This window comes from Mesorhizobium sp. WSM4906, from assembly GCF_029674625.1.
Taxonomy (GTDB): domain Bacteria; phylum Pseudomonadota; class Alphaproteobacteria; order Rhizobiales; family Rhizobiaceae; genus Mesorhizobium.
Map to the genome: position 1 here is coordinate 3,071,400 of NZ_CP121355.1, position 115,343 is coordinate 3,186,742.

The 115,343-nt window shown below is 62.7% G+C and carries 95 protein-coding genes and 2 pseudogenes (2 of these 97 cut by a window edge); 54 read left to right on the forward strand and 43 right to left on the reverse strand.

All coding sequences use genetic code 11. The annotated features are described in order from the left end of the window. The 5 genes from QAZ22_RS14750 to QAZ22_RS14770 all read left to right on the forward strand — a co-directional run. Nucleotides 1-73: the end of a LysR family transcriptional regulator gene (locus QAZ22_RS14750; protein ID WP_278207848.1), read on the forward strand. Its footprint begins 833 nt before the window's first position; the window shows 73 of its 906 coding nt (coding positions 834-906); the start codon falls outside the window, past its left edge; the stop codon is at nucleotides 71-73. 90 nt (nucleotides 74-163) lie between these two features. Then, a complete protein-coding gene (locus tag QAZ22_RS14755; RefSeq protein ID WP_278207493.1) occupies nucleotides 164-2,248 on the forward strand; it encodes a hydantoinase/oxoprolinase family protein in 2,085 nt (694 codons plus the stop codon). 4 nt (nucleotides 2,249-2,252) lie between these two features. Next, nucleotides 2,253-4,238 carry a hydantoinase B/oxoprolinase family protein gene (locus tag QAZ22_RS14760; protein WP_278207494.1) on the forward strand — a complete coding sequence of 662 codons (1,986 nt, stop codon included), beginning with the start codon at nucleotides 2,253-2,255 and terminating at the stop codon, nucleotides 4,236-4,238. Then, complete coding sequence (locus tag QAZ22_RS14765; RefSeq protein ID WP_278207495.1) at nucleotides 4,235-4,534, forward strand: (2Fe-2S)-binding protein; 300 nt, start codon at nucleotides 4,235-4,237, stop codon at nucleotides 4,532-4,534. The genes QAZ22_RS14760 and QAZ22_RS14765 overlap by 4 nt, the downstream gene beginning before the upstream one ends. After that, complete coding sequence (locus QAZ22_RS14770) at nucleotides 4,531-5,898, forward strand: FAD/NAD(P)-binding oxidoreductase (protein ID WP_278207496.1); 1,368 nt, start codon at nucleotides 4,531-4,533, stop codon at nucleotides 5,896-5,898. The genes QAZ22_RS14765 and QAZ22_RS14770 overlap by 4 nt, the downstream gene beginning before the upstream one ends. A 53-nt stretch (nucleotides 5,899-5,951) precedes the next feature. Here QAZ22_RS14770 and QAZ22_RS14775 read toward each other — a convergent pair whose 3' ends face one another. Beyond that, nucleotides 5,952-7,277 carry an FAD-binding oxidoreductase gene (locus QAZ22_RS14775; RefSeq protein ID WP_278207497.1) on the reverse strand — a complete coding sequence of 442 codons (1,326 nt, stop codon included), beginning with the start codon at nucleotides 7,275-7,277 and terminating at the stop codon, nucleotides 5,952-5,954. A 223-nt stretch (nucleotides 7,278-7,500) separates the two neighbouring features. On the opposite strand from QAZ22_RS14775, the gene QAZ22_RS14780 reads away from it, so the two are divergent. Then, nucleotides 7,501-7,977 (forward strand): Lrp/AsnC family transcriptional regulator, encoded by a 477-nt coding sequence (locus QAZ22_RS14780; protein ID WP_278207498.1) that lies wholly within the window; start codon nucleotides 7,501-7,503, stop codon nucleotides 7,975-7,977. Nucleotides 7,978-7,993: 16 nt separating this feature from the next. Here the strand turns inward: QAZ22_RS14780 and QAZ22_RS14785 are convergent, their stop codons facing one another. The 7 genes from QAZ22_RS14785 to QAZ22_RS14815 form a co-directional block, all read right to left on the reverse strand. Beyond that, nucleotides 7,994-9,649, reverse strand: a complete 1,656-nt coding sequence (locus QAZ22_RS14785; RefSeq protein ID WP_278207499.1) for an ABC transporter ATP-binding protein — start codon at nucleotides 9,647-9,649, stop codon at nucleotides 7,994-7,996. Next, on the reverse strand, nucleotides 9,646-10,497 hold the full coding sequence (locus QAZ22_RS14790) for an ABC transporter permease (protein WP_278207500.1): 852 nt from the start codon (nucleotides 10,495-10,497) through the stop codon (nucleotides 9,646-9,648). Before QAZ22_RS14790 ends, QAZ22_RS14785 begins: the two co-directional genes overlap by 4 nt. Further along, a complete protein-coding gene (locus tag QAZ22_RS14795) occupies nucleotides 10,494-11,444 on the reverse strand; it encodes an ABC transporter permease (RefSeq protein WP_278207502.1) in 951 nt (316 codons plus the stop codon). The genes QAZ22_RS14790 and QAZ22_RS14795 overlap by 4 nt, the downstream gene beginning before the upstream one ends. Nucleotides 11,445-11,533: 89 nt before the next feature. Beyond that, complete coding sequence (locus QAZ22_RS14800) at nucleotides 11,534-13,144, reverse strand: ABC transporter substrate-binding protein (protein ID WP_278207503.1); 1,611 nt, start codon at nucleotides 13,142-13,144, stop codon at nucleotides 11,534-11,536. Nucleotides 13,145-13,207: 63 nt separating this feature from the next. Beyond that, nucleotides 13,208-13,930, reverse strand: a complete 723-nt coding sequence (locus tag QAZ22_RS14805) for an HAD-IA family hydrolase (protein ID WP_278207504.1) — start codon at nucleotides 13,928-13,930, stop codon at nucleotides 13,208-13,210. A gap of 241 nt (nucleotides 13,931-14,171) precedes the next feature. Then, nucleotides 14,172-15,545, reverse strand: a complete 1,374-nt coding sequence (locus QAZ22_RS14810) for an aspartate aminotransferase family protein (protein ID WP_278207506.1) — start codon at nucleotides 15,543-15,545, stop codon at nucleotides 14,172-14,174. 13 nt (nucleotides 15,546-15,558) lie between these two features. Then, on the reverse strand, nucleotides 15,559-16,398 hold the full coding sequence (locus tag QAZ22_RS14815; RefSeq protein ID WP_278207849.1) for a GNAT family N-acetyltransferase: 840 nt from the start codon (nucleotides 16,396-16,398) through the stop codon (nucleotides 15,559-15,561). 317 nt (nucleotides 16,399-16,715) lie between these two features. Between QAZ22_RS14815 and QAZ22_RS14820 the strand changes: the two genes are divergently transcribed. Further along, nucleotides 16,716-17,384 carry a haloacid dehalogenase type II gene (locus QAZ22_RS14820; RefSeq protein ID WP_278207507.1) on the forward strand — a complete coding sequence of 223 codons (669 nt, stop codon included), beginning with the start codon at nucleotides 16,716-16,718 and terminating at the stop codon, nucleotides 17,382-17,384. A gap of 16 nt (nucleotides 17,385-17,400) precedes the next feature. Further along, a complete protein-coding gene (locus tag QAZ22_RS14825; RefSeq protein ID WP_278207508.1) occupies nucleotides 17,401-18,675 on the forward strand; it encodes an FAD-binding oxidoreductase in 1,275 nt (424 codons plus the stop codon). Between the two features lie 25 nt (nucleotides 18,676-18,700). Here QAZ22_RS14825 and QAZ22_RS14830 read toward each other — a convergent pair whose 3' ends face one another. From QAZ22_RS14830 to argE, 6 genes are all read right to left on the reverse strand, one after another. Next, nucleotides 18,701-20,158, reverse strand: coding sequence for an NAD-dependent succinate-semialdehyde dehydrogenase (locus QAZ22_RS14830; RefSeq protein ID WP_278207509.1), 1,458 nt, complete (start codon nucleotides 20,156-20,158; stop codon nucleotides 18,701-18,703). Nucleotides 20,159-20,175: 17 nt separating this feature from the next. After that, nucleotides 20,176-21,219, reverse strand: a complete 1,044-nt coding sequence (locus QAZ22_RS14835; RefSeq protein ID WP_278207511.1) for a tartrate dehydrogenase — start codon at nucleotides 21,217-21,219, stop codon at nucleotides 20,176-20,178. Between the two features lie 10 nt (nucleotides 21,220-21,229). Continuing rightward, a complete protein-coding gene (locus QAZ22_RS14840; protein ID WP_278207512.1) occupies nucleotides 21,230-22,693 on the reverse strand; it encodes an aldehyde dehydrogenase family protein in 1,464 nt (487 codons plus the stop codon). 144 nt (nucleotides 22,694-22,837) lie between these two features. Further along, nucleotides 22,838-23,191 (reverse strand): cupin domain-containing protein, encoded by a 354-nt coding sequence (locus QAZ22_RS14845; protein ID WP_278207513.1) that lies wholly within the window; start codon nucleotides 23,189-23,191, stop codon nucleotides 22,838-22,840. A 22-nt stretch (nucleotides 23,192-23,213) separates the two neighbouring features. Then, entirely contained in the window at nucleotides 23,214-24,137 is a 924-nt protein-coding gene (locus QAZ22_RS14850) for a glyoxylate/hydroxypyruvate reductase A (protein ID WP_278207515.1), read from the reverse strand. Between the two features lie 13 nt (nucleotides 24,138-24,150). Next, nucleotides 24,151-25,275, reverse strand: coding sequence for an acetylornithine deacetylase (gene argE / locus QAZ22_RS14855; protein ID WP_278207516.1), 1,125 nt, complete (start codon nucleotides 25,273-25,275; stop codon nucleotides 24,151-24,153). A 268-nt stretch (nucleotides 25,276-25,543) separates the two neighbouring features. Between argE and QAZ22_RS14860 the strand changes: the two genes are divergently transcribed. Further along, nucleotides 25,544-26,401 (forward strand): GNAT family N-acetyltransferase, encoded by an 858-nt coding sequence (locus QAZ22_RS14860; protein ID WP_278207850.1) that lies wholly within the window; start codon nucleotides 25,544-25,546, stop codon nucleotides 26,399-26,401. Nucleotides 26,402-27,020: 619 nt separating this feature from the next. Here the strand turns inward: QAZ22_RS14860 and QAZ22_RS14865 are convergent. After that, entirely contained in the window at nucleotides 27,021-27,242 is a 222-nt protein-coding gene (locus QAZ22_RS14865) for a hypothetical protein (RefSeq protein ID WP_278207518.1), read from the reverse strand. Nucleotides 27,243-27,269: 27 nt separating this feature from the next. Further along, on the reverse strand, nucleotides 27,270-27,701 hold the full coding sequence (locus QAZ22_RS14870; protein ID WP_278207520.1) for a hypothetical protein: 432 nt from the start codon (nucleotides 27,699-27,701) through the stop codon (nucleotides 27,270-27,272). Nucleotides 27,702-28,539: 838 nt separating this feature from the next. Between QAZ22_RS14870 and QAZ22_RS14875 the strand changes: the two genes are divergently transcribed. The 7 genes from QAZ22_RS14875 to QAZ22_RS14905 all read left to right on the forward strand — a co-directional run bounded on the left by QAZ22_RS14875 (nucleotide 28,540) and on the right by QAZ22_RS14905 (nucleotide 38,674). Next, on the forward strand, nucleotides 28,540-29,610 hold the full coding sequence (locus QAZ22_RS14875; protein ID WP_278207521.1) for a helix-turn-helix transcriptional regulator: 1,071 nt from the start codon (nucleotides 28,540-28,542) through the stop codon (nucleotides 29,608-29,610). 575 nt (nucleotides 29,611-30,185) lie between these two features. Next, nucleotides 30,186-31,253 (forward strand): OmpA family protein, encoded by a 1,068-nt coding sequence (locus QAZ22_RS14880; RefSeq protein ID WP_278207523.1) that lies wholly within the window; start codon nucleotides 30,186-30,188, stop codon nucleotides 31,251-31,253. 215 nt (nucleotides 31,254-31,468) lie between these two features. After that, entirely contained in the window at nucleotides 31,469-32,386 is a 918-nt protein-coding gene (locus QAZ22_RS14885; RefSeq protein ID WP_278207525.1) for a hypothetical protein, read from the forward strand. Nucleotides 32,387-32,447: 61 nt separating this feature from the next. Then, nucleotides 32,448-34,034 carry a PAN domain-containing protein gene (locus tag QAZ22_RS14890; RefSeq protein ID WP_278207526.1) on the forward strand — a complete coding sequence of 529 codons (1,587 nt, stop codon included), beginning with the start codon at nucleotides 32,448-32,450 and terminating at the stop codon, nucleotides 34,032-34,034. Between the two features lie 12 nt (nucleotides 34,035-34,046). Next, the gene (locus tag QAZ22_RS14895; protein ID WP_278207527.1) at nucleotides 34,047-34,643 is read left to right on the forward strand and encodes a hypothetical protein; all 597 of its coding nucleotides are present in this window, start codon (nucleotides 34,047-34,049) and stop codon (nucleotides 34,641-34,643) included. A gap of 105 nt (nucleotides 34,644-34,748) precedes the next feature. Continuing rightward, nucleotides 34,749-36,188, forward strand: coding sequence for a hypothetical protein (locus tag QAZ22_RS14900; RefSeq protein ID WP_278207528.1), 1,440 nt, complete (start codon nucleotides 34,749-34,751; stop codon nucleotides 36,186-36,188). Between the two features lie 1,508 nt (nucleotides 36,189-37,696). After that, nucleotides 37,697-38,674, forward strand: a complete 978-nt coding sequence (locus tag QAZ22_RS14905) for a hypothetical protein (RefSeq protein WP_278207529.1) — start codon at nucleotides 37,697-37,699, stop codon at nucleotides 38,672-38,674. A gap of 695 nt (nucleotides 38,675-39,369) precedes the next feature. Here the strand turns inward: QAZ22_RS14905 and QAZ22_RS14910 are convergent. After that, nucleotides 39,370-40,251, reverse strand: a complete 882-nt coding sequence (locus QAZ22_RS14910; protein ID WP_278207530.1) for a LysR family transcriptional regulator — start codon at nucleotides 40,249-40,251, stop codon at nucleotides 39,370-39,372. 110 nt (nucleotides 40,252-40,361) lie between these two features. Here QAZ22_RS14910 and QAZ22_RS14915 point away from each other — a divergent pair, with 110 nt between their 5' ends. The 5 genes from QAZ22_RS14915 (at nucleotide 40,362) to QAZ22_RS14935 (ending at nucleotide 46,060) form a co-directional block, all read left to right on the forward strand. Then, nucleotides 40,362-41,102, forward strand: a complete 741-nt coding sequence (locus QAZ22_RS14915) for an SDR family oxidoreductase (RefSeq protein ID WP_278207531.1) — start codon at nucleotides 40,362-40,364, stop codon at nucleotides 41,100-41,102. A 41-nt stretch (nucleotides 41,103-41,143) separates the two neighbouring features. Next, the gene (locus QAZ22_RS14920) at nucleotides 41,144-42,034 is read left to right on the forward strand and encodes an SDR family oxidoreductase (protein ID WP_278207532.1); all 891 of its coding nucleotides are present in this window, start codon (nucleotides 41,144-41,146) and stop codon (nucleotides 42,032-42,034) included. A gap of 16 nt (nucleotides 42,035-42,050) precedes the next feature. After that, nucleotides 42,051-42,914 (forward strand): NmrA family NAD(P)-binding protein, encoded by an 864-nt coding sequence (locus QAZ22_RS14925; RefSeq protein ID WP_278207533.1) that lies wholly within the window; start codon nucleotides 42,051-42,053, stop codon nucleotides 42,912-42,914. A gap of 17 nt (nucleotides 42,915-42,931) precedes the next feature. Further along, nucleotides 42,932-43,705 carry an SDR family NAD(P)-dependent oxidoreductase gene (locus QAZ22_RS14930; RefSeq protein ID WP_278207535.1) on the forward strand — a complete coding sequence of 258 codons (774 nt, stop codon included), beginning with the start codon at nucleotides 42,932-42,934 and terminating at the stop codon, nucleotides 43,703-43,705. An 819-nt stretch (nucleotides 43,706-44,524) separates the two neighbouring features. Continuing rightward, nucleotides 44,525-46,060: a winged helix-turn-helix domain-containing protein gene (locus QAZ22_RS14935; protein ID WP_278207536.1), complete on the forward strand. Its 1,536-nt coding sequence runs from the start codon at nucleotides 44,525-44,527 to the stop codon at nucleotides 46,058-46,060. Here QAZ22_RS14935 and QAZ22_RS14940 read toward each other — a convergent pair. The 7 genes and pseudogenes from QAZ22_RS14940 to QAZ22_RS14970 form a co-directional block, all read right to left on the reverse strand. Then, nucleotides 46,036-46,362 (reverse strand): hypothetical protein, encoded by a 327-nt coding sequence (locus QAZ22_RS14940; RefSeq protein WP_278207537.1) that lies wholly within the window; start codon nucleotides 46,360-46,362, stop codon nucleotides 46,036-46,038. The genes QAZ22_RS14935 and QAZ22_RS14940 overlap by 25 nt on opposite strands. A gap of 35 nt (nucleotides 46,363-46,397) precedes the next feature. Then, a complete protein-coding gene (locus QAZ22_RS14945; protein ID WP_278207538.1) occupies nucleotides 46,398-46,811 on the reverse strand; it encodes a hypothetical protein in 414 nt (137 codons plus the stop codon). A 72-nt stretch (nucleotides 46,812-46,883) separates the two neighbouring features. Further along, nucleotides 46,884-49,988, reverse strand: a complete 3,105-nt coding sequence (locus QAZ22_RS14950; RefSeq protein ID WP_278207539.1) for an efflux RND transporter permease subunit — start codon at nucleotides 49,986-49,988, stop codon at nucleotides 46,884-46,886. A gap of 116 nt (nucleotides 49,989-50,104) precedes the next feature. Beyond that, nucleotides 50,105-51,679, reverse strand: a complete 1,575-nt coding sequence (locus QAZ22_RS14955) for an FAD-dependent monooxygenase (RefSeq protein ID WP_278207540.1) — start codon at nucleotides 51,677-51,679, stop codon at nucleotides 50,105-50,107. Then, the gene (locus QAZ22_RS14960) at nucleotides 51,676-52,815 is read right to left on the reverse strand and encodes an efflux RND transporter periplasmic adaptor subunit (protein WP_278207541.1); all 1,140 of its coding nucleotides are present in this window, start codon (nucleotides 52,813-52,815) and stop codon (nucleotides 51,676-51,678) included. Before QAZ22_RS14960 ends, QAZ22_RS14955 begins: the two co-directional genes overlap by 4 nt. A gap of 482 nt (nucleotides 52,816-53,297) precedes the next feature. Beyond that, nucleotides 53,298-53,477 (reverse strand): annotated as a pseudogene (locus tag QAZ22_RS14965) (integrase); the annotation flags it as partial. Between the two features lie 60 nt (nucleotides 53,478-53,537). Beyond that, on the reverse strand, nucleotides 53,538-54,578 hold the full coding sequence (locus QAZ22_RS14970; RefSeq protein ID WP_278207543.1) for an EscU/YscU/HrcU family type III secretion system export apparatus switch protein: 1,041 nt from the start codon (nucleotides 54,576-54,578) through the stop codon (nucleotides 53,538-53,540). An 85-nt stretch (nucleotides 54,579-54,663) separates the two neighbouring features. Here QAZ22_RS14970 and QAZ22_RS14975 point away from each other — a divergent pair, with 85 nt between their 5' ends. Then, a complete protein-coding gene (locus QAZ22_RS14975) occupies nucleotides 54,664-55,467 on the forward strand; it encodes a tetratricopeptide repeat protein (RefSeq protein WP_278207545.1) in 804 nt (267 codons plus the stop codon). A 185-nt stretch (nucleotides 55,468-55,652) separates the two neighbouring features. Here QAZ22_RS14975 and QAZ22_RS14980 read toward each other — a convergent pair whose 3' ends face one another. From QAZ22_RS14980 to QAZ22_RS15010, 7 genes are all read right to left on the reverse strand, one after another. Further along, entirely contained in the window at nucleotides 55,653-56,102 is a 450-nt protein-coding gene (locus QAZ22_RS14980) for a hypothetical protein (protein WP_278207547.1), read from the reverse strand. 12 nt (nucleotides 56,103-56,114) lie between these two features. After that, nucleotides 56,115-57,470: a type II and III secretion system protein family protein gene (locus QAZ22_RS14985; RefSeq protein ID WP_278207548.1), complete on the reverse strand. Its 1,356-nt coding sequence runs from the start codon at nucleotides 57,468-57,470 to the stop codon at nucleotides 56,115-56,117. Between the two features lie 48 nt (nucleotides 57,471-57,518). Beyond that, the gene (gene sctV, locus QAZ22_RS14990; protein ID WP_278207549.1) at nucleotides 57,519-59,681 is read right to left on the reverse strand and encodes a type III secretion system export apparatus subunit SctV; all 2,163 of its coding nucleotides are present in this window, start codon (nucleotides 59,679-59,681) and stop codon (nucleotides 57,519-57,521) included. Continuing rightward, a complete protein-coding gene (locus QAZ22_RS14995) occupies nucleotides 59,681-59,851 on the reverse strand; it encodes a hypothetical protein (protein ID WP_278207550.1) in 171 nt (56 codons plus the stop codon). Before QAZ22_RS14995 ends, sctV begins: the two co-directional genes overlap by 1 nt. A 155-nt stretch (nucleotides 59,852-60,006) precedes the next feature. Next, nucleotides 60,007-60,447: a hypothetical protein gene (locus QAZ22_RS15000; RefSeq protein WP_278207551.1), complete on the reverse strand. Its 441-nt coding sequence runs from the start codon at nucleotides 60,445-60,447 to the stop codon at nucleotides 60,007-60,009. Next, nucleotides 60,444-61,445 (reverse strand): EscD/YscD/HrpQ family type III secretion system periplasmic domain-containing protein, encoded by a 1,002-nt coding sequence (locus tag QAZ22_RS15005; RefSeq protein ID WP_278207552.1) that lies wholly within the window; start codon nucleotides 61,443-61,445, stop codon nucleotides 60,444-60,446. The genes QAZ22_RS15000 and QAZ22_RS15005 overlap by 4 nt, the downstream gene beginning before the upstream one ends. A gap of 113 nt (nucleotides 61,446-61,558) precedes the next feature. Next, entirely contained in the window at nucleotides 61,559-61,741 is a 183-nt protein-coding gene (locus tag QAZ22_RS15010) for a hypothetical protein (RefSeq protein WP_142875995.1), read from the reverse strand. A gap of 211 nt (nucleotides 61,742-61,952) precedes the next feature. Here QAZ22_RS15010 and QAZ22_RS15015 point away from each other — a divergent pair, with 211 nt between their 5' ends. Both QAZ22_RS15015 and QAZ22_RS15020 read left to right on the forward strand, forming a co-directional pair. Beyond that, nucleotides 61,953-62,813, forward strand: coding sequence for a MurR/RpiR family transcriptional regulator (locus QAZ22_RS15015; protein WP_278207554.1), 861 nt, complete (start codon nucleotides 61,953-61,955; stop codon nucleotides 62,811-62,813). A 78-nt stretch (nucleotides 62,814-62,891) separates the two neighbouring features. Beyond that, entirely contained in the window at nucleotides 62,892-72,764 is a 9,873-nt protein-coding gene (locus QAZ22_RS15020) for a LysM peptidoglycan-binding domain-containing protein (RefSeq protein WP_278207555.1), read from the forward strand. Here the strand turns inward: QAZ22_RS15020 and QAZ22_RS15025 are convergent. Next, a complete protein-coding gene (locus tag QAZ22_RS15025) occupies nucleotides 72,737-73,714 on the reverse strand; it encodes a LysR family transcriptional regulator (protein WP_278207556.1) in 978 nt (325 codons plus the stop codon). The two genes, QAZ22_RS15020 and QAZ22_RS15025, sit on opposite strands and share 28 nt — an antisense overlap. Nucleotides 73,715-73,717: 3 nt before the next feature. Then, nucleotides 73,718-74,440 (reverse strand): L,D-transpeptidase, encoded by a 723-nt coding sequence (locus tag QAZ22_RS15030; protein WP_278207558.1) that lies wholly within the window; start codon nucleotides 74,438-74,440, stop codon nucleotides 73,718-73,720. A gap of 235 nt (nucleotides 74,441-74,675) precedes the next feature. Between QAZ22_RS15030 and QAZ22_RS15035 the strand changes: the two genes are divergently transcribed. The 13 genes from QAZ22_RS15035 to QAZ22_RS15095 all read left to right on the forward strand — a co-directional run bounded on the left by QAZ22_RS15035 (nucleotide 74,676) and on the right by QAZ22_RS15095 (nucleotide 84,155). Next, nucleotides 74,676-75,332, forward strand: coding sequence for a type III secretion protein (locus QAZ22_RS15035; protein WP_278207559.1), 657 nt, complete (start codon nucleotides 74,676-74,678; stop codon nucleotides 75,330-75,332). A gap of 12 nt (nucleotides 75,333-75,344) precedes the next feature. Then, nucleotides 75,345-75,965, forward strand: a complete 621-nt coding sequence (locus tag QAZ22_RS15040; RefSeq protein WP_278207560.1) for a hypothetical protein — start codon at nucleotides 75,345-75,347, stop codon at nucleotides 75,963-75,965. A 10-nt stretch (nucleotides 75,966-75,975) separates the two neighbouring features. After that, entirely contained in the window at nucleotides 75,976-76,812 is an 837-nt protein-coding gene (gene sctJ / locus QAZ22_RS15045; RefSeq protein WP_278207562.1) for a type III secretion inner membrane ring lipoprotein SctJ, read from the forward strand. Further along, complete coding sequence (locus QAZ22_RS15050) at nucleotides 76,809-77,426, forward strand: SctK family type III secretion system sorting platform protein (protein WP_278207563.1); 618 nt, start codon at nucleotides 76,809-76,811, stop codon at nucleotides 77,424-77,426. The genes sctJ and QAZ22_RS15050 overlap by 4 nt, the downstream gene beginning before the upstream one ends. Before the next feature lie 4 nt (nucleotides 77,427-77,430). After that, nucleotides 77,431-78,066 carry a type III secretion system stator protein SctL gene (gene sctL / locus QAZ22_RS15055; protein ID WP_278207564.1) on the forward strand — a complete coding sequence of 212 codons (636 nt, stop codon included), beginning with the start codon at nucleotides 77,431-77,433 and terminating at the stop codon, nucleotides 78,064-78,066. Further along, a complete protein-coding gene (locus tag QAZ22_RS15060; RefSeq protein WP_278207565.1) occupies nucleotides 78,063-79,421 on the forward strand; it encodes a FliI/YscN family ATPase in 1,359 nt (452 codons plus the stop codon). The genes sctL and QAZ22_RS15060 overlap by 4 nt, the downstream gene beginning before the upstream one ends. Beyond that, a complete protein-coding gene (locus QAZ22_RS15065) occupies nucleotides 79,408-79,896 on the forward strand; it encodes a hypothetical protein (protein WP_278207566.1) in 489 nt (162 codons plus the stop codon). Before QAZ22_RS15060 ends, QAZ22_RS15065 begins: the two co-directional genes overlap by 14 nt. 20 nt (nucleotides 79,897-79,916) lie before the next feature. Next, the gene (sctQ, locus tag QAZ22_RS15070) at nucleotides 79,917-81,026 is read left to right on the forward strand and encodes a type III secretion system cytoplasmic ring protein SctQ (protein WP_278207568.1); all 1,110 of its coding nucleotides are present in this window, start codon (nucleotides 79,917-79,919) and stop codon (nucleotides 81,024-81,026) included. Further along, nucleotides 81,019-81,672, forward strand: coding sequence for a type III secretion system export apparatus subunit SctR (gene sctR / locus QAZ22_RS15075; RefSeq protein WP_278207570.1), 654 nt, complete (start codon nucleotides 81,019-81,021; stop codon nucleotides 81,670-81,672). Before sctQ ends, sctR begins: the two co-directional genes overlap by 8 nt. A gap of 18 nt (nucleotides 81,673-81,690) precedes the next feature. Further along, nucleotides 81,691-81,960, forward strand: coding sequence for a flagellar biosynthetic protein FliQ (locus QAZ22_RS15080; RefSeq protein WP_278207571.1), 270 nt, complete (start codon nucleotides 81,691-81,693; stop codon nucleotides 81,958-81,960). A gap of 9 nt (nucleotides 81,961-81,969) precedes the next feature. Beyond that, nucleotides 81,970-82,785 (forward strand): type III secretion system export apparatus subunit SctT, encoded by an 816-nt coding sequence (sctT, locus tag QAZ22_RS15085; protein ID WP_278207572.1) that lies wholly within the window; start codon nucleotides 81,970-81,972, stop codon nucleotides 82,783-82,785. Between the two features lie 114 nt (nucleotides 82,786-82,899). After that, complete coding sequence (locus tag QAZ22_RS15090) at nucleotides 82,900-83,778, forward strand: DUF1445 domain-containing protein (protein ID WP_278207573.1); 879 nt, start codon at nucleotides 82,900-82,902, stop codon at nucleotides 83,776-83,778. A 128-nt stretch (nucleotides 83,779-83,906) separates the two neighbouring features. Continuing rightward, nucleotides 83,907-84,155: a hypothetical protein gene (locus tag QAZ22_RS15095; RefSeq protein ID WP_278207574.1), complete on the forward strand. Its 249-nt coding sequence runs from the start codon at nucleotides 83,907-83,909 to the stop codon at nucleotides 84,153-84,155. A 237-nt stretch (nucleotides 84,156-84,392) separates the two neighbouring features. Here the strand turns inward: QAZ22_RS15095 and QAZ22_RS15100 are convergent, their stop codons facing one another. After that, nucleotides 84,393-85,061 (reverse strand): DUF1236 domain-containing protein, encoded by a 669-nt coding sequence (locus tag QAZ22_RS15100; protein WP_278207575.1) that lies wholly within the window; start codon nucleotides 85,059-85,061, stop codon nucleotides 84,393-84,395. A 320-nt stretch (nucleotides 85,062-85,381) separates the two neighbouring features. Here QAZ22_RS15100 and QAZ22_RS15105 point away from each other — a divergent pair, with 320 nt between their 5' ends. After that, entirely contained in the window at nucleotides 85,382-85,732 is a 351-nt protein-coding gene (locus QAZ22_RS15105) for an antitoxin Xre/MbcA/ParS toxin-binding domain-containing protein (RefSeq protein ID WP_278207576.1), read from the forward strand. A gap of 11 nt (nucleotides 85,733-85,743) precedes the next feature. Continuing rightward, nucleotides 85,744-86,238 carry an RES family NAD+ phosphorylase gene (locus tag QAZ22_RS15110; protein WP_278207851.1) on the forward strand — a complete coding sequence of 165 codons (495 nt, stop codon included), beginning with the start codon at nucleotides 85,744-85,746 and terminating at the stop codon, nucleotides 86,236-86,238. 98 nt (nucleotides 86,239-86,336) lie between these two features. On the opposite strand, the pseudogene QAZ22_RS15115 reads toward QAZ22_RS15110, so the two are convergent. Then, a pseudogene (locus QAZ22_RS15115) lies at nucleotides 86,337-86,458 on the reverse strand (IS256 family transposase); the annotation flags it as partial. A gap of 671 nt (nucleotides 86,459-87,129) precedes the next feature. After that, nucleotides 87,130-88,782 carry a caspase domain-containing protein gene (locus QAZ22_RS15120; protein WP_278207577.1) on the reverse strand — a complete coding sequence of 551 codons (1,653 nt, stop codon included), beginning with the start codon at nucleotides 88,780-88,782 and terminating at the stop codon, nucleotides 87,130-87,132. A 165-nt stretch (nucleotides 88,783-88,947) separates the two neighbouring features. On the opposite strand from QAZ22_RS15120, the gene QAZ22_RS15125 reads away from it, so the two are divergent. From QAZ22_RS15125 to QAZ22_RS15145, 5 genes are all read left to right on the forward strand, one after another. Next, nucleotides 88,948-90,939: an adenylate/guanylate cyclase domain-containing protein gene (locus QAZ22_RS15125; protein ID WP_278207578.1), complete on the forward strand. Its 1,992-nt coding sequence runs from the start codon at nucleotides 88,948-88,950 to the stop codon at nucleotides 90,937-90,939. A gap of 5 nt (nucleotides 90,940-90,944) precedes the next feature. Continuing rightward, nucleotides 90,945-91,727 carry a hypothetical protein gene (locus QAZ22_RS15130; protein WP_278207579.1) on the forward strand — a complete coding sequence of 261 codons (783 nt, stop codon included), beginning with the start codon at nucleotides 90,945-90,947 and terminating at the stop codon, nucleotides 91,725-91,727. A 190-nt stretch (nucleotides 91,728-91,917) separates the two neighbouring features. Continuing rightward, nucleotides 91,918-92,727 (forward strand): hypothetical protein, encoded by an 810-nt coding sequence (locus tag QAZ22_RS15135; RefSeq protein ID WP_278207580.1) that lies wholly within the window; start codon nucleotides 91,918-91,920, stop codon nucleotides 92,725-92,727. Between the two features lie 711 nt (nucleotides 92,728-93,438). After that, nucleotides 93,439-93,660 (forward strand): DUF680 domain-containing protein, encoded by a 222-nt coding sequence (locus tag QAZ22_RS15140; protein ID WP_278207581.1) that lies wholly within the window; start codon nucleotides 93,439-93,441, stop codon nucleotides 93,658-93,660. A gap of 268 nt (nucleotides 93,661-93,928) precedes the next feature. Further along, nucleotides 93,929-95,446 (forward strand): mechanosensitive ion channel family protein, encoded by a 1,518-nt coding sequence (locus tag QAZ22_RS15145; RefSeq protein WP_278207582.1) that lies wholly within the window; start codon nucleotides 93,929-93,931, stop codon nucleotides 95,444-95,446. Between the two features lie 262 nt (nucleotides 95,447-95,708). Here the strand turns inward: QAZ22_RS15145 and QAZ22_RS15150 are convergent, their stop codons facing one another. Next, a complete protein-coding gene (locus QAZ22_RS15150) occupies nucleotides 95,709-96,470 on the reverse strand; it encodes an ATP-binding protein (RefSeq protein ID WP_278207583.1) in 762 nt (253 codons plus the stop codon). A 498-nt stretch (nucleotides 96,471-96,968) separates the two neighbouring features. On the opposite strand from QAZ22_RS15150, the gene QAZ22_RS15155 reads away from it, so the two are divergent. The 6 genes from QAZ22_RS15155 (at nucleotide 96,969) to QAZ22_RS15180 (ending at nucleotide 101,569) form a co-directional block, all read left to right on the forward strand. After that, a complete protein-coding gene (locus QAZ22_RS15155) occupies nucleotides 96,969-97,694 on the forward strand; it encodes an alpha/beta hydrolase (RefSeq protein ID WP_278207584.1) in 726 nt (241 codons plus the stop codon). Nucleotides 97,695-97,766: 72 nt separating this feature from the next. After that, the gene (locus tag QAZ22_RS15160) at nucleotides 97,767-98,525 is read left to right on the forward strand and encodes an SDR family oxidoreductase (RefSeq protein WP_278207585.1); all 759 of its coding nucleotides are present in this window, start codon (nucleotides 97,767-97,769) and stop codon (nucleotides 98,523-98,525) included. Nucleotides 98,526-98,751: 226 nt separating this feature from the next. Further along, nucleotides 98,752-99,582 (forward strand): alpha/beta hydrolase, encoded by an 831-nt coding sequence (locus QAZ22_RS15165; RefSeq protein ID WP_347566945.1) that lies wholly within the window; start codon nucleotides 98,752-98,754, stop codon nucleotides 99,580-99,582. 97 nt (nucleotides 99,583-99,679) lie between these two features. After that, nucleotides 99,680-100,093 carry a cupin domain-containing protein gene (locus tag QAZ22_RS15170; protein ID WP_278207588.1) on the forward strand — a complete coding sequence of 138 codons (414 nt, stop codon included), beginning with the start codon at nucleotides 99,680-99,682 and terminating at the stop codon, nucleotides 100,091-100,093. Nucleotides 100,094-100,111: 18 nt separating this feature from the next. Next, nucleotides 100,112-100,864, forward strand: coding sequence for an SDR family oxidoreductase (locus QAZ22_RS15175; RefSeq protein ID WP_278207589.1), 753 nt, complete (start codon nucleotides 100,112-100,114; stop codon nucleotides 100,862-100,864). A gap of 57 nt (nucleotides 100,865-100,921) precedes the next feature. Further along, nucleotides 100,922-101,569 (forward strand): hypothetical protein, encoded by a 648-nt coding sequence (locus QAZ22_RS15180; RefSeq protein WP_278207590.1) that lies wholly within the window; start codon nucleotides 100,922-100,924, stop codon nucleotides 101,567-101,569. A gap of 117 nt (nucleotides 101,570-101,686) precedes the next feature. Here QAZ22_RS15180 and QAZ22_RS15185 read toward each other — a convergent pair whose 3' ends face one another. From QAZ22_RS15185 to QAZ22_RS15200, 4 genes are read right to left on the reverse strand one after another with little or no spacing between them, the layout of a single operon-like run. After that, on the reverse strand, nucleotides 101,687-102,370 hold the full coding sequence (locus QAZ22_RS15185; protein ID WP_278207852.1) for a response regulator transcription factor: 684 nt from the start codon (nucleotides 102,368-102,370) through the stop codon (nucleotides 101,687-101,689). Then, complete coding sequence (locus QAZ22_RS15190) at nucleotides 102,360-102,749, reverse strand: response regulator (protein ID WP_224706964.1); 390 nt, start codon at nucleotides 102,747-102,749, stop codon at nucleotides 102,360-102,362. Before QAZ22_RS15190 ends, QAZ22_RS15185 begins: the two co-directional genes overlap by 11 nt. 2 nt (nucleotides 102,750-102,751) lie before the next feature. Beyond that, nucleotides 102,752-103,393: a response regulator gene (locus tag QAZ22_RS15195; protein ID WP_278207591.1), complete on the reverse strand. Its 642-nt coding sequence runs from the start codon at nucleotides 103,391-103,393 to the stop codon at nucleotides 102,752-102,754. After that, the gene (locus QAZ22_RS15200) at nucleotides 103,390-107,187 is read right to left on the reverse strand and encodes a PAS domain-containing protein (RefSeq protein ID WP_278207592.1); all 3,798 of its coding nucleotides are present in this window, start codon (nucleotides 107,185-107,187) and stop codon (nucleotides 103,390-103,392) included. The genes QAZ22_RS15195 and QAZ22_RS15200 overlap by 4 nt, the downstream gene beginning before the upstream one ends. A gap of 425 nt (nucleotides 107,188-107,612) precedes the next feature. Here QAZ22_RS15200 and QAZ22_RS15205 point away from each other — a divergent pair, with 425 nt between their 5' ends. Beyond that, the gene (locus QAZ22_RS15205) at nucleotides 107,613-108,530 is read left to right on the forward strand and encodes an MBL fold metallo-hydrolase (protein ID WP_278207593.1); all 918 of its coding nucleotides are present in this window, start codon (nucleotides 107,613-107,615) and stop codon (nucleotides 108,528-108,530) included. Between the two features lie 433 nt (nucleotides 108,531-108,963). On the opposite strand, the gene QAZ22_RS15210 is transcribed toward QAZ22_RS15205, so the two are convergent. Next, nucleotides 108,964-110,046 carry a site-2 protease family protein gene (locus QAZ22_RS15210; protein ID WP_278207594.1) on the reverse strand — a complete coding sequence of 361 codons (1,083 nt, stop codon included), beginning with the start codon at nucleotides 110,044-110,046 and terminating at the stop codon, nucleotides 108,964-108,966. A 371-nt stretch (nucleotides 110,047-110,417) separates the two neighbouring features. Beyond that, nucleotides 110,418-110,699: a hypothetical protein gene (locus QAZ22_RS15215; protein WP_278207596.1), complete on the reverse strand. Its 282-nt coding sequence runs from the start codon at nucleotides 110,697-110,699 to the stop codon at nucleotides 110,418-110,420. 366 nt (nucleotides 110,700-111,065) lie between these two features. Here QAZ22_RS15215 and QAZ22_RS15220 point away from each other — a divergent pair, with 366 nt between their 5' ends. The 3 genes in view from QAZ22_RS15220 to QAZ22_RS15230 are tightly spaced (at most 4 nt apart) and all read left to right on the forward strand, a layout consistent with a single transcriptional unit that may run on beyond the window. Next, on the forward strand, nucleotides 111,066-112,118 hold the full coding sequence (locus tag QAZ22_RS15220; RefSeq protein ID WP_278207597.1) for an HlyD family efflux transporter periplasmic adaptor subunit: 1,053 nt from the start codon (nucleotides 111,066-111,068) through the stop codon (nucleotides 112,116-112,118). Further along, nucleotides 112,102-114,834, forward strand: coding sequence for a ribosome-associated ATPase/putative transporter RbbA (rbbA, locus tag QAZ22_RS15225; RefSeq protein ID WP_278207598.1), 2,733 nt, complete (start codon nucleotides 112,102-112,104; stop codon nucleotides 114,832-114,834). Before QAZ22_RS15220 ends, rbbA begins: the two co-directional genes overlap by 17 nt. A gap of 4 nt (nucleotides 114,835-114,838) precedes the next feature. Next, on the forward strand, nucleotides 114,839-115,343 hold the 5' portion of the coding sequence (locus QAZ22_RS15230; RefSeq protein ID WP_278207600.1) for an ABC transporter permease. 620 nt of this gene lie beyond the right edge of the window; only the first 505 of its 1,125 coding nucleotides appear in the window; the start codon lies at nucleotides 114,839-114,841; the stop codon falls past the right edge of the window.

Consider the following 115,343-nt stretch of genomic DNA (forward strand, 5'->3'; position numbering starts at 1 on the left):
CGACGAGATGATGCGCGATGAAATCCGTTCGGCCTGTGCCGTTGTCTTGGGCGAGCGAGACTCAATGGCATAAGCAAGTCTTATATCCTTGCTCATCATACATCTTGGACCCGCACCATCCCGTCGTGCCAGCTTTGCCTGGCAGACAGGAAGGGACGCATCCATGGACAGCGCCATCGCTCGCGCGGCGGACGGAGCACAGAAAGGGGCCGACTGGAAGGTCGGCGTCGATATCGGCGGGACATTCATCGATTTCTGCGCGCTGGAGGCAAAATCCGGACGCGTCGCTTCGCTGAAGGTGCTGACGACGCCGGAGGATCCGGGCGCCGAGCTGATGACCGGTCTCACCTTGCTTGCCGAGCGCGAAAGCTTCGACCCTACCCATATGACGCGCTTCGTGCACGGCACGACCGTCGGCATCAACACGATCATCCAGCGCAAGGGCGCGCCGCTCGCGCTGTTCACCAATGCCGGCTTCGAGGACGTGATCGAGCTCGCACGGCTTCGAATGCCGGACATGTATTCGCTGTTCTGCTCGCGGCCGGACCCGCTGATCTCGCGCGACATGGTGTTCGGCATCCCTGTCCGCATGCGTGCCGACGGGACTGAATCCCAGACGCCGGACATGGCGGCTGTAGAGAGAGCGGTCGCAGCGGCGAAAGCAGGCAGGGCGCGAGGCATCATCGTGTCGTTCCTCCATTCCTGGCGCAACGCTGCGCAGGAAGCCTCAGTCAAGGCGGCCATTGCTCGCCTGGCACCAGACCTCTTCGCCTTTTCCTCGGCCGAGGTGTGGCCGGTCATCCGCGAATATGAGCGCAGCTCGACGGCCATCCTCAACGGCTATGTCCATCCGCGCGTCTCGGGCTATCTGACTGCGCTCGAAGAGCGGCTGAAGGATCACGGCGTGCCGGCTCGGCCGATGCTGACGAAGTCGAACGGCGGGCTGATGAATGCCGCCGAAGGCAAGCGCGCCTGCGTGAACATGCTGCTGTCGGGAACGGCCTCCGGCGTCATCGGCGCCTCATGGCTGGCTCGCCAGGCCGGCGAGGACAAGGTTCTCACGCTCGACATCGGCGGGACCTCGGCCGACTTCGCGCTCATCATCGATGGCGAGGCGCAGTTCGGAACCGGCGAGCTGATCGGCGAATTTCCGCTCCATATCCCATCCGTGTCGGTCAGCTCGATCGGGATCGGCGGCGGCTCGATCGCCAGTGTCGACGCTCAAGGGGTGTTGCGGGTCGGACCCGAGTCGGCCGGCTCGACGCCTGGACCGGCATGCTACGGCCGCGGCGGCGAGCAGCCTACGGTGACGGACGCCATGGTGGCGTGTGGGTGGCTCGGTCACAGCGAGATGGCCTATGGCCAGCTTCGGATCGACACCGGCCTGGCGCATCGCGCTGTCGGCGAGCTTGCCGCCCGGCTCGGCCGTCCGGTCGAGCAGACCGCGCAGGCGATCCTCGACATCGCGGTGTCGGAAATGTTCGTCGAGGTCGAAAAACTCGCTTCGCGCGCCGGCGTCGACTTGCGCGAATTCACGCTGATGCCGTTCGGCGGCGGCGGCCCCATGCTCGGCGCCTTTCTTGCCCGCGAGCTCGGGATGAAGCGCGTCATGGCGCCGCGCCGCCCCGGCGTGGTGTCGGCGCTGGGCGGGCTGGTGGCTGACCTGCGCGGAGACTTCATCCGCACGATCTTCAGCCCTCTGTCGGGCGCGTCGCTTCCCACAATCCGCGAGGCCTTCGAGGCGCTTGCGCGCGAGGGCCGCGACTGGCTCGCGGCGCAAGGGCACGATGCGGCCGCGCAACTCAATCTCTCCTGCGACATGCGCTATGTCGGGCAAAGCTACGAGATCGAGGTCGTCCTTTCGCCGGAATGGCTGGTCGATGGTAACGCGGAGGCCGTCAAGCATGCGTTCCACCGCACCCACGAGCAGCTCTACGATTTCCAGGATCCGGAGGGCGAGATCGAGCTTGTGAATGTCCGGCTGTCCGCGGTAGGCGCAGGCCCTGCACTCTCCTTCCCGGAGAACGACGAGATCGACGTCCCGGCCGTTCCGGCGCGTCGACTTCCCGTCTATACGGGCCTGAGCGTCGAGACCGTTGACCTCCACGACCGGCAGACGCTCCTACCCGGCAGCACGTTCCGCGGGCCCGCCGTGGTGGTGCAGGAAGACACGACCTTTGCTATTCCCGCGGGAACGCAGGCACGGGTCGACCGCCACCTCAACCTTCTGCTGACCTTCGCGGAGTAACGCCTTGTTCGACCGGACAAATCTTCAGGTTCTGGCAAATCATGCCCGCGCGGCCGCCGAGAACATGGCGCACACGCTGCACCGCACCGCGCACTCCGCCTTCGTCAAGGAGACTCAGGACTTCACGGTGATGCTGATGGACCGTTCTGGGGCGACTTTCGCCGTCCCGATGGAACTCGGCGCCACCTGGTATCCGGGGCTTTCCTATCACCGCGCTATTGCCATGGTGGGCGACTATCGGCCGGGCGACGTCGCCTTCACCAACGATCCCTATTCCGGCCATGTCGCGACACACGCGCCCGACACGCATCTGTGGAAGCCGGTCTTCGTCGAAGGCGAGATCGTCGCCTGGACGGGAGGGCATATCCACAACACAGACATGGGCGGCGCCGTGCCGGCTTCGCTGAGCCGCGCGCTCACCGAGATCCATCAGGAAGGCATCCGCTTTCCGCCGATGAAGCTGGTGAGGGAAGGCGTCTTCGACGAAACGATCCTGCGGATCATGAGCACCAATGTGCGCAAACCCGACCTCAACATCGGCGACATCAAGGCGCTGGTGGGCGCGCTCAACACCGGCGAGCGCAAGATCCAGGCGATGGTGAGGAAGTTCGGCAAAGCCGGCTTCATCGAAGGCGTTTCCGCTCTTCTCGATCATGCTGAGGCGCAGGCGCGCGACGTGCTGCATTCCATGCCCGACGGCACATGGGAATTCGCCGACTACGCCGACGAGGATTCGGTCGAGGCCAATCCCTGCCGGCTCAAGCTGACGCTGACCATCAGGGCCGACGAGGCGGTGCTCGACTTCACTGGTTCCGATCCGCAGCTCGGCTCCTCGCTCAACGTGCCTTCGGGCGGCGACCCGCGCCACACCATGCTGCTCGTCGGCGTCTACTATGTGCTCTACACGCTCAACCCGAAAATCCTCCTCAACACCGGGCTTACCCGGCCGTTCACCTGCATCACGCCGCAAGGTTCGGTGCTGAACCCGGTCCATCCCGCCGCCGTTGGCATGCGCTCGCTTACCTGCGCCCGGCTGCGCTCGGTCATTTTCGGCGCCTTCTCGCAGGCGGTGCCGGAACGTTTGCCGGCGGCGCCTGCCGGCAACAATTGCATCGTCAATGTCATGACCACCGACGAGCGCACCAGCCGCAGCGTCATCGCGGCGGTGAACCCGGTTGTGGGCGGCGGCGGCGCGATGCCGCATCGCGATGGCACCAACGGATCGGGTGCCGATGCCGCCTATCTCAAGAATACGCCGATCGAGATCACCGAGACCGAGACCCCGGTCGAGTTCGTCAAATACGGCCTCGCCAGGGACAGCGGCGGCGCCGGGCGTTGGCGGGGCGGGCTGGCGACCGAAATGGCTTTTCGCGTTTTCGCGCCGGACTCCAGGATCACGGCGCGCAACCGCGACCGCAGCTTCTTCCGCCCGTGGGGCGTGCTGGGCGGCAAGGCGGCGGGCCTGTCGGACATGGTCGTCAACGCGGGAACTGAGCACGAGCGGCGGCTGGGAAACATCGATACGGCAGTGCTGCAGCCGGGCGACGTGCTCGAGATCCGCTCCGCCGGCGGCGGCGGGCGCGGCGATCCACACCAGCGCGAGCCCTGGCGGGTGGCTGAGGATGTACGGCGCGGCTATGTCTCGCCAACTGCTGCCGAGCGCGACTATGGCGTCGTCTTCCGCGGCGGCGAGGTCGACGAGCAGGCGACCGCGCAACTGCGAGCGCGGCATAAGCCGGCCGCCAGCCATTTCCATTTCGGGCCGGAGCGTGACGGCTATGAGGCACAGTGGACTCCGGCCGCCTACGACCAATTTCATGCCATATTGGACGCCCTGCCGATCCACTGGCGGTTCTTCGCCAAGACGGAGATTTTTCGGCGCATGAAAGACCGCTCTGGAGCGCATGGCGTCCAGGCCGCCTTCGATGCGGTCTGCGAACGCTTCCCTGAATTGCCACGTCCGAGGCCGGTGCGAGAGGCCGCGGAATGAATACTGGCCGCATCGTTCGGCTGGCCGAGCGCGACCGCCCAGAGGTGCGTGTTGTTATCGACGGTGAGACATGCAGTGCGCTTGCCGGCGACACCGTGCTGACCGCCATGCTGGCGTCCGGACTCGCGTTACGAAACTCCGAGTTCGGGCCCGAGCCGCGCGCCGGCTTCTGCCTGATGGGCGCCTGCCAGGACTGCTGGGTGTGGCAGGAAGAGGGGCCGCGCCTGCGCACATGTTCCACGCCGGTTATTGAGGGCATGCGGTTGCGGACGACCCCGCGGGAGAGCTGGCGGTGAGCGAGGGCTCATCGTCGAGGATCGTCATCGTCGGCGCCGGTCCGGCCGGCATAAGGGCCGCGGCGACGCTGGTCGAGGCTGGGCTTCACCCGGTGGTGATCGACGAAGGGCATCGCGCGGGCGGGCAGATCTATCGGCGCCCACCCGATGGGTTCGTCCGCACGCTGAAACAGCTCTACGGGTCGGAGGCGGCGAAGGCGCGCGCGCTGCATGCTCTCTTCGACCGGCTTGCCGAGGAAGGGCGGCTTACCCATTTTGCTGACAGCTCGGTCATCGCCGTGCATGAGGGTCGGCTGCACGTGCTGGGGGAGGGCGGCGTAAAGGTGATCGGCTATGACCGCCTGATCCTCGCCACCGGCGCGTCCGACCGTGTCGCACCCGTTCCTGGCTGGCAGAACGCCGGCGTCTACAGTCTTGGTGCTGCGCAGATCGCGCTCAAGGCGCAGGGCGTAGCCCTTGGGCGACGCATTGTGCTGGTGGGATCTGGGCCTTTGCTGACGCTGGTCGGAGCCCAACTCATGAAGGCTGGAGCGGATGTGGCGGCGGTGCTGGATACATCCTCCTGGCGCCAGCAGATGCGGGGTTTCTCCGGACTTGCGGCCCGGCCGATCGTCGCGGCGCGCGGTCTCGTCCTGCGGGCCCGGCTCGGTGGCCGCTATCATGCGGGCGTGACGCTGGATCAGATCGAGGCGGACGCGTCGGGCGCTACGGCGGTGCGCTGGCGCGACGCCGGCGGACGGCAGCGCCTCACCCCTTGCGACATGGTCGGCATGGGTTGGCACCTGCAGGCGGAGATCCATCTGGCAGACCTGGTTGGATGCGTCTTCGGCTATGACGAGCAGTGGCGGCAATGGCTGCCGAAGACCGACGCGATGGGTCGGGCCGGCAATGGAGTCTACCTTGCGGGCGACGGGGCTCGTCTCCTCGGCGCGGATGGAGCGGAGATCGCGGGGCGTTTCGCGGCCGTGGCATGTCTCATGGATCTCAGGCATGTGGCGCCTCCTATCCAAGCCGATCTGCGCAAGCTGGCGCGGCTCGGGCGCTTTGCCCGCGGCCTAGCTTGCGCCTTTCCCTGGCCGGCCGAGATGGTGCGAACACTGCCCGACGAAACAGTCATCTGCCGCTGCGAGAACGTGACCGCCGGCGCCGTGCGCGAGGGCGCGGATTTCGGCGGCGGCGAGGCTAACAGGGTGAAGTCGGTTTCACGTGCCGGCATGGGGCGCTGCCAAGGGCGCTATTGCCAGTTGGCCGCCGCCGAAGTCGTCGCGGCGCAGTTAGGCTGTACGCCCGACGCGGTCGGCCGCTTTCGCGGGCAGGCCCCTGTTCGGCCGGTGCCGATCGGCGCCTTTCTCCGGGAGGGCTGATGCAGTCACAAAGGCTCCGCCTGTCAGGCGATGTCGGAATGTCGAGCGTGAGATTAGAAGTCAGCGACTTTGCCCCAGGACGAAGCGTCGAAGCGCCGCGGGTCATAGCATGCCGGATCGACGATCGGTTCCGCCCCGGTCACAAGATCGGCGACGAGGTGTCCGGCACCAGGTCCGATGCCGAAGCCATGACCCGAAAATCCGGCGGCCAGAAAGAAACCCGGAACGGAATGGATCTCGCCGATGGCCGGCACGCCATCCGGCGTGCTGTCGATGTAGCCCGCCCAGGCGGCACTTATCCTGGTCTTTCTGAGGTCCGGCAGAAGTTCGAGCGCGCGAGAATGCGTCAGGCGGATCGTCGACTGATCCGGAACTGGATCGAGGATGCGCATGCGCTCCATCGGCGTTGTGCGGTCGAGCCGCCAGCGTTTCAGCGTTTCATGGCCCGAAAGCGCGCCTTGCAGGCCGCCGGGCGCCAGGCTTCGCCAGCGCTTCAGAAACATTGGCACGAACTGCGAGGAGAAGCGCAGTTGCTGCGGCGTCACGTCGACGCGTCCGCGCCCGCTAATCGCGAGCGTGTAGCCGCCGTCGCCGCGACGCGTGGCCGAGATCCGTGCCGTGTGCAGCGCATCCGGCAGACCCTGCGCGCCGGGCGAGACGGACAGGATGGAGGAGCGGACCGACGCCTGCGGAAAGCGGAAGCCGAACTGCCTGCAAAAAGAGGAGGCCCAGGCGCCGCCGGCCATCACCGCCACCTTGGTTGGTATCGTGCCGTTTTCGGTGACCACGCCGCTCAATCGCCCGCCCTCGGTCTCGATGCCGCGCGCGGCGCAATTCTGATGCACGCTGCCCCCAAGCTTCAGGACGGCGCGGGCGACCGCGGGCGCGGCCCGCGATGGATCGGCGGTCCCGTCGGTGGGCGAGAAGACGCCGCCCTTCCACGTCCGACCCGTGGCGCGGCCCCGCTCGCTGGCCTCGGCCGTGTCCAGCATATGCGTGATGACTCCGGCGGTCCTGGCGAAGTCGCGCCAACGCGCCCAGCCGGCCAGTTCCGCGTCGTCATTGCTGAGGTAGAGCAGGCCGCAGCGGTGGAAGCCGGTGTCCTCGCCGGTCTCCGTTGCAAAGCGCTCCCACAAATCGAGGCTGTGGGTTGCCATCGGCAATTCGCGGGCGTCGCGATTCTGCTGGCGGCACCATCCCCAATTCCGCGAGGACTGCTCGGCGCCGATGCGTCCCTTTTCGACAAGCGCGACCTTCATGCCGCGCCGCGCCAGGAAATAGGCCGCGAAGACACCGACGATGCCGCCGCCGATCACCACCGCATCCGCGGACTGCGGCAGTTCGCCGGACGTCTCGATTTGCTGCAGCAGTGCGCGCATCGTCTCTCCACCTTGACGCGCCAGTCTAGCGTGTTGCGCAGGCAGGCGCTGCTGCAGTTGAGGCAGAGGCAGAATTTTATTCCGGCAACCCTGCCGAGATCGGGAGCCGCTGCGTTTCAAAGCGGCATCCGCTCTGATGGACAGGCTAGCGAGCCGTGGTAGTGTCAATGGTAACCAGCGTTGCAGCATTTTGTGCTATGGCGCGCTTTCTACGGAGACGGCTGTGAAACTGGATCGGATCGATGTCAAGATTCTGCACGAATTGCAGAAGAACGGCCGCATCACCAATGTCGAACTGGCCGAGCTGGTGCATTTGTCGCCGAGCCCGTGCCTCATGCGGGTCAAGAAGCTCCAGTCGGAAGGCTACATCGAGGGCTATTCGGCGCAGGTCAATATCGGCAAGCTCGGCCAGACGCTCACCGTGTTCACCGAGATCACCTTGAAGAACCATCGCCAGGTCGACTTCGCCCGCTTTCTCGCCGTCGTCGAAAAGATTGATCAGGTCATCGAGTGCCACCTCGTCTCGGGCGGCTATGACTATCTGATGAAATTCGTCACCGCCGGCATCGGCGAGTACCAGACGATCATGGAGCGGCTGACCGATATGGATATCGGCATCGACAAATATTTCAGCTTCGTCGTGTTGAAGTCTCCCATCGTCAAGGCGCATATGCCGCTGCCCAGCCTGTTCCCGATGTGAGACTCCGTTTGACTCGTCAGCGGTGGCCGTACTGGCTGACGAGCTCAGGATCGCGGACAAGGCCGTCGAGCCAGGTCGGATCGAGATTCGGCACGGAGGAGAACAGAAGCTTGGAATAGGGGTGGGTGGCCGCCTTGACCTTGTCGGGCGTGATCTGCTCCACCCGCTGGCCATTGTACATCACCATGATCTCGTCGCAGATGGCCTCGACGACTGAGAGGTCGTGGCTGATGAAGATGTAGGACAGACCCAGCTCGCGCTGTAGCTCCTTGAGCAGCTCGATCACGGCGGACGCTACCACCGTATCGAGCGCCGAGGTGATCTCGTCGCAGATGATCAGCTTGGGAGCAGCCGCCAGCGCGCGTGCGAAATTCACGCGCTGCTTCTGGCCGCCCGACAGCTCCGAGGGATGGCGATAGCGCAGCGCCTTGGGCAGTCGCACCATGTCGAGCAGTTCATCGACACGCTTCGAGCGCGCGTGCCTGTCCAGCCCGTGATAGAAGGCCAGGGGCCGGGCGATGATGTCCTCGACAGGCTTGGCCGGATTGAGCGCGGTATCGGCATATTGGAACACGATCTGCATCTCGCGCAGCTGGTCCTGGCTGCGTTTCTTCGCGGCGCGCTCCAGTTCCTTGCCGTCGAAGATGATGTCGCCGGCTGCCGCCGGATGGATGCCGGCGATGACCCGCGCCAGAGTCGACTTTCCACAGCCGGACTCGCCTATGATCCCGAGATTGCGCCCCTTGTCCACCACCAGGCTGACCGAATCGACCGCCCGGATAAGTGGCAGTCCGTTATCCCGTACCGGTCCATAGCCGGCCGTCAGATTGTCGATACGCAGCAGCTCATTCGTTGCGGCTTCCGCCTCAGCCGCCGGTTGCCGCGGCTTAGGTTCGAAGGCGGCCAGCAGTTCGCGCGTATAGGGATGCTTGGCAGCCGAAAGTATCCCAGCCGTCGTTCCGGTCTCCTGCACTTCGCCGCCCTTCAGCACCACGATGCGGTCGGCGATCTGGGCGACAACCGCGAGGTCATGGGAAACATAGACACCCGCTATGCCGCCCGCCTTCATGACCGCCTTGAATGCCTTCAGCACGTCGATCTGCGTCGTCACGTCGAGCGCCGTCGTCGGCTCGTCGAAAATGACCAGCTTGGGATCGCCGATGAGCGCCATGGCCGCCGCCAGGCGCTGCAATTGCCCACCGGAAACCTGGTGTGGATAGCGGGCGCCGATCCCTTCCGGGTCCGGCAGCGACAAGGCCCGGAACAGCTCTACCGCACGCTTTCGCGCCTGCTCGGGAGGCATCAGCCTGTGGATGCGCGTGACCTCGATCACCTGCTCCATGATCGTGGATGAGGGATTGAAGGCGGCGGCGGCGCTTTGCGGAACATAGGCGATGTCGGTGCCGCGCAGCCTTGCACGTTCCTTCTCGGAAAGCGCAGCCATGTCCTTGCCGTTCACATTGATCTCGCCGCCGGTTATCCGGCAGCCGGGCCGCGCATGGCCCATGAGCGAGAGCGCCACCGTCGTCTTGCCGGAGCCGCTCTCGCCGATCAGGGCGATGATCTCGCCGTCGGCGATGTCGAGGCTGACGCCCTTGATGATTTCGACCAGACGTCCGGCGTCGGTCGTCGCCTCGATCCTCAGATTCCTGACCTCGACGAGATTGGTCATGCGTCGCGGTCCCTGATCTTCTGCGGCAGGTTATCGATCAGCAGGTTGACGCTGATGGTAAGGCTGGCGATCGCCAGCGAGGGCACGATGACGGCGGGAGCCGCGAAGGGCAGACCACCGATGTTCTCGCGTACTAGTGCACCCCAGTCGGCTAAAGGCGGCTGCAGACCGAGGCCGAGGAAGGACAGGCCGGAGAGCAAGAGCACGATGAAGACGAAGCGTAGGCCGAAATCGGCGAGCACGGGGCGGATGATGTTGGGCAGGATCTCGGACCCGATGAGATAGGCCGTGCTTTCCCCACGGACACGGGCGACGGTCATGAAATCCATGGTGTTGATGTTGACTGCGAGTGCCCGTGCGAAGCGGTAGGCGCCGGGAATGTAGATAACCGCGAGCGTCAGGATCAGCACCGGGATCGAGGAGCCGACCGCGGCGACCACCACGAGGCCGAACAGCTTGCTGGGGATGGAGTTCATGGCGTCCAGGAAGCGGCTGAGGCAGGTGTCGAACCAGCCGCCGCTCACGGCCGCGAGCATGCCGAGCACGACACCCGAGAAGCAGGCGATGGAAACGGCGGCGAGCGATATGCCGACGGTGTAGCGCGCGCCCATCAGAACCCTGGAGAGCATGTCGCGCCCCAGATAGTCGGAACCGAGCCACAGGCCCTGGCGTATTGGGCCGAAATAGTCATCGTCGACGATGTCGCCAATCGGATGCGGAATGATGTAAGGCGCAAAGATCGCCACGAGCGTCCACGCCAGGATGACCAGCGAGGCGACGACGCCCATGAGGTTGTAGCTGTGGCCCAAGAAGGACCGCCGGGAAGATGCCGCGCGCGCCATCGTCATCTGAGCCTCGGGTTGGACATGATGGCGACGATATCGGCGGCCGTGATGAGCAGAAGGTAGCCGAGGCAGAAGATCATTGCGCAACTTTGTATCAGCGGCAGGTCGCGGGTGGCGACCGCATCGACCATCAGCTTGGCGATGCCGGGATAGTTGAAGATCGTCTCGACGATGATAACGCCGCCCACCAGATAGGACAGCGAGAGCGCGACCGCGTTGACGATCGGTCCCAGCGCATTGGGAAGCGCATGTCTAAGCACCATGCGGCTGCGCGAGGCGCCCTTGAGAAGCGCCATCTCGACATAGGGCGTGGAGAGCGTTTCGATCACCGCGGCGCGGGTCATGCGGATCATCTGGGCGGAGATGACGAAGGTGAGCGTGATCACGGGCATCGCATAGATACGTACGAGGTCGGTAAGCGAATGCGCCTCGTTGACCGAGGACAGCGCCGGCAGCCATCTGAGATATACGGCAAAGAGCAGCACTGCGAGAGTTGCGACCATGAACTCCGGCACGGAAATGACGCCGATCGAAAGCACGGTGACGGTGCGGTCGTAGAGGGAGCCGCGCAGCATCGCGGCGGTGATGCCGAGCGTCAGCGCCAGCGGCACCGAGATCAGCGTGGTGATGCCTGCTAGTTTCATGGTGTTGACGAAGCGGCCGCCGATCAGCGCCGCGACCGGCATCTCGTTGGCATAGGAGGTGCCAAGGTCGCCGTGGAGCAGGCCGAGAAGCCAGCGCAGGAAGCGCAGGATCGCCGGATCGTTGAGATGCATGGCCTCGCGCAAGCCTGCGACCGCTTCGGGAGTCGCAGCCTGGCCGAGCAGGATCGATGCCGTGTCGCCGGGAAGCATGCTGGTGGCGAAAAACACGGCGAACAACACGATCAGAAGGGTGACGACTGCAACCGTCAGCCGCTTCGCCACGAGCTTGAGAACCCCAGACTTCATGGAAGCGCTCCCTGCGGTTGCGTTCGGCCAAACAATCTTGCGCAATGCAGTGCCGGGGGACAGGCTGACCGGCCCCCGGCAGGCGCCTCTCAGGCTTCGAACCAGAGGTACTCCGCCATCGCGTAACCCATCATGCCACCGAGCGGGTTCGCTTCCAAACCCTTCACCTTGCTAGAGAGGGCATCGACGTTGGAAATATAGGCCGGGATGATGGTGCCCGCCTCCTCGGCGATCATGGTCTGCATTACGCCGTAGATTTCCTTGCGCTTGGCCTGGTCGAGCAGGCCGCGTGCCTCGACGAGCAGCTTGTCGAACTTCTCGGACTTGTACTGGCTTTCATTCCAGGGTGCGTTGGAGGCGTAAAGCAGCGAGAACAGGATGTCCGGCGTCGGGCGCGGATTGATGTTGCCGAAATGGACCGGCGCTTTGAGCCAGTAATTGTCCCAATAGCCGTCGGAGGGGACGCGCTGCACATCGAGCTTCATGCCGATATCCGCGCCGGCGGCCTGAATGATCACCGCCATGTCGATCGACGAGGTCGCGGCGTCGGAGGCGACCACGGGGATGGACTGGCCGAGCAGGCCGGCTTTCTGGAAGTGGAACTTCGCCTTGTCCGGATCGAAGGCCTTCGGCTTGAGGTCGGCATTGTGGAAGATGTTCGCCGGCGAGACGGGCTGGTCGTTGCCGATTTCACCGAGGCCGCGCAATGCCGATTTGACGATCTGCTCGCGGTTGACGAGATACTTCATGCCGGCCACGAAGTCGGCCTTGCTGCCCGGATCCATGTCGAGCCGGATGTTGAGGTCCGTGTAGTTGCCCGAGGTCGTCTTCGACAGTTCAAAGCCTTGCTGGCCGCTGATGAGCTTCATCGCACGCGGATTGATCGAGGCGGCAAAATTGATGTCGCCCGAAAGCAGCGCGTTGACGCGGGCGCTGTCGTCGCTGATGGCGATGAATTCGAAGGAGTCGAGATAGGGCTTGCCCGACTTCCAGTAGTTCTTGTTCTTGGTAACCACCGAACGCACGCCCGGCTCGAACGTCTGCAGCACGAAAGCGCCGGTACCATTGCCTTTCGAGAAGTCCGTGGTGCCGTCCGCGACGATCATGAAGTGGTGCAGCGCCAGGATGGTCGGCAGGTCGGCATTCGGGTCGGCGAGGGTGATTTCGACGGTCGATTTGTCGACTGCCTTGAAGCCGGTCATCTGGGCGGCGATCTTGGCCACCTTGGAACCGACCGCCTTGTCGAGGTGACGCTTCAGAGAGAAGACGACGTCGTCGGCGGTGAGGTCCTTGCCGTTGTGGAAAGTGACGCCCTTGCGCAGCTTCACGGTCCAGGTCTTGGCGTCCTTGCTGTTGAAGCTTTCGGCCAACTCCATCTGCGTCTTGCCGTCCTTGTCGAGGAAGGTCAGGCGGTTGTAGAGCGAGCAGCAGCGGACATAGTCGGTAGAAAGCGACGCCTTGGCCGGATCGAGCGTATCGGCGGTCGAGGACGACCAGCCGGCCGCCTTGAAATTTCCGCCGGAGACCGGCGTGGCGGCGACGGCATTGGTGGCGCGTCCGAGCACCATGCCGCCCGCGGCAACCGCTGCGCCGCCGGCCAGCAGCATCTTGAGCAGTTCGCGGCGGCTCGCGCCCCGCCGGATGGCGTTTTCGACCATGGCATCGTCTGCGCTGGTCCAGTTCGTGATCTTGTCGGTCATGTCATTCCCCTTTCTGGTTGTTCATCGGGTTGCTCGTCTTGATGCGGCTTTCCGGGCTTGGGCTCAGGTTCGTTCCTTCAGGCTTTCCCGCACGGCCGCGGCAAAGGCGGCCATCGAGGTGAAGTGGTAGTCCGGCACGGTGAAGGCCTCGGGCTCGATCGTGCCGCCATAGCCTTTCTGGGCATGCCGGCGCTCGATCCAGCAATTGGTCAGGCCAAGCGTCCGGGAGATGCCGATATCGTGATACTGGCTTTGCGCGACATGCAGGATGTCGTCCTTGCTGTCGCCGCGGGACGCCACGAAATCGAAGACCTTATGGAAGAAGGCTGGGTCGGGCTTCTCCGTGCCGGTATCGTCGGCCGTGAAGGTGGCGAAGAAGGGCGATCCGAGCTGCTTCTCGAAATGGTCGAGCGCCCAGCGCCGAGCATTGGTCATGGCGATCACCTTGTGTGACTTGGCGAGACTGGCCAATGCCGCAGCGCTGTCGGGAAAGCCCTGCCAGAGGCTGGCTGAATTCCGCAGGCGGACGCCGTATTTCTCCTCGGCCGGCAGGCCGAGCTGCGGTGCGATGACCATGTAGACGCGTGCAAGATCGTCGGGGAAGAGGCCCGCATCGGACATGTAGCGAGCCTCCCGGTAAAGGGCCAATGCCTCCTCACCGTCTACCGAAACACCTGCCTCGGCCGCAATTCCGGCCAGGCAGCTCGTGATGCCGCCCTCGAAGTCGATCAGCGTGCCGACCACATCGAAGGTCATGTATTTGAACTCGCTAAAGGCCCTGGCCAAGAACTAGCTCTCCTCTGCGCGCGTGGCTGAATTGCTTGGTGCTGAACAGAACAAAATTCCGTGCCGCTCAGGACGTCCACCTTCTTCAAGAGCCCGCAAATTCGGGCATTCTGGCCTTGTCTTTAAAAGCAGTCTGGCACTTCCCCCGCGCTGGATTCGCCGAAAAGGCGCGGGGCTGCGGCACAAAATTGCGAAATCGTCCGCGCCCGCGATATTTCGAGATGCGAAAAATCGGCGGCGTTCATGCGAGGGCCTTGCGGACATCCGGATCCGCCAGCGTCTGGTCGAGTGTGAGGCGCGTGCGCTCGATGATCGCATCGATATCGCTGTCGGTGCAGCAGAGCGGCGGCGCGTAACCGAGAACGCCATGCGCGAAGGCACGGATGATGAGGCCATTGTCCCATGCCCGGTCGAAGATGCGCCGCGCCGGCATGGCCGCGGCAGGAAGCGGCGTCTTTTTCTCTTTGTCGACGACAAGCTCGATCGCGGCAAGCATGCCGCGGCCACGCACATCGCCGACGAGCGGGTGGTCGCTCAGGCTTTCCAACCCCGCCGTCAGGCGAGCGCCGGCCTTGACACCGTTCTCCAGCAGGCCGTCCTCATAGAGCTTCAACACTTCGAGCGCGACGGCGGCGCTGACCGGATGGGCGGAATAGGTGTAGCCGTGGCCGATCGCCGAAGCGCCCGCGCCATCGGCGATGACATCGTAGACATGGTCGGCCATGAAGACGGCGCCCATTGGAACATAACCCGATGTCAGGCCTTTCGCCGTCGTCATGAAATCGGGAACGATGTCCTCATCCGTGCAGGCGAACAGCGGCCCTGTGCGGCCGAAGCCGGTGATCACCTCGTCGGCGATGAACAAGATGCCGTACTTGCGGCAGAGTCCGCGCATCTCCTTGATCCAGCCTTTCGGCGGGACAATCACGCCGCCGGAACCCTGGATCGGCTCGGCATAGAAAGCGGCGACCAGTTCCGGACCGATAGCTTCGATTTTGGCCTCCAGCGCGCTGAGCGATGCGGCGATGATCGCGTCGCCGTCCTCGCCCACCGGATTGCGATACGGATAGGGCGAGGGGATCTTGTGCTGCCATTCGAATGGAATGCCGAAGCCCGCGTGGAAGGCGGGGAGCGCGGTGAGGCCCGCGCCGACCACCGAGGATCCGTGATAGCCCTGCTCGATCGAAATGAACTGGTCGCGTTTCGGCTCACCCCTGGCATTCCAGTAGTAGCGGATGAAACGAATAGTGCTGTCGACCGCGTCGGACCCCCCGAGCGTGAAATAGACGTGGTTGAGATCGCCGGGCGCGCGCTCGGCCAGTTCCGAGGCGAGCCGGATGGCCGGCTCCGAGCCGAGGTCGAAATAGGCGGTGGCGTAAGGAAGCTCGCGCATCTGTCGGGCAGCCGCCTCGACGATGCTGTCATGACCGTAGCCGGCGTTGACGCACCACAGCCCGGCGAAGCCGTCGACGAGTTGCTTGCCGGACGCGTCGGTCACGGTGGCGCCCTTGGCCGATTTCAGCACGCGCACGCCGAGCGCCTCGTGGCCGCGATAAGAGGAGACCGGGTGGATGAGATGGGCGCGGTCGAGTTCGATCAGGGAATTGGCGAGCATTGTTTTCTCCGAACTAGCCGAGCGCCTGGTTGGCGAGGGCGTAAACTTTTGGCCTGGCCCGTGCGGCGTCCGTCCTGGACGGGCGATCCATGGCGACGCCGCCGCCGACATGGCCGAGGCCGATTTTCGTGAGCCAGTCGGCTATGCCGGTCCGGCTGTCGGTATCGACGCGCAGGAAGGCGGCGGGGCGCGATGCAGCGAAGAAGCCGATCAGTGCTTTGGCGTCGTTGGCATTTCCCGCGATGACCGGACCGATCACCTCGCCGCGCCCGAACGGGCGGATTGCGGCATAGGCCTCGATCACGCCATTGCGGCGGACGAGGGCGAATTCGCCCCGCTCAGCCAGCGCGTCGATCAGGGCTTCACGGTCGGCGCCATAGGCGTCACGGTCCAACGCCTTGATCTCCGGCAGATCGCCAGGGCCTGCGGCCTCCACGCCTTCGGGCAGGCCAAGCTCGGCAACCTTGCCTTGATGCTGCAGGACGATGCCGGAGGGCACGAAGCCGAGCTTCTCATAGAGCGGCATGCCGTCCGCCGTCGCGACCAGCCGCAGCGGACGGTCGCCGGCAAGGGCGAAGGCCTGTTCCATGAGCCGGCGCCCAAGCCCTTTGCCCCGGGCGTTCCTGTCGACGATCACCATGTTGATCATGGCGCAATCGGCGCCGTAGGGTGTTACCAGAATTGTTCCGTTGACCCGGCCGTGATCGTCGAGCGCAACCGCGCCGCTCGAAAGCTGCAGCGCCATCTGCCAATCCTGCGGGCGATGCGGCCAATTCTCCTGGCGAGAAAGCGCGACTGCGCCCTCGATATGATCCGGCCCGAAGTCCTGGAGTTCGATCTCGCCTTGCTGCATGAGGCACCTTTCCATCTGGCCCCAGTCTCGGTCATCGATGCGCCGCAGATCGTCTGAAGTTTCGACTTCGACAGTATCATTTGCCTTTGCGCAGGGGGTGTGCCGCATCTTGTGCTGGCGCCTATCGAACTGGATGCGCCTTACGCCTCGATCGGCGGTATCCATCGACGCGCAGATGCTACAGCGTGCCAAACCGGATGCCGGATACGGAACTTTCTGCTTTCGGGAGGCGCTTTTCGGTCGGGAGGATCGCTGCCTGCCGGCCTATGATGAAAGACATCCCAACGCGGATGCGCTTCCACCGGAGATCGACGGATATGGCTTCTTTCAGGCCCAAATACATCACCTTCGACTGCTATGGCACGTTGACCAATTTCCAGATGGCGGAGGCGGCGCGTGACCTCTATGGCAGCCAACTCGACGAAGCGTGCATGCAGGAATTCATCAGGAACTTCGCGGCGTATCGGCTCGACGAGATTCTGGGCGACTGGAAGCCTTATGCCGACGTGGTCCACAACGCGCTCGAACGCACGTGCAAGCGCAACGGCGTCGCCTTCAGCCCCGACGACGCCAGGATGGTCTATGAGCGCGTCCCGACCTGGGGACCACATGCCGACGTTCCGGCCGGCCTGGCGAAAATCGCCAAGGAAATTCCACTGGTCATCCTCTCCAACGCCATGAACGCGCAGATCATGTCCAACGTCGAGAAACTCGGCGCGCCGTTCCATGCCGTCTACACGGCCGAGCAGGCGCGGGCCTACAAGCCGCGCTTCAGGGCCTTCGAATATATGCTCGACAGGCTGGGCTGCGGCCCCGAAGATATTCTTCACTGCTCGTCGTCGTTCCGCTACGACCTGATGTCGGCTCACGATCTCGGGATCAAGAACAAGGTCTGGGTCAATCGCGGCCACGAGCCGGCCAACCCCTATTACGGCTATGTCGAGATCGCCGATATTTCCGGCCTTCCGAGCGTGGTCGGTCTTTGAGTCAGGCGGATTGCCGATGAAGTTCGTCTCCTACTGGCACGACACCGCCCCTGTCTTTTCCGGCGGGGTGAAAGGCACGCTCGAGGGGCATTACGATGCCGCCATCATCGGCGGCGGCTTCACCGGCCTCGCCGCGGCGCGCCAATTGGCGAAGGCCGGCGCCAAGGTGGTCGTGCTGGAAGCGGAGCGCGTGGGCTGGGGTGCATCCGGACGCAATGGCGGGCACCTGAACAATGGCCTTGCCCACAGCTACCTCTCGGCCAAGGCAGAGCTCGGCAAGGAGCGCGCAATCGCGCTCTACCGGGCGCTGGACGACTCGGTCGACACCATCGAGGCATTGGTCGCCGAGGAAGGCATCGACTGCAATTTCCGCCGCGCCGGCAAGCTGAAGCTTGCCTCCAAGCCGCAGCATTTCGAAGTGATCGCCCGCAACTTCGAAGCCATCCATGCCGAGGTCGATCCGGACACGGCGCTGCTGTCGCCGGCCGATCTCAAGTCCGAGATCGGCGCGTGCTTCCATGGCGCGATGCTGTCGAAGAAGAGCGCCATGATGCATATGGGCCGCTATGTGAGCGGCCTGGCTGCGGCGGCCGTCCGCTACGGCGTCGTCATCCACGAGAACACCATGGTGACTGACTGTAAGCAGACCGGCAGAAGGCATGAACTGACCACGTCCCGTGGCCGGATCAGTGCCGACAACGTGCTGGTGGCGACCGGCGCCTACACAACGCCGAATTTCGGCTATTTCCGCCGCAGGATCATCTCCGTCGGCAGTTTCATCATCGCGACGCGGCCGTTGAGCGCGGCCGAGATCGCCGCCACCATGCCGGGCAATCGGACATGCGTGACCTCGATGAACATCGGCAACTACTTCCGGCTTTCGCCCGACAACCGCCTGGTCTTCGGCGGTCGCGCGCGCTTCTCGGCGAGATCCGACCAGCGTTCCGACGCCAAGAGCGGACAGGTATTGCGGGCGAGCCTCGCTGCGATCTTTCCGCAGCTTGCCAAGGTCGAGATCGACTATTGCTGGGGCGGGCTGGTCGACATGACCAAGGACCGTTTTCCGCGCGCCGGCTACCATGACGGGATCTGGTACGCGATGGGCTATTCCGGCCACGGTGCGCAGCTATCCACCCATCTCGGCATGATCATGGCCGATGCCATGCTCGGCCGCGAGGACCGCAACCCGATGAAAGGCGTCGAGTGGCCTGCCATTCCCGGCTATTCCGGCAAGCCCTGGTTCCTGCCGGTGGTCGGTCTCTACTACAAGGCGCTCGATCGGGTGAGGTAGGCAGTAGGCAGTGTTTTCCTATTGCCTACTGCCCTATTCCCATGTGGAACGTTTTCATCTCGAGATATTCCTCGATGCCGGCCTGGGCGCCCTCACGCCCGAGACCGGACTGCTTGACGCCGCCGAAGGGAGCCACCTCCATCGAGACCGATCCGGTGTTGAGCCCCACCATGCCGAACTCCAGCGCCTCGCCGACGCGCCAGGCGCGTTTCAGATTCTCGGTGTAGAAGTAGGAGGCAAGTCCGTAAGGCGTGCCGTTGGCCAGCGCGATCGCCTCCTCTTCCGTGTCGAAACGGAAAAGCGGTGCGACCGGACCGAAGGTTTCCTCGCCGGCGAGCTGCATGTCATTTGTCGCACCAGTCAGCACCAGCGGGGCAACATATTGCGGCCCTTCGGGCAGGGCCGGCCTCAGCGTGACGATCTCAGCACCTTTGGCAAGCGCATCGTCTACGTGGCGGTTGATCTTCTCAACCGCCGCCATGTTGATCATCGGTCCGATGGCGACGCCGGCCTGAGTGCCGGGCCCCACCGTCAAGGCGTTGACGCGGGCAGTGAGCTTGGCGGCGAAAGCCTCATAGACCCCGGCCTGGACGAGGATGCGGTTGGCGCAGACGCAGGTCTGGCCGCCGTTGCGGAATTTCGAGGCGAGCGCGCCCTCGACGGCGAGGTCGAGATCGGCGTCGTCGAAGACGATGAAGGGCGCGTTGCCGCCGAGTTCGAGGCTGAGCCGCTTCACGCTGTCGGCCGCGCCGCGCATCAGCAGCGAGCCTACGCGCGTCGAACCGGTAAAGGAGATCTTGCGCACGGTCTCGTTCGCCATGATCTCCTTGCCGATCTCGGCCGGCATGCCGGTGACGATGTTGATGACGCCGGCGGGAATGCCCGCCCGTTCGGCGAGCACGCCGAGCGCCAGCGCCGAAAAGGGCGTGAACTCGGACGGCTTGATGACCACTGTGCAACCGGCCGCCAGCGCAGGCGCGACCTTGCGGGTGATCATCGCGTTGGGAAAATTCCACGGCGTGATGATGCCGCAAACGCCGACGGGTTCCTTGAGCACGATAATGCGGCGGTCTGCCGTGGGCGAGGGGATGGTGTGGCCGTTGATGCGGCGCGCCTCCTCCGCGAACCATTTGACGAAGGAAGCGCCGTAGCGGATCTCGCCTCTCGCTTCGTCCAGAGGCTTGCCCTGTTCCGTCGTCAGGATCAGCGCGAGATCTTCCAGATGCGTAAGCATCAGGCCATGCCAGGCCTCCAGCAGGGCAGCACGTTCGGCGTTGGTCTTCTTCCGCCAATTCCGATAGGCGGAAGCCGCTGCGTCTATGGCCGCGCGGGTGTCAGAGCCGGCCATGTCGGGCACTGTGCCGATCGCGGCCTGGGTCGCCGGATCAATAACATCGACCGTCCCGCCGGAGGCGGCGGCGACCCATTTGCCGCCGATCAGGCCGGTCTCGCGGAATAGACTTTTGTCGTTCAGGCTCTTCATCGAAAACGACCCTGCATTCAGTTGAGCGCCGAGATGACGGCGGCGGTGATGGCGTCCGTGCTGTCCTTGCCGGCAATGGTTCCAAGGCCTCGAGCGGTTGTCGACTCGATCGCTTTCATGACGCGGCCGGCTGCGTCTCTTTCGCCCAAGTGGTCGAGCATCATCGCGCCCGACCAGATGGCGGCGATCGGATTGGCGATGCCGAGATGGGCGATGTCGGGCGCGGAGCCGTGCACCGGCTCGAACATGGACGGTGCCGAACGGTCCGGGTTGATGTTGGCGGAGGCGGCGTAGCCGAGCCCGCCCTGGATCGCCGCGCCGATGTCCGTCAGTATGTCGCCGAACAGGTTGGAAGCGACGACCACATCAAGGCTCTGCGGTTCCATGATCATGCGCGCCGCGAGCGCATCGACGTGATAGCTGGTCACTGCGATATCCGGATAATCCGCAGCCAACTTTCGCGTGATCTCGTCCCAGAAGACCATCGAATATTTCTGCGCGTTGGACTTGGTGACGGAGGCAAGCTTGCCTCGCCGCGCTCGCGCCTGCTCGAAACCGAAGCGCAGGATGCGCTCGACGCCGGCGCGGGTGAAGATCGAGGTTTCCACCGCGACCTCGTCCAGCGTGCCTTGGTGAACGCGCCCGCCGGCGCCGGAATATTCGCCTTCGGTGTTCTCGCGGATGCACAGGATATCGAAGCTTTCGGCTCTGAGGGGACTCGTCACGCCCGGCAGCAGGCGGTGCGGCCGGATGTTGGCGTATTGCACGAACGCCTTGCGGATCGGCAGCAGCAGGCCGTGGAGCGAGACGGAATCCGGCACTTCCGCCGGCCAGCCGACGGCGCCGAGAAGTATGGCGTCGAAGCTCCGCAAGGTCTCGATACCGTCCTGCGGCATCATGTGGCCGGTCTCCTTGAAGAAGCGGCAGGACCAGAGGAATTCGGTTCCCGTCAAGCCAAAGCCGCAATGTTTGGCTGCCGTTTCCAGCACCGTCCAAGCGGCGGAGGTGACATCACGGCCGATGCCGTCACCAGGGATAAGGGCGATCGAATAGGTTTTCATCGGCGTCTCTTCAGAGGCTGATCAGGACGCTCTTGGTCCTGCGGTTGGCGAGATAGGCTTCGCGGCCAAGGTCCTTGCCGATGCCGGAGCGCTTATAGCCGCCGGTCGGCAGGATGTGGTCGCGCGAGCGGCTGTACCGGTTGACCCAGACGGTGCCCGCTTCGAGCTTACGCGCGAAACGGATCGTGCGCGACAGGTCGGAGGTGAACAGGCCGGAGGCCAGTCCGTAGGTCGGGTGACTGGACAGCGAAAGCGCCTCGTCCTCGGTCTCGAAGCTCTGGACGGTCAGGACCGGACCGAAGATCTCCTCGACGATCGCCGGATTGTTTTGATCGACATTGGCAATCAGTGTCGGCTGGTAGAAATAGCCGGGAGCATCCATGGCGGCGCCCCCGGTCAGGCATTCGCCGCCGGCCCCAACTGCGGCCAGCACGATGCCATCGACACGTGCCCGCTGCCGTTCCGAGATGATCGGCGAATAGTGGGTCGTCTCGTCCCATGTCGGCCCTGGCCGCACCGCCTTCATCTTTTCCAGGATTGCGGCCGCCAGCCTGTCGGCCACGCTCTTCTCGACGATCAGGCGCGTGCTGGCCACGCAGGCCTGGCCGGCGTTGAAGGTGACGCTGCTGGCGATTGCCGTTGCCGCCTTGTCGAGATCGGCATCGGCAAAGACGAGCTGAGGACTCTTGCCGCCCAGCTCCAGCGTCATCGGCTTGACGCCGGTGCGGGCGACGTTCTCCATGATGGACGAGCCGGCGCGGGTCGAGCCGGTGAAGCTGACCTTGGCGATCTCGGTATGGCCGGTCAGCGCCGTGCCCGTGGTCTCACCATCGCCGAGCACCACGTTGATCAGTCCAGCGGGCAGTCCTGCTCTGAAGGCGAGCTGCGCCATGTAGATAGCGGAAAACGGTGTCATCTCCGATGGCTTCAGCACAACCGCATTGCCAGCGGCCAGCGCCGGGCCGAGCTTCCATCCCGCCATCGAGATCGGAAAGTTCCAGGGGGTGATGGCGCCGACCACGCCATAGGGTTCGCTCACGATCATGCCGAGACTGGCGTCGTCGGTCGGCACCAGTTCGCTGCCTTCCTTGTCGGCGAACTCGGCGAAGAAGCGGATCTGCTCGGCGGTCACGGCGATGTCACCGGCAACCACCTGACCAACAGGCCGGGTCGAGCACAGTGCCTCGATCCGGGCCAGCGTTTCGGCTTCCGCCTCGATCAGGTCGGCCCAAGCGTGAAGCGCTTTTGTGCGCTCGCGCGGGCGAACGCCGCCCCAGTTGCTGGCCTTCAGCGCGCCCTTGGCGCTTTCCACCGCACGGTCGACCATGTCGACGCTGGCCACGGGGCAGGCGGTATATGCCTTGCCGTCCGAAGGGCGGCGCATTTCGATCCCGCCCTCGGCCGAGATCAGTTCACCGCCGACGAAGTGGCCGACGGGAAGGGGAATCGTGTCCGGATCGAAACTCAAGCTCATGGGCGACCACCCTCCAGCATCGACCCTAGCCTAGCGTGTGCTGACACGCAGCATGCGTTGTTCGGCGACACGCCACCGACGAATCTTGCGTGCTGGCCGCGAGGGGCGGCAAAATCTGTTGCGGTGGCTGGAAGCTAAGTGTCATCAACCGACCGTGACGTAGATCTTGCGCACCGTTTCGATGGTCTTCCAGACCCCGGTGAAGCCCGGCTTCATCACGAAGCTGTCGCCGGCGCGGTAGGTCACCGCCTCGCCGGCGTCGGGCGTGATCTCGACCACGCCGGAGAGGATGTGGCAAAACTCGAAAGTCTCCCCCTTGACCGAGCGCGTCTCGCCCGGCGTCGCCTCCCAGACGCCGGTATGGACGAGGTCGCCCTTGGCAACGTCCTGCGCCCAGGTCTTGAAGGCGGGGTCGCCGGCAATCAGCCGCTCGGGCAGCGCCTTGGATTCGCGCGGCTGGAAGGCCGGGTTGATGTCGACGGTTTTAAGCAGGGACAATGGATGACCTTTCCGTTGGAGCTCAATAGCCGCGCGACCGGTCGACGAGGCCGATGGGATCGAGCCCGGCGCGGTGACGCTTGATGTTGTCGATGACGGCCTGCGCGGCAGTCACGGGCTGGGTGACGCTGGCGACATGCGGGGTCAGGACGAGCTTCGGATGCGACCAGAACGTATGTCCCGCGGGCAACGGTTCGGGATCGGTCACGTCGATCATTGCGGCCGAGAGGTGACCGCTGTCGAGCGCGGCGACAAGCGCTTGGTGGTCGAGCTGCGGTCCTCGGCCGGTGTGAACGAGCGCCGCCCCTCCGGGCAGTTTCGCGAACAGGTCGGCATTCAGAAATCCGCGCGTCTCCTCGGTCAGCGGCAAAAGGCAGACCAGTATGTTGCTGGCCGCGACCAGCTGCTCCAGCCCAAGCTCGCCATGATGGCAGGTCACGCCCTCGATCCGCCGCGGCGAGCGGCTCCAGCCGGCGAGCGGGAAGCCGAAGGGCTTCAGCCGGTCGAGAACAGCCTGCCCGAGCTGCCCCAGGCCGAGCACGCCGATCCGGCGAGAGCCGGCCTGGGGCTGCGGGATATCGCGCCATTGTCCGGCGCGCTGTTGCGCCAAATAGCCCGGCAGGTTGCGGTGGAGCGCAAGCACGGCCAGCGTGACGTATTCCTGCATCATGCGCACGATGCCTTCCTCGACCATGCGCACGATCTTCACCGTAGCAGGCACCGCGTCGAAGCGGAACTGATCGACGCCGGCGCCGATGGAAAACAGGATTTCCAGGTTCCGGTAGCGGGCGAGATTATCCGGTACGGTCCAGGTGATCAGATAGCGCACCGCGTCGGCATCGACTGTCGCGCCGTCCATCGCGAAGGGGAGGTCCGGCAACTCTTTGGCAAACGCGTCGGCAAAGACCGCTCCGCGTCGCGCATCGGAGTTGAACAGGAATGTCATTCCGGTTGCTCCTTCAAGCAGCGCAGCGCGCGCCCAGCGCTTCGATCATCCGCCGACAGGCGGCGAGCTCGCTGGCGAGGATATATTCGTCCGGCTTGTGAGCGCGGCCGATATTACCGGGGCCGCAGATGATCGCATCGAAGCCGGCGGCCTGGTAGAGCCCGGCCTCGGTGCCGTAGCTGACGGCGGCGAGCGGCGCTTCACCCGTCAGTTCGCGCAGCAATGCCGCAAGTGCCGCGTCATGCGACAGCGACAGCGCCGGATAGGCGCTGATCGGCGTCCACTCGACCCGAAAGCCGTCGGCCGCAAGGGGCTCGGCCTTCGCCTTGACGGGCGCGAGCAAGCTGGTCGGGTCGACGCCGGGTATGGCGCGCGCCTCCATCTCCAACGTGCAGGTGGCGGGGATGATGTTGACCGACTGTCCGCCCGCGATCACGCCCGCCTGTAGAGAGGAGTAGGCTGGTTCAAATGCTGTGTCGAACGGACCATGCGTCAGCCGTTCCGCTTCGCTGACGGCCGAGCTCAGCACATCGGCCATGGCGTGGATCGCGTTGAGCCCAAGGTCGGGCCGCGAGGAATGGCCAGAGCGCCCGTGGATAGTCACGCGGGCGGCCGCCTTGCCCTTGTGGCCGCGCACGGCGCGCATGCCACTCGGCTCGCCGACGATGACGCCGAGAGGCCTTGCGCAAAGCTCGGGGAGGCGGGCGATCAGGTGCGGCACGCCGCGGCACCCGATCTCCTCATCATAGGAGAAGGCGAGGTGGATCGGTCTGGCGAGGCGCAGACCGGCCAGGTGCGGCACAGCTGCGAGCGTGGCGGCAAGGAACCCCTTCATGTCCGTGGTACCGCGCCCATAGAGCCGCTCACCCTCCCGGCGCAGCGTGAAAGGAGCCGAGCTCCATTGCGGCTCGCCGGCGGGAACGACGTCCATGTGGCCGGACAGGACGTAGCCTGGGACATCGGCCGGACCGATCGTCGCGAAAAGATTGAAACGGTCGCCTTCCGGTCCTGGGAACAGGGTGACCTTCGCTCCTTCTTCGGCAAGATGTGCCTCGATCCAGCCGGCGATGTCACCGTTCGCCCTGCCGGCGACCGATGGAAAGGCGACGAGACAGTCGAGGATGTCGAAGACGTTCATTCCAGCCCTCAAGGCATCTAAGGTTCGCCGGCATCGATGCCGCTGCTGGTGAATTTCCCTAGAGGATGCATACGTTCCTTCGCGATTGCATGCCGAAAGCGGAAGTGTTTCAGTTGAATCTTGCGTTGGTGCTCGACTTTCGAGCAAATCGTATCGGTCTGGTTGTTTAGCGTTGGCAGGGCAGGGGCGGCGTGTGTCACCCGTTGCGCAATCTTTCAGAGGCAAGGAATTGAGGCCGTCCGAAAGCTTGAAAATCGATGCCTTCTCGATGCGCATCGCCGACATCGAAGACATCGAACTCGACCGCTTGCATGCGCACTCGCTGTCCGTGGGTTGGCCACATCGGGCCGAAGATTGGCAGTTCCTGCGCGAATCGGGGCACGGTTTCGTGGCGCTCGATGAGATCGGCCGTGTTCTCGGTTCGGCAATGTGGTTCGAGCATGGTCCCGGCTTCGCAACCATCGGCATGGTCATCACCTCGCCTCGGCTTCAGACGTTAGGGGCGGCGCAATGGCTGATGAAGCGGGTCTTCGACAAGATCCCTGGGCGCGACCTGCGTCTCAACGCTACCCGCGCTGCGCGGCGTCTCTATCTCTCGCTCGATTTCCAGCCGGAGAAGGCGGTCTACCAATGCCAGGGCATAGCCCGCATGCCTACCACCGGCAGTTCGGCGGAGGCGCGCGGCGACATCCGGACTTTGGACGCAGGCGATGTTACGGCAGCGATCGCGCTCGACGCGGCGGGCTTTGGCGTGAGGCGGTCGGCGCTCATTGAAAAACTCTTCGCGCATTCGGCCGGTTATGGGGTTTTCGACGGAAACAAGCTGACCGCTTTCGCGCTCTGCCGCCCGTTCGGGCGTGGTCATGTCGTGGGGCCGGTCGTGGCCGAAAGCGATGCTGATGCCGTAGCAATTGTCCGGCCGCACATAGCCGACCATTCAGGATCTTTCCTCAGGGTCGACACCCATATGGACAATGGAGAGTTCGCCGCCTTCCTGTCGCACGCCGGAATGCCGGTCTTTGACACGGTGCTGACCATGTCGCTGGGCAAACGCTTCGCCGATTTTTCCAACGGTGGCTCGGCCAGGCCGAGGACCTATGCCCTGGCTAGCCAAACTCTCGGTTAGTTCGGTGTTCTCGCCGACAAAGAAGAGCCGGCCTCAGGCTAGAACCCGCCCAGTCCGGTTTCGGCCCCCATATTGGTCATCCGTGAGGCTGCGGTGCGCTCGAGATGGCACCCGTTGGATTAGTCTCTGAGCTAATGATCGCCTCGTTCAGTGTCTTTTGGTTCGCCAGGCCATCCTAGAGAATACGAAGGAAACGGGTTGGCGAACCAGCCGCTAACGTATTGTTTTCCCGTAGAAAACGACGACCTTCAGCGACTAACATAATCGTTATTTGCCAACGGGTTATGAAGCGGTTCGCCAAAGTTGATTCAAGAAGTTGATCGAGCCACTCAACGACCGCATCCTTTGGCGCCGCCTAGTTCCAGACCCAAAGCGGACACGTCGGGGCGAGGCGGCCGAGGTCGCCGGACGCCGAGGCGACCGCCTAGCTACTGGTCAACATGTTCGAGAGCGGCCGGAGAACGGAAGAAGAGCTGCTTGAGGCGGTTCAGACTACGCAGGCCTACCGCCGGGCGAGCTAGGCGGCACCCCCCCGGCTCACCGCGTCCCGCCGACTTTCGGTGAGCAGCTAGGCTTCGTGACGTCATGGGCAGCTGGCAGCGCCGGTGCTGAGAGGAACTCACGTCTTTATGCTCGGCGCTGGAGGGAACTCTTGGGGCTGAAAACTGAGCCGCTCCACCGTGGCAACAATCGCGACCGACAGCGCCTCGGCTTCGTCGAGGAGCCTCGGGCCGTAATGCCCGTTCACCTGCTCCTCGCTCATCAGCACGCCCGGCGGGCAGTGCTCCTCGATCGTCGCTCGGATCATGCGCAGCGCGGCCCGGCACTCGGTGATATCCATCGTTTCCATGATGAACAAACATTCGCTTTAGCTAAAATGTTCCGCGGCAGCCTGGAACCGTTTGGAGCCGGCGAGTTTCGACAATGAGCGGCTCATCTCCCCTGGGCCGCTCAGCTTGTAGTCCACCAATTTCAGCCCGTCGCTTGTGTCATTTGGCGACGGGCTTTTTCTATCAGGTGGATGTCTTCCGCTTCGGCGCGACATGGCTGGTGACCAAGCGCACAGCACTGCGCTTGACCGTAATCCGAGATCCTTGCCGCCGACAGTCACGGTATCCTCGTCGAGACGGACGACTTCGCCGGCCAGTTCGATCTTCTGCCCGCTGCTTATATTGCCAGGAAACCACGATGAGCGCTTCGACTGAACCCGGTTGCTACCTAAGTGCTCGACATGGGCAACGTTCTCTGGCGTCAGATCAAACGCGGCGACCTGCCCGGATCTTGAATCTGTGACCTTCATTATGAGCCTGACGCTCCAGTTCTCACTTTCATCCTCTCTGGCGCGCCAGTTGGCCTACAAAGCCGATCCATAACGGTTGACTGTTGGCTCGTATGCCACCTGGTATTCAAGCCTCGACGGCCTCGACCACGCACAAGCTTAGACTGCGACATTCGCGAAGTGCGATTGTCATGTTGTCATGCGGTGCGCTCGCGCGTTCGCGGACCGGAAATCATGACCCGAAGTCGCCCTTCGTCAGCCGCGAAGTGAATGGCAGCTTTGCGCCTGTCGGCCGTAGAGACCAGCCTTGCCATATCCCGAAGGCAGACGTTGTGGGCATGACGCTGGAGGTCGAGGTTGCGCGTTCTATGCCTGCTCGCGCACCGTCATATCATTCGGTCGATCCCGAAGCGGCGCCCCGTCGCACGGATTCCCGACCCAGAACAGGTCGCCCGTCCGGAAAGGGCATGACGTTGCGACGCGGGAACACCGCGCTAACTTCGCCATTGCAGCTTCTCTTTGACCTCGAAACCAGTTGGCCACTTGGCCGGGCTACGGAACTCGATTCCATAACGGCCCGCAAGTTTCGCTACTTCCGAGCGCCTAGCTAAGAAAGACAAGGACAGCGGGAATATCTGGCTGCGGAAGTCTTCGGAGTTTCGATGATGGGACGAAGGGGAGGAACCGGACCTAAGCGTGCGCTTTCCAAGCGCACCAGATCATTGTCGCTACTCCAAACAGACCTAGTGCCGCTTTGCGTCATTCCTTGGAGTTTTCAGGTATTTTTCGCTATGCTGCTGATGCATGACGCAGTACGCGCCCGCAAGGGCGAGAAGCAGGCTGTGTAAGACGAGTGCGAATGCTCACAGAAATTGTCGATGCGCTTTATGAAGCAGCGTTCATAGCGGAAAAATGGCCCTCTGTGCTCGAGCAGATCACCAATGCGTCGGCTTCGAAAGGCGGTGCTCTCTTTGTCTTCGCGGATGGCGCGCCCGTTCGCGGAAAGGCCGTTGCATGGCTCCAGGAACTGATGAACGAATTCCTTGAGGATGAGAGCCTGCGCCTGTCCACTGCCGCTGCGCGTATGGGCACCGTTCGGCCCTCGAGCTTTGTGGATGTAGACAGATTCATGACGGCCGACGAGGTGCGGGATGATCCGATACGCGTTCGGTTGCGCGCGCGTGGCCTGGGCGTGAATGCCTGCGCGGCCATCCCGATGCCCACCGGTGAGATGGCGATGTTCGTTTTCCAGCGCGGGCTGGGCGAAGGGGGCTACGACGAGCGCCGACTTGAAGTTCTTGACCGGATGAGGCCTGACATGGCGCGCGCCACACTCGCGGCCGCGCGGCTCGGCCTTGCGCAGGCGCGCGGCGCCGTCGACGCCTTGGCCAACATCGGGCTTCCGGCCGCCGTTCTCGCCGCCAATGGGCGTGTCCGGGCGACCAACAGCCTGTTCGATCGCGAGAAGTCGATTTTCCTGCCTACGGCGTTTGGCGGCGTCGCCGTTGCCCATTCTGAGAGCAACCGTCTGTTCCAGGCTGCGCTGCAGGCGAAGCGTGGCGAACTCCTCCCGCGGTCCATCCCTGTGCCGGGCACACCGTCGGCGGTAGTGCATGTGCTTCCGCTCGAACGCAGCGCGCATGACCTTTTCGACGGAGGTGATCTGCTCGTCGTCGCGACGGCAATCTCGGCAAGCGCCCTCGTCCCGTCCCCGACCATCTTGACGGGCCTGTTCGACCTGACGCCTGCCGAGGTAAATCTTGTGACCGCGTTGGCCAAGGGACATAGCCTCAAGGCGGCGGCAGCCGAAGCAGGCCTGCAATTCTCGACTGTGCGCACCTACCTCAACCGCGTTTTCCGCAAGACCGGTACAAACCAGCAAAGCCAGTTGGTTGCCCTCCTGAAGTCGGCGCACCCCCTTCCGCGCTGACCGGGGCTCCCAAGGGGCCACCCTTCGAACGCAGCCCGTCACCCTTCCTATCATCATATGATGATAGGCGACCCACGGTTTTCGCGGCAGTTTCATCTGCGGCGCCTGATGCTATCCCGCTTACGAGAGCGACGCCGCAATTCGTCTGCCGAGGGATGGCCCATCGGCAAGGGGCATGATGATGCTTGGAAGCGTTGTCCGTGGTTCACAATCTTTTGAGAGCCTGCTGAGCCGGGACGAAACTACCGTGCTTGGCGGCGAGCAGGTGGCCATCCTCGCGACCTGCAAGAGAACGCCCAATACGCTAGCATGTTCGACTGGACGATCCCCGCCGGGCAATCGCGTCGAAACGCGCAGATTGAGATCGAACGCGCCCAAATTCATGGCGCCAATATCCGGCATACAATCATTCAATTTCCCCGAGTCAGATCACAGCCCTAGCAATGGGAGCGGCGCTACAGCTGCTTCGATCGAATGTCTCCGCTGCGCGCCGTGTTCGCGGTTCCGGTCGCGGGGCTTGTCAGCGCAGCAGTCCACCAATCCCGTTTGTCTTGAGGTATAAGACGATGAGAACCATGGCCAGCACGAAGGGGATCGGCGCCATCGCCGTGCTGCTGATCGTTGGCGGACTGGGCATGGCGCTGCCTGCCCGGGCGGCGGACGTGGAAGGCAGTTCCGATCACCCGCTGGTCGGACGCTACGACGGCTCCGAGATCGTCGGCTACGACGTCACGGAATACGATGAGGCAAACCTCGTCGAAGGTCCTTTCTCGCCGACGAGCACCAATGGCGGCACCGGCTTCAAGACGGTCGAGGGCCACATCACGCTCATCTACTACGCGCTGCCGCAAGGCCGTTCGACGCTCGAGGTGCTCCGCAACTACGAGGATAGCCTGAAGTCAAAGGGCTTCTCGGAGGTCTTCACCTGCGCCACCAAGAACGGGTCCTGCTTCGAATCCGGTCAGCCGGAGGGTGGATATCTGCTCGGCCAGGCCGTCGGCGATCCGCTCAGTCTGCCAAAACTTTCGGACGATTACGTGCACAACTGGTTCCAGCAAGGTGGGCGCTATCTTCTCGCCCGGCTCGACCGCCCGGAGGGCGCGGTCTACGCGGCTCTCTATCTTGGCGAAAGCAGCAGCGGCAACGTCGCCGTCGTCCGGGTCGTCGAGACGAAGGAGATGGAAACCGGCAAGATCCGGGTGGTCACTGCAAAGGAGATCGGCTCGGCGCTCTCCGACACCGGAAAGATTGCGATCTATGGGATATTGTTCGACTTCGACAAGGACGTCATCAAGCCCGAGTCCAAGCCGACGCTCGACGAGATCGCGCAGCTACTGACGTCGGAGCCAGACCTGAAGCTGCGTGTCGTCGGCCACACCGACGACCAGGGCGGCGCGGACTACAACCTCGATCTGTCCCGACGGCGCGCTGCCAGCGTCGTTGCGGCGCTCGTCTCCCAATATGGCATCGCCGCCGATCGCCTCGCATCGGATGGCGCCGGCATGACGGAGCCGGTCGCCTCCAACGATACCGAAGAAGGACGCGCCAAAAACCGCCGCGTCGAACTACAGCGGGACGACCTGAGTGGTGGTGCGCCTGGCGGAAGCGGAGGCGCTCGAGCCAGTTCCGGCGATGCTGGTTAGGCAGGACAAGGCACGTGGCAACAGACGAGAAGGACCGTCAAATGGCTACCAAAGAATGCCGGACCGGGGCCGGCGGGTTCCAGTTCATTCTCTTGAGCATAGCTGCCCTGCTCGGTTTGAGCTGGCCGGCTTTAGCTGCCTCGGAAGTTCGCGAGATCGCGCCGATCGGCGCGTCGGGTCCTAAGCGGATTTATCTGCCGTCGCTAAAGAGCGAGATGGAGGCGCTCGTCGAGGCCGCGCAAAACGGCGGCATTTTCCTGAGCCACGGGTCGGTCCAGGGCAATGCCATCCAGATCAACAAGGTCGATAGCTTGAATGTCGACTTCGTGCCAGGGTCGGGCACAAGCACCGGCCACAAGCTCAAGACATTCAGGCCGGTCGGCGGCGGCGATGCCCCACCGGTGGACGAGACCGGGGGAGGCGGCACGCCTGAGACACCGGCGGATATGGGTGGCATGCCGCCGATGCAGCAGGCAGAAGGCACTTGCGGTAGTGGCAATGCAGTGGCGACGGTGGTGATCAACCAGCCGGGCCTCGACAAACTGAACGTGCGCAGCGGCCCTGGCGGCCAGGTGATCGGCACCGTGGCGGAAGGCGACACGGTGTCCGTCATCGGCCCGTGCGGCGCGATTAGCGGGGCGGCCGGCATCACCAAGCGGAAGACGCAGCAAGGCGGCGGAGGTGGCGGCGCCGGTGGCTGGTGCCAGATCAGCGCGCCGGTGCACGGTTGCGTCTCTGCCCAGTTTCTTGCGTTTGGCGGCGGTGACGTTGGCCAACCCGGCGGTGCGGCCGGGATCGTGAGGTCGAAGGGCAAGCACCAGGCATCGGCGTCTGCGACGGCGAGCTTCGGCGGAAGCTGGAGCGCCATTGCCGACAACGTCGCCTACAGCCTCTCGCTGAAGCAGAAGGGCAACAGCGTCTCCGGCAACTACCAGGGCTCCGACGGCAGCGCCGGAACGATAAGCGGCAAGATGAACGGCAATCTCCTGCGCTTCTCGTGGGTGCAGCGCGACGGCACCAAAGGGAGCGGCAAGTTCATGCTCGCCGACGACGGCCGGTCGTTCGACGGCAGCTACAGCTTCGGCAGCAATCCCGATGCTGTCGAGGGAAGCTGGAGCGGGACCCGGCAATGATCGCGGGGATCTGATGTTTTCGTCGGACGCAGCTTCAACACGTACCCGCAGGAGTTGGGCCATGTCTTTCGGGCGGATGGCGCGCCGCTTCTGCGGGCTTCTCACGATATTGATGCTGATGTCTCTTCCCCAGCCGGACCCGGCGCATGCCAGCGACTGCACCTCTTTCTCAGGCGTCTGCGTGGATGAGCGCCTGACGTTCAACGGAAACTCCCGCATCCTCGAGATCACCCTGTGGCCAGATGGAAATACTGACGTCTTTAACGTAATCGTGCCCGGACAACCCCAGACGGAATGGAAAACGGGTTCAGTTCTAAGGCTAGCGGTTCAGCCGGATGGCACGGTGACCTATTCGGCACAGGGTTGCTTCGGCGGCAAATATGGACTCTCGTCGAGTTGCGGGAATTGGCGCCAGGTCACGCGGCGATTCCCGCCGCTCGTTACTGCCAATACCGGCAGAAACAGGGGAGACTCGACCTTATCAACTGCCGAAACGGGTGTCGATCGACCGGGCCACGATTACGACCGGTTCGATTTGGAGGCCACAATCGCAGGCTTCGGATCCTGCAAGTCGGCGTGCGAGTCCGACGCGAACTGCAAGGCTTGGACTTACGTCAAGGCGGGCATTCAAGGTCCGAAAGCAATATGCTGGCTGAAATCGGCTGTGCCACCGCCAACGCCGAACGGCTGTTGCGTCTCGGGTGCGAAGGCGCAGACAGCCTCGGCACCTCAGCCACCGCCGGAGAAGCCCATCAAGCACACCGGCAGGGGCAACGCGTGTGTCGCCTACGGCGATCGCATGTCAGCCATTGCCGGCGAGGCGCGCGGTCTTGGCTGCAAATTCGTCCAGATCGCCCCTTGGAACAATCCCCACGACTATTGGCTGCTGCGATGCGTGGCGCATTCCGGTGACGGTGTCGCCGATTCCGAGGAGGCCAGGTTCAAGCAGCGATTGAATGACTGTAAGAGCGGCGGTGGAGATAGCGCCGCCGCGGCAGATGGGGGTGGTGACCGGGCCGACAACTCCTGCGGCGGTGGGACGGCGACGGTGGTGATCAACCAGCCGGGGCTGGACAAGCTCAACGTGCGCAATGGTCCCGACGGCCAGGTGACCGGCACGGTTCCGGAAGGCCAGGCTGTGTCGGTGACCGGTCCGTGCGGCGGGACAGGCGGCGCTGCAGGTATCATCGCAAACAAGCCAAGCGGCGGCGATGGCTGGTGCCGGATCAGCGCGCCGGTGTCCGGCTGCGTCTCAGCCCGGTTTCTGAAGTTCGGCGGCGGGGCAGCCGGCTTTGCCAAGAGCGCGGCTGGATTCGCCAAGCCGAAAGAAAAGCAGGCATCGGCGTCTGCAGCGGCCGGCTTCGGCGGAAGCTGGAGCGCCAATGCCGACAACGTCGCCTACGACCTCTCGCTGCAGCAGAACGGCAACGGCGTCTCCGGCCGCTACCGGGGCGATGACGGCAGCGCCGGGCAGATCAACGGCAAGGTGAGCGGCAACGTGCTGCGCTTCTCCTGGGTCCAGAAGGACGGCACCCGAGGCAGCGGCAAGTTCACGCTCGCCGCTGACGGCCAGTCGTTCGCGGGCAGCTACAATTTCGGCAACAACCCCGACGCCGTGGAGGGCTCCTGGAATGGGACGCGGCAATAGGCAAGGGAGCGCATGATCGTGACGGTTAACACCATCAGTCGATTCCTGCCGCCATTGGCAATGTTTGGCGTTCTCCTGCTGCCGGACGAGACGCTCGCCGCCGCCCTCAAGCTCACATGTGGGCGCGCCGATGTCATGAACCCTAAGTGGAGTCTGCCGATGACGTTTGCGTACGCAGGCGGCGACGCCGGCCCGGTTACGGTCAGCGGGCCTTTCGGCGACTTTTCGATCGCTGTTAAGCGCTCCTCCACGTCAATCCAGGGTGAGGCCGGCGAGGCCCTCGACGGCACCGCCAATGTCCGCGTCAAGCTGCCAACTCTCGCCGATCTTGAAGCATGCATCGAGCAAATCCGCGATCCGGCGTCGAAGCCGGACGACAAGGACGCGTTCCTCAACGCGCGCGACGCGTGCCTGCAGAAGCTCGATCCGGCGCCGGGAGGCGCCGATGTCGTGGCGGGACTGAGGATCGGGTTGCTCGCCGACGAGGGCGATTCGAGCGGCGAGGACGGCTTTGTGGATCTCAGGCTCAGATACGAGGGGGAAAGTCGGGCGCCGGACGGGGCGATGACCGTCGAGCCTCTTCCAGCCCAATGCCTTTTGGAAAAGTGACGCCATCTGGGGAAGAGGCGAAGAGGGGAGCTTCGCCCCACGACACATGGCTGGATTTCCGCTGCGGTTATCAACACAACAATTCAACCGATCTTGGAGTGCATCATGCCTCTCATGTCAGTTCTGCGGACATCGGTCGTCGGTCTTGTGATCATGTCATGCGCAGTAATCGCCACCTCGGCGTCCGCTCGCGACCGTCCGGGAACGCCGACAGACCCGCAAATATATGGAGGGTTGGGGCTTGGCATTACCGTGATATGGAAAAATACGGCGGGAACCGTTTTTACAATCGGCGGAGTGCGTCCCGAATTGGTCGGCTTCGAAGTTGAGATGACCAAAAATGGTAACAAGTATGCGCCACGGAGGTCGGCATTACCTCGGGAGGTTGGAGCCAATTGGAACGCTTACTCCTTCGATTACCACACGACGCCCAACCAGCTGCCGACCAGCCCAATCAACATGGTCGGCTTCAAGATCGAAGATGTAGAGCCAAATACCACATACTGTTTCAGAGTCAGGGCACGAAGGAAATCCGACCAGGTTGTTTCGGCGAATTGGTCGGGCACATCCTGTGTCACTACGGGGACACCGCCGCCGCCGCCGGAGAAGCCCATCAAGCATACCTGCCGGGCCGGGGATCAGGGAGCGTGCTCGACTTCGTCTGGCGAAATCCCGTGGGGGACAGTTTGCGTTCGTTATGCGATGGCAGCCGTTAAGGCCGAGAAGGAAAACAGCAGTCGCGGCTGTGGTGGCACCGGCTCACGATGGACTTCGAGCGGGGAGGATCACGTCAAGTGGTGCATGAGTCACAAGGACGACATGCGGCTTCTGGACATGGAAGCCAAGGCGCGATCCGATGTGCTGGCCGCTTGTGGCAGCGGCACCGGCAATGCAGGTGGCGGTGGTGACCAGACCGGCGGCTCCTGCGGCGGGGGGACAGCGACGGTGGTGATCAACCAGCCGGGGCTGGACAAGCTCAACGTGCGCAATGGTCCCGATGGCCAGGTGACCGGCACGGTCCCGGAAGGCCAGGCTGTGTCGGTGACCGGTCCGTGCGGCGGGACAGGCGGCGCTGCAGGTATCATCGCAAACAAGCCAAGCGGCGGCGATGGCTGGTGCCGGATCAGCGCGCCGGTGTCCGGCTGCGTCTCAGCCCGGTTTCTGAAGTTCGGCGGCGGGGCAGCCGGCTTTGCCAAGAGCGCGGCTGGATTCGCCAAGCCGAAAGAAAAGCAGGCATCGGCGTCTGCAGCGGCCGGCTTCGGCGGAAGCTGGAGCGCCAATGCCGACAACGTCGCCTACGACCTCTCGCTGCAGCAGAACGGCAACGGCGTCTCCGGCCGCTACCGGGGCGATGACGGCAGCGCCGGGCAGATCAACGGCAAGGTGAGCGGCAACGTGCTGCGCTTCTCCTGGGTCCAGAAGGACGGCACCCGAGGCAGCGGCAAGTTCACGCTCGCCGCTGACGGCCAGTCGTTCGCAGGCAGCTACAATTTTGGCAACAACCCCGACGCGGTCGAGGGCAACTGGAACGGAACGCGGCAGTAGCCGCATTGCAAGCGAGGTCGAAATCATGAGAACGCTTCAAGCAATCGCAGTGATGCTCTGCATCGGTCCGCTCGCGAGTTCACCCGCCCTGGCCAGCAGTTATGATGGGAGCCGCAATGACGACCAGGCGACAATTGCTGCTGCCTCGTTGCCGGGACTGGTACCGGCCGGATCGACGGCGGCGAGCGCCGTTCGGGCGATCGAGGTGGCGTGGGACTGCCCGCCAGGCTATGTTGCCGGCCGGTACTATCGTTCTTGCGTGCCGGATCGCCGATTGCCGAATCCGACGTTGACACCGAACGCGGAGCAATTGCCCAGCGCAGTGCAACGCAGGACTTTCACGTGCTCTGAAGCCGGTCTGATGCCCGGCGGAGACGCCGGCGCTGTCAATGGAGAGAAGTGCCTGTCGTCCGGGGTTCCACTCCCGGACAGGCAGCGCGTTCGCACTTTCTTGCACCGACGATGGCTTCGGGGAAATGGCACCGGCATAAGCAGTGCCCGGCAATGACTGGCGCGAAAGCGTCGTCGGGGAGCGCCGGCCGCGTTCCTAAGTCGAGTTCCCTTTTCACAGCTAGCGCGCCGCGATCCCTTCGCGGCCTGGCGGAGTCTCTGGACGGAGAAATTCCAAATGTCATCCCTGAAAGTCGCTCGGCCGCTCCCGGCAGTCCTGTTTGCTATCGCGCTCGTCACCGCCGGGGAGGCGGTCGCGGCCGAGGGGCCGTACAGCACCCCGGTGATACGAGCCGCCACCTTCGGCTGCACGTTCAGCAACGGCCAGTTGATCTGCGGCACCCTCGAGAAGCACAGGCGTACCGACGGGCAGCAGGGTGGTAATGAGGGTGACGGAACCGAACGTGAGCCGCCCTGCCTTCCTGGAGGCGCCGCAGGATTGACCAAGTCCCGCAAGCCCTGCGACGCGCGGGCGGGTCTTGCTGCAAGAAGAAGAAAAAAGACGTCGACATCGGAAACGAGGGCGAGCGCTCATGCCCGCCCGGCTATGTGGTCCTGAAGGAGAAGAACAAATACGGCGCGTTCTGCGAACCGAAGGAAGGATTTCCCGCTCAGGCTGACCAAGGTGGCGCAGTCCCTGCGCCCGCCGCGCTTCAAAACGTTTGCTGCAAGCCAGGCGAAGGAGGCCCCCTACGTTTGTTCCAGCGACAGCACTCCACCTGAGGCGGAGGCATCGATTCGGTCTTCATTGCAGAAGCTATTTCCAGAGGGCCACGTCACCTGCGCCCCCGAGAGAGCCCAAGGAGGTATCCCTCCAGGCTTCTAAGGCTGTCGGACGCTCGGCAAGCAACTGGCCGCCGCGGTCTCGGCAACCCCTTGGTCGAACGGAGAATTCCAATGTCACTCTCGAAAATCGCTCCGCCGCTTCTGCCTGTGCTGCTTGGTATCGCTGTCGTCGCCGCCCGCGGAAGCGGGTGCTTCGGAGGGGCCATTCAGCGCCCGGTGCTGCAAGCCGCTAGCGATCTTGCTGCTTTGTCTCTTTGGGAAAGGGTAGGGTGATGTGGGATTTCTCGGTCAGCAAATCCGTGGCGATCATGCTCAGGACATGGCCGTTCATCCTTTTCCGCATGGTCGTCTATTTCGCCATGACGCTCGCCTACATCTCTGCGGCGGGCACAGGCGCTGGCATCGGCTGGGGCGTCGGCCACATCTTCGCCGACGGCGGGCCAGAAGGAACGGCCTTCTATGGCGGCATCATCGGTTTCGCGCTGGTTTCCATCGCGATCTACTGGATCCGCGAATACATCCTCTATGTGCTGAAGGCTGGCCACATCGCTGTCATGGTGCACCTGATGGACGGCCGCGACGTGCCGGGCGGCCAGGGACAGATCGCCTATGCGAAAGCGGTCGTCCGGCAGCGCTTCCCCGAGGCCAACTTCCTTTTCGTCGTCGACCAGTTGGTGAAGGGGGCGATCCGCGCCGTCACAGGTCTGCTCGGCGGCATCGCCGCCTTCCTGCCGGGGTTGGACGGGCTGGTGCGCTTCGCCAATACAGTAATCCGCATCTCGCTGACCTATGTCGACGAAATCATCCTTGGCTACAACATCCGCATCGACTCGTCCTCGCCCTTCGAGACCGCCCGCCAAGGCGTTGTGCTCTACGCCCAGAACGGCACGAAGATGTTGAAAAACGCGGTGTGGCTGGCGCTGATCCTGTGGGGCGTCACCTTCGTCATCTTCCTGCTCATGCTGGCGCCCGCGGGTGCGGTCGTCTATCTCATGCCGGGCCAGTTCAGCGGCTGGAGCTTTGTGCTGGCCATCGTCCTCGCCTGGGCGCTCAAGGCGGCTTTTGTGGAGCCCTTCGCCATCGCCTCGCTGATGCAGGTCTATTTGAAGACGATCGAGGGCCAAGTGCCGAACCCGGAATGGGACCACAGGCTCTCCGAAGCGTCGCGCCAGTTCCGCGAGTTGAAGAACAAGGCGATGTCGTCTTTCGGCGAAAGGCCGGCAGGGGCAGCGCCGCAGCCGAGCATATGAAAGGGGATCGACGTCTTGCTGGCATCTGTCGGCGGCATCGCCTTCGGCCACGATCTTCTGTCGCAGGGCCCGCAAGGACAAAGATCGCGAGACGCTACCATCATGCGGATCATCGGCGGCGTTCTCTGCTAGCGCTCGGGTAATCTCAGTTGAGGTCATTGGCTGGGGCCTAGCCCGCTTCGCGTACTTGCCTTCGACAGGCAGGAGTAGACCGAGGTACTTCCTCGTCCCCATGCATTGATCGCAGCCGACCCCTCTTCATCCGAGGAAGAGAGTGCCCGTCGCAGGCGACTGACCGGCGAGACCACAAGGTCACCAGCAGCTCGAATACAATCGGATCTAGCCGGAACGGCTGCTTTCTGACGAATCCGTCCGAAAGCAGCCCGCCAAGTGCCGGCCCCTGAGCGGTAGTGTCCTGCGACGTTTCTTTCTCGGCCAATCAAGGCCGAGGAGAACTCACATGGGCCATTCTCAATTTGATGATGCTAGTCGCGAGCGCGCAGCTTGGAATGCCGGAAAGACGGTGGGAACCAAACGGCCGCTCACCCAGAAACAGATGTGGGCAATTCGCTTTCCTCGCCAAACTGGAGGCTCAAAAACACGTCGCCGTCTCCACAGACCGCAGCTGAGCACCGCGAGTGTGCGGCGCCCCACATGGGCGCCGCAGGTCTGTCTGAGAGTCAGCGAATAGCAAGTTAGACGAACCGACCGACAACCCAATCGATGAACAGGCGGACGCGCGGGGAGAGCTGCCGACTGCGGGGGTAGAGGACAGAGACCTGCCCGCTGGAGAGGGGGTAGTCGTGCAGTACGCGCTCCAGCCGCCCGGATTCAAGGTATGGCTCAACGTGGAAGAGGGGCATTTGGGCCAAGCCGAGCCCAAGCAGGACGCCATCGAGGAAGCTCTCTGTGCCGGTGACGGTTAGGGGGGCGGGAAGTTCGATTGCGGTCGTACCGTCCCGGCGCTCGAACTCGAACGGGGCCAGCGTGCCGGTGGTGATGGATCGCAGGCCGACCATCTGGTGGCCGGCCAGTTCATCGAGTGAGCCAGGCCGCCCGAAACGGTCCAGATAGGCCGGCGAAGCGCAAGTGATGCGCGGCAGTTGCGCGATCGTTCGTGTGACCAGGTCGCTGTCGGGCGACGCGCCGTATCGCAGCACGCAATCGACGCCCTCGCGCACGACATCGACCCAGCGGTCGCTTTCGCTCATCGCGATCTCGATGCCGGGATAGCGGGCCATGAAGTCCGGGATGCCAGGCATGACGAAGTGGCGGGCAAGGGTGCCCTGTACCTCGACACGAAGCATGCCCCTGGGAACTGCGCCCCTGAACGCGCCCTCGGCGTCCTCGATGTCGTCGAGGATGGCGAGGCAACGCCGATAATAGGCTTCGCCGTCCAGCGTTGGTCGCACGGTCCTGGTCGTGCGCTGCAGGAGCCGGACACCTAGGCGTTCCTCAAGCTGACGGATCACCTGGGTGGCGGTCGACCGCGGGATGCTGAGGTCGTGCGCGGCATCCGTGAAGCTGCGGCGTTCAACCACGCGCGTGAACAAGCGCATTGCGCCCAGGCGGTCCATTGTTTGTTCTGTCAGAACAGTGTTGCTGTTTTGAGGTAGATTATCTCGTTCTCTCGGAATGGCAAATAGCACTCATCGCTCAACGACGAGCGTCCAAACGGAGAACTGAAATGAATACGGACAACACCAAAGTCGCGATCGTCACCGGCGCTTCGCGCGGGATCGGTGCGGCGATCGCGACGCGCCTCGCCAAGGATGGCTTCACCGTCGTGATCAACTATGCCGGCAGCGCCGGAGAGGCCGACGCCCTGATCGAGGCCATCGAGGCCAAGGGCGGACATGCGATCTCGGCGCAGGCCGATGTCAGCGATCCGACCGCGGTCGCCCGCATGTTCGACGCGGCCCAGGCGGCATTCGGCGGCATCGACGTGCTGGTGAACAACGCCGGCATCATGAAGCTGGCGACGGTCGCCGACAGTGACGACGCGCTCTTCGATCGGCAGGTCGCGATCAATCTGAAGGGGACCTTCAACACCCTGCGCGAGGCCGCAAAGCGCCTTCGCGAGGGCGGCCGGATCGTCAACCTGTCGTCCAGCGTCGTGGGTCTCCACCAGCCGACCTATGCGGCCTATGCCGCGACGAAGGCGGGCGTCGAGGCCATGACGCATGTGCTCTCGAAGGAGCTGCGCGGCCGCAACATCACGGTCAACGCCATCGCCCCGGGGCCGACGGCCACGGCGCTGTTCCTCGACGGCAAGCCGCAGGCCGTCATCGATCAGCTCACCAAGCTCGCGCCGCTGGAGCGGCTGGGGCAGCCGGAAGACATCGCCGCGGCGGTCGCGTTCCTCGCCGGCCCGGACGGCGGCTGGATCAACGGCCAGGTGCTGCGCGCCAACGGCGGAATCATCTGATCCCGCGCTCAACTCAACCCCGACAAGGAAAGGAATTCGTCATGACCAAGAAGATCGTTCTCATCACCGGCGCGTCGAGCGGCTTCGGCCGGCTGACCGCCGAGTCGCTCGCCCGTGCCGGGTATACCGTCTACGCCTCGATGCGCGATGTTGCCGGCAAGAACGCTAAGAATGCCGCCGACATGGTCGCCATGCCGCACACCGACATTCGCCCGATCGAGCTCGACGTGCAGTCGGAGGACTCGGCCAACGCCGCCGTCGCGAAGATCATCGCCGAAAGCGGCCGGATCGACGTGCTGGTCCACAACGCCGGCCACATGATGTACGGCCCGGCCGAGAGCTTCACGCCCGATCAGTTCGCCCAGCAATACGACGTCAATGTGCTCGGCACTCAGCGCGTCAACCGCGCGGTCCTGCCGCACATGCGCAAGGCCAGGAGCGGCCTCCTGGTTTGGGTGTCGAGCTCGAGCGTCGCCGGCGGCACGCCGCCTTACCTCTCGCCCTATTTTGCGGCGAAGGCGGCCATGGACACGCTCGCCGTCCAGTATGCCCGCGAGCTGGCCCGCTTCGGCATCGAGACTTCGATCATCGTGCCGGGCGCCTTCACCAAAGGCACCAATCATTTCGCCAACGCCGGCAGCCCCGCCGACAAGGACCGTCTCGCCGAGTACGAGAATGACGGCCCCTACAAGGGGTTCGGCGAGCGGGTGCAGAAGGCCTTCGCCAATATCGTGCCCGACAACGCCGACGTGCAAGGCGTGGCCGATGCGATCGTCGACATCGTCGACACGCCGTTCGGCAAGCGCCCGTTCCGGGTCACCTATGACCCGACCCAGGATGGGGCCGATGTGAGCTTCGCGGTCATCGACCGTATCCGCGCCGAGATGCTGCATCGGGTCGGTCTGTCCGATCTGCTGCACCCCGCGGCCTGAGACGGGAGACAAGACGATGTTTGTAGTGACTGGAATTACAGGCCAGGTCGGCGGTGCGGTGGCAGAGCAATTGCTCGCCACCGGCCAGCCGGTTCGAGCGGTCGTTCGTGACGCTCAGCGCGGAGCAGCCTGGGCGGAGCGCGGGTGCAATATCGCGATCGTGCCCAACGCGTCGGACGCCGCCGCGCTCGGAGCCGCCCTGGAGGGCGCCAAGGGCGTGTTCCTCATGAATCCGCCGAACTACGATCGCGAGCCGGGCTTTCCGGACACAAGCCGGGTCGCTGCGGCCTTTGCGGAGGCGCTGGAGAGAAGCCGGCCGGGTCGAGCGGTCTTTCTGTCGACCGTCGGCGCGCAGATCGAGCGTTTCAACCTGCTCAACGATGGCGGGATCGTCGAACAGGCCTTGCGCGGCGTCCCGGTTCCGGTGGCCTTCCTGCGACCGGCCTGGTTTCTCGAAAATGCGGCTTGGGACGTGCCGGACGCTCGTAAGGGGCGCATCCATAGCTTCCTTCAGCCCTTGGATCACGGCATCGACATGGTTGCGGTGCGCGACATCGGCGCCGTGGCGGCGGACCTGCTGGGCCAGACATGGCAGGGCGCTCGGACCGTCGAGCTGCGCGGTCCCGGCAAGGTCAGCGCGCAGGATATTGCGGACGCCTTCAGCCGAGCCCTCGGCACGGACGTCGCCATCGATGCTGTCCCGCGCGACACCTGGGAAGCGCGATTCCGGAACGAGGGGATGAAGCATTCCGAAGGGCGGATGGCGATGCTCGACGGGTTCAACAACGACTGGATCGTGTTCGAGGGCGGCTCCGCAGAGCAGCGCACCGGGATGACCTCGCTCGACGATGTGGTCCGCGCGCTCGTCGAGCGGCGCTGACGGAAAGGAGAAGTAAGATGGCAAGAGTCTTCATCACCGGATCTTCAGAGGGCCTCGGCCTGATGGCGGGTCAGCTCCTTGTGGAGCAAGGCCATCAGGTGGTCCTTCACGCGCGCAATGCGCAACGCGCCGATGTCGCTCTCAGAGGGCTCCCCGGTGCGGAAGCGGTCCTCCAGGGCGACGTCGCGACAATCGCGGGCACGCGCGCGCTCGCTGAGAGCGCCAACAGGCTGGGCCGGTTCGACGCCGTGATCCACAATGTCGGGATCGGCTACCGGGAGCCGCGACGGGTCGAGACGGAGGATGGCCTGCCGCACGTCTTCGCGATCAACGTAATGGCGCCCTATCTCCTGACTGCGCTGATGGAGCGTCCATCCCGTCTCGTCTATCTGAGTTCCGGCATGCACCACCATGCCAGCGCCAATCTGGACGATATGCTTTGGACGCAGCGTCGTTGGGATGGGTCCACGGCCTATGCGGAGAGTAAGTTGCTCGACGTCCTACTCGCCTTCGCGGTCGCTCGCCGGTGGCCGGACGTGGTGTCGAATGCGCTCGAACCGGGCTGGGTGCCGACCCGAATGGGTGGGCCGGGCGCGCCGGACGACATGGACAAGGCGCATCGAACGCAAGCGTGGCTCGCCGTCAGCGACGATGCCGCTGCGCGCGCCACCGGTGAATATTTCTATCATCAGCGCCACCGCGTCGCGAACCCCGAGGCCTCCGACGTCGCTCTTCAAGATCGCCTTCTGCGGAGATGCGGAGAGTTGTCGGGTGTCGATTTCCCGGCCTGACGCGCGGGTTTCGCTGCGATCAGCTTGGGACAGCCCGACGGGTTGCGGTGGGTTGCTTCGGCGAGCCAATTAGCAAGCTTTTTGAAGGGAAGCTTGGATGCGGCGTCGTGTTCGACGGAGATTTCTCTCCGTCGTAGAGCCGACTAAGATGGACGCTGACGGTACTTTATCCGGCTCTCGTGCGTCATTCATCGACAGGGAAAACACAGTTCTAATGTCGATAGTTGGCGATAGACCGCGATTGGTGGTTCGGACCAATTCCTGAGCAAAATCGGTAGCGTCGTTTTCTGACGGGCTCGAAGACGGTACTAATTGCGCTGAAAAATATTTTCATACGGAAAATCAGATGGTTAGCTTGGCCCCGAATAATCGAGTGGGAGTAGAGGAACGGCGACAATAGCGTAATTTCGGCAGCGATTTTCGCTGCCGAGCGCGTTGCCTTCCTGTCCATATCTGGCTCCTAGTTCGGCTAACGATCTCCATCTCTGATCCGGCAGACGCGATCTGCGCCCACATCCCGGATCAAGTAAAGTGCTTTCGAATGGCGGGAGCACTATGGCGTAGAACGGGTGCGTAAAGGCGTGTCCGCTTTGCGCCTCAGTTTCAGCCATTCGAAGTAGCCAGTCGCCCCCCAAAACCGGACGTTTATAGCTTCATTGTCGCGTTTGGGGCTGAAGTCTTGTGGCTGCAGGCTTCCGGTCGATGAGCGCCGGCACCCAATTTGATTGGAATTGCGGACTGGGCGATAATGCCAATGCGCACCTGCATCGGGTGGAAATCGATGGGCAGTGACTACCGCGTGCAGCAAAGGGTGGCCCGATGACGACGGCGACGGCCGATCAGGTCTTTCGGTTTGGCGGGTTCACGCTCGACCTTGCCATGGGTACGCTGCGCGGCGTCGGCGAGCCGCTGTTCCTGCGACCGAAAGCCTATGCGTTGCTTTCCCATCTCGCGCGCAACATGGGCCGTGTCGTGCCCAAATCAGAACTGATGGACGTCGTCTGGCCGGGCGTCTACGTCACGGAGGATTCGCTGACCCAGTCGGTGCGCGAAATCCGCAAGGTTCTGGGCGACGACATGGTCCGCACCGTCTCCAAGCGCGGTTATATGCTGGCCGCGGAGGCCGAGGCGGCGCCCGAGATCAGCACCCAGCCGATCGTAGCCGTGGTGCGCTTCCGCAATGAGAGCGGCGACCCGGCCGACGAGGCGATGGTCGACGGCTTCGCCGAGGACCTGATCAACGGCGTCGCGCGCTTCGGCACGGTCACGGTGCTGGCACGCAATTCCAGCTTCTCCTTCACATCGTTCGGCCGCGCCGAGTGGCCGCAGATCCGCGCCCGCATCGGCGCCGACTATCTCGTCGAAGGCTCGCTGCGCCGCCAGGGCGAGCATGTCGTGGTCGCCGTCAGCCTGGTCGACATCGCCACCGCCAGCCAGCTCTGGGGCGACCGTTTTCAGTCGCAGGGGGAAGGGCTGTTCGCGATAGAGCGCGAGATCGTCGAGCAGATCGTCAGCCGGCTGGTCACGCGCGTCGCCAATGCCGGGCTGGAGCAGGCATCACGCAAGCCGGTCACCAGCCTTGCCGCCTATGAGCTTCTGCTGCGCGGCTTTGCCATGCTGCGCGATCCCGCCCAGACCGACCAGCGAGGCGCCGAAGCCCTGTTCGAGGCGGCGATCGCGAAGGATCCGAACTACGGGCTGGCCTATACCTATCTCGCTCTCGTGCGGTCCTTGGACGGGGAATTCGGGCGCGCGAGCGACGCGGTTCTGGAAAGTGCGCGCGACCTTGCCGACAAGGGCCTGGCGCTGTCGCCGGACCAGCCGACGGGACATCGCGTGCAGTCGCTGATCCGCCTCTATATGCGCGACCACGAGGCAGCCGAGCATCACATGCGCATCGCGCTGCAGCTGAATCCTTACGATGCCGATAGCATCGAGCAGATGGGCATGCTGCTCACCATGCGCGGGCGGCCGCTGGAGGCGCTGACCTGGCTGGCGCGCGGCATCCGCATCGATCCCTTGCACCCGCACTGGTACCAGTTCGACCGCGCGCTGGCGCTCTATATGATGGGGGAATACCGGCAGGCGGCCGACGCGCTGGAATTGGCGACGCGGCCGGCCCCGTGGATCCGCACGCGGCTGGCGGCCTGCTATGCCCAGATGGGCGAGATGGAGAAGGCGAAGCGGCAGATCGCCCTCATCGAGGAGGGCGATCCGTTCTCGCCGCTCGATTATGCGTTGCGCGGCGTGCCGTTCGAGAACCGGGCCGATGCCGAGCATCTCGCCGAAGGCGTCAGGCTTGCCCTCGGCGAGACTATATCCGGGGCCGATCAATCGGCCACGACCACGATGTAGCGGCCCTGATAGGCACGATAGTAGGTGCCGCCGCAGCGCCAGACGTCGAAGCCGTTGACCTTCTTGCGGACGCAGCCGGCAGGCAGCGTGGCGACCCAGGCGGTGGTGTGCCGCAGCACGCGCCAGGTGGTCGTGCGGCGGGCGACGCCGGCGGCGCTGCGCGGCGTCCAAGGCGCGCCGATGCGGGCCTCAGCGGCGCTGACCAGCGACAGCGCCGGCACGGCGCTGCTGACGATCTCGACGGTGGTGAGTGCCAAGGCAAGCAGGGCTGCCGCGGAGCGGTATTTCTCCAAGGATTTCATGGACACTTCCGTTTCTCCAGATGTTGGGTTGAAGTCTAGTGGGAGGATGCAGCGGAAAGCCGGGCCGAACCCGCCAGTGCCGCCAGGTGAGCAACCACGAACAGAAAGTGCGCCGCGGTTGTGACGTAGCCGACGACGAGCACGTCGGCGGCGATGAAGAACTGCCAGAACAGCAGATTTGCCGTTCCGAGCAGTACATGCACGGCAGCCAGCACGGCGTGCCAGTTGCGGGAGTAGGCGATGCGCCAGAGCGCCACGCCAACGATCAGCGCAAGCCCGTGCGCCTCGATGAAGCCGATGCCGGTGCCGGGCGCATCGCCGAGCAGGATCGCTTCCGGGCCGCGCCCGAAGAAGGAGCCGGCGATATCGGTGAAGAGCCCGCCCGCCGAGGCCAGCATCAGGAAGCCGGCGTTGAAGCGAACAAGCAGATTTCCGTAGAAGGGGGGCATAGCCGTTTCCTTTCAGGTTGGGGGTTGCCACGGCGGTGCTGCCGCCGTGACAACTCGGGTTGGGTAGTAGGCTCAGGCCGCTATTGCCTCCGGTTCGGCAGCGACTGTCGCCTGGTCGGCCGCAGCGATGGTCTCAGCCGGCGCCTTGATGCCGAACCAGGTGACGTAGAGCGTCGGCAGGAAGACCAGCGTCAGCACGGTGGCCACCATCAGCCCGCCCATCACGGCGTAAGCCATCGGTCCCCAGAACACCGTCGGTGCGATCGGGATCATGCCGAGGATGGCTGCCGCCGCCGTAAGCAGGATGGGCCGCAGCCGATGCGTGGTGGCGCTGATCACCGCGGCCCAAGGCTCTTCGCCGGAGGCAATGTGCTGGTCGATCTGCGCGATCAGGATGACCGAGTTGCGGATCACCATGCCGATCAGCGACATCACGCCGAGGATCGCGACGAAGCCCATCGGTGCGCCGGAGATGAGCAGCGCGCCGGCGACGCCGATGATGGCTAGCGGAGCGGTGAGCAGCACCAGCACCAGGCGCTGGAAGCTCATCAGCTGGATCATCAGCACCGTCGCCATGATGAACAGCATCAGCGGGAAGACCACGAAGATGCTGGCCTGCGCCTTGGCGCTGTCCTCGATCACGCCGCCCTGTTCGACGCTGTAGCGCGCCGGCAACTCCGCCTTGAAGGTGGCGATCGCCTTCTCCAGCCGCTTCGAGACGACGGTGGCGTTCTCGCCGGGCGCGACGTCGGCCTGGACGGTCACGGTCGGCAGCCGGCCGCGGCGCCAGATCAGCGGCGGCTCGGTCTGGTAGCTGAGCTTCGCCACCTGTTCGAGGGGCACACGCCGTCCACCCGAAGCGCTGATCGTCAGGCCGCGCAGCGTGTCGATGCTGGCGCGTTCCGAATCCACGGCGCGGGCGACGATGTCGACAAGGTAGGTGTCGTCGCGCATCTGCGTGATCGTCGAGCCCGACAGCACTGCGTTGATCGTCTCCGAAAGCTGCTGCGAGGAGATGCCCAGCGCACGCGCCCGGTCCTGGTCGACCTCGACCTTGATGACCTTGGCCGGCTCGTTCCAGTCGTAGTTGATGTTGCGTACCGCTGCGTCGCTGCCGAGCACTTGCGCGAACTGCTGCGCGAGGCTCCGCGTCTTGTCCGGGTCCGGACCCGAGACGCGGAACTTCAGCGGCCAGCCGACCGGCGGGCCAAGCTCCAGCGGCGTGACGCGGGCCATGACATCGTCGAAGCCGGTCGAAAGCTCCTTCTCCAGGCGGTCGATGACCGCTTGGCGCACGGCGTGGCCCTTGGTGACCACCACCGCCTGGGCGAAGAAGTCGTTGGCGAGCTGTGCGTCGAGCGGCAAGTAGAAGCGCACCGCGCCCTGGCCGACATAGAAGCTCCAATGGTCGATGTCGGGATCGGAAGCGAGCAGCTTCTCGACGCGCTCCACCACGGCATCCGTCGCCTTGATCGAAGCGGTGCGCGGCAACGTGAGGTCGAGCATGACCTCAGGCCGGTCGGACTTCGGGAAGAACTCCTGGCCGACGAAGCCCATCGCCACGACCGAAAGCGCGAACAGCCCGGCGGTCGCCGACAGCACAAGCCATTTTGCCCGCATCGCCATTTCAAGCATCGCCTGAAAGCCGCGGGCGATGCGCGACGGCTGATGGCTGCCGCCATGGCCCTTGATGCGGTCGGGCAAAAGGAAGACGCCGGTGAGCGGGGTGAACAGCACCGCCACCACCCAGGAGACGACGAGCGCGATGGCGACCACCGCGAACAGCGAGAAGCAGTATTCGCCGGCGCCGCTCTTGGCGAAGCCGACCGGCACGAAGCCGGCGATCGTCACCACCGTGCCGGTCAGCATCGGGAAGGCGGTCGACGTATAGGCATAGGTGGCGGCCGAGATCTTGTCGTAGCCTTCCTCCATGCGAGCAATCATCATCTCGACCGCGATCATGGCGTCGTCGACCAGGAGGCCGAGCGCGATGATCAGCGCGCCGAGCGAGATGCGCTGCAAGGAGATGCCGAAATACTCCATGGTGACGAAGGTGATCGCCAGAACCAGCGGGATGGCGACCGCCACGACGACGCCGGGACGCCAGCCGAGGGCCAGGAGTGAGACGGCAAGCACGATGGCGATCGCTTCGCCGAGGCTCTTGGTGAACTCGCCGACGGATTCTTCGACGACATGCGACTGGTCCGCGACCAGACCGAGCTCGACGCCGAGCGGCAGCTCGGCTTCCATCTCATGCTTCTTCTCCTTGACGTTCTCGCCCAGCGCCAGCGCGTCGCCGCCCGCCGTCATCGACACCGCGATGCCGACGGCAGGCTTGCCGTTGAAGCGGAACATCGGCTGCGGCGGGTCGGAATAGGCGCGCTTGACGTCAGCGACGTCGCCCAGGCGGAAGTAATGGCCGTTGGCGTAGAAGTTGATCGCCTTCAGGCTCTCTTCCGAGGTGAAGGAACCCGAAACGCGAATGGCTATGCGCTCCGGGCCTGCGTCGACGGTGCCGCTTGGCGTCAGCGCGTTCTGCGCCTGCAGCGCCTGCGTCAGCATGCCGACATCGAGGCCGAGGGCCGCGACCTTCTGCGTGGAGAATTCGAGATAGATTTTCTCGTCCTGCTGGCCGATCAGGTCGACCTTGGCGACGTCCTTCACGGTGAGCAGGCCGGCGCGCAGGCTGCTGGCCATATCCTTCAGTTCGCGATGGCTGAGGCTGTCGGAGGTGAGCGCGTAGATCAGCGAATAGGTGTCGCCGAACTCGTCGTTGAAGAACGGACCCTGCACGCCGGATGGCAGTGTCGGCTTGATGTCGTTGAGCTTCTTGCGCACCTGGTACCAGAGCGGCTGCACCTGATCGTCGGCAACCGTGTCCTTCAGGTTGACGAAGACCACGGATTCGCCGGGCTTGGTGTAGCTCTTGACGTAGTCGAGGTCGGGCAGCTCCTCGAGCTTCTTCTCGATGCGGTCGGTGATCTGCTCGACCGTCTCGCTGGTGCTGGCGCCCGGCCACAGCGTCTTCACCACCATAGTCTTGATGGTGAAGGGCGGGTCCTCCTCGCGGCCGAGGCCGCGATAGGCATAGAGGCCGGCAAGGGCGGCCGCGATCATCAGGTAGACGATGAAGCTGCGGTGGCGCAGCGCCCATTCGGAAAGATTGAAGCTGGTCATGACAAATCCCTCTCAGCGCGCGCGAAGGCGCGTTCCGCCGGCTTCCGCCGGCTGGCCAAAACAAATGACGGTTGGGTTCAACTCAGCGCCCGCTATTTGGCGGGCGCTGTCGTTGGTCAGGCCAGGCTGTGCATGGTGCCGGGCACGCGGTACGGCGCGCGCTCCGCCGTCCTCGGCCTGATGGCGAGACCGGCGAGATAGCGCTGGAAGCCGGCCGCCTCCTGTACAGGCGAGGCCAGCGCGACATGGCCGTCCGGTCTCACCAGATAGGCGGCGTCGCGCTCCAGGCCGGCTTTCCCCGCGCTCTCCGACCAGCCGAAGGCATGAACCGGAATGCCGGTCGACGCCAACATCGCCCGGAACTCGGCGTTCACCTCGCCATAGACATGCACCTGCCAGTCGAGCGAGCGCAGCGGCTCGAAATTGTCGCTGCCTAGTGTCGGCACATAGGGCAGGCGGTCGCCCCCGCTCACCTTGCCGGCCGTGCCCGAACTGATCGGGCTGGCCCGGTACTGGATCGCCGCCTGCGAGATGAGCCCGAAGAAGGCGCGCGAGCCGATCGAGGTGTGCAGTGCGATGTTCAGGATCTTCGGCATCGCATAGCGCCGGAACAGGCCGATGAGCAGTGAGCGGCTGGTGATGAAACGAAAAGCCGTATCCGTGCTCTCGATCAACTTGTGAGCAAAGGCGATACGCTCCGGCTCGTAGCTGTCGAGCAAGCGGGCATCGGCCCGGCCTTGCACGACGGCGGCCAGCTTCCAGGCGAGGTTCACCGCGTCGCCCATGCCGGTGTTCATGCCCTGGCCGCCGGCCGGGCTGTGGATGTGACCGGCATCGCCGCAGAGGAAGACGCGGCCGACGCGAAAATTCTCGGCGACACGGTGGTGGACGCGGTAGGTCGAGAACCAATTGACCTCGTCCACGGTGACGCCGGTGTCGCGCTCGACATCGGCGCGGATCGCCTCGAAGCTGATGGTCTCGTCCGCCTCATGCGCCTTCGGCACGATGCCGATCAGCCGGATCGAGCCCGACTGCCTCACCGGCATGACGATGGCGAAACCATAGATGCTGATCGTCGTGTCCATGCCATTGCGGGTGATCTCGCCCCGGCCTTTCACGTCGGCGACATAGAAGGATTGCTCATAGGCGCCGCCGGGAAAGCCGATGTTCAGCTCGTGTCGCACCGTGCTGTGGGCACCGTCGCAACCGGCGAGGTAATCGGCGACGACGGTTTCGGTCTTGCCCTGTTTGCTCAGTGTCGCAATGACGGCGTGGCCCTTGTCCTGGAAAGCGACTAGCTCGATGCCGCGCTCGACCTCGACGCCGGCGCGTTCCAGATGCGTGATCAGCACGCGTTCGTGGATGTCCTGGGGTAGCGCGAAGGCGAAGGAATAGGGGCTGATGCCGCGGCCGAAATCCGACAGCGGCAACCGCGCTGCGACTCCAGCCGGCGTGTGCACGGTGAGCTGCTCGATCTTCACGCCCGCGGCAAGCACGTCATCGACGATGCCGATCTGGCGGTGGAACTCCAACGTGCGCGCCTGGACGGCCAGCGCCCTGGAGGTTTCGCCGGGAGCGGCGGCCTTGTCGAAAATGCGCACCGGGACGCCGAGCTTGGTCAGCCAGAGCGCGAGCGTCAGCCCGGTCGGGCCGGCGCCGGCGATGAGGACCTTGGTGTTAGCAATGGTCATTTTTCTTCTCCCTCAACGATACGGACTTTTTCGTGTTCCCGCAGCCGGTTTACGCCGGCGGTGACGACCCGGTCGCCCCTGGCGAGCCCGTCGCTGACGACGACGCGGTCGGTCTCGTAGCGGGCAACGGTGACGGGTTTGAGCTCGACGGCCGACGCGGCGCTGACGACCCAGACGGCCGGCTGGCCGTCCTTATCGAACAGCGCCCTGCCCGGCAGCAACACCACCGGCGCGCTGGCGATCTCGGCCCGGCCGGCGACACTTGCGCCGAAGCGCATCTCGTCCGGCGCATTCTCGAGCGAGACCTTGACCTGGAAAGTGCGGGTGGCGGCATCGGCCATCGGCGCGATTTCGCGCACCGGGCCGATCGCGGTGACCGCCGGGTTGCTGAGCAGAGAGACCGTCACCCTCGGCGGATGCCGCGTATCGGGCGTGTTGGCAAAGGCGGCTTCCGCGATCGAGAACACCGCGTCGCGGCTCTTCGGGTCGGCGACGCGCGCCACCATTTGGCCGACATTGACGGACTGGCCGGCTTCGGCGCCGGTGGCGGTAACTATGCCGTCGAACTCAGCCCGAAGCTCGGTGTAACCGAGTTGGTCCTTGGCCATGGCGAAGGCGATGTTCGCCGATTTCAGCTTCGCTTCGGCCGAGCGCAAATTCTTCAGCGTCGCATCGTGGTTGGCGCGGGTGGTGAACCCCCTGGCGAGCAGGGCGCCGATGCGTGCCTCGGCAGCCCTGGCTTCGACCAGCACCGCCTCGGCCGCTGCAACGTCGGCGTCGGCGCTGGCAAGCTGGTTGCGATAATCCTGGTCGTCGATGCGGGCCAGGACCTCGCCCTTCTTCACCATCGCGCCGATCTCGCCGATGCGCTGGATGAGCTTGCCGGAAACGCGAAAGCCGAGATCGCTCTCCAGCCGCGGCTTGATCTCACCGATCGCGACGCGAATCTCGGCGTTGCTGGTCGGCGAGACCGCGACAGCCTTGACGAGCTTCGTCTCGGGAGTCGCCGGCGCCGCGTTCGATGCCTCGCTTCTCGCACCATGCCAGACTATGGCGGCGCCGCAGGCCAGGGCGGCGATCGAGCCGGCGACGAGGCGGCGCCTGAGCGGCTTGTTATCAAAGAGTGCGGCAATCATGTTGTCTCCATGCGCAAGGGTGCGGCCGCGCTTGGGAGGACGCGGCAGGCTGAAAATCGTGCCGGCTGCGGGAGAAAACGGTGTTTCGGCTCTCTCATGCGCCGGCCAGAACGTTTTGCGATTTCGGCGGCGCGAAATCCCGAACGGTTTCTGAAGATTTTCCGATGTTTTGCCGATGACGAGTTCGGAGCGCTATTGAGGTGAAGGCTGTCGGCTATTTAGCCAGATCATCCCTCAAGCCGACGTTCCTCTTTCGGCCCCAAAGCGGTCGCGCTAACGCCCTTGGTCAACATGTATTCATAGCCCTTTTGGAGGATAGGAAAGAGCCACCGACCGCATTGAAAACTACTCCTCTTCCTGATCCTTAGGTTCGCCCGACCATACGAGATTATACGAAGGATATGGGTTGGCTAACCATCCTGTAAGCCATTGATTTTCTTTGGCAGTCTCACACCCTCAGCGCCTACCATTGTCGTTATTTATCAATGCTTTATGGGGCGGTTCGCCACGAGGCTGCGCGTAACCAGACGCACGACTCGGTCCATCCCCTGGACCGCCAGTCGAACCTGCGATGCCTCGCGCGAATAGAGTTCGGCATGATCGATGTCGTCGTGACCGAGCAAGTCCATGGGCAGCCTGGTCGAGGCCCCGGCTTCCGCCAGATAGACCTCAAGCGACAGCTCAAGACTGAGTCGACAGTGCGTTTGCAAGCGATCTCGGCCTCACGTGAGGCCGAGCCGGACGAGATGGCGAACGACCGGCGAAAACATCTGCTGGCCGATATAGGATCCCATGTTCGTGTTCTCGAAGAGCACTTCGGCGAGGGCGCTGTCCTCGACCACCGGAATAGCGGCCTGCCGCGCTTGAGCAGCCATCTCGTTGGCAGCGCGGCCCTGACCTTTGCCGACGACCGTCGGCACCGGCGTTTCGCCCCTGATGTAACGCAACGCTACGGCCCGGTCACCGGATATGAAGACGATGACCGCATTTTTTACGCCCAGCTTCGCCGGCCGTATCACCGCTTCGCGCCGCTGCCGCTGCTGTTCATGGCGAATCAAGGGATCGCCTTCGAGGTCCTTGTGCTCGCGCTTGTATTCGGTTGTCGTCATGCGCATGTCGCGAAGAAACAGCCAGCGTTGAATAGGGACATCGATCACGCCGATGACGACAAAAGCCAGGCCGGCGGCGATTCCCAGAGGCGTCAGGACTGCCTTGATCACCGGCTCCAGACATGACGGACCGCAACCCGGCGCATCGAAAAGCGGCTGCAGCCATGTGGTCAGGACCACGACGAACAGGCATGCCAGCAGCACCAGCTTCATGAGGCCCTTGGCAAACTCGATGACGTTGCGGAGCGACAGGATCTTCTGCAGGCCCCTGGCCGGATTTATGTGGTCGAACTGCGGTTTGAGCGGCTCGAACGAGAAGACCGGCCCGAACGTCCCAAGCATGCCGAAGGCCGCAGTGAGAACGACAACGATGCCGACCAGCGGCAGCGTGGCAAGCATCAGCAGCGAGAATGAATGCCGGACAGCGCGCAGGCTGACATCGCCAAACGAACCGCCAGGCACGGTTACGGTCTGCACGAGTTCCGAAAGGTGCCTGAAGAGCATCGGCCAAGAAAAATAAAGATACGCGAGCGCTGCGAAGAAAGTGAAGCCCGAGATAAGGTCGCGGCTCTGGGGAACCTGGCCTTTGCGGCGGGCGTCGCGCAGCTTCTTGTCGGATGCCGGTAGTTTCTTTTCCTCAGCTTCTTCGGCCATGTTGCAATCTTACCGCACTGTTGTGGTTCCAGTCTGCCTATGGGCTGTGTAAGGTGGCGCCGGGCTTGAATACGGAGAGGTGGATATGCGGTTGCATGTCGTATTCTTGCCTGTGGCCATCGCGCTGGCGCTGTCCGCTTGCCAGACGGCCAAAACCGGCTCGATCAACGCGAAAGCCCAAGGCCCGTCCTCGCAGTCGGATCGGCTGATCAAGCTTGCCGACGATATCGACGCGCGCGGGGAAAGTGATACCGCGATCGCGCTCTACCAGCGTGCGGCAACGATGCCGGACGCCAAGGCGGGCGCGTTCGTCAAGGCGGGCGATGCCTATATGCGGGCCGGATACCCGGCTGACGCGGCCAAGGCCTATCAGGCCGCGCTCGCGAAAGCTCCCAATGACGGGAAGGCGATGCTCGGCCTTGGCTCGGCTATGATAGAGGCGGGCGACATCGACGCCGGCATGCGCGCGCTCACCCAGGCAGCGCCTCTGGTCAACACCAGTGGCGCCTATAACCGTTTGGGCGTGGCGCAGACATTCGCCGGCCAGATCACCGAAGCGCAGGCGACTTTCGCCCAGGCGTTGAAACTTGCGCCCGGCGACCTCGACGTCCAGACCAACATGGCGTTGGCGGCGGCCCTTGAAGACAATTCCGCGGCGGCATTGCCTTTGGTGCAGAAGATTGCGGCTGCACCCAATGCGCAATTGCACCAGAAGCGCAATGTCGTGATGGTCTATGGACTTCTTGGCCAGCCCGATCAGGTCAAGGCCTCGCCGCCTATCGGTCTGACGACCAAGGAGGTGGCCACCTTGCTGGCGCGCGCCAGAACCATCCGGTCGAAGGGCAGCACGCAGGCCAAGGCCAAAGCGCTCGGCTCCATCCTGGGCTAGAGCAATTCCAGAAAAAGCGCGAAGCGGTTTTCCGTCCGGAACTGCATTAAAACAACGAGATAAAGCAGTTCGCCGATTCCGTGAAACTGCGAACTGTTCTAGCGCGTGGCAGCGCAGAACCAAGACCGATCTCGCGTCAAGCTTGACGCGAGGAGCGGCGCTGCGGGCGCGGAGTTGGCATAGGCTCACTCGACTGGCTGCGTCGTTTGCGTCGTCGCCGGCGCTGTATTGGCTCCGCCAATCGGAGCCTCCTCGCCATCGAGGTAACGACGGGCCGCGCGCGCCGTCGGCGACGCCGGCGCCGCCCCCATGCGCTGGCCTTCGACAAGGTCGCGTTGGCTTTCTGCCATGCGCTGAAGATTGTAGGCATTGGAGCAGCCGGACGGCAGGTGGGAGCCGACACCGGAGACGATCGTCAAATCGGTCCTAGCGGCTGGATTGTCATCATCAGCCGGTTCGGCCAGGCATGCGTTGGGAGCAAGGACCGAGCCGCTGACGCCTTTCTCGGAGCCGCCGGTGTCGGTCGAGACATAGCTGTAGCCGGGTGAATAATCCTGCCGATGTTGCGGACTGTTCATGCAGCCTGCCAAAAACAGCGCGGGAACAACGAAGCAGAAAGCGATGCGCAATGTCATGGTCGTTTCCCGCTATTTGATGATCAGACCGGTCGCCGACGCGTCGTTGGCGTGCTTGCGACTGAGACGCTTGGCAGCCGGACGGTCGAGCGGCGTGGCGAGGCTGTCGCGCACCGGCGCCACCAGATAGGGAGTGATCAGGATGACCAATTCGGTCTCTTCATGCTGGAACCGCTGCGATTGAAAAAGGGGTCCAAGCACGGGCACGTCGCCGAGAACCGGAAATTTTTCCAGGTTGCGAGAGGTCCGCTGCTGGAAAAGGCCAGCGATCGCAAAGGTCTGACCGCTTGCCACCTCCACCGTAGTGTCCGCTCTTCGCACCACGAAGCTCGGCATGGCAAAGCCGTTGGCGCTTACGGAGCCGGAATCCGACAAAGAGCTGACCTCCGGCTGGACGTGCAGCGCGATGCGATTGCGGCCGATGAGCGTCGGGGTGAAACCGAGCGATACGCCGAAGGGTTTGTACTGGATGGTTGTGACGTCGGATCCCTGCGCGATAGGCACGGGAATCTCCCCACCAGCCAGAAAGTTCGCCGTCTGTCCGGTAACGGCAGTCAGGTTCGGCTCGGCCAGTATCTTGACCACGCCGTTGCGTTGCAGGGCCTCGATGAGGACGTCGAAATTGAGGCCGTGCGCCTGGTTGAGGCTCAGACCAAAATTCCCATCGCCGCCCGAGGGCACGCCATTGTCCTGGAACATGTTGAATTCGAAGCCACCGCTCTTGTACCCGACGGACCAGTCGACACCATACGACTGCAACTCCGTGCGCGAGACTTCGGCGAAGCGGACCCGGATGTTGACCTGCTGCGAGCCCTGCACGGTCATGTTGTTCAGTGGCGGCTGTTCCGGCGGCGAGAACGTTCTTGCGACGTTGTCCAGATCTTTCGCCTCGTCGACGCCTCGGGCTTCGCCCGTGATGGCGATGCGGGTTCCGAAAATGTGCAGATTTGTTGCCGAATTCGGTTGCATTGCATGCTTGGCCTCGGCGGCGGGCGTGATATCGGGCGTGACGCGGAATTGAGCGGTTGCCTCGATCCGCTCGTCGGCCGTGATCGCAATAAGGTTGGTCAGGCCGGGTTTGAGGCCAAAGACATAGACCAAACTTGGCGACACGATCTGGAGGTCCGCGATCGTGGTGTCCGCGACCAGGACGGATTCGACCGGCTCATTGAACCGCAGCAAGCGTCCTTGCCCGACCGGCAGATCGAGGCTTGGCTTGCTCGGCAGGGGCGAAGCATTCTGCGCCGCCGCGCCGCCGATCGTGAACAACAAAGCCAGCAAAACACCAACCGTCGCGATAGCGAGCCAGCGCATATCCGTCCGCCCGGCGGCGGATCGAACGCCTGCTGCGGTATCGTGGATTGTCATCCCGTTCCTCTCCTGATTCCCCAGATATCCCCGTTCGCCATGCCTTCGTCATGAGACTGTCTCCTGCGCGACTTTCGCCTGAGCCGACGGCAGCGCCTGGGCGCGCGCGCCGGCTCTTCCGCCACGGCCGGTGATCGTCGCCAGCGGCTGGACGTTGAATTCCTGCGCAAGTTCCTGGAAGGACAGGACCGGAAGCTCGATCGCATTGTGCGCGAGCAGGCTGCGCATGTGACGGCGCACGTCCATCGCGGCAAGCACGACCGGCGAGGCGTCGGTGGAGTTGTGCGACAGGGCCCGCTCGATTTCGCTCACCAAGGCCTGCGCATCGTCGTCCGAGAGGTTCAGGAATGTGCCTGACGATGTGCTTTGCACCGCGTTCCGCAGGATATCCTCGGCTGAACGCTGCAGCACATAGGCCGCGATGATGTTGTTGCGGTCGGCGGAACGGAAGCTGATCTGGCGCTTCAGGGATGTGCGGACATACTCCGTTAACAGGACGACGTCCTGTTCTCGTTGGCCCCATTCGATCAGCGCTTCAAGGATCAGGCGCAGATTGCGGATCGGCACGTTTTCGCCGACGAGCCGGCGAAGCACTTCCGCAATTTTCTGCAGCGGCACGATCTCCTGCGCCTGCCGGACAAGATCCGCATAGTCCGGCTCCATGTCCGACAGGAGCCTGCGCGTCTCCTGAATCCCGACGAAATGTCCTGCATAAAGCCGAAGTGCATTTCCGGTCCATCTGGCCGCCGTTTCGACGGGTGTGGAGAAAATGAAACCGGCCTCTTTCAGCGTCGAAATGTGGCTGTCATCGACCCACACGAATTTGCGCTGACCGGCGATCGATGCGGCTTTTTCGTAAGTCAGCTCAAGTAGATCCAGATGCGTTGCATCGGCTTCGACGAGAACACGGCCGGCGGGAATTTCGGCATCCAGTATGGGCGCGCCTTCCAGGTCGATGCGGATGCTTCGCGGGGAGAGCATCTCGTCGGCCTGCATGCCGATGGCCGGAACGTCGACACCGAGATCGCCGAAGACTTCGCGGCGCACGCCGTCGGCGAACACGGCGAATTCGGACTCGGGAATCGTCTCCGCGAGTTCAGCCCCGAAGCGTACGACGATGCGGTAGGAAGCAGGCAGCGTTCCGCTGGAGATTGCCGATAGCGAAGCGGAACCACTGCGTTGTTCCTGCACCGCGATCTGGCTGACGTCCTGAGGCTCGGAGTCCTGAGCGCTGCGGCGATTGATTGCATAGGCGCCCGCGCCGAAGCAGGCGCCAAGGACCAGGAATACGATGGACGGAAAACCCGGCACCATGGCAAGGCCAACCATGATCACTGCTGCGAGGGCAAGCGCACGCGAGTCCCGCAGAAGCTGGCTGGTGATCTGCCGGCCAAGGTCGCCTGTTCCGTCGGCACTGCCGACGCGCGTCACCATCGTGCCGGCGGCGATCGCGACGAGCAGCGCCGGTATCTGCGCGACCAACCCGTCACCCACGGTGAGCAGCGAATAGGTCGCGGCCGCGTCTCCCAACGACATGTCGTGCTGCAGCGTGCCGACGGCGAAACCGCCGACCAGATTGACCAGAATGATGACGATACCGGCGATGACGTCGCCCTTAACGAATTTCATGGCGCCGTCCATCGCGCCGAACAGCTGACTCTCGCGCTCCAGCTGCTGGCGCAGGCGGCGTGCCTCAGCCTGATCGATATCGCCGTTGCGCAACTCGGCGTCAATGCTCATCTGCTTGCCCGGAAGCGCATCGAGCGTGAAGCGCGCGGCTACCTCGGCGACGCGTTCGGCGCCCCGCGCAACCACGATGAACTGCGCGACGGTGATGATCAGGAAGATAACTAGGCCGACCGCGATGCTGCCGCCGACGACAAAGGTGCCGAAGGCGGTAATGATCTCCCCGGCGTCGGCCTGCAGCAGGATCAGTCGCGTGGTCGTGATCGTGATCGCCAGCCGGAACAAGGTGGCTATGAGGATGACAGACGGCAGCGATGAGAATTGCAGCGGATGAGAAACATAAAACGACGCCAGCAGGATAAGCACGCTGATGGCGATGTTCGCGGTGATGAGAAAGTCGACGAGAAACGTCGGCAATGGGATGAGCATCATCACTACGGCGACGAGCATCAGGACGGCGATGACCAGGTCGCTGCGGCGTGACAGTCTGGCAAGGAATTGCAGAAGTCGCTCCGACGCGGTCATCAGGCAGCCCGATGCGACAGGAAACTGAGCAACGCGCTGTGCGCCTCGGTTTTGCGCCCGGCCACGAGCAGGGCGCGACTCTTCAGCAATGCAAGCACCGGGTGGTCCATTCCTTCCAAGGTTTCCAGCCTGGCAATCGTCGCAAGCGCCTTTTCGGCCTCGCCATCCAATATGAGCAGATGCGCCAGCGTCCTGAGAACGCTGGCATTTCCCGGCGAAAGCTGCGCGGCGATAAGCAGGTACGCAGCCCCCCGCTTGGCCTGCCCGTGGCAGCCGTAGAGATAGCCCAGGACATGCAGCAGATGGACGGTGTCACGCGGGTCGGTCAGATTTCGACTCCTTCCTGCATGCGGCCAAGCAGGTCACGATGACGTTCGATTTCATCCTCGATCAGCGTTCTGGCGAGCGTCTTGAGTTGCTCGCCGCCCTCAAGGTCGGGAACCAGGTTCGCTATGAAATGCTGTAGAATAGGTACCGAGCGGCGCAGGATGGCCGGCTCCGGAATGATGGGCATGACGAAATTGGTGAGTATATCATCCAGCGATTCTCCGGCCGCATGTCGAGAAGCTTGGAATTCCGCCGTTTCAGACCCTCCCGCGGCAGCGGCCGATTTCGTCCCCTGAGCACCCTTGGCGGTTTTATCGACGCCATTCATGCGTCGCCGGCTGATCGTTTGCCCGCGCCCGCCTTCGGCCTGATGCACGTCGCGGCCGGCGGTTTCCACCCTCGCCGAATCGAGGCGCGGCCCTTCTAGTCGGCGGTTCACGGATATTTCAGCGCGACTGTGGCGCCGCCCTTGGTCAGCAGAAGTTCCGTCTCGCCGATATGCTTGATGGTCCAGCCGTCATCGGTGAATGCGCCTTCGTGATAGCGCGCGCCGTCGGCTGCGATGACATAAGGCCGGTCGCCATACCAGATCGCCTGCAGCGTCAGGCGCGGCGCCTGCTGTGTGTTGCCGGTCATGACATTGGATACGAGGGGAACATGACCGCCGAAGGTCTGGTCGAACCAGGATTGCGTCTCTGTCCATACGCCTCTCTTGTCATCCGGGATCACGCCCGAAACCACAAGGCGCCCGGGCGATCGCTGGACGGTCAAGGTGTTTATGCCGGACTGATCGAGACGCTGTTTGAGCTGGCTTTCCGCATCAGCGACAGTTTGAATTTGCGCCGGCGATGAATCGTCCAGCACTTCCTGGCCGCGCTCCCCGGCGAAAGCCATTCTGACCGGCTGATCGTCTTGAGAAGATGCCTGTGGGCCAATGTCGGACTTGGCGAGCGAGAATCCGTTGGCGCCGACGGAAACGGCGAAAACGGCAAAGAGAACGCCCCCCGCGACCAGCATGGAGCGGTTGCCGATCGACCACCGGCTCGACGGGTGTCCCGGACTGACCAGCCGGATACGGGCGTCGCCGATGCCGATGACTAACGGCAACCTGCAGCGGCTGCCATGTCCTTGACGTATGATTTCGCCTGTGGCGAGCGCAACATCGCCGCCGACGGCTTCGACTTCAAACTGGTTGCCGTTGCGCCGCAGCCTGGCGTGTATCGGAGCGATGCCCGCATCCCTGAGGACGATGTCTGACTCGGTGCTGGAGCCGATCGTATAAAGCGCTTCAATCAGACGGAGCTCGGCGCCGGCATGAAAACCCTGCGTCACGCTGAGCGCGATGGGCTGTGCGGGTGACGACGACTGGGTGATAATCGATCGCAGCTGGCGCGCCGGCGCAGCGTCCAAATATCTGCCGATAGGGCTAGCGGTCATGCCACCTCATCTCCCGCCGATGACGATTTCGAATGCAGCCGGACAAATGGGCTTCAGTCATGCAAGTGCGCCGCCGCTTGCTGTCGGCGGCGCATAGGTTGAGCATCCTCGCGTCAGGCCTTCTCAGCCGATTCGCCGAGCGTCTTGGCGGTGCTCATCAGCATGTCATGCTGGGATTTCGCGATATCTTTTGTGATCTCCAGGTTAAACATGCGTTCCTGTTGTTTGATCATCTTGTCCAGGTTTTGTTCCGGTGACCCTGCAGAACCGGACGTAATGGGAGGGGTGGCAGCCATCATTGTCTCCTTGAGGGGCTGTTCAAGTTGCAAGCCCGGGCTCGTGCATGCGGTCCAGGACCTGCCGAAGCAATCTAGGACAGGATGATCGAAAATGAAAGTCCACTTGGAATATTTGAGGCTTGTTTGTTCCAACTGTTGCGTTTCAGGCGCTCACGGAGTAGCCTGACCGACGGGGTTTGATGGGGTAATGGGAATGGAAAAAGGTCCGTTGGCGGAGCTGTTGGTCGAACGGTTTGAGAATATGCCGCCGCAACTGCGGGTGGCGGCGCGTTTCGTCCTGGATCACCCCAAGGATGTGGCGCTGATGTCGATGCGCGAGCAGGCGCAGCAGGCCGGCGTTTCGCACAGCACGATGATGCGATTGGCACGTTGGCTTGGCCTTGAAGGCTACGAGGACATGCGCAGCCTTTATGCGCGCGCGCTGCGCGAGACGACAGCCGGAGAACCGGCCCGGCAGGGTGGCGAACGGGATGGCGATTCGGGATATTCGACAGCCGGGGTCGTTGCCGACTCTCTCGCTGCGCAGATCTCAAGTCTTGGCGAGTACGGCAACGCCATGCAATTCATCGCTGCCGCCAACCTCGTTGCGGGATCGCGCAATCTTTTCGGCCTAGGCTTGCGCTCGGCTTATCCGGTCGCGAGCCATTTCGTTGACATCATGTCGTTTGCGGCTGGCGGCGACCGCAATGTGATGCTGGTCGGCGAGATGGCCGGACAAGGCCTGCAAGCCCTTCAGCATGCGGGACGCGGCGACGTGCTGCTTGCCGTCGGCATGTCGCCTTACGAGCGCACAACGATAGAGGTGGCGCGCCAGGCGGCCCGGCAGGGCGTCGGCGTGGTGGCGATCACCGACAGCAGCGTCTCGCCGCTGACCCGGATCGCGCGGGAAGCGATCATCGTCACCTCGAATTCGCAATCGTTCTTCCGAAGCATGGCGCCGGCATTCGCTGCCGTCGAAATCCTGGCGGCGCTGACGGCAGTGCGGTCTGGGGCGAATGCGGCGGAACGCGTTAAACAGTCGGAAGAGCAACTTGCTGCTTTCGGCATTTATTGGAAGCTCCCTCGATAACGACAAGAAAGGTTGAAATCGGGACGGGCGTGACGGCGGCGGGCCGCCGGCAGCAAGTGATTTCCGGAGGTCGTCTAGATGGTTCGCCCGATAACGCTCGCCAAGCCGCCCCTCCAGACACAGAAGGTCAATGCCAACGCGGATGCCGCCCAGGTAGCACGGCTGGAGGTGCAGGCGGCAGCGCTGCGGGACCAGATCAGGCTCGCCAACAGAATGGGCGAGCGCGATTGGGCGGCACAGGCTCGCCAGGAACTGGCGCAGGTAAACACGCAATTGAGTTCCCTTCAGCCGAGCCCGGCAACAGCTCCGGCGGCGCCGGGCGTCAATGTCGCGAACGCGAGCAATGGCACATCCGGCAATGGCACGACGGTAACCCCGGCACTCTATGTGAACACCAATCCGGCAACTCCGGCTGTGACGCTGGTGGATCTCAATGGGAGTCCGGCCAAGGACAATCCCGCAGCAGCGAATACCGCCCGCGATATCGTCAACGACGTTACCGGAGGCAAAAGCATCGAGCAGATCGCGTCTGATCGCCACCTGACGCGCGAGCAGGTTATCGCCGCGCTCAGGTCCGGTGGGATGATCGTGTCAGACAGCAGTGCGCCAAACGGCGACACGCAGACGACGAAAATCACGGATGCCAGCGGCCGGACCGTCACACAGTTTTATGACTACCAGCACGACAGCTACTATGCGACAGTCCAGGAACAACCCGGCGGCGCGACGACGACCTCACCGATCCGGGATGGGCTCGGACGCAAGGAAACCACCAGCTACAATTCAGACACTGGCGCCATAACGACGCGCTACGAGGACGATCTCGGGACCGGAACCGTCACCGAACGGACGTCATTGCCCGACGGCGCATCGGTGGAAACGGTGACGCCGGGCGCTGGTCCTTCCCTGCCAATGACCACCGTCACCGGCCCGGACGGCCGCAAAACCATACTGGCGCCCTCCCAGGATCCAGGTGGGTCCACCACGCAGGACATCAACCACGATCTTGCCGACGGAAAAAGCATCGACCAAATCGCTAAGGAAAATGGCCTCACCAACGAGCAGGTGATCGGCGAACTGCAAGCCGCCGGCTACAAGGTTACGACCAACAACAGCAGCGACGCGCAGTCGGTCGAGCTCGCCGATCCGCGCACTGGCGGCAAGACCGTCTATTCTTACGATTATCAGCACGATGTACGCACCGTCACGACCACCGCGGACGGCAAGAAAACGTCGCTGTCCGTCGATGGCAACGGAACCGAAACCAAGACGGTCACCGACAAGGACGGTCGGGTGACCACGACCACCACCAAGAAGATCAATGGCGGCAAGCCTGTCGTGTACGAGGTCCAGCCGGACGACAACCTGACCCAGATCGCGCGGCAATATGGCGTCACGCTGGCTGACCTCAGGCGCACGAATCCGGAACTTTTCAGCTCGTCGCGCGACCCGAACACAATCCATACAGGCGAAAAAATTACCATCGACAACGGCACCCGCACGACGGTCGAGGTCACATTCAACGGCTATACGCTGACCACCAAGCCCGATGGCAGCATGACGCTGCACAACAACACCACCGGCGCCGACCTGAAGATCGAGGCTGGAAGCACGCAAGAGGCCCTGGCCAGGACGCTGCTGGCGGTGAACCCCAACAGCAGCGACCCCAAGGAGGCGAAGGAAGGCGAGGTCGTGAAGACCTTCGTCGAAGGGATCTTGGCAGGAGAGGCCTTGCCCGGTCTCATCGACGCCGCGGAAAAGGCCGGACAGGACAAACAGGCCCTGATCGACAAATACCACCTGGGTATGCCCGCCAAGCCTAAGCTTGACGGGCAGAACAGGGTTGTCGATCCTTTCGGCGATCCGCCGCAGGGCAACGCGCCCTCCGGGGGAAAGTGGATGCCGATGAAGATCGACGGCGTCTGGACCTGGGTCGACCCACAGGTCGCTCAGGCCATCATCGACGAGAACATCGCGCTGTCACGCGTCACCGAGATGCGGGCTCTGGCAGTCCAGGGACAGGAACAGCTCAATGTCGATATGCTCGATCCCGCCTACAAGGATGCCGTCGGTGGTGCGCAGACCATCCTGAACAAGGCGTTGGCGCCTCACGGGCTGCAATGGAACGCCCAGAAGCCGAAAGGCACGCTTGCCGATGCACGCGAGCGGGTGACCAAGGCCAACACCTTGCTGAAGAACGCGCAGGATGCCCGCGGCGAATATGAGAACGCCGGGCGCGTCCTCAAGGACGCCATCGCCGGGCAGGGTCCGCTGACGCCTCTTGGAGATCCGAATGCGCCGTCAGTCAGCGCGCGGGGCACTCCCGACCTTCATCCGCAACGCGATCAAAGCGTCGCCGACCACTCCGCTGTCGACAAGCTGTTTTCCGAGGTCGGCCTGCATCTGAGCAAGGGTGATAAGCTCACAATCGATTTCCTGGTCGGTCAGGCTGACCTCAACGGTGTTCCCAAGGACTCGAAGGAATACAAGGAACTCACGACCCTGCAGACGACGGCAGGCAGTCAGCTCGAACTGGCGCAGGCCTATCAGGACTATTTCGACGCCCATGCCAATGCCACGCAGGTCAGCGCGCGGCAGACGGACCTCGAGCAGAAGCTGTCCAACGAGTATCTTGGCGAACAGAAGTTCAACTTTGACGAGAAGTACAATCGCATTAGCGGCGATTACCTTGGGCACTACAAGAACTCGACGCTCGAGATCCGTGACGGCCAGCTCTGGGTCATCAACCATTTCGACGAGGGAACCACCGAACAGCAGCTGACCTACAGCCTGAGCGACAAGAACGTCAGGGACGAATATCGCGATCGTCAACTCAACAAGGACTGGCAGGCGCTTCTGGCCGGCTATGGTTCCAACGCGAAAGTCTGCACGGCAAATGGTCTGCAATCGGTAAGGTCCAGCGAGGAGCAGGCGGCAAAGAGCTTGAACGACGTCCTGGATCGCCAGCTCGGCAACAGCCTCGCCGATCTGAACGCCAAGCTGCCGATGCTGCAGACCAATTTCGACAATGCGCTGACACATCACAAGCCGGGATCGGTTGACGCTCCCGAAGGCACACTGCCCAACGGCGCGCAGCCGGTCGAGATCAAAGTCGGCGGACAGACGATCAAGGTGGCGCCGGACGTCGCCCAGAACTATGAGCAGAATGGGATCGACGCCCTGACCCAGGGCGGGAAGGCAATCTGGATCGACCTTGATACGGAAGATGACGATAAAAGTGGTCGCTGGGTCGATCCCGGACTGGCGGTCGCCAAGCTCAGGCTGGAGGCGACAAAACTTCAGATAAGTCAGATCGGGGATCTGCGCAGACAGTTGCAGGGCTTCAACGACTATCACGAGCTTCGGCTCAGTGAGCCGTCTCTGCTGGCCGATGACAACACCAGTGTCGACAAGACCTATCTGGACGAGCACGAGCAGCTGACGCTCGACGCCATGTATCAGCCGAGATTCCAGCAACTGCTCAAGAAAGGCTACGACAACGAATTTCGCGAGCAGCGCGGCACGGATCTCGATGAAATGGTGGCCCGGAAGCTCGGCCTGGACAGTTCGACCGATGACGGCCGCGACGCGATAGAGAATGTGACTGACGAGATCCGCGATATCGGCGGCGACAATCCGTATGTGCGCAGCGTGCCGATCTTCTATGTCGACGACCAGGTCGGAACGCAGCAGGTCACGCTGTTTGCGGTGCGCGACGGGGATGGCAACACCCGCTATGTCGACGCGACCGGCAAGAAGTTCGACGACCTCGGCGATTTCCAGGACAACAACAGCCAGTTCGGCGAGAACGGCAAGCTCGTCGTTCCCAAGGACCTCGAGATGAAGGCGGGACCCGACGGCAAGATCGCGCTCGACGTGGTCAAGGCCCGCAATGTCTCCGTCTGGGACAAGGTCGTCGATCCGCTGGTTGGCATCGGCACCGGCATTGCCACCATCCTGTCGTTCACGCCGGCCGCGCCGGTCGCGGCGCCGCTGGCCTATACCGGCGCGGCCTATCTCGGGACCAGAGCGGTCATAAACGAGGTCAACCACCTGGACCATGGTGGCGAGTGGTACGACACCGAGTCGTTGACCAACATCGCCAGCGCAGCAACCACCGTTCTGCCCATGGCTTCCAGCGGCCTACGCACGATCGGCATGGCGGCGAAGAGTGAGTCATTCCTGGCAGGCGTTGCTGCCAGTCCCCGCGCCTTCGCTGGCAGCATCGGCGCAACACGATCGAACTGGGCGTTGGCATCTGAAACCCGCACATACATGCAATCGACTGCCAGACTGAACAAGGCGGCCTGGGGGATGGATGTCGGCTCGGTGGTTGTCGGCTCGCCGTTACTGGCAACATCGGCCTACGATCTCGCCGCCAACCGAGACCAGATGAACGGTCTCCAGCTTGCCAACGCGCTTACGGGCCTTGGCACCGGCATCACCGGCACGGGGCTCGGCATCCATGGTCTGCGCACGATGCGGCCAGGAACGGGCACACAGGACCCCAACGCTCCCGGCGCTGATGCAAATCCGCCCGGCAGCGACGGACCGTTCCAGCAACCGCCCGGCGGCAAACGACCGTCGCAACTGGCGCTGGAACCCGGCCCTTCGGGACGTCCGATGAATGTCTACGAAATCGGCGCCGACGGGGTTTACCGGCCAACGGGAGAGCAGGTCTTCCACGACCCCAGCCTCCCGGTGATCCCGGGAGAAGTGATCAAAACCGATGACGTCGGCGGCAACGGCGCGACGGCGGCGCCGGTCCGCGATCCTGAAGGCTCGACCGCCTCAGGCATACCGCACCCCGCTGACGGCGACCCCATCGTCGTGCCGGGCGAGCCGACAGTAAAGGAAGGGCCGGTACGTCTTGTCTGGGATCCGCAGACACGCAGCTTCACCGGCATGCCGGATCGCGACACGAGTGGCTACGTCTACACCAGCGGCAAGGACCCGAAGACGCCATCGGCTTATCTCGACGGCCTGAGCGCCGAGCAGCTGATGAGCCGTTATGAACAGGAGAAAGGCTATTATTCGAGCCGCGAGATGGCCGAGCGCTATGGCCCGGATGGCGTTCAAATCCCGCGCACGCCCCTCCGCGAGACCTTGCCCGACTTCCGCGTCGGCGTCACCGTCCGGGTCAGGCTGAACACGGGCCAGGCGTTCGGGATCGGCTCGCCGACAGTTGCGGCCGTTGGCTTCGGCGTCGGCACCAAAACCGACTTCGGCATGATCGGATGGTCGATCCTCGACAGCGTCGGCCAACGCAGCCTGACGCCGTTCAAGGATGCCCTCGGCACCCAGGGCGTGGTGTCTTTCCGGGCACGGGAATACAGGAACATAACCAGCCTTCAGGCTGGTGTCTGGCCGGTATCCAATCAGACGGCCTTCCCGGTTCGCAGCAGCGACTTGTCCGCAGCGGCGAGCAAGGCGATATTCCACGATGCCAGCGGCTACGAGGCCAAGCCGGTCGATGCCGCCATCGTGGGGATGACACCCGACGGCAAAGGCACCGTGATCGAGATGATCTACACGCCCTCGCTGAGTGGCAAGGAGGTCAGCCTCGCGCCGGGCCAGCACGATTTCTTTGGCGTGCCGGCGGAAAACAGCTCCGGCCATGTCGTGCTGCAAGGCACGCTTCCTTTCGATCGCGTCATGACCGAGACCAAGGCCGGAATACGCCTGCCGATCGTGGCCAATCATGTCGCGGCAGTCGATCAGATGCCGCGCATCGGTTTCGAGAAGCGTCCTGAACTGCCTGTGACCGACACGCTGCGGCCGGGCGACGTCGTGTCGGCACAGGCGTTCGACCAGATCCAGTCGGCTCTTGGCGCGACAAAGCTGAAGGTCCAGTTCGCCGTCAACGACCCGGCCAAGGGATCCGAACTAATCACGGCGATCGGGCAGGGCGATGGCATCCGGTCGATTCGCGACCTCGTCAAGTCCGGTCAGATCGATCCATCGAACACGGTTTCCCTTGTCGATGAGCCGACACAGAGCGGACTGCGGCTTTCAGCCATACCGGGCAAGTCGCCTACGGCGGATATTGTCTTGCTGACGGGCGAGAAGGCTCGCGTCGTCAACCCCGAGGCGATGCTCGTCGACGTCATCTTCAACGACAGCAACAGGCTGCCGGGCGCGCTGGGTTTCAATCCGGACCGGATGGTCACGTCCGCGACCTACAAGGTGAAATCGACAGTGCAGTCTTGGATTCCGGCGCGTTTTCGCCCCGAGGGATCGCCACAGTCCCGCTACATGCCGAGCGCCGGCAACATCTATCGGAAACTGTACGGCTCGGACGGCACGCCCGCCACGCGTTACACGCTTTCAATGTCGACGCCGCCTCTGCCTGCAGGAGCGGTGGCTTACAGTGCCGAAGTGAGGTTCCAGTACAAGTCGAAGGCGGCCAAGACCGCTCCTTCGATCGCCAAGGGCGAAGACGCGACACTGACCTTCGATCGGGCCAATGGGCAGAGCGAAACGCTGACGGTCCCGGCTTGGCTTGCTCACGCCGTGCAGCCGTCGGGCGATGGTGCCGCGAAAGGCGTTCCGAAGGGAGGCAGGGCCTCCCTGGAGAAGTTCCTCGGCGAGTTGGAGAAGACGGCCAGGCCCGACCAACGCGCCGCGATAGAGCAGTTCCGGACCGAATTCGGCCCGTCGATCGTCGACGGCGGGTTCATACGCCAGGACGTTGCCGACGGCGTGCTGACGTTCCTGTCCTCGCAGGTAGGAAGCCGCCGAAGCGGCCCGATCCAGATAAGGGACGAGAACGGGCAATCCGTGACGGCCACTCGTTACGGACCGCTGCCAAAAAGCGCAGAGAACGTCTATGTGCCGCCGGCGGACGGGCCGCAAGCGCGTGGCGACGAACCGGAGTTGATGCACAAGTCGCATATTTTGTTCCGGGATCCGGATACAGGCGAAGCATACGTCCTGCCATGGACGCGCGGTGCCTCGGAGGACCATGTGCCGGGCGGCCAAGCGACGCCAACGGGAGAGGCGGCGCCGGCGCACGCACCCAGGAAAGCAATCGAGGCGGCTCCGCCGACAACCTATTCGCTGCAACAGATCCGCAACATGCGGCAGCCGGAAAAGTGGAAGGCAGGCGAGACCTATACGCGCGAACTCAACAGGTCGCTTGGAGAAGCCCATTTTCCGGTCGAGGCCAACCCGGACGGTCCCCATCCTGTTACCGGCCAGGGTGGGCGTTACGTGGATGCGCCAGTCTTCAAGAGCCAGGACGTGATCGAGGCGATCGAGGTCAAGACCTATCATCGCTGGACGACCATCAATGGCGTCGCCCAGATGCGCGAAGTTCCGCTTACGCCGAAGCTGCAGGAGCAGATCAACAAGGATGTGGCGCTGCGGAACGAGAACTCAGGCTATCAACCGCGCTGGGTTTTCCTCGATGCGCCGCCTTCGGCCGAGTTGCAAGGGGCGCTCGACGATGCCGGGATTGTCGGTAACATCTTCGGACACAACAAACCTGCCGCAACAACACCGCCGCCCCAACCCGCGGCGGTCAGAAGCGGTTCCGGCCGTGCCATTCAGCTCGAAGACGAGAGTGGCGAGGTGATTACGGCGGCAGTGCTGGGTACCGGGCCGAGGAGCCCGGAGCAGGTCCATGTTCCGCCCTCAGACAGCACGCACGTATGGGGCGATGCCCCGGAGATGGCGGACAAGACGCACATACTGGTGTACGACCCCGATACGGGCGAGGCCGTGGTGCTGCCCTGGATACGTGGAGCTTCCGACGGTCACGTGCCGGGAAGCCTGGGCCGTCCGGAAGAGAACAATCAACAGGCCAATGCCGCCGCGCAGCCTTTGCGCGGCAAGGGACAGTCGGCGTCGAACAGTCGGCCGCTCACCCGGGACGGCGTCAGGGCTACCCCGCTTGATCAGGTGCCGGATCTCGTCATGGGTGATTTCCAGCCGACCCAGGTTCCATGGCTGAAGCGCGAGCAGGTCGCCGAGCTGACCGAACAGCAGTTCGGCGACATGGATAAGGCCGGCTTGCTGCCCTATCTGACCAAGAGCCAACTGCGCGGCATCCCCAAGGCAAAGACAGGCTTTGTCAATATAGCGAGCCTCGGCGAGAAGCAGATTCCATGGCTGACAGAGGGCCAAATCCGGAATGCAACGGACCAGCAGTTCCAGGATCTCGGTAAAGCCAGTCTGACGTCGCACCTGACGAAACCACAGCTGCAGGCGATCAAGGGGGACAAGGTCCAGTTCGTCGACATGTCGACGTTGGGCGCGCGCCAGGTTCCGTGGTTCAGGCCCGGTCAGGTCGCCAAGTTCACGTCACCGCAGTTCAAGGACTTGGCGAAGGCCGGTTTGCTTAAGCATGTCACCGAGCGGCAGGTTCGGGCGATCCCCGAACCCATGGTCGGCTCCGTGGACGTCGCAAAGCTCGATCCCAGGCAGGTGCCGTGGCTGACCGAAAAGCAGATCCCGGTGCTGACCCGCGATCAATGGGGCGCCTTCACCATTCACCACACCGAGGCTTTCATCCAGCCGCAGATCGAAGCGGCGACACCAAATCAGTTCGGGGAGACGAGCCCTGGCCAGTTCCGCAAGTTCACGCCCGAGCAGTTCGAGTGGATGAGCGGGGACCAGAAGAACGCTCTCTCCGTGCTGCAGCTGACGACCTTCCGGGCGACCCATAAAAAGGCGATGATGCCGGACCAGGCCGCCAGCGTCGATCTGGCGCTGAGCCATGCCAGGATGCGCGAGAACGCTCAGGCACTCGCCACCTTTGGCGGCATGTCGACCACCTCTTACGTGCTGTGGAGCTCGCTGCCTCCGACCTGGACCGCTACTGCCGGAGCGGTGGCATTCGGCGTGCGGGGCTTCGTTTTCGGCGCGCAGGCTGTCTTCCCCAACGCGACCGCAAACCATAAGCCGTTCGGGCGGTTCCTCAATGCGCTCGGCGGGGCCACATTCATTGCCGCGGCGCCAGGGGCGGCGACTGGGATGGTCCAGGGGAAGGGTATTGTCGTCAACAGCACGTTCTCACTCGGCAATGTCGTCTATGGCACGAAGTCGATGCTGCAGTCGTTCACCGGCAGGCCGGTGATCCGAAACCTGGCCGAGTATCTGGCGGGTCCTGGCTATGTGCTCGGCTGCGCCGTCTACACACTGCACTCCTGGCCCGCGCCGATCGCCACGGTCGCCGGCACCATGTTCACGTTCGGCTGCGCGGAGTTCTGGGCGTCGGCGATAAGAACGGACCGGACGAATCGCCGTTCGGTGCCGCGAACCGACGCCGATATCGCGGCGGCTGCAAAGTCCGACAAACGATGGGCCACAGTGGATCGATGGACGCTGGGCATCACCTTCGGCATCGGAATGCTTCTCTTCTCTCTGGACTCCATGCTCGCGCAGCCCTGGGACCCGAAAACGACCGCTCCGCCCAATCCGAAGAAACCGGATGGCGATACGTCGTCCCCGCAGCCCGACAATCACTCGGATGTTCCAGGCAAGCCGAAGACCCCGCCCGAAGACTTCCCGCAACTCGTCGTGTCGGCGGATGACGGCCTGAATTTGCGGAGCCAGCCCGAGGACGATTCTGCCGTGGTGACGGTCCTGCAACCCGGCACGTTCGTCGAGCAGACCGCGAAGCCCTCGACCGATCCGTCAGGAGAGGCCTGGATACCCGTCGAAGGGTTCGGACCGGACGGCAAAAAACATAGCGGCTGGGTCTCCGGCGACTATGTCGAGGTTCATCCCGCGGGCAGCAGCAATTCGGAGGGCCGCACGAATCCAACCCTGGAGAAAGACGGCTATCGGTGGGTCGAAGTCAGGGACGGCGACAGCATTCGCCTCATCGCCAACGCGCATTCGGCCGACGTGGCGGATACGGTGGTGCTTAACATGGATCATATTCTGAGCCCGGATATGATTTTCTCCGGCGACCGCATCTACCTGCCGATTGCGTCGGTCGGCTGAGACGCTACGGGCTCAACTCCGAGTTCGTCGGGAGGCTGCGCCTTGCCGATTCTCGCGGCATATGCATGTGCAATGCAGCCGGCCAGCTTTGCAGCCCGCTCCGCTACAGGGTTGGATGGTTCAGAGGAATATGAAGCGGTGAACCGCAGGTCGGAGGGATGCCATTCGCAGTCGACGATGCGTAGCGCGCCGCTGGCAGTATGATCCTGGACGACTTCCCTGGGAAGGGAGGCGATGCCGATGCTGTTCAGCGTCATCGTGATGGAGGCGGCCAGCGAATTGGCCGGAAAGATACGCGGCGCCGCTTCAAGTTCGCCGCTCAGCTTGCGGTAAAGTTCGCTGTAGGGTCTCGTCGGGCGCGCATAGCTGATGATCGGGAATTGCATCAGGTCGTTCAGCGTCAGCTTTCCGCAGTTGGGCAATTTCAAGGACGGCGAGCAAACCCATACGAGCGGAAAGGAAGGCAGTTCAATATTCTCGATGCTGTATTCCTGAATGGGGCCCATAAGCACTGCAAGATCAAGCCGGTGGGACATGAGCTCGTTGCGAAGGGTCGTCGTCGTGTCGACGACGATATCGGTATCGACCAACGGATAGTTTGCCTGCAATTCCTTGAGGAAATCGGGAAGCCAGGTGTGCACGATGGTCTCGGCAACCCCGAGCCTGAGCACACCCGCTGTCTCTGAAAGGGAGTTTGCCGTCAATTGCAGCCGTTCGGCGACACGCAGGACACGCTGCGCCGGCGGCAGCAGGCGCTGGCCCTCGGCGGTGAGTCTTACGGTGCCGCTCTGCCTCTCGAACAGCTTCGCGCCGAGCGCTTCCTCCAGACCGGCAATTCGGGTCGATACCGCCGGCTGTGTTGTGTTCAAGCGTTCCGCAGCCTTCCGGAAGCTTCCGAAAGTCGCGACCAGGAGAAAGGTTTCGAGCTGTTTGATGTTGAAAGGGATCACGTTTCAATGCCGGACAATAATCTGGGCGCCGATCTTCACTCGGTCATATAGGTCGATAACGTCTTCATTTGTCATGCGGATGCAACCGGAGGAGTTGGCTTGGCCGACGGTCCATGGCTGATTGGTGCCATGAACGCGATAAAGCGTGTTGCCGATATAGAGCGCACGTGCGCCCAATGGGTTGTTCGGCCCTCCCGCGACACGCGCCGGCAATAAGCGGCCTTTCGATGCCTCCCTTAACCGCATTTCGGCCGGCGGCCGCCAATCCGGCCAGTCCTTCTTGCTCGAAATCGTGTCGCGACCGGACCATTCCAGCCCCTCCCTGCCGACACCGACCGCATATCGCAGCGCCTTGCCATTTCCCAATATGTAGTAGAGGCGCCGCTCCCTGGTGTTGATCACGATTGATCCCTTCGGTTGCGTCTCACCGAAATCGACGATCTCTCTTGGGATTGCCGACCATGCCGGCCTCATTTCGCCATCCGCGGTCTGGTCGGGAGCGGATGGCGAGACCAGCACATTTCGGGCTTGATCGTAGCTCCAGCTTCGCGGGTCGTAGCCGCTGTTCGATTGACCTTGCGCCGGCGCCATCGCGGCAGTCAACACGGCAGCAACCAGAACCGCTTCACCCAAGCCCTTGCCAAGGCGCGACCGGACCAGAGCCCAGCGCCAAGGAACGCCGGCCGGAGCATTCAAGCTCAAGAGCAGGTTATTGTGTGCCGCCACCGGGGCTGATCCCTTCAAATTCCAGCAACAAGCCGGCGACCGCGAGCCCTCGCTGCTCCGATTCCAGGCCGCACCATATCGCTTTGCTCGCTGATCGCAACATTTGGAACCAAATACACAAGTTCAATCCAATTGGACTTCCATTTTGACGACGCGCGCGATAGGGTGAATTTGGCGGGTAAACCATGAGACGGGCGACGCGGGGCCTTCGCTCCTCGTCCCTGCGATAGGACCAATGTTGACTGGACGCGGTACCTGCCATGTCGATCGGTTGTCGCAAGCCAGCGCTGCCATCATGGCCGGCGGGCTGGCGGCGATCATGACGTTCGGTCTTGCTGTTTCGCGGGCCGATGCCGCCGAGCCGCGCTGGCCGCAGGGTCCCTACAAATACATCACCATCGATCAGTCGGTGACGGATGCGCTTGTCGAACTCGGCCGCAACATGCGGGTGCCGATGCGTATCAGCAAGCTCGTCAAGGGACGTTTGAGCGCCGGCATGCCGGTTGGAACGGCGCGCGAATTTCTGGAAGAGATTTGCAATCGATACGGTCTGGTCTGGCATTTCGACGGCATCGTCATGAATGTCGCCACTGAAGCAGAGGTCCAGACCGAACTGATTCCGCTTGATGCCAACAGGGCCGCCGGCGCGGAAGACCGGCTTTCGCGACTGGGCGTCATCGATCCGAAGTTTCCAGTCAAGGTTTCCATGCAGGACGACGTCGTCTCGGTATCGGGGCCGCCATCCTATATCGAACTCGTCAGGAAGACACTCGGAGTTCCCGCCGCGCAAGGCGGCAAACAGGAGCCCGGCAAGGTCGCTTCGGTCCGCGTTTTTCGCGGAAGGCAGGCGGAGGCGCAGAATGTCCCCTCCGGAAAACCGACCAAGGAATAGGAGGGCAGCTTCATGCAGATCGCGCCGATTGGAGCCCTGGAGGCCTCGCTGGCAAGCTTGACCACCAGCATAGGCTCGCAACAGCAGATCACCGCCGGCGCGGCGGCGCAGCCGGGCAACCAGATGGTGGGTGCCAAGCAGGAAAAGCACGAAGCGGCGAAGCCCAACGCATCTGAGCGCGGCGATGTCGCCACAGGCGCGGGCCGACAGGTGGCGCAGGCGTCGTCGGGAGCCAATCCGGCGATGGCGGGCCAATCTTCCGGATCGGAGCGGGCAGAGCCGATCATCGAGCGCAAACTCTTCGACTATCTGGCCGAGGTGGAAAAGACCGGAGGGGGGGCAGCCGCGGATTCCTCGGCCCTGTTCGGTTCTGCTGTCCAGTCGCTGGAAGGAACAATGCAGCAGGTCCAAAGGGCTCTCGGCAAGGCGAACACACCAGCGCAGACCGAAACGGCCACCACCCAGGATGCCGCTCCGTCAGGCAAGGAAGCCGAGAATGCGCCGGCAAAGAATGCCCAGCAACTGCTCGAGCGATCCATTTCCGTGATGTGGGCAGCAGCCAATCTGGAAATCGTGACCAGCAGCGTGAAGGCCGTGACGTCGTCCACCAGCACGCTGATCAAGCAACAGTAGGCGTTGCGGAGTGTTCGTGCGCGAATTGGTCCTGCCTCGGCGGTCAGCGCTGTTCAATCGATGCGTCGCCGGGTGTCGCGTTGCGCTTGTCGTCGCGGGCATGCTTATGCTCCAGGCCTGCTCGGTGGAGCTCTATTCCAACCTCGATCAGCGGCAGGCCAACGAGATCGTGGCCACGCTGATGCGTCATGGAATTCCGGCTCAGCGGGAGGCCGGCAAGGACGGCAAGATGACGGTTTCCGTACAGAAGGGCCGTTTTGCCGAAGCCATGGCTATCCTCGACGAAAGCGGTTTGCCCAAACAGGAATTCCAGACGCTTGGCGAGGTGTTCAAGAGGGGAGGGCTCGTGTCCTCGCCGGTGGAAGAGCGCGCAACGATGATCTATGGCCTGAGCCAGGAGCTGTCGCAGACAATCTCCGACATCGACGGCGTGCTTTCCGCGCGGGTTCATCTCGTTCTGCCCGAGAATGATCCACTGAGGCAGCAATTGGTGCCGTCGTCCGCGTCGGTTTTCATCAGGCATCGCGCATCCGTGCCGATGAACGAGCTGGTCCCGCAGGTCAAGATGCTGGTGTCCAAGGGTATCGCCGGACTGACCTACGACAACGTCTCCGTCACGCTCATTCCGGTCGCCGCGACAGCCCCGGAGCAGGCATCCGAGCCAGGGTTCACAACTTTCCTTGGGCTCAGGCTGCATCCGGACAGCGTGGCGGCCGCGATGTGGCTGTTCTACGGCATGGCGGCGGCGATACTCGCGCTGGCTGCCCGGCTGGCCTACCTGCAGTGGTATCGGCGGCCCGATGTCTACGCCCTCGACGCTTCCGCAATGCCCGCGAGGAAGGCATGACCGGGACCGGTTCAGGGCAAGCCGCCAGCCCGGAATGGCAGGCATTTATCTCCGGCCTCGCATCCTATGCGGATGCGGCCCGACTCGCGGAATGCTTTGACGGTGCGATCAGCGAAGCTGCATGCCAGCGCATGCTGCAGTCGCAACGCCTGCATGAGCGGTTGTCGAAGCTTCTGCTCGAGCATTACCGACTCTCTCGCGCGGTCGATGAACCCTCGGATGACGTGGATCGGGCGATTGCCTTGTTGTCGGGCGAGGAGCTGGAGGACCTCGCCCTTCGCTCGGGCGCAATCTACTGGGCCGGCAATCTTGCCGCCGTCATTGACGGGCGCGAAGCCGATGCCTTGCAGGCGGCGCTTGGCGCGGATCTCTGCACCTTTGCGGTCGCCAACCGCGATCTGGCCGGTCCAGCACGGGCGTTGCAATCGCTTGAGGATATCCGCGTTCGTGTCTATGCCGACGGTCTGAGCTGCCTTGGCGGATGGTGCCAGGCAATGCCCGGCGAGACAGGTGCGCGCGTCCGCATCAAGCTCGTGCCGAACGAATTCGTCGACCGGACCGCCAAGCCGTTCATCGAGGTCGGCCCGGCAATTGTGCGCCGAGCGATGGGTTAGCGTAATGGCCGAAGCGGACACTGCGACAGCGGACACTGCGACCGTTGAAACACCAAGGCGCCCCCATGCCCGCATCCTGCGCGCCGCCGAGGCGCGCGCCTGGCAGGATGGCTATGCATTTCTCGATGCGGCGAGGCGTGATGCCCAGCAAATGCGCGAAGCCGCCCGGCGCGCCTACGCAGCCGAATACGCGCAGGGTTATGAGGACGGCAAGGCGCAAGGCGACGCGGATGCCAGCCGGCTGATCAGCGAAACCGCAGTCAAGGTGGATCGCTATCTCGGTGGACTGGAAGCCGAAGTCACCGGGCTTGCCCTCGAAGTCGTCAGGCGAATTCTGGGGGAATTCGACGTCGGCACACTTGTAGCCAAGGCCGCCAGACAGGCCGTGACCGAAATTCGCCGCGCCAGATATCTGAAAATCCGCGTCCATCCCGCTTCCGTGGACAGAGTTCGCGAGGAGCTCGACGCGGTCTTGCGCAAGAACGATCTGGGCATGATGGTTGAGATCGATGCGGATGATACGCTGGCGCCGGCGGCTTGCATCCTTTCGACCGATATCGCCGTCATTGATGCCAGCATTGACGCGCAGCTCGATGCCATCGCCGCTGCAATCCGGTCAAAGGCCGGGGCGCCGGCATGACGGGTTCGGCAATCGATATCGAAAGCCGTCTGGCTTCCATCATTCCGAATCTCCGTTCCGGCCTTCGTGACGATTCAAGCCGCCCCCGCAAAGGACGTGTGCGGCGGGTGACCGGAATGGTCATTCATGCGACTGTCGAGGAAGCCAGGATCGGCGAGATATGCGAGCTGGTCGACCCCAGAACCGGCAGGACGACCAAGGCTGAAGTCGTGGGCCTCATGGATGAGATGGCGGTCCTCGTTCCACTGGGCGATCTGGCCGGTCTTTCGAGCTTGACCGAGGTCATTGCGACCGGCAAGGATCAGCTGGTGCCCGTCGGACCCGGCCTTCTGGGCCGGGTGATCAGCGCGTTCGGTGAGCCTTTGGATGGCAAGCCGCTTTCACCGGACGGCATTGCAGGCAGCTACCCGGTCAATGCCTATCCGCCATCCCCGCTGGAACGCAGTCTGATTTCCGAGCCGATCCAGCTCGGAATCCGCGCACTCGATGGACTGCTCACCTGTGCGCGCGGGCAGCGCGTCGGTGTTTTCGGCGAGCCAGGGGTCGGCAAGTCTATCCTGCTTTCCGATATCGTCAGCGGCACCGACGCCGACGTTGCCGTGGTCGCTCTGGTCGGCGAGCGCGGTCGCGAGGTGCGCGAATTCCTCGAACGCCAGCTTGGATCGGAAGGGCGCGAGCGGGCAATCGTCGTCGTCGCTACTTCGGACCGGCCCGCCATCGAGCGCGTCAAGGCCGCCTATGTAGCGACAAGCATAGCCGAATTTTTCCGGGACCAGGGCAAGCATGTGCTGCTTGCGATGGACAACATAACGCGGTTTGCACGTGCGCAGCGCGAGATCGGCCTGGCCTCAGGCGAGCCGCCGACGCGGCGCGGTTTTCCGTCTTCGCTGTTTGCGGTCCTGCCGCGCCTGCTCGAGCGCGCCGGGCCCGGTCGCGTCGGATCCATCACCAGCCTCTACAGCGTTCTCCTGGAAGGCGACGGCACGCTGGATCCGGTCGCCGAGGAAATCCAGGCGCTGCTCGACGGCCATGTCTTCCTGTCGAGCGAGCTTGCGCAACGCAACCATTTTCCTGCCATCGATGTCCTGCGCAGCCGAAGCCGCCTGATGGATGCCGTCGTGCCGTCCACGCATCGTGCCGACGCCGGCCGCTTGCGCGAACTGCTCGCCCGCCATGCCGACATCGAACTGCTGCTGCGCGTCGGCGAGTACGAAAAGGGCAGCGATGCCGCTGCGGACGAGGCGGTAGCGAAGATCGATGCCATCAACGCCTTCCTGCGTCAGCCGTCCGCCATGCACGAGAGCATCGAGAAGACTCGCCAACTGATGCGGGAGATCGTCAATGAACGAGCGTGACATGATCGCTCGACTGCGCGACCTCAGACGCCGCCGCGAGGAGCGCGCAGAGGAAGAAGTGATCAGAAGGCGCGCCGCCGCCAACCAGGCCGCAAGGGACGTTCAGAATGCCGCCGACGCCGTTACGGAACATCTCCAGCGCACGGCTGACACTGAATATGCGGCCTTCGGTGCACTGGTTGGACAGCCAGTGAATGCTGCCAGCCTTCATCGGCTTCAGGGACGGTTCGAGGTCGCCGCCAGGAAGACAGGGCAGTTGCGGGAAGGCGAGAAGATGGCTGGCGTCGCCGAGCAACGACGGAAAGTCGAGTTGTCGGAAGCCCGCAATGACCACCGCGCGAGCATGAAGGCTGTGACCAAGCTGGACAGGCTGTCGGAGCAGCTGGCCAGACGCAACGCCCGTCGTCGCCAGGCCTTTGCCGAACTCGCAGAGGAAGAGGAGCGCGGGCAACCGCGCCTGTCCACAGAACGCTAGCCCAATCCGTGATCGTGAATATGGATGTGATGCCACAAGCCTTCGCGTCGGCGAAAAGGAAAGCGCGGGTGAAACCGGCGAAACGTGCGGCGACACGGTCGGGCGTCGTCGGACCGCTGCCGCTGGAACCCGTCGCGCCGGGGGACGTCGACGCGTTGAGCATCTTCTACCGCCGGCGCGCCCCTGCGGACATCACGATTGCAGGAAAGGCCATGGCGGTTAGGACCGTTTGGCCGGCGCAGCAGCCAGATGACGAGTTGGTATGCACCATCGAGTTCACGATCGGAGACACGATTGGCAGCTTGCGCTTGCCATTTGCTGTTGTCGAACGGGGTTTCGCCGGTGCTGTCGACCTGATCGACATGGAACGACTGACGCCCGGTCATGCCGCCCTGCTGTTGGAGGCTGCGTTCGAAGACGACCTCGAATGGATTGAGGGCAAGCTGGGCGAGGGGATCGCGATCACCTCGGTCGCGCGAGGAAATGCCATCTCGGGCGAAACTCCATTCGCTTTTGTCCTGACCGGCAAGGATGAAACGATAGGCTGCGTCTTGACCGCGAATGATGCCTCTCTGGCGGTGCGGATCGGTCGCGTTCTCGACGAGCTCGGCAAGATCAGCGCGCCGATCCCGGCCGAATTCCCGCTGCCGGTCTGCCTTCGGCGCGGCCCGCTCGCGATCACCCTTGGCGAGCTTCAAAGTCTGCAGGCCGACGATGTGGTGCTTTTCAGCGATGCGACTGAGGAGCGCATGGCGACGCTGGTCATCGCCGAGCGCCTTTTTGCGCCGGTGGCCCTGACCGCCGCTGGCCCGCAATTGCTCGCCGCGCCGACTGCAATCGCTGGATCGAATTGGGAGTGGACCATGAACCAGAAAACGTCGCCGCCTGACACCTTGGAAGAGTCGACTTTGGATGAATTGTCGGTTGCCCTGGCCTTCGAGATCGGCCGCACGGCAATGCCTCTCGGAGAAGTGAGGCAGCTTGCGCCCGGCGCCATCGTTTCGCTCGCCGATGTAGCCGAGGCGACTGTCGACATCCTGGCCAACGGCAGGCGTGTCGGTCGCGGCGAGATCGTGCGGATCGGAGAAAGCCTGGGCGTGCGGATCGTGCGCATGTTCGAAAATGCTTGATAACTCGCCCAATCTGCTCGGAATTCTGATCGCCGTCGGTGTGGTCGGGTTGCTGCCGCTGGCGGTCGTCACGATGACGGGCTTCCTGAAGATTTCGGTCGTGCTGTTTCTCATCCGCAACGCGCTTGGCGTTCAGCAGATGCCGCCCAATCTGGTGCTCTATGGCATAGCGCTCGTACTGACGGTCTATGTCACCACGCCATTGCTGAGCGAAATGTCGAGCCGGCTTCAGGAAGGGCAGGTGCAGTTCCAGACGACGGATGACCTTGCCAGGGCAGCACAGCTGGTCAGGGAGCCGTTGCAGCGCCACCTCATGAAATTCACCCAGCCGCAGGAGCGGCAGTTCTTTCTCGATGGGACGAACCGTCTGTGGCCGCAACAGGCGCGGCAGAATCTCAGGGACGACGATCTGTCGATTCTTGTTCCTGCCTTTGTCGCATCCGAGCTCACCCGTGCCTTCGAAATCGGCTTCCTGCTTTATCTGCCTTTCCTCATCATCGATATCGTCGTTGCGAACGTGCTGATGACGCTCGGCATGATCATGGTTTCGCCGGTCCTTATTTCGATCCCGCTGAAACTGTTCCTTTTCGTCGCCATAGACGGCTGGTCTCGGCTGATGCATGGCCTCATCCTGAGCTATGGCTGACGCCGCTGGAGGCTTTGCATGAGTAATGATTTCATCCTTGCGAAGGTCCAAGGCGCGCTTTTGACGGTATTGCTGGCGTCCAGCCCGGCGATCATCGCGGCGCTGGCGGTCGGCATTCTCGTCGGCCTTGCCCAGGCGCTGACGCAGATTCAGGACCAGTCGCTGCCGCAGACCATCAAGCTGGTCGTGATCCTGCTGGTCATCATGGTCTTCGGTCCGCTGCTTGGCCAGCAGATCGCACGGCAGGCCTCGACGGCGCTCGACGAGTTCCCCGTCGTCACGCGTTGAGGCACGCGGATGCCGGTAGAACCACTCTTCACCTCGGTCAAGGAACTTCAGTTCTATCTCCTGGCAGGCGCTTTCGCGCTCGCACGTATGACCGGGTTCATGCTCCTGATGCCACTCTTTTCGCGCGTGCCGCTGTCAGGGCTCCTGCGCAGTGGCGTGGCGCTGGCGCTGGCGGTTCCGGTCTTCCCGATGATCGTGAACAAGCTCATGAGCCCCGATGTCCCGACGACGATGATCGTGCTGTACATGCTCAAGGAGGTCGTGGTCGGGGTGACACTCGGGCTGGCCATGGGCATACCGTTCTGGGCGGCGGAAGCGGCGGGCGATATCCTGGATCTGCAGCGCGGCTCCTCAATGGGTGCGTTGATCGACCCGATGATGACCCATGAGACGGGGGCCACCGGCACCTTACTCGCCATTATCATGGTCACGCTCTATCTTGCAGCCGGCGGCCTGCAGCTTTCCTTGACCGGCCTCTACGACAGCTACGGCCTTTGGCCGATCGACCGCCTTCTGCCGGTGTTCAGCAAGGACGCGGCCGGGATATTCCTCGGTCTGCTGAACCGCATCCTGGTGATGGCGCTGACCCTCGTTTTCCCGCTCATCATCAGCATGCTCTTGTCCGACATCGTGTTGGCCTTCCTGGCGCGCGCCTCGCCGCACCTCAATGTTTTTGCGCTTTCGCTGGTCGTCAAGACGCTCGTCTTCAGCCTCGTTTTTGTCCTCTACGCGGCGTTCCTGCTCTCCTACATGAACCTCGACCTTGGTTTCCTACGAGAGGCAGGCCACCAGATAGAAGCGATCGGCTGCCTAAGCTGTCAGTGAGAGTCAGTATGTCTATGCTAAAATTCTAATGTTGTAGTCTTCGCCGACTAACCAATAAATACAATTTATCGAAGAGAAAAGATTTTTGCAATTTGACAACCGGACGGATCGCCGATGATCTTTCGCATCTTTCGATGCGTCTGTGAAACGTGCATATTTCCGGAAGCCATGCCTCGCCAGACAACTTCATTGTTCTATGACAATTTGCGACTGGTCGATGCGGATAAGCTGCGCAGTCTGGTTAGGACGGGTGCCTATGAGGGACATACCGGAGGGCTTGCGAGCGGCAAGCTCCAGGCCAATGTTGTGATTGTGCCCCGTCGCTTTGCTGTCGATTTCCATCAGTTTTGCGTCCGCAATCCCAAAGCCTGTCCGCTGGTGGGAGTGAGCCGCGCCGGCAGCCCATTGCTGCCAGCGCTGGGTGATGTCGATATCCGCACCGATGCTCCCCAGTACAATGTCTACTACTTCGGGGAAGTGATCCGTCAGAAGACGGATATTATCGACCTGTGGCGGGATGACTTTGCCGCCTTCGCGCTCGGCAGCGCGCTTACCATAGAAGCGGCCCTCATGGAAAAGGGCGTCAAGCTCCGCAGCAACGGCCCCGGCAAAGCGCTTCCCAAGTTTCGGACCAAAATCAAGACGCGCGGCGCAGGACCGTTTGGCGGCGAGATGGTTGTCTCCATGCGTCCCATAAGAAGGTGCGATGTCGACAAGGTTCGCGCCCTCACTGCACGCTTCCCGCTCGCCCATGGTTCTCCTATCCATGTGGGCGAACCATCGATTATCGGAGTGAGAGATCTGACCGCTCCCGACTGGGGTGATGCGGTCGAAATCATGGAAGGAGAAGTCCCGGTGTTCTGGGCCAGCAGCCTGACCGCGCAAGATGCGCTTGCTCGCGCCGAACTCGCGATCTCGATCACGGTATCGCCAGGGCATATGTTGATCACCGACGTCGACGCAAAAGCGGATGCGAGCACTTTCGGGGTTTGATAGCAGGGTTCCGGCTGCGGCATCGGGCCCCAATTCGGTATTCCGCTCTTCGAGATTGTCGATCCTCGGAACGCCCGATTGTTAGTGGCGTTGCACCTCAAATAAGTTCCCTAGCTGGAGGATGCGATATGGAAGGGTTCAAGCCCGAAGACAGCTTTCGGGGCGACGTTGCAAGGCGTTACGACGATGAGCTGCGCGGCGATGAGGACGACGAGACGGTTCTGTTCCTGCCCGAGATCGCGGCCGGACGGGATTGCCTGGAGTTCGCGATCGGCTCGGGGCGAATTGCCTTGCCACTGGTCGCCGCCGGCCTGCGCGTCGATGGGATCGAGCTTTCGTCCAACATGATCGAAGGGGAACTGAAATCTGAGCGATGACGGCCTCGCGTGAGTCGCGCGAGGCCGTCATCGCTTCGGCGAACTGTCGTCGTCCAGCGTCCAGCGACTGCGGCTCCGCCCGGAGCGCGGCTCCTCTCTGAGCGCTGCCTCCAGTGCGGTACGGTGGAGGGCGATTGCTATCTACAGCCGGGCCAATTGTGTTGCGGTCGAAAGCCCGCCTCGGCTTGACCGCCGTGCAACTCGCCCGACGGTCGGTATTCATTGCCGATTGGCGCTTCAGCGTACCACATAGACGATGCGGCGCGTCGATGGCTCAACCAGCACCGGTCGATTGTTCACATAGACATATCTGTACCGGTAGTTCGGGATCTTCTGTAGGGCTACCGTGTCAGGCAGTGTCGCGCCGGTGACAACCTTGCCTTGAAGGTAAACAGGCTTGACCCGATGCGCGCTGATGTAAGTGCGCACCTGTTCGGGCGGATTGATCACGGTGCCGGCTGCACCGCCGCCGACGATCCCCGCCGCGCCGCCCACAGCAGCGCCTACCGGTCCTCCGATGATGGCGCCGGCGATCGCGCCGGTAGCGCCGCCGGCGACGGCTCCGGCATTAGCCTGATCGCGAGGAGGTTTCACGACCGCGATGCCGGAATTGGCCGGCCGCTCGGTTAAGACGACCCGATTGCCGCCGAATTCTGCGGTGACGTAGTCGGAATAGACCCAGCCTTGACCACCCGCCTCGGCGATGGTGCACCATTTCGAGCTTTGCAGGCAGCCGTTCAGCGTGGCCGTCTGGCCCGCCCGCAACACGCCAATGACCGGATACTGCGAGCCCGGGCCGGCACGAACGTTAAGGTTTGTAGTGGCGGATACGGGAGTGTCCGCAAAAGCTGCGCCAGACAAGGCGACAAGCGCGCCTGTCACTGCAGGTAACAAAAGCCTTCTCATCGTTCTGTCTCCGTTTCATGGTTCCCTCAGAGCCAAAAACGAGAAAGAACCGTGTGCGTTCCGACTAGCGGAATCGCTGAACGGATAGATTCCAAATGTTATCATTGGGTTCGCTCTGCCGCTCCCGCCGGCGTCATATGATCGGGGTGCCATCATCGGAGTGGCCTTGCCGCACGTCCCCGCGCGGTCGGCCGTAGAGCCGTTTACACTGATCGCTGGAACAGCCCTCGTCGCGAGGGCAAGCCGGGCATCTCTTGAAATGACGGCGTTACTGACGCTATATAGCGTCATAGTTTCTGGCAGTGCACGGAGGTGCTGCGATGGGTCTGGCACAATATGCGGATGACGGATTGTTCGCACCCAAGAAGATTGCGGAGGCTTTCCGCACCACGAGCGAGGAGATCGCGCGTACCGCTGGTCTGGGCAAAGACGCGGTCCAGCGCCGGGAACGGGTGCGCTCAGACAAGACGCAGCGCCGCCTGCGCGAAATGGTGGAAATCGTGAACAAGGTCGAGCCGCGATTTGGCTCCGCGCTCATGGCCTATGCTTGGTATCGGTCCGAGCCGCTGCCGGGATTTTCGGGGCAGACGGCAATGCAGCTCGTTCGGGAGGGTCGAGCCAATGAGGTCCTCGACTTCATCGACGCGGTCGATGCGGGGATTTACGCCTGACGATCGCCGCCATCACCTATTCGGGCCGGCTCTACCGCGCCCTCAATCCGGTGTATGCCCGCGAGCCTATGTCGGGACGCGGTGCCGAGCTTTATGGAGGGCGTTTCAACCCCAAGGGGATGCCGGCGCTCTACGCGTCGACCTCGGTCCTGACGGCTTTGCGCGAAGCCAACCAGGCGGGCGATCTGCAGCCGACGACGCTGGTCGCTTATCGTGTCGAGATCGAGGCCGTCTTTGATGCGGGCGACGCCACTGCACTTGCAGCAATGGGTCTCGATGCGACGGCCCTCGCCGACCCGACATGGCGCGATCAGATGAGAGACCATGGCGAGGCGCATACGCAGCGATTTGCCCGTGAGCTGGTCGCGCAAGGCTATAATGGCCTGCTCGTGCCGAGCTTCGCCAAGGGCGCCGCAATCGGCGACTCGAATCTCGTTCTGTGGCGATGGGGTGACGCTGCCCCATCCAGGCTCGAGCTGATCGACGACGAGCACCGGCTCGGCTGACCTAGACTAGCCGGCCGCTGCCCGCGTTGCCGCGGCGCCGCCGCGACATTTGGAGACGGCGTGCGATGCCCTCCCGGCAAGCCACCCTTTTCCAGCTAGGTGCTCAATATCCGTTCTGAAAGCGCCTTCTTCAGGTCTCCAGCAAGCCATCCTTGGCAAACAGATGCTGCGGATCGCGACCCGCAAGCAAACGGTCCAGCAGCTCCTTCTCGATTGCCACATCATGGCCTCATGCACCCTATCTCGCCTCGCTCCACGCCTTGGCTTCAGGCCCTTCAAAGAGATGCAGAACTGCTTTCGCAATTATATTCTTGATCAACAGGCTCAGCGTAAGCCGAGCTGAAGGAGCGATTGCATCGATCGTCAGAAGGTGAGGCCGCGTTTTCAGCGATCTTAGGTCGGCTTCTTGCCCGCATATCCCTCCTGCTCAAATCCAGTGTACGGTTCTACAATTCGTATTCGACTGGGGTTCTTGGAAGCTTTTCGAACTTTCTGGGTAGCGCCTCAGCCCGAATTGCGGGTGCTTATGGACAAAGCAGGATACTAGATCGGTTTTTGGACGGTTTGTAAGGCACCGACTAATGGTGTGCGCGCTGTTCAGATAGCGCGCGTCAGCACGCATCTCCCAATAATGAACGGCAGCTTTGCGCCTTCAGATCAAGCTTTGAAGTCCAAATTCTCGGACGCTCGAAGCAGTCATTCATTCGCAACACGGCACACGCGTGCCCAGCCCTGCAGCTACGGAACCTCGGGCTAAATATGAAACTAAAAGATATCGTGCCCTGTCGGCCGGCGTCCCCACCGAAGAAATCACTCGGACCATGTGGGTCAATCATGAAGCCTCGTGGCATTGGTTACTCAACGTGGGTGCGGACGACAGCCAACTCTGAGTCAACGCATTCTCTCCATCGTAATTTTTCCTGAACACCCGCTGCCAGCTCCGGTCCCCTTAAATTTGCCGGTTCCGTTGTCACCCCTTATGACGCCCGTCAGGATGTTCCCGCCTGTCTTTCCCTTATAAACAAATGTGTGTTTGATATTGACGGCACCACTACTGGAAATACTTCCCGTAAATCCGGAGCTGGACGATACGTTGCCGTCATTTATGAAGACGGTTGTCGAGAGTTCTCGCCAATCGCCGCAGTCCGTTGTTGCACGTCTGATTAATGTCCATGTGCCATTAAACGCGCTTAGACCGCTCGCCTGAGGCACACAATGATCGTCCTGCACCCTCATCCCGTTGTCGCAAGTAAGCGGGCAGACACGGCCTCGGACCGCCCTTAGCCTTTCCAGAATTTCTGCCGTCGGTTCCAGCGATGCCAGTCTGACGCCTTGGCGATCCGCGTAGGCCTGCAGCGCTTTGCGGCTGCCGGCCCCCCAGTCTCCGTCAGCCCAGCCCCAAAGGCACCCTATGCGCAAGAGTTCTCTTTGGGTGGCGCGCACAAGTTCGCTTGGGTCTGTGGCAGGAGCGGATGACTGGACGAGCGGGTCGCGATGTTCAAGGCTTGCGACTTCCGTCCCCTTGGCATCGTCGGTTGCGTTGGTGGCGCGTCCCGCCTCCGGCAGGTGCGCCACCTGCCGTTCCGTTTCCATGCGCTTGTCGATCGCGTCGATCTTCAACCTCGCAAGGGCGGCAAAAACGCCGCCCGGAAATTGCAGCAAATACGCCTCGAAGAAGCTCTTGTCGGTCGCGTCCTTGATAGTCGCCCAATAAGCAAGCTCGACGGCGTTGTCGGGCGACGCAGACTGTGAAGTGGGGGCAGATACCGCTTTCGGTTCTGTGGGGAGAGGCTTCAACACGACTTCGCCGGTCAGCGACGAGTTCTCCCACGGCACTTGCTTGCCATCCGTGGCCGCCAGAACATCGCGGCGCACGTCGATGAGTTCGCGCATGATGTCCTCGCCCGGTGTGCCGAGGTGAGCGACCAGTGCGCTCGTGAATGGAGAATTCCGCCCTGCTCCGTCCATGGCGACATTGCCCGGTTGCGTCGCGAAAGCTATGAGCGAGCCGACTCCGCTGCCAAGTCTGGCCAGACCCCGGCTTACGGAACCTGAGCGGGTCCCCATCGAGCGGGAAAGCTTCTCGGCGAACGGATTGTCCCGGCAGGCATCCAGGAAGATGAGGTTTACCTTGGAACTGCGCTCCATCGCTGAAAGTACGAGGTCCATGGGAAGTGCCTCGAAGTCGAGGTCATTGTAGCTGGATAGCTGGGCGTCGACCGGCACCATGTAGTTGTTGCCGTTCACCTGCAGGCCGTGCCCGGCATAGAAGAACAACGCTATGTCAGCGCCGTCGAGCTTTTCCAGGAACTGGCGCACCGTACGACGCATGTCCGAGAGGTCGAGGTCCTGGCCACTGACAACCTCGAAGCCAAGGCTTTGAAGCTTGGCATTCATGTCGGACGAATCGTTCTTCGGATTGGCGAGTTGTGCGGCGTGCTGGTAGGCCGAATTGCCAATGACCAATGCCACCCGCTTCTCGGCGGCTGCCTGTCCTGAAACAGCAATAAACAATAAAACCAAGAGAATGATCGCGCTGCGCATGGCAGAAACGGCTCCCCAAGAAACTGTAGCAGAGGCTAATGCAACCGAAAAGAGCTAGGCCCCTGGCAGCGGACGAGTGGCCTGCCTTGGCAGATAGCGCTCAGGTGCTGGTCCGTGCATTCCCATGCGAGCGGGTGACAGTTTGCTTGGTAAAGGTGAACGGCTATGCTCGCAGCGAGTAGCGCTTCCTCTGGCTTAGGGGGCTATTTCGGGGTGCGAATACTTAGAGGGATCGTCAACCTCCCGCGAGATGGCATCGCCGCCTCGCTCGCCTATCTGGTTATGCTGGGCATCTCGACTGCTCTCGTGTCACCGCCGTTGGAGAATGTTCTGCGCGATGTGATGATGGTCTCTATCTCGCCATTCACGCGCGCTCCTCCCAACATCGTCGTGGTCGCAATAACAGAACAAACCCTGGAGAAATTTCCATACCGGTCACCGCTGGACCGCGGGTTCCTAGCCGAGATCGTGGCCCGGATCGAGCAGGCTCACCCTCTTGTCATCGGTATCGACCTTTTGTTCGACCAGCCAACGGAGCCGCAAAAGGATGCTCGGCTGGAGAACGTTATCGAAACCGCCGCTGTGCCTGTGGTGATCGGCTCGGCGTCGCGCGCTGATGGCCTCACCCCGAGGCAGTTCGACTATCTCAACGCGTTCGCTCCATCTGCAAGGCGGGGCCTTGCCGCGTTGTCGCACGACAATCTCGATGGCGTGATCCGCGGGGCTTTTCCCGGTCGACAATCGAAAGAGGGCTGGACGCCGAGCTTTGCCGCCGCGATTGCAGCATCCACTGGCGTCAGTCGCGGCCGCAGGACGGAAGAAATGGTCTATTACCGCACGATCAACGGCTTGCCCTTCAACTTTCCAACCTATCCGGCGCAAGCCGTTGCGCTGGCACCGTTAAGTTGGTTCGAGGGGAAATATGTTCTTATCGGCCTGGACGCGCAGCAGATAGACCATCATCCAACACCATTCGCATTGTTGGGCGGCGCGCAAACCGGTGTTCTCCCTGGCGTCGTCATCCACGCCCACGCTTTGGCCGGGCTCCTGACTGGGGACAGAATAATGATCCCCACGTCTGGAGTGGGCTACGCGCCAATGCTTCTTGCCGGGCTGTTCTGCTTGTGGCTCGTTTCGCGGCCGATCCCGGTGGTCTTCAAACCCGTCGCGGTCGCCGGTGCGGTGCTGCTGGTGTGGATCGGCGAGGCGTGGGCCTTCGCGAGGTTCGCAATCCTCGTCCCGATGGTCGCCCCAGCATTGCTCGTGCTCGGTCTGTCGGCGTTCGCTGGCTTCCTGGCTTGGAGACGGGACGCGAACGCTCGCCTCTTCATTCAGAGCGCGTTCTCCAAATACGTCAGCCCGGCCGTCGTTGCTGAGATCGTCAAGGAGCCCGACGCTCTCCATCTCGGTGGCGAGAGGCGCGAGATCACCTGCGTATTCACGGATATCGAGGGATTTGCATCACTCAGCGAAAAACTCGCGCCAGAGGTGCTCGCGGAGATGCTGAACGAATATCTGGACGGACTCTGCGAGCTGTTCGTCATGCACGGAGCGACCATCGACAAGGTCATCGGGGATGCGGTGGTCGGCTTCTTCGGAGCTCCGGCAGAGCAAGATGACCAGGCGGACCGGGCGGTGTCCTTCGCGCTGGCTGTGCAGGATCTGACGCAGCGGCTTCGAGAAGGAGGACGAGGCCATTCATTCGGCGCCACCCGCATAGGTATTCATGGCGGGCCAGCAATCGTCGGCAACTTCGGGGGAAATCGGTTCTTCAATTACACCGCCATCGGAGACACGGTAAACACCGCGGCCCGACTGGAAGGTGCAAACAAGTACATTGGCACCAAAAACTGCATAAGCTCGGAAGTTGCGAAAAAAGCAACGCGCTTCTTGCTGCGCCCTGCAGGAGTTCTGCACCTTAAGGGCAAGATCCAGGGCATCGAGGCCTTCGAGGCAATGAGCCGTACGTCAGAAAATACGATACTTTGCGAAGAATATGCCAAGGCGTACGCCCTGCTTGCCACCGACGACAAGCTCGCGACAGTGGCATTTGAGAAATTGGTCGCAAACTACCCGCAAGACGCTCTGATCGCTTTTCACCATGGCCGTCTTGCAAGCGGACATTTCCGGGCAGACATTCATCTTGCCGAAAAATAGGGGCCATGATGAGCTTCATGCGTCCGATCTCGCAAATCACCTCTCTGACCCTTGCCGTAGCCCTTGTCGTGACGGCGCAATTCGCGGTGGCCGGCAGCCAATATGTGGTCCTGTCGACTGAGCCGGTTGTGGATGAACTGCCGCCCGGCAAGGTTTTCGCGCCAAGCGACGTTATCAATGTGCCCGCCGGTACGGTCGTCACGTTGCTGGGCGAGGACGGCAGCGTGAATCCCATTTCAGGGCCTGCTGCCTTCGTGGTCACTGAGGATGCCTTGACGTCCAAAAGTTCGCAGGCGACCGGCGACGGACAGGCTTCAAATCTTGCGCTGATAGCGAGCCTGTTGACCAATGAGCGCCAGAGAAGCGAGTCTATCGGAAGCGCACGCACCACCGCCGACCAATCCAGACCAAGTGGACTTGACGATCCCTGGGCGATCTCCATCGAAGAATCCGCTCCCGGCTGCATCCGCAATGGTGAGGTGGTTCTTGCGCGCCGCGGGATCGGCAACAGAGCAGTGTTCTCGGTTCGCTTCGGTGGTGGACAGGCTTTGACCGGCTTGATCTGGAACGCCGGCAAGCCCACTTACTCTCTTCCGGACCCTATTCCCGCCGGTGTAAAATCTTTTGTCGTCGAGACCAACAAGACATCGGCTTTGATCGAAATAAAGGTGTTTCCGGAAAACGCCGTTCTCGAGAATCCGCTGGAAGTTCTTGGATGGATGGTGAGCAGCGGTTGCAAACGCCAAGCGCTGGCCTTTGTGCATCAGCTTGTGACGGAACAGCGGTAGCTTGCCGGCCAGGAGCCGTGCCGGGAACGACTTGCTGGCCGGCCTGACCACTGGTGCAAGCGTGCCCTGAGCCTAACCGGTCGGCTCTGTGTTTCCCGTAAAGTTTGTTCCTCTATCTATGATGGCCAGCGCTTGATTGCCTGGCCGGCACCTCGCTGATAGCCTCGCCTGTCAGAATTGGGAGGGGAGCATGAAACGGTGCATTCTCCTGTTTGTGACGTTGGCAGTGGCGCTCTTTGCAGGTTCCACGCTGGCCGACAGGTTTCCCGCCGGTTTCAACAACAATGGCCTCAACGGCCCATTGAGGCCGGTGACGAAGGGCGGCATCACTACTTTCCAGATATTCGACCGGAAATGCAGCAGTGTGGACTACGGTGACGGCCGTGGCGAGAACGACTGCCACAACGGCAACGTACGCTCCACGCTAATAGGCCCTGACGGCAAAACGGGCGAGAGCATGGAGTATCGCTTCGATCTATGGATCGATCCATCGTTCACCTACCCCGGCTTCTACAACGACCATGCTATAGGCTTCCTGCCGGGCGCATTGGACAGCCGCCTTCGTATCGCCAGTTGGGAGGGGCCGTTCATTCACAACTTTCTTTACATGCTGAAAGTAGACGCAACCAAAGGCGTTACCTTCCTCGGCAAAGAATGCCAAGCGCCGGCGCGCTTCGGTTCCTGGGTGGCCTTTTCCATGAAGATCCGATGGGCAGCCGACAGGACGGGCTGGATCAGGGTCACCTGCGACGACGAGCTAATCTATTCCGCCGACAGCGTCGCTACCAATCAGGCACCGCATTGCTACATCACCAATCAGTGCGAGCCCGGTGTTGCGAAGAATCCGAAGCGGTTTACCTTTTGTCTCGGTCCGGTGATGGCGGGCTTCGGTCCCGAATGGGAAAAGTACGGACTCGCGTCACAGTTCACTGCGATCCAGCCTGAGGGTATCACTATCAAGATGCGCAACCTTTCGGCAAAGAAAGGAGCCAAGCCGTAAACCAGTTTGTGTGCCCGGTGATTTGGAATGAGCGCCCTGCCGCCCCCTCCTTCAGTGTCGCGCAGATCGCTGCGCGAACCCGCAATTGGCCCGCTGCCCAATTACCTTAGGCCATCATTCGCTTCTTGGTAGGCTATCCCGAAAGCTGACAGTCCAGTTCCGGCCCAAACGGTCGTGCTAACGCCTTGGTCAACATGTATTCACGGCCCTTTTGGAGGTTAGGAAAGAGTCACCGACTGCATTGAAAACTACTCCTCTTCCTGATCTCTAGGTTCGCCCGACCATACGAGAGAATACGAGGGATATGGATTGGCTAACCATCCGCTAAACCATTGATTTTCTTTTTGAATCCCACACCCTCCGGGCCCACCAAAACCATTGATTGCATTTGTCGGTTCCAAAAAATAGCGATTTGGATCCAAAAAATAGCGAGTTGGGTTCCAAAAAAAGCGAACCTAGTCAGCACGTATTGGTTTCCCGTAAGCTATTGGTTTCAATTTTGTTTTCGTATTTTGGTTGAACGTAACACGGCTGAGTTGCTTCCTATGGCCGAATGCTTTGCCCCTGCGTGGCAACCGCGAGATCGTTCCCTCGTCTTCGGCCAGTGCTATCCAATGCTTCTGTATGTATCCAACTATTCGGTCGTCTGATCGTCTGGCTACGGCCTGTTCCGTATCATTCTGGCGCAGTGTCCAACATTGGAGAAGAAGAATGAAACTCATCGCACTTGCTGCCGCCTCTCTTGCTGTTTCTGCCGGAACCGCTCTTGCCGGCAGCGACCACTACGGGTCAGAAAAGGCGACTTCTGCCGACAAGTTGCATACCTCCTCGGTCGAAATGATCGACGGACATGCCAAGCATGACGCCGGTCAAACGGTACGAAAGCCGGTCGCGCCTAACGACAAATACGGACAGGGTATTTGGGGACGCTAGAGCAAAAATAGCAATGAGCCACTCGGTCTTTCTTCGGATCGAGCGGCCTTCATGCCGATATCCGACTTGATCGAGGCCCCGCGCGCTTGCCGCACTCGATTATCTGGGCGGTCCTCGAGAAGAACAGAGTGGCCACCGATTCTGCTCGTGAAAGCTCAGATCGCAAGAGGTCCTAATCGGTGTCGCTCCTGTCGTGTGATCGAGCGCACGGCTCAAGGCGGCGGGCTAGTGGCATTCAGGATTGGAGGCATTTGTTGAGGCTTTGATCATGAGCTGGTGGATCGCCCCTCCTCTCTACATGGCTCTGGTGGGCGTCGCCGGAATTGTCGTCTGGTACGTCATTCCGCAGCGTCTCTCCAACACAAGGCTGATCGTTCAGATTGCGTTCTTCCTTACGATGTCGGTTCTCCTTCTGGACGGAGCCGTCGTCCCGTACGAGTTAACTCGGAGTAGTGAGACAACCGCCCGAGCGATACTCTTCGGGGTGGCGAAAGCGTTGTGGTGGCTTCATCTCGCATGGGCGCTGATCGGTTTCGTCCGCATCTTTCTCGTCTTCGAGGGGAAGCCACGCGAGGCGCGGCTCTTGCAGGATCTCGTCGTCGGCGTCGTCTATGTTGGAATGCTGCTGTCGGTCCTCGCTTTCGTCTTTGGCGTGCCGGTCGGCACCCTCATCGCCACCTCAGGTGTCTTTGCCATCATCCTGGGACTGGCGTTGCAGACTACGCTAAGCGACGTGTTTTCAGGCGTCGCACTAAACCTCGGCCGCCCCTTTGTGCTTGGGGACTGGATCGTCTTGAGTGATGGCACCGAAGGCCGCGTCGTAGAAACCAGCTGGAGATCGACCCAGGTGCTCACCTGGACCAACAACGTCGTTGCACTTCCGAATAGCTTTCTGGCCAAGCTTGGGTTGACCAATATGAGCAGGCCAGACGAGAGTCACGGAATCGCCTTCAGCATAAGAATCGCGCCCACCAAAATGCCGGCAATCGTGGTGGACGTGATGCATACAGCCTTGCTGAGCTGCAACTCCATCTTGAAAGAACCGGCGCCCTTGGTGGTCATTCGGGATTTGAACGCTGTGGCGATCGAGATCGATCTGGTTGTTCATGTCGAGAATCTCGGCCGACGAATCGCAGCGCGGAATGAAGTCTTCGATCTCGTCTACCGCCACGCCAAGTCCACCGGCCTGCTGCTTGCGGCGCCTCCCTCGTCGATCGCCGTGAGCAACCTGCCGACTGAAGAGACGGCGAGGCCGCCAAGTGTCACCCCGATTGATCTTATAAGAGCCATACCGATTTTTTCGGCACTGACGGACGACGAGCAGGAGGCCCTTGCCGCGACGACCTCGGTTCGTACCTACCGGAAGGGGGACATCATCGCACGGCCGGGAGAGATGCTGCCGTCGCTCATGATCGTTCGAGCAGGCATCATCGCCCGGCAACTGGGCGAGGACGATGACCGCATGCAGGATATCGGTCGTCTCGCGCCCGGCGACTTCTTCGGCGAGACAGGTCTGCTGGCCGGCATCGGCGAGACCTCGACATTGCGAGCGTTGACCCATGTCGTGGTCTACGAAATTGACCAGACAAGCTTCGCTCCTTTGCTGCTCGCCCGGCCCGAAATGGCCGAAGACCTCGCGGCGGTGCTCGCAACCGGCCTATCAACTTCAGGCGAAAGCGGCGCTCCGGAGCAGCGGCACACGCGCTCGAGATCCGCGCTGATCAGGGCCATTCGGACGGTTTTTCGCGACATTCCGCTCGGACGCCTTTTGGACACCGGGACGTAGGCCTCGCAAGAGCGGAGGAAGCGATGACCATCCTACGGGGCGAAACACCGAGTTCAGGATAGCAAGAATTGCCTCCTACGGAACTTTACGCTTGGCGCGCGACTCACCGAGACGATCTGCCTCATGGAGCGTTCGCAACCGCCTACTACAGGCTGAGGACGGGCGGGTTGTTCTCATTTCACACGCAGGATGCTGTTGCGTATTTCCGTGGCGCTCGCGTCAAATTTGCAAGCGCTCAGCTTCACAAGGCAGGTCGATCGGTTCACCCGGCGTCGAGTTCCGACGGTGCTGCCGGCACTCGCAGGATCACGGTCGTGCCAGCTCCCAGGATGCTCTCGATCTCGACGCTTCCGCCGTGTTCCGCGGCGAAATGCTTCACCATCGGCAAGCCGACACCACCCCGGCCCTTGCCCTTCGTGGTGAAAAATGGCTCGAAGGCGCGGGCAACGGTCTGCTGCGTCATTCCGATACCCCTATCGACGATGCGAAGCTCGATAAGAGTGGGACGGCCTTGAACGACGGTGGCGTCGATTAAGATCAAACCGCCGCCCGGCATTGCGTCACGCGCGTTGAATAGAAGATTTAGGACCGCATTCTGCAGGCCCAAGCGATCGCATTTCGCGCGAGGCAGGCCGGATCCGACACGAACCTCAAGCTGGATATGCGGCTCGCACGCATACCGGATGAGGGCCTCGACCTCGATCAGGCAAGCACCTACGTTGGTTTCCTCGATCTCGGGATGGCTCTCTTGAGCCCTGCTTATCGTCTCCCGAACAAGTGCGCCGGCCCGCAGCAAGGCCGTCCTGGCGCTGCCGATCACGGGCTCGAGCGCGGGAGCCACCGAGACGTCAGGTTCCCGTGCGATGCGGTTTAGCGCGGATAACGCGATCTGGATAAGATTGCCCAGATCGTGAACGGTGCCAGCTGTCGGCGGCTTCGTGTGCAGGCTGTGCCGAGCGGCTTCGGCGGATGAGTCACGGGCATACTCGCCCGCTGGGTCGGCTTTTGGCTCTGCGCTTAGCATCTCAGCCTCTTCTGTTCGGTAACGGCCTATGTCTCCGGGGACGCTATTTCGACGGGCCTTTGCCATCGATTGGATCGAGGGAGAGGGCTGACCATACCGCGGTATATGTCTTGCTGCGGATCTCGTTGGACCAAGCCCGTTCGATCGGTGCCAGGGCTTTATTGAGTTGGTCGTCCGCTTGTCCGATTCTCGGCCGACATGCTGGCTGCCTAGCCCGTACTGTCCGCTCCGCCCCTCCAAGTTTATCCGTGTCGTCTGACCGATCGATGCCTCCATACGCTGCCCTTTGCCTCTCGTCGGCTAGAGCTCCGAGTTGTCGAGTGCAACAACCCTATACTTTCGCATCGGAAGACCGATGCCCCCGTAGAATAGTTCAGCGCACAGGCTCGGAGCATTCTTCGCTGCAACTGGTAACGCCCGGTCGCAAAGGAGAAGGAAGTGCTAAGGACTACGAGAATTTTGATGCTCGCCGCGGCGTTTGCCGTTTCGGGTGAGGCCATGGCCCAACCCGCGGGCCGGCAGGTCAAGCCGACAATCGTGCTGGTGCATGGCGCCTTCGCCGAGTCGTCGAGCTGGAACGCGGTGATCGCCGACCTCAACAAGGACGGCTACACGGCCATCGCTGCGGCCAATCCTCTTCGCAGCGTCGCGGGCGATGCAGCCGCGGTTTCGGCCGTCGTCCGCTCGATCTCAGGACCGGTCGTGCTGGTCGGCCATTCATATGGCGGGCCCGTCATCACCGAGGCAGCCAATGGAAAGAACAATGTGAAGGCGCTGGTCTATGTGGCCGGGTTTGCGCCGGAGACCGGCGAGTCCAGCCTCACGCTTTCGGCAAAATTCCCCGGCAGCACGCTGGGCGACGCGCTTCTGCCGGTGGCGCAGCCCGACGGAGGCCAGGACCTCTATATCCGGTCGGAAAAGTTCCACGAGCAGTTCGCGGCCGATGTACCGTCGGCCAAGGCCAGCCTGATGGCGGCGACCCAGCGTCCCGTCGCCAAAGCCGCTCTGGCGGAGCCATCGGGTGTCGCCTCATGGAAGACGATCCCCTCTTACGCGATCTTTGGCTCAGCCGATCGAAATATCCCGCCTGCGGTCATGAAGTTCATGGCTGAACGGGCGCATGCCGTGAAGACCGTCATCGTCGAGGGCGCTTCCCACGCCGTGATGGTTTCGCATCCCGACGAGGTCGCCGCGCTCATCGAGGAAGCTGCCTCAGCCCGGTGAAGAGCCGGCTGCCCGCTACGGCCGGCATTCCGTTCCGCAACGCAATTCAGCATTAAAGGCAGGAGATTGGATATGAAAATCGTCATCATAGGCGGCACAGGACTCATCGGTTCGAAGACCGTCGAGAGGCTGCGCAAGAAGGGTCATGAAGTGCTCGCAGCTTCACCGAACAGCGGCGTCAACACCGTCACGGGCGAGGGCCTGGCGGAAGCTCTCGCTGGAGCACAGGTCGTCATCGATCTCGCAAATTCGCCTTCGTTTGAGGACAAGGCCGTTATGGAGTTCTTCGAGACCTCCGGCCGGAACCTCCTCGCGGCAGGCAAGGCGGCCGGCGTCAAACACCACATCGCACTCTCGATCGTGGGCGCCGAGCGCCTGCCCGATAGCGGCTACCTGCGCGCCAAGATGGTGCAGGAAAAGCTGATCCGGGAGTCTGGAATTCCCTACACCATCGTTCATTCGACGCAATTCTTCGAGTTCCTGGGCGGCATCGCCCAGTCGGCAACGGTTGGCGATACCGTAACTCTTCCGTCCGCCTACTTTCAGCCGATCGCGTCGGACGACGTGGCCGACGCCATGACGGACGTAGCGCTCTCGGCCCCGATCAACGGCATCATCGAGATCGCCGGGCCCGAGCCGATCCGCATGAGCGACCTCGTCGCGCGGTTCCTGAAGGCGACGAACGATCCGCGCAAAGTGATCGGGGATCCCCACGCGCGTTATTTCGGCACGGAACTGGACGACAGCTCGCTGGTCCCCGGTGATCATCCACGCATCGGAGCGATCCGTTTCGAGGACTGGTTCACCCACGCCCCGCTCCCACGACGCTGATCCACCGCGGTCGCGCATCGCCCGATGACGCGCAGTCTACCTTCAACGCGAAAAGAGCGAACCGATGAAAGACGACTTTTCCTCCTCCGCTGGAGCATCACGCCGGGACATCTTGTTAGGCGCACTCGCCACCACCGCAGCGACCGGCCTCTCCATAGCTGCGCCCGCGCAAGCAGGGCGGACGAAAGACCTTCCCTCTCCCAGACCAGACAAAGGACCAAGGACCATGAGCACCGTTACCACCAAGGACGGCACTGAGATCTATTACAAGGACTGGGGTCCGAAGGATGCCCAACCGATCGTCTTCCACCACGGCTGGCCGCTCAGCGCCGACGACTGGGACGCGCAGATGCTTTTCTTCGTCGCCCAGGGATACCGCACCATCGCCCATGACCGGCGCGGGCACGGCCGCTCCGCACAGGTGAGCGACGGTCACGACATGGATCACTATGCCGCCGACGCGGCGGCGGTGATCGAGCACCTCGGCTTGAGAGACGCCATCCATATCGGTCACTCGACCGGCGGCGGGGAAGCGGCCCGCTACGTCGCCCGCCATGGCAAGGGGCGCGCCGCGAAGCTCGTCCTGATCGGCGCCGTGCCGCCGATCATGGTAAAGACGCCGGCAAATCCAGGCGGCCTTCCAATCGAGGTGTTCGACGGGCTGCGCAAGTCGCTCGCCGACAACCGGGCGCAATTCTATATCGATTTCCCGTCGGGACCTTTCTACGGTTTCAACCGGCCGGGCGCGAAAGCGATCCCGGGCGTCATCCAGAACTGGTGGCGGCAGGGAATGATGGGCGGCGCCAAGGCGCACTACGATGGCATCAAGGCCTTCTCGGAAACTGATTTCACCGACGACCTCAGGATCATCGACGTACCAACTCTCGTCATGCACGGCACGGATGATCAGATCGTGCCGTTCGCGGATTCCGCGCCTTTGTCCGCAAAGCTCCTGAAGCACGGCACGCTCAAGGTCTACGAGAACCTGCCGCACGGCATGTGCACGACCCATGCCGAACTGGTGAACAACGACCTTCTCGCTTTCCTCAAGTCATAGGCTCACGCCGTACCGCCAGCTAGAGCCTGCCGCCGGCCGTCCTCCCCCCTCCGGCCGGCGGCTCCCAATCAAACCAAACCGCGACTGGAGCCAGACAATGATCAAGACCATCCTCTGCTGCGCAGCAACCGCAACGATTCTCGCAAACGGGGCACTTGCCCACGATACGATCGGCGAGAACGTCAAGCTCGTCTACGACCATCCGCTCCCCAACGTGCCGGGCAAGAGCATGCGCGCCGTGTTGGTCGAATATGCACCTGGCGGCACCTCCTCGGCACATACTCACCCGAAATCCGCCTTCATTTATGCGACCGTTCTCGAAGGCGCGATCCGCAGCAAGGTCAATGATGGGCCGGTCACGACCTATCACGCCGGCCAGAGCTTTTCCGAGTTTCCGGGCGACCGTCACGGCGTCAGCGAGAATGCCAGCGCGACTGAGCCTGCCAAGCTGCTCGCCGTGTTCGTCGTCGACACCGCCGAGAAGGAACTGACCACACCCTACGGCGAATGAAAGCCAAGGAGCAAAGCCATGTCCGCATTTGACAACAAGGTCGTCATCGTCACGGGTGGAAGCTCCGGCATCGGTCGCGCGGCGGCGCTTGGGTTTGCCAGGCAAGGCGCAAAGGTGATGGTAACCGGCCGCCGCGCGACGCCGCTGAAGCAGACGGTCGCCGAGCATCCGAACATTGTCAGCCTCGTTGCCGACGCCGCGGAACCCGAAGATGCTCCGCGCACCATCGCCAGGGCAATCGACACATGGGGTCGCCTCGACGTGCTGGTGAACAACGCCGGCGCCGGTGCTCTTCTGTCCCTGCGTGATGCTGCCGCTGAGCGGGTCGCGAACATATTTGCCGTGAATGTCTTCGGCCCCAGCCTGCTGGCGGCGGCAGCACTTCCGCATCTGGTGGCGACGAAAGGAGCGATCATCAACATATCGAGCACGTTGGGTCATCGGCCCGCGGCTGGCCTCTCCCACTACGCCGCCAGCAAAGCGGCGTTGGAACATCTGACCCGCTGTTGGGCGCTCGAGCTCGCGCCCGAGGGTGTGCGCGTCAACGCCGTCGCAGCCGGCCCGACCGAATCCGGTGCGCTTACGGGCATGATGGGGCTCTCACCGGAGCATGCTGCCGTCATCGAGGAAGCCGAGCGCGAGCAGATTCCGCTCAGACGACGCGGCAGCCCGGATGACGTCGCCAGGTGGATTCTGCATCTTGCCGATCCGGCCTCCGAATGGGTGACAGGGCAGGTCGTCGCCGTCGACGGAGGTCTGGGTCTCACATGATCGCGGACAATGAACTTCTGCCCCGGCTGCACGAAATCCGCTGAGGAGACCAGGAAGATGAACAGCGCCAACAGTCGTGAGCTTGCAGGAATTTCGGTTCCGGACACGCCGCTTGTGGAGCAGGCCTTCGACTATGCTCGCCGGGAATGCGAGCCTTATCTGTTCAATCACGTCGTCCGTTCCTGGTTGTTCGCGACGCGCATAGGACAGCTTCGCAACATCGCTCACGACGCGGAAGTCGTTGCCGTGGGAACACTGCTGCACGACATCACGCTTAACGAACGCTTCAACGGTCCCCGCCGTTTTGAAGTCGAGGGTGCGGATCTGGCGCGGGTCTTCGCGCGGCAAGGAGGTGTCGACGAGCGCCGAGCCCAATTGATCTGGGATAGCGTCGCCCTGAACTCGACACCATCGATCGGTCTCTACAAAGAGGCTGAGGTAGCGCTTTGCACCGCCGGGATCTGCCTGGATGTCGTCGGCTTGCAATACGAGATCGTCCCTGCCGCAGAGGTCGCAAGGATCGTCGAAGAGTTCCCGCGGCTCGACATGAAGCGGCGCATGACACGGTGCTTCTGCCACATCGCCGAGACAAGGCCCGAAACGACCTATGACAATTTCGTTCGGGATTTCGGTGAACGCTATGTCCCCGGGTACCGGGCACCTTCTTCCGTCGATTTTGTAGCAAGCGCCCCCTTCGACGAATAGCAGCACGCAAAACAGGTCGCATGAATTTGCCGCCTGACGAGTTCGGTTTTCAGCCAGTCGCCGTTAGTCGACGTTGCAATTCTGGCGCGCCGAATCCCGTTGACGGCCGGTACCCGATCAGGCCGAGGTCTCGCGCAGCGGGATGGGCAATGTCTCCCAAGCCCGGATCAGTTCGCCGATGGAGGCCGCCTCCATCTTGCGCATAACGTTGCCGCGATGCAGCTTCACCGTCACTTCGCTGATGCCGAAGTCGAAGGCAATCTGCTTGTTGAGGCGGCCGCGCGCCACGTGATGCAGGACCTCACGCTCACGTGGCGTCAATGTTCGAAGTCGTTCGACATTTCGCTCGACCACCTCCGCCTTCGCCCGTTGCGAGGCGTCCATTGCTATGGCTGCGATTACAGCATCAAGCAATGTCTGGTCTCGTACCGGCTTGGTCAGAAAATCCACTGCGCCGGCCTTCATTGCCTGAACCGTCATCGGTATATCGCCATGACCAGTGAGAAAGATGATCGGCTTCGGGTTGCCATTCTGGGCCAGATGATGCTGCAGGTCGAGACCGCTCGCTCCCGGCATGCGCACGTCCAGGATCAGGCAGCCGGGTTTGCGCAAGACGTCGGCGTGGAGCAATTCTCGCGTCGAGCCGAAGCAGACCGGCTGGAAACCCGCCGACAGGATCAGCTCTGACAGTGCCTCTCGAACCGCCGCATCGTCATCGACAATGATTACCAGCGGCTGCTCCGCTTCGCCTATGTGCGGTGACGGTGCCGATCTTCGCTGGAGCGGCTGGTCAACTCTCATCATTACCCTCCATTTCTCGATCGTTTAAGGCGTTGGCAACGGCGGCGAGCAGGGCTTGACCGTCGAAAGGCTTGCGGAAAAAACCGCTGATACCCTGGGCGCGAAACTGATCCGCTATCTCGTGGCGGCCGGTGATAAGGAACACGGGCAATTCCGAACGAGCCTTCTTCACTAGGTCGCGAAGTTCGAAGCCATCTGTGCCGGGCATTCCGATGTCGGTGATGAGCACGTCCACGCCCAACAGTCCGCAGGCGAGCAGCGATCGCGCCGAAGAGAAGCAACAAGCGACATAACCCGCGGATTCCAGGAGGTCCTCCAGCGACTCGAGGACTCTCGGATCGTCGTCGACAACCGCCACGACAGGTCGCATCTTGCTCACACTCAGATCCCTCCCGCTCGTCGAGAGTGGGTAATCGGTATCTCCAATCGTTCCGCCATGCGCACGAGATCGGCGAGCGACGCCGCCATCATTTTCTGCATCACGTTCCTTCTATGGATCTGCAACGTAACCTCGCTGATCCCCAACTCAGCCGCGGCCTGTTTGTTGAGGAGACCACTCACGACAAGCGGCAGCACGTCGCGCTCGCGCGGCGTGAGCTCCAGATAGCGTTGCCTCAACATGATGAGTTCGGCGCGCTCCGATCGCCTTTCCCGATCCTGGGCGATCGCCGTCTGGATTGCGGCCATGAGGTCGGCGTCACTGAAAGGCTTTGTCAGGAAGTCCACGGCGCCGTGTTTGATCGCGCGCACCGAGGATGGGATGTCGCCGTGCCCTGTTATGAAGACGATCGGCGGATGATCGCCCTCGGCGATCTGCTTCTGCAGATCGAGGCCGTTGATGTCCGGCAATTCCACATCGAGGATGAGGCAGGCGGGGACGTCCGGCTTTTTCGCCAGGACATAGTCGCCGGCCGATCCGAACGCGATGGCGCGCATGCCGTGCGACTCTAGAAGCTCACCAAGCGCTTCCCGGATGCGCACGTCGTCATCGACGATGAAGACCATGTGGTTGTAGGTCGTCATGCTGCCGCTTTCATTTCAACGGGCATTGTGAAGACGAACGTCGTTCCGTGCGGCTCGTTCTTCTCCACCCACAACCGTCCGCCGTGCGACTCGACGATCGAACGGCAGATCGCGAGGCCCATGCCCATGCCGTGCTCTTTCGTCGTAAAGAACGGCTCGAATATTCGGTCGGGAAACTCGATGCCCGGGCCACGATCGCTGATTTCGATCTGGATCGCATCCCTTACCCGGCGCACGCGAAGTCCAAGAACTCTGTCGCCCGCAACGGAGTCCATCGCATCCATGCCGTTGCGGATGAGGTTCACCAGAACCTGCTGAATCTGCACCCGATCGAGCGCGACGACAGGAAGGTCGTTTTCGACATCGATGTCCATACGAACACGCCGCCGCGCCGCCTCTTCAGCCATGAGATCACGCGCCTCCGCGACGACGCTGCCGAGCGTTGTGTAGGCCATCGCGTCTGCGGACTGCTTGAACAAGGCGCGGATGCGGCTGACGACATCCGCCGCCGAATTGGCATCCCGGATAATACGCTCCACCGTCTTCTGCGCCCGCTCGATATTTGGCGGTTCGGCCGTGAGCCAGCGCTGGCAGGCATACGAGTTGGCGACGACGGCCGCCAGAGGCTGGTTCACCTCATGCGCTATAGAGGCCGAAAGCTCGGCAAGACTCGCCGCCTGGCTCGCACGTGCGAGTCTCTCTTGCGCCAGACGCAGCTCTTCTTGCGCTCGAACTTCACCATCGATGTCCAGACAGACGACGTTCCACTGAACAATCGCCCCTTCGGCATTGCGCATCGGCGCTGCGCGCGTATCGACCCAGCAATATTCGCCATCGAAGCGCCGCAGACGGTGCCTCCGCGCATATGGTTCGCCAGTGGCCAACGAATGGGCATAATTCGTTTTGACGCCCGCCAAGTCGTCAGGATGAACACCTTCGTCGAGTGTGCGGGCCAGGCGCGACTTTCCCTTGCCGTCCATTGACTCCAACTCATATCCGAGGAATTCGCGGAGCTGACGGCTGCGATATATCGGCTCGCCATTCGGCGCGGCGCAGTCGATCATCACCGGCAGCGTTTCAACCAGCTGCCACAGCGAACGTTCTCTCTCGCGCAGCGCCACCTGCGCGCGCATCTCATCGTCGATGTCGATGGAAACCTGGTACCATTGCACGATCGTTCCGTCTCGATCGCGCAGAGGCTCGCAACGGCCCTCTATCCAGCGATAATTGCCGTCCCTCCAACGCCGGCGATATCGCATGATGAAGGAGTTGCCAGTTTTGAGGCAGTTGGCCGACGTAGCGAGCACCTCGGGAGCATCTTCGGGGTGAACCAGCTCTTGCGCCACCCTGGTGAAATCTTCGAAGCTTGCCCCGGAGATGCCGAGATCCTCCAAAGACCGCCTGTTGACGTAGGCCAGTTTGCCATCGGGCGTCCAGCTCCAGATGTGGACCGGCAAGGCATCGACAAGCTGCTGAAGCTCGCGTTCTCTTTCGCGCAATGCCTCTTGCGCTCGCATCTCGTCTTCGATGTCGATTGAAGCCATATACCATTGCACGATCGCGCCATCGGCGTCCCGTAACGGTTGCGCTCGCGCTTCTATCCAGCGGTAGACGCCATCCTTCTCGCGACGACGAAACCGGTTCACGAAAGGCTGGCCGGTGGCAAAGCCATTCGATGCCCTCCGGAACATTGTCGGAAAGTCTTCAGGGTGGGCCAGGTCCCGAGCCAAGGCATCGAAGTCCTCGATGTGCGTGGGTGGCGAACCGACCTTCTCCAGATATCGTTTGCTAGTGTAGGTGATCCTGCCTGAAGGAGCGAAGCTCAGGATATTCACGGGCACGACGTCAATCATCTGTTCCAGCTGGCGTTTGCTGCTCCGCAGTGCTTCTTCGGCTCGCACCTGATCATCGATGTCGTGTGACAACCCGTACCATTGTACGACGGATCCCTCCTCATTCCGCATCGGCTCTGCACGGCTCGACATCCAGCGATAGACGCCATCCGCGCGACGCAGGCGATAGTTCAGCGAGAAGCTCTCGCCGGTGATGATGGAATGGTTGAGCGCAGCTTCCAGCTTGGCCGCATCTTCGGGATGTACGACAGCCGCTATGGCAGCTGTCAGACCATTTCCTCCCGCACTCTCGTATTCTCCCACGTCGAGACCGAGAAACTCGACCATTTGCTTGCTGAAGAAGACCGGCTCGCCCGACGCAGACAGGCGCCAAAGGAAGCTCGGCACCATATCGACAAGTTGCGAGAGCTCGCGTTCGCGGAGACGCAGCGCTTCCTGGGCGCGCATCTCATCGTCGATATCGATGGAAATTGCATACCATTGTACGATCGCGCCGCTATGATCACGAACCGGCTCCCAGCGACCATCCACCCAGCGGTAGGCGCCGTCCGCTCGACGCATGCGATACTTCATCGAGTGGGGCTCGCCGGTAGCCAAGGAATGATGGAGCCTTTTCAAAAGGCGGGCAGCATCTTCCGGATGGACGAGAGACTGGATGGCTGCCGCCATCCGGCTCATTCCCGGCCTGTCCAATTGCGCCACGTCGTTCAGTCCGAAGAAGTCGAGCAAGCGTTTATTGAAGAAGATCGGCTCACCTTCGGGTGTCAGACGCCTGATCTGGACCGGGACCATGTCGACGAGCTGAGAAAGTTCCCTTTCCCGGCCACGCAGCGCCGTCACGGTTTTCTTGTAGACGTCATTGTCGAGTGCAATGCCATACCATCCCACGATACGACCGCGGCTGTCGCGTGCTGGCCGCGCGGCTGCTCGAGCCCAGACATAGATGCCGCTCGCGCGCCGAAAGCGAAACTCGACATTGAAGTGATCGCCTGTCTCTAGGCAGTGGCGCCATGTGGCTGCGATCTGCTCATAGTCGTCCGGATGAAGCAGACGCTTCCAGGCGGTATGCCCCTCGTCCAAAGACGCGTTCAGTTCTTCCAACGTCACCCCAAGAGAATTCTGTGCAAACGGGTGCAGGTAAATCCATCTGCCGGCCGCGTCGAACGCCCATCCGTTCCCGAATATGCTCTCAACGACCTTCGCCGATCGAATTGGTTCAGCCTCGCTTTCTACCGATGGGTCCAACCCTGCCGAGGCGAGTGCCTCCCTATCCGTCACCAGATCGTCGATGTCGACACTCACACTGTAGCCTGGTTCTGACCGCGTCTCGTTCCAGCGATAACTACCGTCGGCCTGGAGTTGCCGATGCCTCGTCACCTGAGGAACACCCGTCCAGAAGGCGCGGGCGGCAGCGTGAGCTGCGGCAGTCCGGTCATCCGGATGGACAAGGCTCAGCGAATGCGGAGCATCGGAAACGGCTTTGCTTTCGAGCGTATCACTGATGACGTCAGCGAATCGTTCCTTGGCCGCGGACGGAACATCACCGTCGATCAGTGCACCGTACCATGCAAGGATACGACCTATGCTGTCGCGCAACGGCTGCCCCGAGCTTCTGCTCCAACCGTAAGCACCGCTAGCGCGCAATAGGCGATGCTCCATATTGTAATGGTCACCTGTTTGCAGGCAGCGACGCCACATAGTGACGGTTGCGTCGTAATCGTCTGGATGGACTAGCCGCTTCCACCCGACCGCGCCCTCTTCCGAAGGCGAATTGAGCTCCTCCAGCGTTGTGCCGAGAAGCGTCAGCGCGCTAGGCGTCATGTAGGTGAACTTGCCCGAGGCGTCTGTCGCCCACGCGTTGCCGACCACGCCTTCGATGATCCGAGCCGCTCGCAATGCTTCGGGGTCGATTCCGCCAATGGACTTAAACGCTGTCGTCATTGCCTTCTCCTCCCGGATAAAGAAAACCGGAGACCGTCAGCGCCTTGTGTAGCACTCATCCTTGGATCTGGGTGGCGATTTGGCTTGCCAGCTTAACGTGGCCATGCCTCGGCCGCACCTCATGGAAATCCATGAGATGTGGCCGACCCGGCGTTGCGGATAAGGCTGTTAGACCTCTGGCGTGAAGGTTCAAGTAGCCATGGTGAAGGGGAACTGCAGGCAGGTGCTTGTGCGCGAGCTTGTCTTAGCGGGTCGCCGCTCGCCGGCAAAAGATGGCGTTCAGCACACGTCGGTCATTTATTTCGACACCCGCAACCTATCCCGTGGTGTGGCTCGCCCTCTCCCTCGACACAATCGACCAGCAAACGCACCTCGATGTACGTCGTCGATGCCGCGTGTAAGGCGGCGGTCAGCAGGAGATGAACATGAGCCTAAACAAAACCTCACACCCCCGCAGAACGGGGACCGAAGAGTTGGTTCCGTCTCGCTATGCGGTACGAGTCGGCGAGATCGAAGTGCTGGTGGTCAGCGATGGAGTGCTACCGCTTCCAACCAACATGTTGGGATACAACGCCGACCCCACCGTGCATGCGGCCTGGCTGAAGGACATGTTCCTGCCTCCGGACGCCTTCGACTGGGCGCTGAACGCGGTCGTGGTGCGCAGCGGCGGGCAGACCATGCTCATCGATGCCGGGCTAGGATTGGACCCGGAGTTGAACTTGCCGCGGGCCGGGCAGTTGATCAAGCGACTGGAGGCCGCCGGCATAGATCTCGGATCCGTGACCGACGTGGTGCTCACCCACATGCACATGGACCACGTTGGCGGGCTGCTCGTCGACGGGGTGAAAGACCAACTGCGTCCGGACCTGCGGATCCACGTGGCGGCCGCCGAGGTCAAGTTCTGGGAGTCGCCCGATTTCTCCCGCGTCTCAATGCCGCCAGGGTTCCCGGATGCGCTTCGGGCAACCGCCAAGCGGTTCAGGAAAGAGTACGCGAGCAAGCTGCGGCTGTTCGATGAGGAACACGAGGTGGCGCCGGGCGTGATCGTCTCTAGAACGGGCGGCCACACTCCCGGGCACAGCGTAGTCCGCGTGGCATCCGGCAAAGACCGGCTGATGTTTGCTGGCGATGCCGTGTTCACTGTCGGGTTCGAACACCCTGACTGGTACAACGGTTTCGAGCACGATCCCGAGGAGGCAGCTCGCGTTCGGGTCCGACTCTTGCGGGAACTGGCGGAGACCGGAGAGCTGCTGGTGGCTACTCACATGCCGTTCCCCTCCGTCGGCCATGTGGCGGTGGACGGCGATGTCTTTCGTTGGGTGCCGGTCTTCTGGGATTACTGACCGCTCGTTGGGTCAGGGCCTAAACTAGGGCGCGTACTCATAGTGTTAATGAGTTTGCGCCCTGGTTTTCCCGCAAGCTTGGCCGTTCGCATCACTTTTGCGACTCTCATCTTCGCTCGCCTCTGTGAACGGGGATCGATTCCACAGCCTTGGCTGCGACTGTGCCGCAAACGACGACTCACGTCACGCGATGATGGCAGCTTCTTCGGCATTCGGCTCGGGCTGGCTCCGTGTGCCGCGACCCTCTGAAACTGCAATCCAGTCGCCGATCACCTACGGGCGCCTTGGCCAGACGATTGAATGCCCGTTGCAGCAGGGTTGTTCCATATCCCGACTGGCATGCCGCTTTCACCACCGGTCACCGAGCGGCTAAAGACTTACCAAACCAAGGTGGCGGACGGCTTTCCATTGGCCGCCGCCGAATCGTTATCTGTCAGCTTGCGACGGCGCTGCGCAGCAGCATCAGCTCGCCGATGTTTTCGATGATGACATAGCCGACCAAATGGTCCTGGGCGTCCACCACGCCGACGGCAGGGGCAGCTCCCTTCTTCAGGTGTTCGAGCGCCTTGATGACCTTATCATAGTCGTGCATCACCGGGATATTTGCGACCATTGCCTCGATCACAGGAGTCTGACCGCCGCGCTGCTGCAGGCCGGTGACGAGCCCCTCACGCGTCAGCACGCCGCGCAGCCGGCCGCCATCGTCGACGATCGGGAACTCGTGTTGCGTCGTGCGCAACAAGGCCCGTGCCGCCTCGTCGAGGGTCGCGGTCGCCGGCAGGCTTTCGAACCGGCTGATCATGACATCGCGCACGTTAACGGCGCGCGCCGCTGCCTCGAGCCCCATCGCCTGCGTTTCCGCAGCGGCGGCGAGGTAGACGAAGATCGCGACGAATATGAGCAGCACGTTGCCGGCGACCAGACCGATGAAGCCGAAGGCGAAGGCGGCGAACTGACCAACGGTCCCTGCGATCTCCGTCGCGCGCTGGCGGTTGTAGCGCGTGGCGAGCAAGGCGCGCAGCACACGCCCGCCATCCATCGGAAAGGCCGGAATGAGGTTGAACAGGACCAGCCAGATGTTGACGGCGGCGAGGCGAGCCACGAACGCGACATGCGGGTTCTCCATCGACGTCAGCGCGTCGATGCCGACGGTGGTGCCAAGCGCGGCGACGAGGAAGGCAGCGATGACGACATTGACCAACGGGCCGGCAAACGCGACGACGATCTCTTGCGACGGCTTCTCGGGCAGGCGCTCCAGCTCCGCGACGCCGCCGATCGGCAAGAGCGTGATCTTTGGAGTTCGAATGCCGTAGCGACTAGCGGCAGCGGCGTGGCCGAGCTCATGCAATACCACGCAGGCGAACACGGCGCCGATGAAGGCGATGCCCTCGATCGCAGCCCGTGTTCCGCCCTCCTGGTAATAGGCGATGCCGATCCAGGCGAGCAGCAGCAGGAAGGTCAGGTGGATGCGGATTTCGGTGTCGCCGACACGGAGGATCGGGTAGGACCACTGCATGATGTGACTCCGTCGGTCGGGAAGCAGGCCGCGCCCGCAGAGAAGCATGCCCCCGTTTGCAGTCGCGTCAAGTGCCTCGTCATTCGTTCGGGCGTGCGCTCCGGCCGGCTGTCAATGCAGGGGATTTCGGCCGGTGCGCGCACCGACGGTGGGCCGCGAGGACCCGTTCCGTGACCGAATGTTGAGCCTCGCCGACCTTCAGCCAGGCGAAACGGTGTTCGGCGTGGCCTGCGGGACGGGCACGCTGGCGATCGCGGCAAGGCGACTGGTCGGTCCGGGCTTTAGCATGGCCGATATGGACGCGTTGGCCGAGATGATCGACGGGGCGCGCGCCAAGGCCGTTCGCGCCGCTCTAGGTGTGGCGCCACGCGCTACGGCTGGAGAAGTGCGCCACCGTACTGCGCCCAAAGGTGTTCGCAGTCCCAGCTTCTCAAGCTTGGCGTTCCTGGTTCGCCGTAAAAGACCATTGCACCGCGAACGTCGTATCCAAGCACCGACGCGTTGGCGACGAATTGGATGGCGCGCCCTAGGCTGACCGCGCCTATCCGCGCTTCAATTTTGCTGGTGAGATCGATCACTCCGAAGATTTCTGCATCCGCACCTCTGCCGGCCAAGACAGCCGTCGAGATCGCATCGTCCAGGGCAAGGAGCATCGGATGAGTCCCCGTAAGCAGCGCTTGCTAACTTCGATGCGCGAAATTTGTTCCCGCGTCCCTGAAGGAATCTGGGTCCATGGGTTGCCCGGCGGCGATTTCAGAGAATCGGCCCGACCCTGCACACTGCCTTGACCTGCTTGACATGCACATGGATCAGGCATTTCGCACTCGCTGAGGCGCCCGAGTTGATGCGGATCCTTTTGACGCAGATCAACGACCATCCGTCGCATCCGGACAAGGGTAAGAACAAGGCGCTGGCGCCCGTCGTCTTCTCTGGTGATTAGGAATCGACGAATGCCCAACACAACGGTCATCGATGACGGCACTGAGTTGCTCCCCTCGAATGACCGTTCGGCGGGCCGAATGCTTGTGCCGAATAAGCCCGAGATCAGCCTCCCGGAGATCATTCCTGCCGCCGTGAAACGGCGCCGCCGGCTTTGGCTCGCGTTGGCGCTGGTTGCGATCGCCGGCGCGGCGGCAGGCGGATATTGGTGGCTGCATGCCGCTCCCGCACTGCCCGCCGGGATCGCCTTCGGCAACGGCAGGATAGAGGCAGACGAGATCGACATCGCGGCCAAGTTCAGTGGTCGCATCGCCGCGCTTCTCGTTGATGAGGGTGATGTCGTTCGCGCCGGCCAAGTGGTCGCGCGGATGGACACGCAGGACCTTGAGATGTCGCTCCGCAAAGCCGAGGCACAGGTGCTTGGGGCCAATCGGATGCTCGACGAGGCGCGGGCGGGCGTCGAGCAGCAGAATGCCCAGGCCAAGCTCGCCGAGCAGCAGCTCACCCGCGCGATTGTCCTCGTCGACAAAGGTTACGCGACAGCCGAGATTCTCGATCAGCGGCAGCAGCAGATGAGCGCTGCCGATGCCGCGCTCGCGGCGGCCAATGCGCGCGTCGGACAAGCCGAACAGACGCTGGCGGCCGCCAACCACGATGTCGACCTCTACCGGATCAATATCGCCGACAATTCGCTCGTCGCTCCGCGTGACGGCCGCGTTCAATATCGCCTCGCCAATATCGGCGAGGTGGTCGGCGCCGGCGGCAAGGTCTTGACCATGATCGACACGGGCTATGTCTATATGGACATTTTCCTGCCTACGGCGGAAGCCGGTCGCACGACCGTAGGTAGCGCCGCGCGCATCGTGCTTGACGCCGCGCCTGAATCGCCGATCCCGGCCAAGGTCGTCTTTGTCTCCGGAGAGGCACAGTTCACGCCGAAGGCTGTGGAGACCAAGGCGGAACGCGACAAGCTGATGTTCCGAGTCCGCGTGCGCGTTGATCCCGACTATCTGCGCATCCATGCAGCGGAGGTGAGCTCGGGAGTTCCCGGGCTCGCCTATGTGCACCTCAACGGCAGTGCAGAGTGGCCGACCTTCCTTGCACCAGGGCGGACGGATGAGCCATCTCGCTAATGTCATCGCCGTCGAGGGGCTCTCGCACTCCGACGGTCGCAGGCTTGCGCTCGAAGGCGTGACGCTTACGGTCCCGACCGGCGCGCTGGTCGGATTGATCGGCCCGGACGGCGTCGGCAAATCGACCCTGCTCAGCCTGGTCGCCGGAGCCAAACGCATTCAGACCGGACGCGTGGAGGTCTTCGGCCGCGATATGGCCGACCAGCTCCATCGTTCTGCCGTGTGTCCGCGCATCGCCTTTCTGCCGCAGGGGCTTGGCAAGAACCTTTACCCCGATCTCAGCGTCCGGGAGAATATCGATTTCTTCGGACGCCTCTTCGGCGAGCCGGCCGGCGAGCGCGCCCGGCGCATTGACGCGCTGCTCGAGGCGACCGGCCTGGCGCCGTTTCCCGACCGCCCGGCCCGGAAACTCTCAGGCGGCATGCGGCAAAAGCTCGGCCTCTGCTGCGCGCTTGTTCACGACCCTGACCTACTTATTCTCGACGAGCCGACAACGGGCGTCGATCCGCTGTCGCGCCGGCAATTCTGGGAGTTGATCGAACGCATGCGAGCGCGGCGGGCCGGCATGAGCGTGGTCGTAGCCACCGCCTATATGGAGGAGGCGGAGCGCTTCGACGAGCTCATCGCCATGAATGCCGGGCGGATCCTCGCTTCGGCCACGCCGGCTGAACTGAAACGGCTGACAGGGCAGGGGAGCCTGGAGGAAAGCTTCATTGCGCTTTTGCCCGAGGCGGTTCGCGCCGGGCGTCGCGCGCTCTCAATTCCGCCGCGGCCATCGGGCGAACACGAGGCGGTCATCGTCGCTCGTGGCCTCACTCGGCGCTTCGGCGAATTCGTAGCGGTCGATGACGTGAGCTTCGCCATCGAACGCGGCGAGATCTTCGGCTTCCTCGGCTCGAACGGCTGCGGCAAGACCACCACGATGAAGATGCTGACCGGGCTGCTGCCGGCCTCCGACGGCAGTGCCTGGCTGTTGGGACAGCCGATCGATGCCACCAACATGCGCCTGCGTAGGCGTGTCGGCTACATGTCCCAGTCTTTCTCGCTCTATACCGAGCTGACCGTCAGGCAGAATCTCGATCTGCATGCCCGTCTCTTCCACATCGCCGCCGACAGGGCGAAATCGCGCATCGCCGCGCTCATCGAGCGGTTCGGCTTCGGCCCTTATGTGGACCAGCGGGCATCGGAGCTGCCCCTCGGCATCCGTCAGCGGCTCTCTCTCGCCGTCGCCGTCGTGCACGAGCCGGAGGTCCTTATCCTCGACGAGCCCACCTCCGGAGTTGACCCGCTTGCGCGCGACAGCTTCTGGGAGCTCCTCGTCGAGCTTTCGCGGCGGCAAGGCGTCACCATCTTCGTCTCGACCCATTTCATGAACGAGGCGGCGCGTTGCGATCGCGTCGCGCTCATGCATGGCGGCAGGGTGGTGGCCGCCGGCACGCCGACGGAGCTGGCCGAAGCCAAAGGCGCAGCCGATCTCGAGGATGCCTTCGTGGCCTATCTGCAGTCTGCAGGCGGCGAAGGCTCAAGCTCGGTCAGCGGTCCGCCAGAGCCTGAGCGCGCCGCGACCTCTTCGTCCGCGCGCGTGGCACCGCGGGCCGGCTTCAGCCTGGGGCGGCTTTTCGCCTATTCGTGGCGCGAGGCGCTGGAGCTTTGGCGCGATCCAGTGCGGCTCGGTTTCGCCCTGCTCGGCACGGCATTCCTCATGATCGTCTTCGGGCTCGGCATCAATACCGATGTCAATCAGGTGACTTTCGCCGTCCTGGACCGCGACAACACGCCGGAAAGCCGTGCCTATCTGCAGGAGTTCCGCGGATCGCCCTATTTTGCGGAACGCAAAACACTGGCCAACTACGACGATCTCGATCGGGCGCTGCGCAGCGCCGCCTTCGCATTGGCCATCGAGGTACCGCCGGGCTTCGGCCGCGACCTCCGGCGCGGGTCAGCACCCGAGATTGGCGCTTGGGTCGACGGCGCCATGCCTTTCCGTGCTGAAACCGTCCGCGGCTATCTCGCTGGCCTGCATCAGCAATATGTCGCCGATGTCGCGGGCGCGGCCGGCAGTCGGCCAGCGTCGCCGGTCATCGAGACTCGATTCGTCTACAATCAGGACTTCAAGAGCATCTTCGCCATGGTGCCGGGGACGATCGCGATGCTGCTGGCATTCATGCCTGCAATGTTGATGGCTGTTGGCGTCGTCAGGGAGAAGGAGCTGGGTTCGATCGTCAATCTCTACGTCACTCCCGTCACGCGGCTCGAATTTCTCCTGGGCAAGCAACTGCCCTACGTCATCCTTTGCCTGATCAGCTTTCTTACCCTCTTCCTAATGGCCGTTTTGCTGTTCGGCGTGACGCTGAAGGGAAGCTTCTGGGTGCTCCTTCTCGGCGCGCTGCTCTACGTGACGGCGATGACCGGCTACGGCTTGGTGATCTCGGCATTCACGCGAACCCAGATTGCCGCGCTCTTCGTCGCGGGAATCATGACCTCGCTGCCCGCCGTGCAGTTCTCCGGCATGTTGGCGCCCGTCTCCTCGCTGGTGGGTTTTCCGGCCTTCATGGCCCATACCTTCCCGGCGATGTATTTCCTGCGCATCTCGGTCGGCACCTTCACCAAGGCGCTCGGCTTCCAGGAACTTGCCGGAAGCCTGTTGGCGCTGGCGGTCTTCATCCCGATCCTCATCTTGATCAGCCTGGCATTCCTCCGCCGCCAGGAGGCATGATGTCATGCAGCACCTGGCAAACATCTTCTGGCTCGGCACCAAGGAACTGCGCAGCTTCTCGCGCGATTTCGTGCTCTTCGGCTTCGTCATCTACTCCTTTACGCTGGCGGTCTATGCGCAGGCCGAGAGCCCGGCGCAAGAGGCCCACAACTCTTCCGTCGCCATTGTCGATGAGGACCATTCGGCGCTCTCGCGTGCGATTGCCGCAGCCCTGCTGCCGCCCTATTTCAGCTCCCCGACCGAGGTCGTCGCCGGTCAGGTTGACGAACTGATGGACACCGCCCGCAGCACGTTCGTCCTCGATATTCCACCGCATTTCGAGCGCGACATCCTGGCGGGCCGCCAACCGGTCATCCAGGTCAATGTCGACGCCACCGCCATGATGCAGGCAGGCATCGGCGCCGGCTATCTGGAGCAGATCATCGCTCGCGAAATCGCCCGCTCCGCTACGGCTTCCGAAACTTCGCAGGCCGAGCCTGTGAATCTCGCTGTTCGCGTCGCCTTCAATC

What these genes read in the sequence shown, in the direction of transcription:
- QAZ22_RS14755 (WP_278207493.1), top strand. Translation starts at nt 164, where the DNA reads ATGGACAGCGCCATCGCTCGCGCGGCGGACGGAGCACAGAAAGGGGCC.
- QAZ22_RS14765 (WP_278207495.1), top strand. Translation starts at nt 4,235, where the DNA reads ATGAATACTGGCCGCATCGTTCGGCTGGCCGAGCGCGACCGCCCAGAG.
- QAZ22_RS14775 (WP_278207497.1), bottom strand. Translation starts at nt 7,277, where the DNA reads ATGCGCGCACTGCTGCAGCAAATCGAGACGTCCGGCGAACTGCCGCAG.
- QAZ22_RS14785 (WP_278207499.1), bottom strand. Translation starts at nt 9,649, where the DNA reads ATGACCAATCTCGTCGAGGTCAGGAATCTGAGGATCGAGGCGACGACC.
- QAZ22_RS14790 (WP_278207500.1), bottom strand. Translation starts at nt 10,497, where the DNA reads ATGACGATGGCGCGCGCGGCATCTTCCCGGCGGTCCTTCTTGGGCCAC.
- QAZ22_RS14795 (WP_278207502.1), bottom strand. Translation starts at nt 11,444, where the DNA reads ATGAAGTCTGGGGTTCTCAAGCTCGTGGCGAAGCGGCTGACGGTTGCA.
- QAZ22_RS14800 (WP_278207503.1), bottom strand. Translation starts at nt 13,144, where the DNA reads ATGACCGACAAGATCACGAACTGGACCAGCGCAGACGATGCCATGGTC.
- QAZ22_RS14810 (WP_278207506.1), bottom strand. Translation starts at nt 15,545, where the DNA reads ATGCTCGCCAATTCCCTGATCGAACTCGACCGCGCCCATCTCATCCAC.
- QAZ22_RS14815 (WP_278207849.1), bottom strand. Translation starts at nt 16,398, where the DNA reads ATGCAGCAAGGCGAGATCGAACTCCAGGACTTCGGGCCGGATCATATC.
- QAZ22_RS14820 (WP_278207507.1), top strand. Translation starts at nt 16,716, where the DNA reads ATGGCTTCTTTCAGGCCCAAATACATCACCTTCGACTGCTATGGCACG.
- QAZ22_RS14825 (WP_278207508.1), top strand. Translation starts at nt 17,401, where the DNA reads ATGAAGTTCGTCTCCTACTGGCACGACACCGCCCCTGTCTTTTCCGGC.
- QAZ22_RS14830 (WP_278207509.1), bottom strand. Translation starts at nt 20,158, where the DNA reads ATGAAGAGCCTGAACGACAAAAGTCTATTCCGCGAGACCGGCCTGATC.
- QAZ22_RS14835 (WP_278207511.1), bottom strand. Translation starts at nt 21,219, where the DNA reads ATGAAAACCTATTCGATCGCCCTTATCCCTGGTGACGGCATCGGCCGT.
- QAZ22_RS14840 (WP_278207512.1), bottom strand. Translation starts at nt 22,693, where the DNA reads ATGAGCTTGAGTTTCGATCCGGACACGATTCCCCTTCCCGTCGGCCAC.
- QAZ22_RS14850 (WP_278207515.1), bottom strand. Translation starts at nt 24,137, where the DNA reads ATGACATTCCTGTTCAACTCCGATGCGCGACGCGGAGCGGTCTTTGCC.
- argE (WP_278207516.1), bottom strand. Translation starts at nt 25,275, where the DNA reads ATGAACGTCTTCGACATCCTCGACTGTCTCGTCGCCTTTCCATCGGTC.
- QAZ22_RS14860 (WP_278207850.1), top strand. Translation starts at nt 25,544, where the DNA reads ATGCGCATCGCCGACATCGAAGACATCGAACTCGACCGCTTGCATGCG.
- QAZ22_RS14865 (WP_278207518.1), bottom strand. Translation starts at nt 27,242, where the DNA reads ATGGATATCACCGAGTGCCGGGCCGCGCTGCGCATGATCCGAGCGACG.
- QAZ22_RS14870 (WP_278207520.1), bottom strand. Translation starts at nt 27,701, where the DNA reads ATGAAGGTCACAGATTCAAGATCCGGGCAGGTCGCCGCGTTTGATCTG.
- QAZ22_RS14875 (WP_278207521.1), top strand. Translation starts at nt 28,540, where the DNA reads ATGCTCACAGAAATTGTCGATGCGCTTTATGAAGCAGCGTTCATAGCG.
- QAZ22_RS14880 (WP_278207523.1), top strand. Translation starts at nt 30,186, where the DNA reads ATGGCCAGCACGAAGGGGATCGGCGCCATCGCCGTGCTGCTGATCGTT.
- QAZ22_RS14885 (WP_278207525.1), top strand. Translation starts at nt 31,469, where the DNA reads ATGGAGGCGCTCGTCGAGGCCGCGCAAAACGGCGGCATTTTCCTGAGC.
- QAZ22_RS14890 (WP_278207526.1), top strand. Translation starts at nt 32,448, where the DNA reads ATGTCTTTCGGGCGGATGGCGCGCCGCTTCTGCGGGCTTCTCACGATA.
- QAZ22_RS14895 (WP_278207527.1), top strand. Translation starts at nt 34,047, where the DNA reads ATGATCGTGACGGTTAACACCATCAGTCGATTCCTGCCGCCATTGGCA.
- QAZ22_RS14900 (WP_278207528.1), top strand. Translation starts at nt 34,749, where the DNA reads ATGCCTCTCATGTCAGTTCTGCGGACATCGGTCGTCGGTCTTGTGATC.
- QAZ22_RS14905 (WP_278207529.1), top strand. Translation starts at nt 37,697, where the DNA reads ATGTGGGATTTCTCGGTCAGCAAATCCGTGGCGATCATGCTCAGGACA.
- QAZ22_RS14910 (WP_278207530.1), bottom strand. Translation starts at nt 40,251, where the DNA reads ATGGACCGCCTGGGCGCAATGCGCTTGTTCACGCGCGTGGTTGAACGC.
- QAZ22_RS14915 (WP_278207531.1), top strand. Translation starts at nt 40,362, where the DNA reads ATGAATACGGACAACACCAAAGTCGCGATCGTCACCGGCGCTTCGCGC.
- QAZ22_RS14920 (WP_278207532.1), top strand. Translation starts at nt 41,144, where the DNA reads ATGACCAAGAAGATCGTTCTCATCACCGGCGCGTCGAGCGGCTTCGGC.
- QAZ22_RS14925 (WP_278207533.1), top strand. Translation starts at nt 42,051, where the DNA reads ATGTTTGTAGTGACTGGAATTACAGGCCAGGTCGGCGGTGCGGTGGCA.
- QAZ22_RS14930 (WP_278207535.1), top strand. Translation starts at nt 42,932, where the DNA reads ATGGCAAGAGTCTTCATCACCGGATCTTCAGAGGGCCTCGGCCTGATG.
- QAZ22_RS14935 (WP_278207536.1), top strand. Translation starts at nt 44,525, where the DNA reads ATGACGACGGCGACGGCCGATCAGGTCTTTCGGTTTGGCGGGTTCACG.
- QAZ22_RS14940 (WP_278207537.1), bottom strand. Translation starts at nt 46,362, where the DNA reads ATGAAATCCTTGGAGAAATACCGCTCCGCGGCAGCCCTGCTTGCCTTG.
- QAZ22_RS14945 (WP_278207538.1), bottom strand. Translation starts at nt 46,811, where the DNA reads ATGCCCCCCTTCTACGGAAATCTGCTTGTTCGCTTCAACGCCGGCTTC.
- QAZ22_RS14950 (WP_278207539.1), bottom strand. Translation starts at nt 49,988, where the DNA reads ATGACCAGCTTCAATCTTTCCGAATGGGCGCTGCGCCACCGCAGCTTC.
- QAZ22_RS14955 (WP_278207540.1), bottom strand. Translation starts at nt 51,679, where the DNA reads ATGACCATTGCTAACACCAAGGTCCTCATCGCCGGCGCCGGCCCGACC.
- QAZ22_RS14960 (WP_278207541.1), bottom strand. Translation starts at nt 52,815, where the DNA reads ATGATTGCCGCACTCTTTGATAACAAGCCGCTCAGGCGCCGCCTCGTC.
- QAZ22_RS14970 (WP_278207543.1), bottom strand. Translation starts at nt 54,578, where the DNA reads ATGGCCGAAGAAGCTGAGGAAAAGAAACTACCGGCATCCGACAAGAAG.
- QAZ22_RS14975 (WP_278207545.1), top strand. Translation starts at nt 54,664, where the DNA reads ATGCGGTTGCATGTCGTATTCTTGCCTGTGGCCATCGCGCTGGCGCTG.
- QAZ22_RS14980 (WP_278207547.1), bottom strand. Translation starts at nt 56,102, where the DNA reads ATGACATTGCGCATCGCTTTCTGCTTCGTTGTTCCCGCGCTGTTTTTG.
- QAZ22_RS14985 (WP_278207548.1), bottom strand. Translation starts at nt 57,470, where the DNA reads ATGACAATCCACGATACCGCAGCAGGCGTTCGATCCGCCGCCGGGCGG.
- sctV (WP_278207549.1), bottom strand. Translation starts at nt 59,681, where the DNA reads ATGACCGCGTCGGAGCGACTTCTGCAATTCCTTGCCAGACTGTCACGC.
- QAZ22_RS15005 (WP_278207552.1), bottom strand. Translation starts at nt 61,445, where the DNA reads ATGACCGCTAGCCCTATCGGCAGATATTTGGACGCTGCGCCGGCGCGC.
- QAZ22_RS15010 (WP_142875995.1), bottom strand. Translation starts at nt 61,741, where the DNA reads ATGGCTGCCACCCCTCCCATTACGTCCGGTTCTGCAGGGTCACCGGAA.
- QAZ22_RS15020 (WP_278207555.1), top strand. Translation starts at nt 62,892, where the DNA reads ATGGTTCGCCCGATAACGCTCGCCAAGCCGCCCCTCCAGACACAGAAG.
- QAZ22_RS15035 (WP_278207559.1), top strand. Translation starts at nt 74,676, where the DNA reads ATGTTGACTGGACGCGGTACCTGCCATGTCGATCGGTTGTCGCAAGCC.
- QAZ22_RS15040 (WP_278207560.1), top strand. Translation starts at nt 75,345, where the DNA reads ATGCAGATCGCGCCGATTGGAGCCCTGGAGGCCTCGCTGGCAAGCTTG.
- QAZ22_RS15050 (WP_278207563.1), top strand. Translation starts at nt 76,809, where the DNA reads ATGACCGGGACCGGTTCAGGGCAAGCCGCCAGCCCGGAATGGCAGGCA.
- sctL (WP_278207564.1), top strand. Translation starts at nt 77,431, where the DNA reads ATGGCCGAAGCGGACACTGCGACAGCGGACACTGCGACCGTTGAAACA.
- QAZ22_RS15060 (WP_278207565.1), top strand. Translation starts at nt 78,063, where the DNA reads ATGACGGGTTCGGCAATCGATATCGAAAGCCGTCTGGCTTCCATCATT.
- QAZ22_RS15065 (WP_278207566.1), top strand. Translation starts at nt 79,408, where the DNA reads ATGAACGAGCGTGACATGATCGCTCGACTGCGCGACCTCAGACGCCGC.
- sctQ (WP_278207568.1), top strand. Translation starts at nt 79,917, where the DNA reads ATGGATGTGATGCCACAAGCCTTCGCGTCGGCGAAAAGGAAAGCGCGG.
- sctR (WP_278207570.1), top strand. Translation starts at nt 81,019, where the DNA reads ATGCTTGATAACTCGCCCAATCTGCTCGGAATTCTGATCGCCGTCGGT.
- QAZ22_RS15080 (WP_278207571.1), top strand. Translation starts at nt 81,691, where the DNA reads ATGAGTAATGATTTCATCCTTGCGAAGGTCCAAGGCGCGCTTTTGACG.
- sctT (WP_278207572.1), top strand. Translation starts at nt 81,970, where the DNA reads ATGCCGGTAGAACCACTCTTCACCTCGGTCAAGGAACTTCAGTTCTAT.
- QAZ22_RS15090 (WP_278207573.1), top strand. Translation starts at nt 82,900, where the DNA reads ATGATCTTTCGCATCTTTCGATGCGTCTGTGAAACGTGCATATTTCCG.
- QAZ22_RS15095 (WP_278207574.1), top strand. Translation starts at nt 83,907, where the DNA reads ATGGAAGGGTTCAAGCCCGAAGACAGCTTTCGGGGCGACGTTGCAAGG.
- QAZ22_RS15100 (WP_278207575.1), bottom strand. Translation starts at nt 85,061, where the DNA reads ATGAGAAGGCTTTTGTTACCTGCAGTGACAGGCGCGCTTGTCGCCTTG.
- QAZ22_RS15105 (WP_278207576.1), top strand. Translation starts at nt 85,382, where the DNA reads ATGGGTCTGGCACAATATGCGGATGACGGATTGTTCGCACCCAAGAAG.
- QAZ22_RS15120 (WP_278207577.1), bottom strand. Translation starts at nt 88,782, where the DNA reads ATGCGCAGCGCGATCATTCTCTTGGTTTTATTGTTTATTGCTGTTTCA.
- QAZ22_RS15125 (WP_278207578.1), top strand. Translation starts at nt 88,948, where the DNA reads ATGCTCGCAGCGAGTAGCGCTTCCTCTGGCTTAGGGGGCTATTTCGGG.
- QAZ22_RS15130 (WP_278207579.1), top strand. Translation starts at nt 90,945, where the DNA reads ATGATGAGCTTCATGCGTCCGATCTCGCAAATCACCTCTCTGACCCTT.
- QAZ22_RS15135 (WP_278207580.1), top strand. Translation starts at nt 91,918, where the DNA reads ATGAAACGGTGCATTCTCCTGTTTGTGACGTTGGCAGTGGCGCTCTTT.
- QAZ22_RS15140 (WP_278207581.1), top strand. Translation starts at nt 93,439, where the DNA reads ATGAAACTCATCGCACTTGCTGCCGCCTCTCTTGCTGTTTCTGCCGGA.
- QAZ22_RS15145 (WP_278207582.1), top strand. Translation starts at nt 93,929, where the DNA reads ATGAGCTGGTGGATCGCCCCTCCTCTCTACATGGCTCTGGTGGGCGTC.
- QAZ22_RS15150 (WP_278207583.1), bottom strand. Translation starts at nt 96,470, where the DNA reads ATGCTAAGCGCAGAGCCAAAAGCCGACCCAGCGGGCGAGTATGCCCGT.
- QAZ22_RS15155 (WP_278207584.1), top strand. Translation starts at nt 96,969, where the DNA reads ATGGCCCAACCCGCGGGCCGGCAGGTCAAGCCGACAATCGTGCTGGTG.
- QAZ22_RS15160 (WP_278207585.1), top strand. Translation starts at nt 97,767, where the DNA reads ATGAAAATCGTCATCATAGGCGGCACAGGACTCATCGGTTCGAAGACC.
- QAZ22_RS15165 (WP_347566945.1), top strand. Translation starts at nt 98,752, where the DNA reads ATGAGCACCGTTACCACCAAGGACGGCACTGAGATCTATTACAAGGAC.
- QAZ22_RS15170 (WP_278207588.1), top strand. Translation starts at nt 99,680, where the DNA reads ATGATCAAGACCATCCTCTGCTGCGCAGCAACCGCAACGATTCTCGCA.
- QAZ22_RS15175 (WP_278207589.1), top strand. Translation starts at nt 100,112, where the DNA reads ATGTCCGCATTTGACAACAAGGTCGTCATCGTCACGGGTGGAAGCTCC.
- QAZ22_RS15180 (WP_278207590.1), top strand. Translation starts at nt 100,922, where the DNA reads ATGAACAGCGCCAACAGTCGTGAGCTTGCAGGAATTTCGGTTCCGGAC.
- QAZ22_RS15185 (WP_278207852.1), bottom strand. Translation starts at nt 102,370, where the DNA reads ATGAGAGTTGACCAGCCGCTCCAGCGAAGATCGGCACCGTCACCGCAC.
- QAZ22_RS15195 (WP_278207591.1), bottom strand. Translation starts at nt 103,393, where the DNA reads ATGACGACCTACAACCACATGGTCTTCATCGTCGATGACGACGTGCGC.
- QAZ22_RS15200 (WP_278207592.1), bottom strand. Translation starts at nt 107,187, where the DNA reads ATGACGACAGCGTTTAAGTCCATTGGCGGAATCGACCCCGAAGCATTG.
- QAZ22_RS15205 (WP_278207593.1), top strand. Translation starts at nt 107,613, where the DNA reads ATGAGCCTAAACAAAACCTCACACCCCCGCAGAACGGGGACCGAAGAG.
- QAZ22_RS15210 (WP_278207594.1), bottom strand. Translation starts at nt 110,046, where the DNA reads ATGCAGTGGTCCTACCCGATCCTCCGTGTCGGCGACACCGAAATCCGC.
- QAZ22_RS15215 (WP_278207596.1), bottom strand. Translation starts at nt 110,699, where the DNA reads ATGCTCCTTGCCCTGGACGATGCGATCTCGACGGCTGTCTTGGCCGGC.
- QAZ22_RS15220 (WP_278207597.1), top strand. Translation starts at nt 111,066, where the DNA reads ATGCTTGTGCCGAATAAGCCCGAGATCAGCCTCCCGGAGATCATTCCT.
- rbbA (WP_278207598.1), top strand. Translation starts at nt 112,102, where the DNA reads ATGAGCCATCTCGCTAATGTCATCGCCGTCGAGGGGCTCTCGCACTCC.